Origin of the sequence: Streptomyces acidicola (assembly GCF_009377235.1) — a bacterium.
Classification (GTDB): domain Bacteria; phylum Actinomycetota; class Actinomycetes; order Streptomycetales; family Streptomycetaceae; genus Streptomyces; species Streptomyces acidicola.
On sequence record NZ_VMNX01000002.1, the window covers coordinates 1 to 114,601 of the forward strand.

Sequence of the window (114,601 nt, forward strand, 5' to 3'; positions counted from 1 at the left end):
GGGTAGGGGCTGGCGGGCCCGGGGGACGTCGGCGGGGTGGTCTCGGCCGTACTGCTCGCAGGCGGTGGGGCGAGCGGGACCGACGGCTGTGCGGGCGCCTCGTCTGTCGCAAGGCGCAGTGGCAGTGCGACGAGTGCGGCGACGGCGCACGACACGCAGACTCCGGCCGCGGCGCGGAGCAGCCGACGGCGCGCTGCCGCGCGGCGGATCGCGTGATAGTGGCCGGGGGGCGGGCCGAGGTGGTCGGACGGCGGTCGCAGGATGACCGCGAGGGGGTCGTCGGGCTCGAAGTCCGGGCCCTCGTCAGAGTGTGTGATCAAGGCTTCTCCTCAGGTGGGCACGGAGCAGCTCGCGGGCCGCGTGGAGGTCGGCCTTGATGGTTCCTTCCTTGCGCCCGGTCAGCACGGACACCTCCCGGATCGGCATGTCAGCGTAGTAGTGCAACAGCACCGGGACGCGCAGCCGTTCCGGCAGCGACTGCACGAGCAGGCGGACCGAGGGATCGGCCTGTTCGGTCCCTGGGCGGACGGAGGCTTCCACGGTGACCCGGTGCATGGCTCGGCGCTCGCGCTCGCGCTTGCGCCAGTGGTCCCGGACGAGGTTGGCCGCGGTGACGTAGAGAAACCCTTGAGGCTCCGCGACGGTTGTCCAACGGGCCCAGAGGCGGGTGAACGCCTCCGCGGCGATCTCGTGGGCCGTCTCGTCGTCGTCGACCAGCCGGCGGCACCAGCCGGCGAGGCGCGGGTAGAGGGCGGCGAACAACTCGGACGCTGCCTTCTCGCGGGACCGTTTCAACGCTCTCCATGGTCGTGACGTCGGGGTGGTACTCGTGGGGGGAAGAGCCCGGGCCGGCGGCGTACGTTCCATCGGCCCGGGATGTGGGGTCCGGATCCCGGTCAGGGTCAGGGGTTCGCGGAGTTCAGCGCGGCGAAGACGATCACGTTGTCGCGGTAGCCGTCACCGGTGCGGGGGCCGCCGCAGGTGACGAGCCGCAACTCGGGACGGTCGACGTTCCCGTAGACCGCGTCGACCGGGAACTCGGCCTTGGCGACCGTCTGTACGGAGCTGACGGCGAACACCGCCGCCGTGCCGTTCTCCAGGCGCGCCACGATCCGCTCGCCCCGCCGCAGCCGTGCGAGATGCCGGAACACCCCGTCACCGTACGAGCCGACCGTGGCGTGACCGAGGATCACCGACGGACCGATCTGACCCGGCGTCGGCGAGTGCCGGTACCAGCCCGCCCGGTCGTGCTCGGTGATCGGGGGCACCTGCGCAGTGCCGTCCGAGGCCAGCCCCAGCCGGATGACCGGGGTGTCGACCCCGATGGCCGGGATCTGCAACCGCACCGGGACCGAACGGCCAAGGGCGCGGGCCTCGTTCGCGGAAGACCGCGAGGATCGCGAGCGCCGTGGCGTGCTCTCGGGTTGCGCGGTGGTGCCCTGGCCGTCGCCACGGGGGCCGCCGCAGCTCACGAGCAGCGAAGCCATCGCCGCGGTGGCGAAGGCGCGCCTGGAGAGCGACGTCATGCCTTGGTTGCCTGCCGGCGACGTACGAGAAAGACCGCCGCGCCGCCGGCGGCGAGTACCGCGGCAGCGCTCCCGCCGACCATCAGCCCGGTCTCGTTTCCGGACTCCGCCGATGCCGGCGCCACACCGGTGTCCGGTGCGCCACTGGGCACGACGGAGACCTGGCCCGGCGCCTCGGCCGGCGCCTCGGTCGCTTCGACGGTCGGAACCGGAGTCGGAGCGGTCGTGGCCTCCGGCTTCGAGGGCTCGGCGGTGGCGGCCGGGGCCTGGCCCGGGGCCGTGGTGGCCTCGCGGACCGTGGGAACCGGGGTCGCCTCGTCGGCGAGCGCGGGTACCGCGCCCGCCAGCACAGCGGTGCTCGCGAGTGCCATGGCACTGAGGACACTTCGGCGCATGAATCGCTCTCTTTCGTCGGTCCGCCCGCCCGGTGGCGCGGCGGGTCGCGTTACGGATCGAGCGGAGAGACGAGGCAGCGACGGGGCGGGTTGTAAAGAGAAGGCAAAGTCATCGGGAAGTCGCTGAGCAGTGAGCGGAACGCGCTGAATCCCGGCGCGCAACTGTCCGCACACCGAGCTCGCGGTCCGGAACCTGATCACCGCCACGTGCGTCGTACCAGGCACGTCTTGCTCATGGATGTGGGGCGGATGTGGGGCATGGGTCGAGTCCGGGGTAGATGGGTGGGGCCAGGTGGAGCGGGCAGACGGCGCGGTGGCGTCGGGGGCGAAGGCGGCGGCGCTCCGATGGCGGCTTCGTCATATCGGCTGGCTGTACGGGGGCAGGAGCGTGGGAGCCCGGTCGCCCTGGGCGCGCGGGCGTGTTCTCGCGTCGCTTGCCGTGCTGACCGCCGGCCTGCAGGCGTTCCACTCCGCCGTACCCAACGCCGTGGGCCGTCTCGGCAGCCTGCTGGAGACGTTCCTGCCGTGGCTCGGCCTGGCCGTTCCGTTGCTGCTCGTGGCGGCACTGCTGCGCCGCTCGGCCCTCGCGCTGGTGGCACTGGTGCTGCCCGCAGCCGTCTGGGCGTACCTCTTCGGCGGCCTTCTGCCGGCCGGGGACCGCGGCGCGCACGACATCATGGCGGTTCAGCACAACGTCAGTGACGAGAACGCCGACCCGGCGGGCACCGCGACTGCCCTGATCGAGGCCGCGCCGGACCTCGTGGCTCTGGAAGAGCTGACGTCCTCCGCGTTGCCGGTCTACGAGAAGGCCCTGGCCTCGGACTACCCCTTCCGGGCGGTCGTGGGAACGGTCGGGCTCTGGTCCAAATATCCGCTGTCGGACGTCCGGCCGTTGGACATCAAACCTGAGGGGATCCGGGAGGACTGGAACCGTGGAGTGCGGTCCACGGCGCGTACGCCATGGGGCGATATCGCGGTGTACGTCGCCCACTTGCCCTCGGTCCGCATCCGGGGGAACGGCTTCAGCACGGGGTGGCGGGACGAGAGCGCCGGACTGCTGGGGGACGCCATCGCCGCCGAGAAGCTGGACAGGATGATCCTGTTGGGTGACCTCAACAGCACGGTCGACGATCGGGGACTGGACCCGGTCACCTCGCGGATGGACTCGACGGGGCGGGCCTTCGCCTTCAGCTGGCCCGAGGCCTTCCCCGTATCCCGGATCGACCACATCATGGCCCGCTCGGCCACCGTCACCAGCATCCGGACCTTGCCCGCCACCGGCAGCGACCACCTGCCGATCGCCGCCGGTATCAGACTTGCGCAGGGCCAGCACGGCACGCCGGGTGGCGGGAACGGTGCGTAACAGGGCACGGACGGCGACCCCCGTCGTCACCTGATCCTCGTGCCCGGACCGTGCCGTCTCCGGCAGGTGTTCCGTCGGCACCTCGGCGTGCCGGCTCCTTCGGCCCCGCCGTCGGCCCCCACCGGTCGACTACGCCCCGGGCGCCAGGTGGCCTTCGAGAATGGTCCGGGTGATCGGGGGGCGGTCCCAGAGGGCGAGGAGTTCGTTGGCGAGAGCCACGATCGGGAGGGGGTGCCGAGCACCCTGCACCTCGATGGCGGCGGCCGACAGGCTGCGCGGGACGGCCGCGGCATCGAGGAGGACGCGCCAGTCGTCCGGCCCGAGTTCCAGGAACTCCAGGCCGGTGAGTTTGGCGATCTCCAGGGGGTCGGCGAGCGTACCGGGATAGGCGGTGAGGGTCCGCAGGCGGGGAAGCCCGGTGAGGGGGGCGAGGCTGAGGGGCTCGCTGTCCCACACGCCGATGGACAGGACCTCCAGGCCGGGGTGGGCGGCGGCCTGGACACTGCTCAGGCTTCGGATGTTGACCCTCGCCACTGCCGGTGGGTCGTCCCCGTGAGGGCCGCAATGCCCCGGACCGGGCCCGTTCAGCACGAGGCTGGTGAGGGAGTCGGCGAGGCGGCCGGCACCGATGTTGTCCTCGTGGTTGAGCATGATGATCTGCCCGGTGTGTCCGCGCGGGCCCGGAGTCAGGTCGACGGCGATCCGGTCGCCGCCGCCGTTGTCGCCGAAGGCGATCCAGCCGGGTGAGCCGACCAGCCCCTGAACCGTCGCGTCGGGCCGAGTGACGACCGACTCCAGCGCCGCGAACCGCCACGGACACGGACGGGACGGCGCGTCGGCGATGTACAGGTCGTCCAGGGGGAAGAGCTCGCAGCCGACCGCGGTGAAGACGCGCTCCGCCACCACGTAGTCCTCGCCCCAGTCCTCCCACCGCGCCCGCGTCACCCGGTAGAGCACCTTGAGCTCGTCCGGCAACGCGACGCCGAGGCGCGCTTCCGTGGCGGCGATCTCCGCGTCGGTGGCGCCGATGGCGCCGGGGATCCGCTCACGGAGCGTCCGCTCCAGCAACGCCAGATCCACCGACGGGGCAGGTCCGGCCCCGGGCACCGGATCGGGCAGACGGCGCCAGGGCTCGGGGACGGAGTCCTCGACGAGGATGAGTGAACCCGGATGCGGACCGCCGATGCCGGGCTCCACCGCGGGTCCGTGACCGATCAGATACAGCACCGTCCTCCCGGCCGGCGAGATCTCCGCCGTGAACGAGATGCTGTCGGCGCCGCTCTCCGCGAGCGCGCCCTGCACCCGCTGCACCGCGTCGAACTCGTCCTGCATGTCCTCGACCTGGGCCGCCTGGCCGGGCCGTGGGATCCGCCGCCGCAGAGGCAGGCTCCACCCGTAGTGGCTGATCTGTCCCGCCACGTGGCCGCCCGGGGCGGCAAGGCTCCTCGCGTTGTCGGCGCGCAGGAGCCGCAGGAGCGGCTCCCACGTCGCGAACTCATGGAGCGATGACAACGGTGGCCTCCGGGGCGTTGCGGTGGACGTAGCGAAGCTGATTATCAGGTGTGCGTCCGCACTGCGGCCAACGTAGGAGGCCGGCCCCGATTCTCGGTCCGACGGCCGGCGCACTGGTCGAAACAAGGTGACCCGTCCGTGGGCTCCCAAGGCCGGCGATCAGTCGACGCGGGGCGATTGTCAGTGGGTCCTCCTATGGTTCTGGGCACTGGGACCTGCCGGAAAGGCCGCAGGTCCGCCCTGGGGAGGGGTCTGTCATGTCTGCCGGGACCACGGTGTCGACGACGTATCTGGAGCTGTCGCAGGAAGGGGGCGGCGCGCACAAGTTCTATGAGGTGTGCGTCGACGGTCTGGTGGTGACGGTGCGGTACGGGCGGATCGGCGCCGCCGGGCAGGTGCAGACGACGACGTTTCCCACGGCGGAGAAGGCGCGGGCTGCCGCTGCGAAGAAGGTGGGGGAGAAGGTCCGCAAAGGGTACGCCCCGGCCGTCCCCGGGCAGCGGGCCCCGCGGGCGGTGACCCGGCGTCAGGTCGCGTCGGCCGCGTCCACCGCGCGCGCCGTGGCCCCCGTGCTGTGGCGATTCCGTACGGGCTCGTCGGCGTTCGGCATCCATGTCGACGACGAGCACTGCTGGGTCGGCAACCAGGCAGGCGACGTCTACACCCTGGACCACGACGGTGCCGTCCTCGCCCGCTTCAGCTTGCCGGACGGAGTGAAGTGCCTGGTCGCCGACGACTTCTGGATCTACGCGGGCTGCGACGACGGCAAGGTCTACGACCTGTCCTCGAAGCTGCCGTTCGCGGCGTACGACATCGCCGCGGACGTCGACATCTTCTGGCTGGACATCCACGAGGGCATCCTGAACGTCTCGGACCGCGCCGGCCGGCTCACCGTCATCGACCATGAGGACGAGCACCAGTGGGCCCGCCGCAGCCAGGGCGAGCACGCCTGGATGGTCCGTGCCGACGACTGTGCCGTGTACCACGGCCATCACCGGGGCGTCACCGCCTACGCGCCCGACGGCGGAGGCGAGTTGTGGCACACGGCCACCAAGGGCGGCGTGCTATTCGGCTGGCAGGAGGACGACGCCGTGTACGCGGCGACCGCCCACCGCCTGGTGCAGCGGCTGTCGAAGACGACCGGCAGGGTCGAGGCCACCTACACATGCGACAGTGCGGTGTACTCGTGCGCCACCTCACCCAGCGGGCGGTTCGTGTTCGCCGGCGACGCGGCGTCGTCCGTCTACTGCTTCGACCGCGACGGCACCCGCCTGTGGAAGCTCGGCACGGGCAGCGGCTCGGCACTGTCGATGCAGTACCGCGACGAGCGGCTGTACCTGGTGACCACGGACGGCTCGCTGGTGTGCGTGGACGCCGGCGAGGCGGCCATCTCCGCGGCCCAGCAGGGCACGGTGCCGGTGGCGCGGGACGTCAAACTCGCCGCGGCCCTGCCGACCTACGCCCCGGCCACGGCCCCGGCCGCGATGCCGAGCGTCGACCGGGCTCCCGTCGGGACGGTCGTCGTCGAGTGTGTCCGGGAGGCCGGCCGTCTGCGCGTGCACGTGGTGTCCGAGGGCTACGACCAGTCCTTGAACGTCCAGTTCCCGCGCGCGATACGCGAGCCCGGCGCGCGCTATGTCGTGGACGCCCTGCACACCGCTGCCGGCGGCTTCTACCGGGTCCGCGGCGACATCCGGCGGCTGATGTGATCCGGGTGGGCGAAGCCTGGCCGGCCCGATCAGCATCTCACCCAGCGCCCGCGGTCCCGGCGCCGGCCAGCGCTCGGCGAGCGCCCGCGCGAGCTCGGTCATCGAGCGCGGCTCGCCGTCGGCCATCACCACCCTGCTCCCCGCCGCGAGTTCGTCGAGATCCACCCTGTCGAGCTCGCGCCGGTAGGTCCCGATCACAGTGATCGGGTCCTTCTGGTCGTTCTCGTTTGCCTGGCACGAGAGAACCGTCGCAGGAGTAGCGGTCAGGGTGTGGCCGCTACTCGGGGCAACATGGGCACCATGCCGAAGACATCAGCGCGACTGCTGTCCCTGCTCTCCCTGCTCCAGGCACGCCGGGACTGGCCGGGGGCGCTGCTGGCCGAGCGGTTGGAGGTCAGCCCACGCACCGTGCGCCGCGATGTCGACCGCCTGCGAGAACTCGGCTACCCCATTACGGCCTTCAAGGGACCCGACGGTGGGTACCGGCTCGATCCCGGCGCCGACCTGCCGCCGCTGTTGTTCGACGACGAGCAGGCAGTCGCCCTGGCTGTAGCACTCCGGATCGCCACGACGACCGGTGCCGGCATCGAGGAAGCCGCGGCGCGCGCGTTGACCACCGTTCGGCAGGTCATGCCCGCACGGCTGCGCCGCCGTATCGACACTCTTGAGGTCACCGCCGTAGAGCGGTCCGAGGCCCGGCGCGCACCGCAGGCCGACAGCCGTGTGCTCATGACGCTCAGCGCCGCTGTGCACGCCCGCGAAGTGCTGCGCTTCGACTACGCCCCCGTGTCCCCACCGGGAGTCGACGACGCCCGCGCCGCGACTCTGCCGCGCCGGGTGGAGCCCCACCACCTCATCACCTGGGGCGGGCGCTGGTACCTGGTCGCCTTCGACCTCCTCCGCGAGGACTGGCGCACCTTCCGCGCCGACCGGATCACCCCGCGCACCCCCACTGGACCCCGCTTCACTCCGCGCGAACTGCCGGGAGGCGATGTGGCCGCCTTCGTGGCCGGCCGGTTCCGGGGCTCCGACGCCTTGGGCCACTGGCCCTGCCGTGGCGAGGTGAACCTCGATCTGCCCGCCGCCGAGGTGTCCCGCTACAGCCACGACGCGGTCGTCGAGGAACTCGGCCCGAACCGCTGCAGGCTCGTCCTGGGCTCGTGGTCATGGCCCGGCCTGGCCGCCGCCGTCGGCAGGTTCGACGCCGACATCGAGGTCGTCGGCCCCGCCGAGCTGAAGGACGCCTTCGCGCACCTGGCCCGCCGCTTCGCCAAAGCCGCGACCGACACACCGGCCACGCCGCCCCCGAACGAATGAGCCCGGCGCAGGCCAGCGCCTCAGTGGAACGGACCGTCGTTCGCGAAGGCGTGGGTGGCGAAGCGCTTGCCCATCCGGCGGTATGCGGCGGCGGTGGGGTGAAGGCCGTCGGCCAGGTCGTGCGCCTCGTCCGGGCCGAGCAGCTCGCGTCCGTCGAGATAGTGGAGGTGGGGATCGCGATCCCGCCGGGCGGCCACGATCCGGGCCAGCTCGGCACGGACCACGGCCAGCGACAACGCCCCGCCGGCCACAGCGGCCGGATCGCTCAGAGCTGTGATCTTCCCGTCCGGCCCCACGGCTGTCGGGCCGGGAGTCTCCTCGACCGCCGGACAGCTCACCGGGGACACCAGCAGCAGAGGGGTGTCAGGGTGCCCGTCCCGGATCGTGTCCAGGAATCCGTGCACCGCCGGGCCGAACGTCCGCAGCCGGAAGGCGGCCAGACTTACGATGTTGATGCCCACCTTCAGGCTGATCAGATCTGCGGGCATGTCGCGGATCGTTCGCGCGACATAGGGATCCAGCACCGCATTGCCCGCCTGGCTGAGGTTGATCACCTCCACTCCTCCGAGCATGGCCGCCACCACTGGCCAGGTGCCGGTCGGACCGTCGGCCTCGATGCAGTGGCTGATGGAACTGCCGTGGTGCACCCAGCGGCGCCGCCCGTCCGGCAAGGGCGCCAGCACCTCACCGTCAGCGCGCAGTGCCACCAGTTCCGTCGGGGTCTGCTGCGGCAGCCACAGCTCGACGTTCTTCATGCCGGCCGGCAGCCCGGAGAACCGTACGGTCCCGGGCCCGCCCGGGATGAGTCTCTGCACGGCCCCGAGGGCCGCCATCCTTACCACGTTGCCCACCGGTGCTCGCCGACGCCCGGTCAGGACGCCGTCCACCACCAACTCCAGCATCCCGGTCGGGCGGGGCTCGGGGTCGGAGTCGAGCTGCCCCGTGGTGGTGAGTACCTCCAACTCCAGCGCACATGCATCAGTACGGAACACCAGCCGCACTCCCGAAGGCATCAGGGTCACCCCGTGGACCGACGGATCCTGGTACTGCTCCTTGGTCCACGCGGGCAACCGGCGCGGCATCACCCCTGCCTGCGTGATCTCCAGGTCCAGCGCACCGCGTAACTCCACCGGCCCGTCCATCAGCGGGACCGCCCGCATCGCCACCGTCACCGCTCCCGCCACAGGTCGAACGCCCTCAGGCCCGGACGCGAGTACGTGTACGTGTCCGAGAAGTGCCCCACCGTGGCCCCTCAGGTGCGACGGGCCGCGACGAGGTGGGCGAACACCACCACGTTCTCCTCGTATTCGCGGGTGCTCTTGTTGTAGGCGCCGCCGCAGGTGATCAGGCGAAGCTCCGGCGAGGAGGCGTCGGCGTAGACCCGTTTGTTGGGGAAGTCGGCCTTGCTGAAGGATTTGACCGAGTCGACCTTGAAGCTCGCGACGATGCCGTCCGCGCGGGTGATGCGAACCGTGCTTCCGGACCGGAGTTCCTCAAGCCGAGCGAACACGGCCGGGCCCGTCTTGGTGTCGACGTGGCCCACCACGATCGATGAGCCCCGTTCGCCGGGCGAGGCCCCGTCCCGGAACCACCCGACGAGATTGGTGTCGTCGGCGGGGGGTGGGTTGAGCTGTCCGGATGCGCCGATGGACAGCCCGGTGAACGGCGCGTTCACGCCGATCTGCGGGATCGAGATCCGCTCCGGCACAGAGCGGGGCAGTGCCGGATCAGCGGCAGATGCAGTCGCCCTGGGCGTTGCGGGGGCGACCACCGGAGGCGGAGTCTGAGGCTTGAGATCTGCTCTGCTCTCCATCGAGTTGTGGATGAGCAGAGCACCGAGTCCCGCTGCCACCAAGGGCCACCGCAGAGCGCGGGGGAGGGAGCGGGATACGGGTTTGGTCTGCGGCTGGTTCGTCTGGTTCGTCTGGTTCGGCTGGCGTGGCTGCGGGGCTGCCATGGGGCGTTGCCCTTTCGTGAGGGGGACGGCGGTGAGGCGTGAGGGGACGGGGGTGAGGCGCAGGTGAAACGCCGCGGCCGCGGCCGTCGCCCTCCGAAGGGGACGACGGCCGCGACAGCGCAGCAACTGCGAGGGGAACGGGATCAGGCCGCGGCGTCCGCCGCGTTACGGCGCCGCAGCATGTACGCGCCGGCCCCGAGGCCACCGAGCAGCAGCACGGAACCTGCCGTCATGCTGCCTCCGGACGTGGCCAGGCCGCCGCCACCGGCGTGGATGCCGCCCTTCGGCCTTTCCTTGCCGAAGTGCTCCTTGCCGTGCTCCTCGCGCTCCTTGCCGTGCTCCTCCCGCTCTTCCTTGCCGTGGTCTTCCTTGAATCGCTCGTCCTCGTCGCGGAAGCCGTCCTTCGGGAGGCTCATGGCCAGGCCGCCGCTGCCGGCGTGGATGCCGCCCTTCGGCCTTTCCTTGCCGAAGTGCTCCTTGCCGTGCTCCTCGCGCTCCTTGCCGTGTTCCTCGCGCTCCTTGCCGTGCTCTTCGCGCTCTTCCTTGCCACGCTCCTCGCGCTCTTCCTCGTCGCGGAAGCCGTCCTTCGGGAGGCTCATGGCCAGGCCGCCGCTGCCGGCGTGGATGCCGCCCTTCGGCTTCTCCTTGCCGTGCTCTTCGCGCTCCTTGCCGTGCTCCTCGCGCTCCTTGCCGTGCTCCTCCTTCTCCTCCTCCTTGCCACGCTCCTCCTTGCCGTGGTCTTCGTCCTTGAACTTGTCGTGCTCCTCGTTGCCGTAGGAAGTGTTGCCGACCGACGCCCAGGGCTCGGCTGCCGTCGCGGCACTCGCCGCGGGAGTGCAGATCGCGACAGCCGCAGTTATCGCGGCGGAGACGAACACTGTCCGGGCAATGCGCATGGGAATACCCCTTTCGTCGCGACTGCGCAGCCGACACGGCGCCGGCTCGAACGATTCGCAGTAGCGACGTGATCACCCTCGGTCGCATCACGGCCCCTCGCCACCCGAGAACTCCGCATTCGAGTTACTTCATGGGCTCTTTGAGTGGTTGAGCCCGAAGAATGACCCGGTTGGCGGCACCCGGTTCCGTCACTGGGGCGCCGCGATGAGGTATAGCGCGAAGACCCTCGCTGGCTGCCAAGGCGGCGATCGTGTGCCCACCGGGGTGCGGGCACGCGCGTGCATGAGGCGGCTCTGCACGGTGTCGCTGTCGAGGCCGGCTTCGAAGGCCTCAGCGGTCCAGCCCGCTCTTGCCTTCGCGCGTCGTTCGCGCCGGTGCCGCTGCTCGGCTTCGGCGCGTCTGTTCCCTACAACCGTTCCCTGTAACGTCAGTGACGTCTGACGGTGTGCCACATCGAACTCGTCGCAAGGTGCTTCAACGGCGAACGCACGGCCACCGGGTCCACAGCGACTACGGAGTCCGGTGTGCTCACGAAGGGCCGGAAACCCCGGGCGAACCGGTGCTTGGCAGTGTCGGGTGTGCTCATCGAACTCACCAGCCCATCTCGGTGTAGAGGCGACCGGTGCGGATCCCGTCCAGGGCTGCCCGGGTGTAGGGGACGATCGGCTCCGGCAGATCGTCCTGCGGCCACCACCGCCAGGCGAGGCACTTGTCCGGCTCACGTAAGCTCGGCGCGCCCTTCCAGCGGCGGGCTCGGAACACCATCTGCATTCGCGGCCGTTCACCGGGCGAGTCGACGACGTGCACCGTGTGCACGAGCTCCACGTCGGCGGGGGCGATGACCAGACCGGCCTCCTCGAAGGCCTCCCGCACGAGACACCCGATGGCGCTCTCCTGCTCGCAGTGCCCGGCGAGGAAATGCCAGGAGCCGCCCGCATACGCCGAGTCGGGATGACGCAGTCCGAGCAGGACCCGGCCGTCGTCCTCCAGGTAGAGGTGGACGCCGATGACGTTCAGCACACTGCGACCGGCGGCCGGCGCGCGACTCGCGAGCGCGCCGGGCGGTCCGCCGTTCGTGGACGCCTGCTGTGCCGCGTGCCGCTGCACCAGGTCGCGGGTGGCCAGGCTCAGCCGCAACCGGTGCAACATGGCCGGGGAAAACCACCGCAGCAGCACGCCCTCGGTCAAGGCCAGCCTGTCGGGGTCTCCGTTCCACTGCCCGGCCCAGATCTGGATCGGTGTGCAGAGACCGTCGATGCCGGTGGCCTGCTCCACGACGAACGGCGTCAGGTCCGGCACGTCGAGACCAGGTACCTCCTCGGCGAGCTCGCGGCGGAGCGTGGCTTCGAGCGACGTGTCTCCTGGCTCGCGCCCGCCGCCGAGCAACGCGAAGGCGCCCGGCTCCCAGATCCCCGGGTAGTTGTCGCGCAGGTGCAGCAGGTACCGGCCCGCGCCGTCGTGGATCAGGGCGGAGGCGTTCACCGGTTTCGGCCGACCGTTGAGCGAGGAGTCCAGGAGTTTGGCGCGCAGAGTGGGGGAAACGACCTGGTCGAAGGCGCGCCATTCGGCCCGGACGCCTCCTGCCTCCTGGTCCTGCAAGGCGAGTTCGGGGTGGCCGTGGGCCAGGTAGAAGACGAACCGCAGGTCGTAGTGCTGGTGGGTCGGCTCTCCCGTGGCATGGTCGGCGTCGATGTCGTGGACGTCGATGTCGATCGGAGAGCGGAGGAACTGCGGGGTCAGGCACAGATCGCCGGGCTCGATGCCGGCCTCCTCCGCCACCACGCGCAGTGCCGCGGTGAGCGGGGTGCGGTCACCGGTCTCGACATGGCCGCCGGGGGTGAGGACCAGACCGCCGGCCTTGTGGTGGATGTGCAGCACGCGCCGGTCGCGGTCGATGACGACAGCCGTGGAAGTGATGTGCCAGGGCAGGGCCGACCGGCTCGCGGGGTCCTCGGCGGCATCGAGCGATGCCAACAAGCCCTGTAACAGGCGACGTTCCGCCGGGTGCCGCTCAAGGTAGGTGTGGACGAGGTCACGGATGTCCGTTCGGGCGGGCGGCATTGCGGAGCCTTCCTGAGCGGGGCAGCCGGTGTGTGGGCAGCCGATGTGTGAGCGGACGGAGGCGGCAGGGCTCACTTCCGTACTTTCCCGGCGGCCGGCCGGGGCCGACAGGGCCTAGCCCTCGGCCTACACGGTGAACATGGGCGCGTAGGAGCCGCCCAGGGCCATGAGGTCGTCGTAGGAGCCGGACCCGATGATGCATCGGGCGTCGAACACGCAGATCCGGTCGCAGCCGACGAAAGCGGTCAGCCGGTGGGAGATCAGCACTCCCACCAGATGCGAACGGTCGCGCCGCAGCAACCGCGCCGTCTCAGAGGGCCCTTGAGCGAGGCGGTCACCACGTTCGCGAGCGGAGTGCCGGTCCTCACAACCCGGCCGACGGCAGGGGCTGTTCGGCCCAGATGGTTTTTCCGTGGGCCGTGTAGCGCGTGCCCCAGCGTTGAGCGAGCTGGGCCACGAGGAAGAGCCCTCGGCCGCCTTCGTCGCTGGTGGCGGAGCGGCGCAGGTGGGGGGAGGTGCTGCTGGCGTCGGCGACTTCGCAGATGAGGGTGCGGTCACGTACCAGGCGCAGGTGGATGGGGGCCGTCGCGTACCGGATGGCGTTGGTGATGAGTTCGCTGACGATGAGCTCGGTGGTGAAGGCCGCTTCATCCAGTCCCCATTCGGAGAGCTGAGTGGTGGCTTTGGCGCGGATGTCGGCAACGGCGGCAGGATCGTCGGGTACGTCCCAGACGACGACGGCCGCGGCGTCCAGCGCGCGGGTGCGGGCGACGAGCAGGGCGATGTCGTCGGCGCGGCGGCCGCGGCCAGTGGGCAGGAGGGCGTCGAGTACGGCGTCGCAGGTCTGCTCGGGTGGCCGGCCCGGGTGGGCGAGGGCCTGACGCAGCCGTTCCAGGCCGATGTCGATGTCGTCACGGCGGCTCTCGATGAGGCCGTCGGTGTAGAGGACGATTTCGCTGTTCTCGGAGAGCTGGATGTCAACCGTCTCGAACGGGAAGCCGCCCAGCCCGAGGGGTGGTCCGCCGGGCACCTCGGGGAAGTGCACCGTGCCGTCGGCGTGGACGAGTGCGGGGGCGGGGTGGCCCGCGCGGGCGAGAGCGCAGTGCCGGGAGATGGGGTCGTAGATCGCGTACAGGCACGTGGCGCCGATGATCCCGGTGCCGCCTGTGGCCGCCGCGCCCTTCTCATGGCTGCGGTGGTCCTCGTCCTGACCGAGGCGGATGACGAGCTCGTCGAGGTGGGTGAGGAGTTCGTCGGGAGCCAGGTCGAGGGCGGAGAAGTTGAGGACGGTGGTGCGCAGGAGCCCCATGGTGGCGGCGGCGTGTACGCCGTGGCCGACGACATCGCCGACGACGAGGGCGACACGCGCTCCGGAGAGGGGGATGACGTCGAACCAGTCGCCCCCGACCCCGGACTGCGCCGGAACGTACCGGTAGGCGGCGTCGACCGCGTTCTGCTCCGGCAGGTCGCCGGGGAGCAGGCTGCGCTGCAGGGACGCGGACATGGCGTGCTCGCGGGCGTACCGGCGGGCGTTGTCGACGCAGACCGCGGCACGGCCCACCAGTTCCTCGGCGGTGGACACGTCGTCCTCGTCGAAGGGTGCGAGCTGTCCGTTCCGGTAGAAGCTCGTCACGCCCAGGACCGTGTCCCGGGCACGGAGGGGGACCGTGATCAGCGAACGCATGCCCTGTTCGAGGATCCACCGGGTGTGTGCCGGGTTCCGGGGTTCCCCCTGCTCGGGTGCGCGGACCAGGTCCGTTTCGAGCCTCGGCTTCCCGAGCGCCAGGCTCTGGGCCTGCGGTGCGGAGGGCGAGAAGCTGACGAGCTGCCCCGCCTCGTACAGGGGGCGCTGATCCTGTGCGGAGGCCGAGGCCGTCCGGCGCAGCGCGGTGTTCTCCTGGTTCGGTTCGTCTCCGTGCAGCACCGAGTCGAAGAGGTCGACGGTGACGAAGTCGGCGAACCGGGGAAGGGCCGCCTGGGCGAGCTCCTCGGCGGTCCGGGTCACATCGAGGGTGGTGCCGATGACGACACTGGCGTCGTAGAGCAGTTTGAGGCGTTCGCGGGACTTGGTGGCCTGGCCGGCCAGGGCCCGCAGCTCGGTGGTGTCCCGCAGCGTGGCGACGCTGCCGAGAGTGCGGCCGCGCGAGCGCGTGGGCTGCTGGTTGACGGCCAGGAAGCGGTCCGCCGACTGGTGGACCTCGTCCGCGGCGACGCGCCCTTCGGCGAGCAGCCGGGCGACGGAGGGGTCGAGGCCGAGATCCGCGACATGTCGTTGCTGCGCGTCGGGGGGCAGGTCGAGGAGGCGGCGCGCCTCGTCGTTGGCCAGCAGCAGCGTGCCGTTGTTGTCGACGATGAGGACGCCTTCCCGGACGGCATGCAGAACGGCGTCGTGATGTTCGTACATCCGTGTGATCTCGGTGGGGCCGAGCCCGTGTGTCTGGCGTCGTAGCCGCCGGCTGGCCCCGGCCACGCCCGCCGTCGCGAGAGCGAGCGCGCACGCGGCGGCGCCGAACAGGATCGGCAGCTGGCGGTTGACGGTGCCCGACACGCTCGCGATCGTGACCCCCGAGTTGACGAGGCCCACCACCGTGCCCTTCGTATCCATGACGGGGACCACCGCACGGATCGACGGCGACCGCAGAGTCTGTCCCGGGACACGGTCGGTGAACGCCCGGCCTGCCGTGGCCGGCCAGAGGGGGCCGGTGATGCTCTTGCCGATCTCGGCCGGGTTGGGATGGGTGTAGCGGACTCCTTTTGTATTGGTCACGACGATGTAGTCGACGTGGGTCCGGCGCTGGGTCTCCTGTGCGATCGGCTGCAGTACTGCGCTCGGATCGCGAGACTTCAGCGCGGGGAGCACGCCTGGGGCATGGGCGAAGGTTTCGGCCACCGCCAGGGCGCGCATCCGGGCCAGGTTCTCGCTGTCGTTCCGTGCCAGCGTGACCACCGACGCCACGGCCCCGGCGACGAGCAGCAGCACGATCATCCCGAGCACCGCGAACATCTGCCCCGCTATGGTGCGCGGGACCAGCGCAGAGCGCCGGCCGGCCGGTCTGCCGGTGGATCCGCTCATGCGGTCTTCGTTGGATCCGCTCATGCGGTCCTTGCGCAGGTCATGGTCCCTGCGCAGGGACCATGACCCGATTCGGCGGCACCGGCGGCCGACGCCACGCAGACCCATAAAGACATTATGGGACATTGGTCACATTTCGCGGCAGTGGTGTCGCGTTGCGCCCTCGAAGGGCACCATCCCAGGTCCAGGCCCCGCACACCGGGCACCGCCCACGGTGCCCGGTGCCTGCCGGGAACTACCTGCCGGAAGCGGCCGACTACTGAAACGAAGGTGAGTGACAGCAGATGCCAACAGGGGCCCGTGGGGTCCAGGAGGAGGCGGAGCATCATGAAGTGGTACGAGGACGACTCCCTGTGGTCGGACTTCGCCCCCACGATGTTCTCCCCGGAGCGTGCGGAGTCCGTTGCCGACCTGGTGGCTACGTCACCGCTGCTCGACTTTCCGCCCGGCGCCCGCGTGCTCGACCTGTGCTGCGGTCCCGGTCTGTTCCTGATGCCGCTCGCCGGCCGGGGTTTCGACGTCACGGGCGTCGACCTCAGCGAGCCGATGCTGGACCGGGCGAGGAAGGCGTGCGAGGAAGCCGGAGCCGATGTGCGGCTGGTGCGGGCGGACATGCTCACGTACACGGCCCCCGAGACGTTCGATGCCGTCCTCAACGTGTTCACGTCCTTCGGCTACTTCGACGACCCCGACGACAACCTCCGGGTCCTGCGCAACGCATGGGAGAGCCTCGCCCTCGGCGGACAGCTCCTCGTCGACGTCATGGGCAAGGAAGTCCTGGCCGGCTGGATCGGGCGTCCCCAGGCCGTCGACCTGCCGGATGGTTCCTACGTGGTCCAGCGGGACGTCGTCTTCGACAGCTGGCGCAGGCTGCGGACCGACTGGACGCTGGTGCGGGGTACGTCGGCACGGACGGCGTCCCTGACGTCCTACCTGTACAGCGCAGCCGAACTGCATGACCTGTTCGTGGCCGCCGGCTTCGCGGACGTGGAGTGCTTCGGCGGCTTCGACGGTTCCGCGTACGACAACCACTCGCGACGGTTGATCGTCCGGGGCCGCAAGAAGTGACACGACCTGTGACGTTCCCCCGGAGCGTTCCCCGGCCGGGTGCCGCTCCGCGTGCTCCGCCCCGCCCCGGCACGGACGGCAGCCGTACGCGCACACACGCCTCTGCCGCCCGCTCGTGGCCAACTGCTAGGCACCCCGCAGCCCTGGAGGACCGGTACGACATGTCACCGCACCACCACGAGAACCAAGACCTCACCCGCGACCTCGCAGCAGCAGCCCGCCCGTCGCAACGCGGCCCGCGGAGCCTGCCAGGAGGAGCGCGCACGGCGACCGCCGCTTTACCCCCGCTGTCCTCGGTCATGGGCGCACCGGTCGCATCCGTTCACGAGCACATCACCGATGCCTTGAAGACGCCGGACCTGGTCCGGCTCGGCGGCAACGTCGTGCTCGCCCGCTTCGAGACGATGAAGGTCTACGCGGCGCTCGGCGCTGTCCGCACGCTGCTGCGCAGCGGACGCGTCGTCCCGGGGCAGACGCTCATCGACAGTTCGAGTGGCATCTACGCCCTGGCGCTGGCCATGGCCTGCCACCGCTACGGTCTGCGGTGCCACATCGTGGCGTCCACGACGGTCGACGCGGTCATGCGGGCCCAACTGGAGGTCCTGGGCGCGACGGTCGACCAGATGCCTCCGTCGCAGAACCTCAGGCTCGACCAGGAGCGCCGCGTCCGCCGCGTCCGCGAACTGCTGGCCGACCGCCCCGACTTCCACTGGATGCGGCAATACCACGACTCCGTCCACTACGCCGGCTACCGGGAGTTCGCCGACCTCGTCACCGGGACACTGCCCGACACGCCCCTGACCGTCGTCGGCGCGGTCGGTACGGGGGCGTCCACCGGCGGGTTGGTGCAGGCCCTGCGTGAGACGGGACGCGGGGTGCGTCTGGTGGGGATTCAGCCGTTCGGCAGCGTCACCTTCGGCAGCGAGCACTTCAGCGACCCGGAGGCGATCATCGCGGGAATCGGGAGCTCCATACCCTTCGAGAACGTCCGGCACGAGCTGTACGACACCGTGCACTGGGTGGACTTCCGGCACGCGATGGCCGGCGCGGTCGGCCTCATGCAGGAGCACGCGATCTTCGCGGGGCTGTCAACCGGAGCCGCACATCTGGTCGCCTCCTGGGAGGCCGACCGCGATCCCGAACGTCTCCACCTCGTCCTGGGCGCGGACACCGGCCACCGCTACGCCGAACGGGTCTTCGCCCGGCACACCGAGGCACAGGACATGCGCACCCTCCGGCCCCGGCCCATCCAGGCGCTCGACGACTTGCGTCCGCCCTGGTCGGTGATGGAGTGGGGGCGGCGTCCCGATCCGGCGACCGTACGGCCCGACCGCCGCCCCGACACGGACACTGCAGAACCCGTCTCGTCCGTGGAGGTGACGCCGTGACCATCGCGGCACTGGAATCCCTGTCCTTCGGTCTGGGCCACATGGCCGCGGCGGCCGCGGAAACCGGCCACGAGCTCTGCCTGCTCACCGCGGACCGGTCCGTGTACCGGCACGAACTCGACACCCTGCCGGACCGCGCGCTGACCGTCATCGATGTCGACACCTTCGACGAGTCGGCGACCCGGCGCGCGCTGGCCGCCCTGCCCGACCTGGTCGGCCTGCTCAACATCACCGACACCTGGAGCGTGCCTGCCGCCGACCTCGCGGCCGAGTTCGGGCTCCCCGGCCCGGCCCCGGCCGCCGTACGGCTCCTGCGCGACAAGTACCTGGTGCGCGAGTTCCTGCACCGCCGCGGACTGAGCCGGAGCGCCGCCGTGCGCGTCAAGGCGAGCCCGGACAGCGTCGAAGAGGTGCGCCGTGCCGTCGGCCTGCCTGCGGTGCTGAAGGACTCCTCGGGTACCTCCTCGCGCAACGTGTGGATATCCCACGACGAGGAAGCACTGCGCCGCGCTCTCGACGAAGCCGGCCGCCGACAGTTCATGGGAGACCTGTTCGCCGAGGCGTTCCTGGCCGGGCCGCTCTACAGCGCGGAGACACTCAGCTGGGACGGCGCCACGCGCCTGCTCGGCGTCCTCAGCCGGCAGACATCCCGGCAGCCCGCGGTACGGGAGGAAGCCGCCGCCTTCCCCGTCGCGCTGCCGCAGGCCGAGTTCAGCGACATCGAGCGATGGGTCGGGGAGGTCCTGCACCTGACGGGCCATCACAGCGGCTTCGCCCACGTGGAGTTCATCCTCACCGCCCAAGGCCCGGAGCTGGTCGAGATCAACCGCAGGATCGGTGGAGCCCTGGTGGGGGAGGTCCTGTGCCGCTCGCTGGGCACGAACGTGTACAGCGCCATGATGGAGGAGGCACTGGGCCGCAGACCGCGCCTCATGGACGCACCGCTCGACCGCGACGGCCCCGCGCACGCCTTCGTCCTCGTCTACGCGGACCGTCCGGGTGTCCTCAAGGGCTGGCACGGGCTCGACGAGTTGGCGGCCTTCCCCGGCAACGTGCGCTGGTACCCGACCAGAGCACCGGGAGACGCCATGCCGCAGGTGGGGGACCAGCGCGGTTGCACCGGCATCGTGCTGGCCGAGGCCACCACGGCGGAGCTGGCGCAGCACCGGGCGTGGAGCGCGGCCACCCGCGTGTGCCCCGTCGTCGTCAGTGGCCCGTAAGCCCCTGCCGGGCGGCCGGCGGGTCACGGCTCCGCAGGCGTTCCTGCTGGCTGCCTCGTTCCTGATCACCTTGGGCAGCTTCGCCGTCCTGCCGTACATGTCGGTGCTGCTGCACCAGCGGCTCGGGCTGGGCCTTGGCACGGTCGGCATCGTGCTGGCCGTCGCCTCGCTGGTGCAGTTCTCCGGCGGCGTGTTCGCCGGCGCGCTGGCCGAGCGGATCGGCCTGCGGGCCACCATGCTGACGGCGCTGGCCGTGCGGACGGCGGGGTTCGCGGCGTTCGTGCCGGGCATGGGCAGCCCCGTGCTCGCGGTCGGCGCCCTGTTCCTGGTCTCCTGCGGGGCGGCCCTGTATCTCCCGGCGAACAAGGCGTACTTGGTGGAGGGCGCCGACGACGCCGACCGCCCACGGCTGCTGTCGGCGAGCGGGTCGGCCTTCAACGCGGGCATCGCCCTCGGCCCACCGGCCGCGGCACCCTTCGTCCTGGGCTCGCCCACCGTGCTCTTCTCCTGCGTCACCGTGCTGTTCGCGCTCGTCGGTGTCGGCCACGCACTGCTGCCACCGCCGGCCGCGCACCCGGCGGCCGACGCGGCGCGGGCGGCCACCGGCAACGCCGCCCGGCCCCGGCGTCCTGACGACGGCCCGCCGCCGTTCGCCGTGACCGTGCTGAGCGTGTACGTCTTCATGTTCTTCCAGCACTACCTGGCTCTGTACGCCGTCCCGCGCACCTCGGCGAGCTACTACGGCGCGGTGCTGACGGGCTACGCCTGCCTCCTGGTCATCACGCAGCCGCTGCTGTCACGGTGGATCGCCGCACTCACCTACGCGGACGCCATGAAGGTGGGCTTCGGGAGCATGGCGGCCGGGACCGCGGTGATCGCATACGGCGGGTACGCGGGAATCGGCGCGGGAGCCGCTCTGATGTGCCTGGGCGAGATCGTGCTCTTCCTGAAGAACGACCTGGAGGCCTTGGCCCGATCACGCGCGGCTCCGGCCGCCGTGTTCGGCCGGCAGCGGCTGGCGGCCGGCCTCGGCGCGTTCGGCAGTGGAGCGGTCGGCGGCCAGGTGTACGCGGGGGCGGAAGTCATGGGCTCGGCGAGGGGGTTCTGGCTCGCCGTGTGCCTCCAGGCCCTGGTTCTCCCGGTCCTGCTGACGGCCGCGGTGCGCCGCGGCCGCATCGGCGTCTTCGCCCACAAACCTGGCGCCACACGGGCGCCGAAGGAGCAGAAGCGGCCGTCGAGAGGGTGAGAGACAAGACCACTACAGGTGTGACCCACGCCACAACATGCCGGTGGGAACTTCCGCGTCCCCCTCTCCGACCCATGCAACAGCGCGACTGCGCACACCCGTGCTCGGAAAGCCGGAAAGCCGGAGAGCCGACGCACCCGTTCACCAGCCCAAGCGACTGAAAGGCCGCACGATGACGTCATTACCAGCGCAACCCGCCTCCGAACCGGCCGACGCCCCCGCCGACACCGGTGACCGACAGCAACGGCGCCCCACTCTGCGATCCGACCTGCGCGTCTCCCTACCCGACGGCCTCATCGCGCTGGTCGTGACCGCCGCCGTCTTCGCTCTCCTCTACGCCCGCATCCGCGCCGAGACCTCCTCGACCGTCTCCGTCATGCCGTTCATGGCCGACGAGGGCGAGTTCTGGATGTACTTCCTCAGCCAGGCGTTCGGCTGGTCCGCCCTGCTGTGGGCCTGGATCACCGTCGTCCTCGGACTCCTCCTCTCCGGCTCCCGCCCTTCGTGGTTGCGGCTGCCCGGCCAGCGCCTCGAACGCCTTCACCGCACCACCAGCCTCAACACCATCGCCCTCATCGCCGCGCACGCACTGCTGTTCGCCGGTCAACTGGTGCGCTCCGACACCGCACGCTGGTACTCCGCGATCGGCACGGCCTTCGTGGAGACCTTCGTCCCCGGCGGCTACGACTCGGGCACCGGCCAGCTGGCCATCCCCCTCGGGCAGGCCGCCCTCTATCTGGCCATCCCCCTGGGCCTGCTCTTCTACGTCAGGCACCGCATCGGCCCCAGAACCTGGCGCGTCCTGCACCGCTTCGTCATCGCCGTGTACATCCTGAGCGTCTGGCACACCCTCCTCTACGGCACGAACGTCTGGTACGACGGCTGGTTCCGCACCGCGATCTGGCTGCTCCAACTCCCCATCGCCGCACTCCTCCTACTACGTCTGCTGCAGCCGGCCCGGCGCTCGGAGAAACTGCGCGGCCCTCGCACCCACACCGGCTCGCCGGCGGGGTGGGCCCTGCGCCTGGGGGGCCGCATCGCCGTGGCCGGCACGATCGCCGCCCTGCTCGCTGCGGTCATCAGCGGAAACGACGGCGGCCGCACCATGCCGCCCGAGGACACCTCGTCCAGCCACAACGATCACGGCTGACTCCCCCACGCCCGCGGGGCATGGATCACCTCCCGCACAGTGTCCTCGTCGGCTTGAACCGGCTGTGCGGGCTGCCACGGGGGCGGCCCCCGGGAGAGGCCGGGGGCGCCTCCAAGGAGTAGCGGTCATGCCTGCGCGTACTCCCTGTGAGGTACGCGTACGACCGCTGGCCATACGACGCCCCGGACCCCCTCGTGCGGCCATCCTCGAAGCGGCAACGGAACCCCCTTCCGGCTACTCGGCCGCTATGCGAGGAGAAGAGCGCGATGCAGACCTTGGCGCACTGGGACGGCGGCGGGCCCGGCCCGTGGATCCTGTTCGTTCCCCTCATCCGGGCGGCCGGGTCCGTCCTGGAGGAACCGTTCGGCCGTACGGACAAGGAGGGTGCGCTGTGACCGTCGTGACCACCCCCGGTGGCTCCGCCACCGGTCTGCGCATGGCCGCCCGGGTCGAGCACGCCGTGAAGGTGTACGGCAGCGGCGACACCGAAGTCAGGGCCCTGGACGGGGTGAGCGTCGGCTTCCAGGCCGGCCGCTTCACCGCGATCATGGGGCCATCGGGGTCCGGCAAGTCCACTCTCATGCACTGCGCGGCAGGCCTCGACACGCTCACCTCCGGCTCCGCCCACATCGGCGACTCCGAGCTGAGCGGCCTCGACGACCGCCGCCTCACGCTGCTGCGCCGCGACCGCGTCGGCTTCGTCTTCCAGGCGTTCAACCTGGTCCCGACGCTGACCGTGGCGGAGAACATCACGCTCCCCCTCGACCTGGCGGGCTGTACTGCGGACCGGGAGTGGGTCGACACCCTCATCGAAACCGTCGGTCTGCGGGACCGTCTGCGCCACCGCCCGGCCCAGCTCTCCGGGGGACAGCAGCAACGCGTTGCCGTGGCACGGGCGTTCGCCGGGCGGCCCGATGTCGTCTTCGCGGACGAGCCCACCGGAAACCTCGACTCGCGTTCCGGCGAGGAGGTACTGAACCTCCTCGGTCGGGCGGTGCGCCAGATGGACCGTACGGTCGTCATGGTGACCCACGACCCGGTCGCGGCGGCCCACGCCGACGAGGTCGTCTTCCTCGCCGACGGGCGGCTGGTGGACCGCATGGAGTCCCCGACCGCCGAGGCCGTCCTCGACCGCATGAAGGCCTTCGAGGTGAGGTCGTGAACGCGTCCCTGCGCCTCAGCCTGTCCTCCCTGCGCGCGCACAGGAGGCGCTTCGCCGGCACGTTCATCTCGGTGTTCCTGGGCGTCGCCTTCCTCGCCGGCACCCTTGTCATGGGTGACACGCTGCGCGCGAGTTTCAGCAACCTGTTCGGCGACGCCACCGCCGGCACCGACGCGGTCGTCCGCAGCGCCGACACCATCACCACCCCCGGCGAGAGCCAAGGCGTGAGGCAGCCCGTCGACGTCTCGCTGGTCAAGAGCGTCGAGCGGGTGCCCCAGGTGGCCGCCGCCGAACCCGACATCCAGGGCCGGGGCCAGCTGGTCGGTGCCGACGGCACACCGATCGGCGGCCAGGGCCCGCCCACCACCGCGGGCAACTGGCTCCGGGACACGCGGCTCAACCCCTACCGGCTCGCCGAAGGACGGGCTCCGGCCCGCAGCGGCGAGGTCGTCGTGAACAAGGGCGCCGCCGAGAAGGGCGGCCTGAAGGTCGGTGACACCACGACCCTGCGCACTCCCGACCCCGTCAAGGTCACGATCGTCGGCCTTGCCACCTTCGGCGGCGCGGACGGTATGGGCCAGGCGACCTACACCGGCATGACCCGGGCCGACGCCGAGGAATACCTCACCGCACGGCCCGGCGAGGCGGCGAACATCAAGGTACGTGCCGAGGACGGCGTCAGCCAGCGGCAGCTGGTCGACGCGCTGACACCCGTGCTGCCCAAGGGCATGGAGGCCATCACCGGACAGGAGTCGGCGCAGGAGAACAACGAGACGATCTCCGGCCAGTTCCTCACCCTCTTCACCAACTTCCTGCTGGTCTTCTCCGGCGTCGCGCTCCTCGTCGCGACCTTCTCCATCTACAACACGTTCGCGATCGTCGTCGCCCAACGCACCCGCGAGAACGCCCTGCTGCGGGCCCTGGGCGCCGCGCGCGGCCAGGTCACCGCCGCCACCCTCGTCGAGGCGACCGCCGTCGCCCTCACCGCCTCTGCGCTCGGCCTCGGCGGCGGCATCGGGATCGCGGCCGGGCTGCAGGCGCTCTTCCCGGCCGTCGGATTCCCCTTCCCTGAGGGCGAGTTGGTGGTCAAGGGCACATCGCTGCTGCTTCCACTCGCGGTCGGCGTCGTCGTCTGCCTGGGTTCCGCACTGCTGCCCGCGGCGCGGGCCGGGCGCACCGCGCCGCTGGCCGCGCTGCGTGAGACGGCCGTCGACCAGTCGGGTACGTCCCGGTCACGTGCCGTCGTGGGCGGCGGGCTCGGCGTGCTGGCCGCCGCGAGCACACTGACGGGCGTATGGGTCACCCCGTCCCTGTGGCTCGCCGGTCTCGGTGCGCTGTTCGCCCTCGCCGCCTTCGTCGTGCTCGGCCCGGTGGCCTCACGGGCGGCGGTCCGGGCCCTCGGCGCACCACTCGACCGGCTCCGCGGCATCACCGGCGGCCTCGCCCGCCGCAACGCGCTGCGCAGCCCCCGGCGGACCGCGGCCACCGCGAGCGCACTGATGATCGGGGTCACGGTCGTCTCCCTCTTCACGGTTTTCGCCGCATCGCTGAAGACCACCATGGACCAGACCGTCTCGCGGTCCTTCGCGGGTGACATCGCCGTCAGCGCGCCTTCGTTCGGCGCGGGCGGCAGCGGACTCAGCCCCAAGCTCGCCCCCGCGATCGCCGAGCAGCCCGGGGTGCGCTACGCCGTCGGCCTGGGCAGCGGCGTCGCCGACGTCAACGGCGGAGGACGGGCGCTCACCATCACCGACCCTGCCACCCTCGGCAAGGTCCTCGACCTGGGCCCGGTCGACGGCACGCTCCAGCACCTCGGCACCGACGGCATCGCCGTCAGCCGCAAGGCCGCCGACCAGCAGCACCTCACCGTCGGCTCCACCGCCCGGCTCGCCTTCACCGACGGCACCAAGCCGTCCTTCACCGTCCGCGCGGTCTACGACCAGTCGGAACTCGTGGGCAACTACGTCATCACCCGTTCCGCCTGGGCGCCGCACCGCACCCAGGACTCCGACACCCTCGTCGCCGTCACCTTCGACCCCGGAGTGAGCGCGGCCGAAGGCAAGGCCACGGTGGAGCGGGTCGCCGCCCAGTACGGCAAGCCATCGGTGCAGACCCGCTCCGAGTACGCCGAGTCGTCGGCGAGCGGCATCGACATGATGCTCACCCTCGTCTACGCGCTGCTCGCGCTCGCGGTGTTCATCGCCCTGCTCGGCATCGCCAACACCCTTACGCTCGCCCTGCACGAACGCACCCGTGAACTCGGCCTGTTGCGGGCCGTCGGCCAGACCAGGCCCCAGTTGAGGGCGATGGTCCGCTGGGAGTCGGTCCTGGTCGCCGCCTTCGGCACCGCGGGTGGCCTGCTGCTCGGCGCCTTCCTGGGCTGGGTACTCGTCCGCGCCGCCGGCGGAGCCTCCGACACCGGGTTCACCTTCACGCTTCCCCCCGTCAACCTCGCAGCGGTCGCCCTGGTCGGCCTCGCGGCCGGTGCCCTGGCAGGACTGCGCCCGGCCCGGCGCGCGGCACGCCTGAACGTCCTCCGCGCCATAGCCATGGAGTGACAGCGGGACGCGCTTCCCGCGCGGACGGGCGCGGGGCGGGCGGCTGCCCCGCGCCCGTCCGCGCGGGGCAGGACGACCTGACCTCTGCCGAACCCCTTGAGGAACTGGCGGAACGCGTCGTCCCCCGCCATTGCGTCCCCCCAGTCGATCAGACCCAGGAGGCGCCCCTGGTCGTCCCAGACGTGCTTGGGCATCAAGTCGCCGTGCAGCAGGACTCCTTGATCAACACTGGTCTTCGTGAGGCTTGATGCGCCGCCGGCTGTTCTTCCGGGCAGCCTGCGGGGCAGCGGCCGTGCGGTCAGGTGCGTGCCACGTTGCTGAGCGCCACGCGCAGATCGTCCCCGTCAGGGTGCAGCGAGGGTAGGGGAGTTGCGTTGGCGGGGTTGAGTGCGTCGAAGAGCAGGGCGACGAAGCGGGCGCGCAGGGAGGGCGTGGTGCCGGGAAGCGCGAGGCCCGCTATGGCCATGACGAGGAAGCGCGGAATGTCTTCCGCGGTGAGATCCGGCCGGATCTCGCCCTGTTGCTGAGCGCGCAGAAGCAACGGGTACAACGAGTCGCTGAAGCGCTGCAGGGCGTCCACCGCGACGTCGGCGAAATTGCCGACGAAACTGACCAGCCCCTTCTCCTGAGCGATCAAGTCGAGCAGGTGGGTGGCGATGCTCTGGAGGGACTGGCGGGGATGCGGTGCGTCGGCGGCACCCTCAATGAGGGGAAGCAGGTCGGTTTCGAGGATGTCGTCGAGGACAGCCCGAACGATGGCCTCCCGGTTGGGGAAGTGGCGGTAGAGGGTGGCGATGCCTACGCCGGCCGCGGCAGCGATCTGCTCCAGGGAGGCGTCACCCGTACCGAGGACGGACCGTCCGGCTGCGGTGATGCGCTCCACGCTGGAGCGGGCGTCGACCCGGCGCCGGGGGGCGCGGTCCTTGGCGGTAGCCATCTGTGGCTCCTTCCTGCTCTGCGACGAAGGCTATCCGTCTCCTGGTCCTCACCTTCAAGAGCACCCTATCGGTTTGATAGTACCCTATCGGTTTGATAGTAGTCTCTCGCTTCGTGTTCTCCATGCCCCGCCGGGGCGCTCGGAGACACATCGAGAGGGGAGAGGACCGTGTCTGTTCTGCTGTACCGGCTGGGAAGGTTCGCCTATGGCAAACCCTGGCTCGTCATCGCTGGTTGGCTGGCCGCGATGGCTTGCGTTGTGGGGCTTCTGGCGGCCAGTCCGGTCAAGCTGAGCAATGAGGTGAGGATCGACGGCACTCCGTCCCAGCAGGTCATCGACGATCTGACCGCCTCCCTGCCGGAAGCGTCCGGAGGCCAGGGGATGCTCGTCTTCAAGGCACCCCATGACGCCCGCATCGGCGACACCGAGGTCCAGAGCGCACTGCTGGCCGCCGTGGACGCGGTCTACCGCCACGACCATGTCATCGATCCGCGCAAGGCCCTCGCGGAGGAAGTGGCCAAGGGTGACGGCAGCCCGCTGCTGCGGGCCCAGGTAGCGGTGGCCGGGGCGGCCGGCCGGACCGCCTCCGGGGAAGCGCCCCTCTCGTTGCTGGCGAAGGGTCAGCCGGTGCCCGGGGTCGTCGTGTCCGCCGACGGTTCGGCGGCCCTGATGCAGTTCCAGTTCGAGGAGCAGACCTACGAACTTCCCTCCGGGACCATAGAGAGCACCGTCAAGGCCGCCGAGCGGCAGGCCGCCCGTGGCGGCCTCGAGGTCCTGCCGTCGGCGTCGATGATGGAGATCCCGGACATCGTCGGCGTTGGGGAGATCGTCGGTGTCGTCGTCGCGGCCATCGTCCTGCTGGTCACCCTGGGGTCGGTCGTGGCGGCGGGCCTGCCGCTGGTCATCGCCCTGGTCGGCGTCACGGTGGGCGTGGGCGGCGCCTTCGCGCTCTCCACCGTCTTCGAGATCCATTCCCTGGCTGCGGTCCTGGCCCTGATGCTGGGGCTGGCCGTCGGCATCGACTACGCCCTGTTCATCGTCAACCGGGAACGCAGGCTGATCCTCGAAGACGGCCTCGACGCGCACGAGGCGACCAGCCGTGCCGTGGGCACCGCCGGAACCGCGGTCTTCTTCGCCGGCAGCACCGTCATCATCGCCCTGGCCGGGCTGCTGGTCGTAGGGATCACCCTGCTCAGCACCATGGCCGTCATCGCCGCCGCCACCATCGCGGTCACCGTCCTGCTCGTCCTGACCCTGCTTCCGGCACTGCTCGGACTGGTCAAGGAGGGCATCTGCCCCGACCGCGCCCGGCGCCGGGCACAGCGACAGTCGACCACCGCCGACCGTGTCGGCCCGCGGACGGCCCGCTGGGGAGCGCGGCTGGTCCGCCACAAGTACTCGGCGCTCGCAGCCGCGGTCCTGATCCCCGCGGTCCTCGCGATACCCGCTGCCGATATGCGGATGGGACTGCCCTCCGGCGCCAGCTACAACACCGGAACGATGCAGCGCCAGGGCTACGACCTGGTCAGCGACGCCTTCGGACCTGGCTACAACGGCCCGCTCATGATCGCCGTCAACTCCACCACGAAGGGGCGACCGCTCACCCCCACGTCCCTCGCCGCAGTCGCCTCCGACCTCACGAAGATCAAGGGCGCGACCTCGGTGTCACTGGCCGGCATGAACAGCACCGGCACTACGGCCATCCTCACCCTCGTCCCCGACAGCGGCCCCAACGACGACGCCACCAAGGACCTCGTCACCGCCGTACGGGACACAAGCACACAGATCAGCGAAGGCCGCAGCGCCACCGTCGGCATCACCGGCTTCACCGCCCTCGCCATCGACGTCTCCGACCGGCTCGCCGACGTCCTGCCCCTCTACGTGGCCGTCGTGCTGGGACTCTCCCTGATCGTGCTGCTCCTGGTCTTCCGTTCTGTCATGGTCCCCGTGACGGCGACGGTCGGCTTCGTGCTGACCATCGCCGCGACCTTCGGCCTCACCACAGCCGTCTTCCAATGGGGCTGGCTGCAGGGCCTGATAGGGCTGGATGCCACCGCTCCCGTCGTGAGCCTGCTGCCCATCATCATCACCGGCGTGCTGTACGGGCTCGCCATGGACTACCAGATGTTCCTGGTGACCTCAATGCGCGAAGCACACATCCACGGTGACGCTCCGTCGGTTGCGACTGTCGTCGGCTTCTCGCGTGCAAGTGGCGTTGTCGTGGCGGCGGCCACCATCATGGTTTCCGTCTTCGCCGGGTTCGTCTTCAATGCCCAACCCATGATCAAACAAGCCGGGTTCGCCCTGGCCGCGGGCATCCTCATCGACGCCTTCGTGATCCGCCTGACGCTCGTCCCGGTCACCATGGCACTCGCCCGGGAGAAAGCCTGGTGGCTCCCCGCCTCGCTCGACCGCCTCCTGCCGAACCTGGACGTCGAGGGCGACACACTCGCACAGAGGATTCCGCTCCCTCGACCCGCAGCAGCCGAGTCACGGACCACTGGGCGGAAGACCGGCATCAACGCATGACCCGTAACCCCCAGCCCTGCAACCCGCATCCTTGAGGTGGATCACTGCTCCTCAGCGAGTGAACCCTTGCTGAGGAGCACTCCCGCAGGTCCCGTCAGGGGCGCGGGGCCGGCGCGTGCGCGGTGTCCGTGCCGTGCCGGCGACTTGCTGCACCGGCCGAGGATGTTGGCTACGCGCTCCCGGCGCCGTTCTGTGACGTTCTATGCCGTTCTGCGTCGTTCAGGTCGCATCGCTCGGCAGCGGGGCAGCTGAGCGGACGATGAGAGAGCGCAACTCCTCGACCGCCCGGGCACGGGCGCCGACCAACTCGGGGCTGGTGAGGGTCGCGGCAACGACCGGGACGGGGCGAGGAGTTCGGGCAAACTGCTCACTCACCGCCGCAGCGATACCGGCCCGGCCTCCCCACTCGCCCCCCAGGATGACCATGCGAGGGTCGGCCAGGGCCACCGCGGCCGACAGGACACCGCCGACAGCTCGCGCGAGTACGGCACGCAGCTGCGCTGCCTCGTCATCGTCGGCGGCGAGTCTGGCCGTGAGGGTGGCGGTGTCGATGGCGGTCGAGGCAGGGCGGCGCAGGCCCAGAGCCGCGAAGACGTCGGTGAACATCATGGCCGTTCCGCCCGGGCCCACGGTCCACAGGTGAGCGATCTCGCCCACCAGGCCGTGGTGGCCGCGCCGGACCGTTCCGTCGTTGACGACGGCGCAGCCGAGACCCTCGCCGAGATGGAGATGGACGAAGTCCGCGACTCCGGCCGCGCACCCCTGGTGGTGCTCCGCGCGGGCCGCCCAGTTGACGTCGTTGTCGACGAACACGGCTCCCTGTACATGCGGAGCCAGGACCGTCGGCGGGTCCAAGTCGCCGACCAGGAACGGCGCATCGGGCAGGTGCACGAGCCGGCCGGTGTCGCGGTCCACGGGGTCGGCTGCGCTGACCACGGCGGTGCGGAACGTGACCGGAGACGCGGCGGCGAGTTCGTCGACGGCAGATGCCAGGGCGAGGGCGGCCTGCTGGGGGCCGTCGTTGTGGCCGAGGCCGCTGTGTGACCGGGCCAGGACGGTGCCGTGGGCGTCGACGGCTTCCGCTGTGACTCCGTGGGGGGTGATGCCGGCCACCAGTGCGGCGCCGACGCTCGCTGCGAGTGCGTAGTAGGAGCCCACACGTCCCCGGCCTGTGGTGCGCTCTCCGGTGTCGGCGACCAGGCCGGATGCGCTCAGGCGCAGGACGCTGTCGGAGATGGTGGGCCTGGAGATCCCGGTGCGCGCCGCGATCTCGGCACGGGTGAGCCGGGGATGGTCCATGAGTGTACGCAGCACGTTTTCGTCGGTGAGGGCGCGAAGCATCTCCAGCGACGGTTTCGACGGTGCCATGCCCGCATTCTAGTTAGGAGTGTTGCGCAAAGCCGCGCCGCGCTCTAGCTTCAATCTAGTAAGGAGTCCTAACCAAAGGAGTCAGTGATGACGCGCGCCTCTGAGCCGCACACCACCGCCCTGCCTCACTGGGAAGACCCCCCGTCCGACCTCGCGGCTGCCATCCGAGAGATCAAGCCCGTTCTGCGAGCCCGCATCGAAGCCTCCGGTCGGTCCGCCGAGGAGGTCTTCGCCGCCGTCGAGTGCCGGATCGAGACCCGCATCGCCGAAATCGACGCCGACCGCGCGCGGGGCGAAGAGCTGTGGCCCGTCCTGGACTACGACGCGATCGCCGACGGCACCGTGACGCCGGCCCAGATGGCCAAGCTCAAGAAGCGAGGCTGCCTGGTCGTCCGAGGGCACTTCCCACGCGAGCAGGCACTGGCCTGGGACGCCGGCATCGTCGACTACGTGGAACGCAACGAGTTCTTCGAGAACTACCGCGGCCCCGGTGACGACTTCTTCGGCAGTGTCGGCTCCAAGCCCGAGATCTACCCCGTCTACTGGTCACACGCCCAGATGCAGGCCCGCCAGTCCGACCGCATGGCCACCGTCCAGTCCTTCCTCAACTCCTTCTGGAGGCACACCGGCGACGACGGCACCCAGTGGTTCGACCCCGACCGCGACGCGCTGTATCCCGACCGCATCCGGCGCCGCCCCCCGGGCACCGACTCGGCCGGCCTCGGCACCCACTGCGACCCCGGCACCCTCGACCTGTGGATGACCGAGGAATACCAGAAGGCGTTCCGCCACCTCTTCGGCGGCACCGTGGAGCAGTACGACCCCTGGGACGCAGCCCACCGCACCACCGGCCCGCAGTACCCCGGCTCCACCATGTGCTCCGCGTTCCGCACCTTCCAGGGCTGGACCGCCCTGTCCGACATGGACGCCGACCAGGGCGTCCTGCACACGGTGCCCATCCCCGAGATCATGGCCTACCTCCTGCTGCGCCCCCTCCTGCCGGACGTCCCCGAAGACTCCATGTGCGGCGTGCGCACCCACCAGGTCTTCCCTGTCACCAAGCGCTGGCACCCCACGCTCTACCACGCCCTCACCCCGATCCCCGACGTACGGGCCGGCGACTCGGTCTGGTGGCACTGCGACATGGTCCACAGCGTCGCCCCGGTCGAAAACCAGCAGGGCTGGGGCAACGTCATGTACATCCCCGCCGCCCCCTGGTGCGCCCGCAACGAGCGCTACGCCGCAGAGGTCCGCGAAGCCTTCGTGACCGGCTCCAGCCCCAGCGACTTCCCCGCCGAACACTACGAGCGCACCTGGACCGACCGCTTCACGACCGAGAACCTCAACGAGACCGGCCGCCGCGGCCTGGACCTCGTCTGACGGGACCCGCAGGCCCTGTCCGTTGCTGCCCAAGCCGGGGCCGAAGCAGGCGGAAGACGGGCCACGGGTGCCGGACCTTCCTCTTCCCGTCACCTGCGCGGTCAGCGGTCCCGAGACAGGGCGAGCAGCTCGCCGAACAGGCCATGGGCGCCGACGAGTTCGTCGTACGTGCACTGACAGGCGCGGAGACCTTGAGGAACGGATGGAGCAGCTCGAAGCAGTTCGGGCCGCCAAGAGGGAACTGACCCGCGCCTTGAACCAACCTCATTCCGGGCGGCCATGAAGTGACTTGGCGCTTCGGCTGTCGAGTTGACTGTTGTGGGCGACGAGCGAGCTGATCTCGTCAAGGCTCCGTGTCAGGGCAGGGCGAGGACGCAGAACTCGTGCCCCTCCGGGTCGGCCAGACACGTCCACGGGACGTCGCCCTGGCCGAGGTCGAGGTCGGTGGCGCCGAGGGCTCGCAGCCGGACCACCTCCGCTTCCTTGTCGTCACCGGGGTACGGCAGCAGGTCAAGATGGACGCGGTCCGGCACGGTCTTCACGCCGGGCGTGCGGAGGAACTCGAGATAAGGGCCGACGCCCTTGGCGGAGCGCAACACCGCATGATCGTCGGTCACCTCGTGCAGGGTCCAGTCCATCGCCTCACTCCAGAACCGGGCCACGGCCCGCGGATCCGCGCAGTCGACTACCACCGCGGCGATCGGCCCGGTGCCCCGGTAGATCTCCCGAGGCTCCAGCACGCAGAACTCGTTGCCCTCCGGGTCGGCGAGGACCGTCCACGGCACGTCGCCCTGGCCCACGTGGGCGGGCGTCGCACCGAGAGCCTGAAGGCGCGCGACCAACTCCGCCTGATGGGCCGTCGAGGTGGTGGCGAGATCGAGGTGCACACGGTTCTTTGTCGTGGTCTTGGGTTCCGGGACGGGAACGACGTCGATGCAGACGGCGACCGGGTCCGGCCATACGAGGCCGCCGACGGGTCCGACGTAGGTGGTCACGCCGGGGCTGTAAGCACTCCAGCCGAGCGCCTCCGCCCAGAACCGGCCGACCGCCGAGCTATCAAGAGCCTTTATGTTCACCTGAACAGGTCGCAGCGCCATGCCGGCGATCCTAGGCGCCCGCTCTGCAACGACATCCGCAGATACCGTCGCCAAACAGGGATCAACTCTCTGACCAACGCAATGCTCAGCGCGCCAACCAGAGCGCTCAGCCCCGCCAGGCCCGCAGCCGTCGTCACCACGGCCAGGGCGGGCAGGGCGGTCTGCAGGCGTTCGGGCACGGTGCCGGTGGCGAGGTTGTGTGTCATCGCCTGAGCGGTGAACGCGAGGACGACGGCGGCCGCGAAGCCGGTGAGCAACTGGCAGACGAGGAGCAGCACGACGCCCGGCTTGTCGACGGCCCACGCCATCCGCGCTGTGTGCCCGAGTACGGAGGGAAAGCATCAGTCACAGAACCAGGATCAGTCCTGCACACCGTTACGGCGGCAATACGCGGACGGCGCTCCGCCCGGCCATGGCTTCCGCTTCTTGGGTGTCATGGGCACTGCGGTGGACCACGAGGTTTCCCAGATCGCGGGACAGCTGTGCGACGAGGGCGGTGACGCCATCCTCCCAGTCAGCCGTCGCAGCGGCCGGGGCAACGATGATCAGCTCGAGTACATCCGCAGGATGGGAGGCCGTTCCTTCGATCACCGGGCCGTTCAGCGCGAGGAAGTCCGGTGCTGGGCGGAGGTGGGCTTGCGCCTGTTCGCTGACCGCGTCGACGATGCGGTCGCGCAGATCTGTCAGCTGACGCAGAGCATCCCAGGCGATGTGCCGTACGACGAGACGTACGGCTTCCCCTTTGCCTCTGGGGGCGATGAGGCCGAGTATGCCGAGGCGGAAGAGCGCTGCCTCCAGTTGGGTGGGCGTCACTGCAGCGGCCTTGGACAACTCGTTGAGCGTCAGCGACCTCTCTGGATCGGCGGTGTGGTGATCGACGAGGGCAGTGAGGAGCCGGCCGGACGTACCGGGGAACAGGGCGGACAGAGGGGTCCGGAAGTTCACGGCGCCTCCTGACCGTCGAGAGTTGGCGAATCCCACGGCAACTCGCCGGCGACGGCCGGGTTCAGCGCTGCTCTGGACACGCGAAACGCTCCGCTTCTGTGAAGGGTCAAGGGTGAAGGGTTCGGCCACACGGCAGGAGACAAGGGGGTCTCGCCGGCTTCGCAGGCAGGTGGCATCGACGACGAAGCCGACGAGAGTCTGAGGCGGGATTCTGATCTGTGGACGTTACGGGGCGAGTGGTCGGATGCCGAGAGGTTGATCGTTCACGAGCGCGGTGACGGTCTCGTGGAACGCCCTGAGAACATCGAGGAATCCGTCCCTGCCCCAGAGCGCGAGACCCAGAACGGCGAGGAATACGGCCGTCATGTGTACTGCCCCCGCGAGGTCTCGGCCCGACAACGTGCGCAGGGCCGACTGGTCCCCGCGGGCCCACGCCCGCGCTGCCTCGGCGACGGTGAACTCGTAGTGGGGCGGGGCTGCGGCGGCGACTTCGTCGGCATGCCGAACCAGGTGGTCCAGCTTCCACCGCTCGCCGGTCAACTCCATGATGCTGATGGTGGAGCGCAGCAGACCACTCAGCACGGCATACACCTTGATCCAGTTGCCGGCGTCCAGACCGGCCAGCGCGTCTTGCACCGCGATGGCGTCGTGGTCCGCGTAGCCCCGGACAACGTCCATCGCGCGGTCGCGGGAGGTCTTCTCCGCTTCGTCGCTCATGTGGCTGACAGTAATGACTCGATGAGCGGCGGGAATCGGTCTCTTGGCGCAACGCGCATCGGAAGAAAGCACTAAGACCATGATCACTTCCGTGGACAAGAGCGTTGCCGCAGCTCTCGCTGACGTCGTCGACGGCAGGCCACCAGCAGCGCATCGGAGGTGAGCGAACAGGCGCAGACGGTGCTGCACGCCGGAAGCACTGCTCGGGTGGAGGTCGGAGGCGATGCACGAGTCCTGGCGGCGGAACGCGGCTTCCCTGTCCTGGAGTCGCCGGTCTACGCCGGGGGAGGAGCCGTTGTCCGGCGCGGCACCAGAGTGGGCGAGAGCTTGACCTGTACCGGTGCCTTCTTACGGTCGGCGATCCGCTCAAGGAGAAGGCGTGCTGCGTTCCCGCCGATCTCGTGGCCCGCCTGGTCGACACTCGTGAGGGAAATCGGACCGAAGGAGGCGAAGGTGGTGTTGTCGTAACCGGCTACCGAGATGTCACCGGGAACGGACAGCCCGGCTTCGGTGAACGCCTCCAGCACCCCCATGGCAACGATGTCCGCACCGGCGAAGACAGCCGTGGGACGGCGAGGGCGCGCGAGCAGTTTCTTCGCACCCTCGTACCCGCCCTGCTGGGTGTAGCTGGTGGAGACGATGTCGATCTCCTCGGCGAGGCCGAGGGACCGCATGGCACGTCGATAGCCGTCCGCGCGCTGGGCGTTGGGCATCTCCGCGATGCGCGTCGGGTCCGTCTCGTGGTGCTCGATGTGGGCGATCCGGCGGTGCCCGAGGTCGGCGAGGTGACCGACCATCAAGGACGCGCCTGTCACGTCGTCGTCCGTCACGGTGTCGTACACCGGAGAGTGCCCGTGGCGGCCGACGACCACGGTCGGTACGGCGGAGGCGATGCGCTGGAGATGGGCGCGCGGTGAGATCGGCGCGATCAGGATGATGCCGTCCATCCCGCGGTCGATCATGGCCTCCGTGACGCGCGCCTCCTCCTTCTCCCCGTTGCAACCGGGGCCGAGGAAGACCTGGTAGTCGGTGTCCGTGAGCCGGTCGGTGATCCCGTCGAGGATCTCGGGGAAGAAGGGATTGCGGATGTCGGGCAGCATCACGCCGATGGTGTACGTCTGGCCGCGCAGGCCCCGGGCGGCCGCAAGCGGACGGTAGCCCAGCTCGTCGATCGCCCGGCGCACCTTCGCGCGCATCTCGGGACTGGCTCCGTAGGCGTTGCGCAGCACCTTGGAGACCGCGGTCGTGGACACCTGGGCGTGACGCGCGACGTCGACGATCGTGACGCGGCGAGGCTGTGCTGGCGGCTCCATCGCGGTGTCCTCCGGCGAAGTGGGAAACGTTGCCGCAGAGTGTACGGACGGAGCCGTGGCTCAGTAAGGCCACACCACATCAACCCGGATCAGTCGTTGCTGGCCGGGAGGGCGTCCTCGCCGTAACAGGTACGCAGCGTGCGCGGCATCTTGACGTCATGCAGGACGCTCTCTAGGGTCTGGCAGCACCCTTTGGGAAACGTTACCCACGCACAGAAGCCGGAGCCGCGCACCCGGTACCGGACCAGATCCCGAAGATGTGGAAACCGGCTCGCCGCCCGGCGGTGCGAGCCTTCCGAAGCTCTGACATTGCCATGACCGCGCCACCGCTTGAAACGTTTCAAGGAAGGGGTCCGCCTGTGATCCTCGCCCCGCACGAGCACCTGACGGACCACGACCGAACTCCCGGCACCGCGCCGGTGGCCAAGGCACGCCGCACCCGCAACACCCCGCCCTGGTGGTTCGCGCTGCCCGCACTGCTGCTGTTCGCCTTCGTCGTCCTGGTGCCGAGCGCTCGCGGCGTCTACTACGCCTTCACCGACTGGGACGGCCTCGACCCCCACTTCTCCTTCGTCGGACTGGGCAACTTCGCCGACATGTTCATCGACGCCGACGCCAAGCAGGCCATCTGGCACACCCTGCTCATCGCCGTGTCGATCACGGTCGTACAGAACGCGCTGGGCCTGGCGTTGGCCCTCGGGGTCAACACGGCCATCAAGTCCCGCAATGTCCTCCGGGTGTTCCTGTTCGCCCCCGCCGTGATCACCCCGATCGTGACCGCCTATCTCTGGCGCAACCTGCTCGGCCCGGAGGGCGCCGTCAACAGTCTGCTGGGCGCTGTGGGGCTGGACGACTGGCAGCAGGACTGGCTGGGCAGTCCGAGCCTCGCGCTGTGGGCCGTGGTCGGGGTGATCGTGTGGCAGTTCGCGGGCTACTCCATGGTCATCTTCCTCGCCGGGCTGCAGTCGGTACCGAAGGAGATCCATGAGGCCGCGGCGATGGACGGAGCCGGTCCCGCGCGGCGCTTCTGGTCGGTGACCCGGCCGCTGCTGGCGCCGGCGTTCACCATCAACCTGATGCTGTCGATCATCGGCGGGATAAAACTCTTCGACCAGGTGTACGCGCTGACCGGCGGCGGACCGGGGCACGCGACCGACACCATCTCGACGCTGATCTACAAAGACGCCTTCACGCTGGGCGAGTTCGGCTACAGCATCGCCCTCGCGGTGGTCCTGACGATCATCGTGGCGGTCGCGTCCACCGGGCAGTACCTCGTGCTGGCCCGTAACGAGAGGGCAGCGTCATGAACCGCTACCGCCGACGCACTCTCGCCCTGGAACTGACGATGATCGCCGCCGCCCTGTTCGTGGGCTTCCCGGTGTACGTCCTGGTCAACCTCGCGGTACGGCCGACGTCGGACACCTCCTCGCCCATGGCGCCGACCGCCTCGCCGACCCTGGACAACTTCACACAGGCCTGGCAGCAGGGCGCGCTCGGCGGAGCGCTCGCCAACAGCGTGCTGGTGACGGCCTGCAGCGTCGCCATCGTGCTGGCCGTTTCGTCCCTCGCCGCGTATCCGCTGGCCCGCGTCACGGCACGCTGGTCACGGGGAGCGTATCTGCTGGTCCTCCTCGGCCTCGTGCTGCCCTTCCAACTCGCCTCGCTGCCGCTCTACCAGACCATGCGTGACCTGGGTCTGCTCGGCACCCCATGGGCCCTCGTCCTCTTCTACTCCGGTCTGCAGGTGCCGTTCACCGTCTTCCTCTATACCGGCTTCCTGCGCGCCCTGCCTCGCGATTTCGAGGACGCCGCGATGATCGACGGCTGCACACCTCTGCAGGGTTTCCGGTACGTGGTGCTGCCGATGCTCAAGCCCGTCACCGTGACGGCTCTGGTGCTCAACGCGGTCGCCGTGTGGAACGACTTCTTCACCCCGCTGCTGTACCTCAGCGGCAGCGCCCAGCAGACCATGCCGGTCGCGATCGCGGGCTTCGTCGGTCAGTACGTCACCGACTGGAACCTCATCTTCGCCGCCTTGGTGATCAGCATCCTGCCCGTCCTGATCGTCTACTTCCTGCTGCAGCGCAGCATCATCAACGGCTTCGCGGGAGGGCTGCGGGGATGACACGCGACGCCCACGACTCACGCGGCACCCATGACTCACGCACGACCGCGGCCTCTTCTCCCAGGGAGACATCATGAAGACACGCATACCAACGGTCCTGCTGGCCGCGGTGACAGCAACTGCCCTCCTGACCGCCTGCGGCGGCGGCACCAAGGCGGGCGGCTCCGGCGGTGAATCCACGACGTTGACGCTCGCCTCGATCGACCAGGGCTCCGTCGAAGATGTCGTCAAGGCATTCGAAGAGGCCAACCCGGGCGTCAAGGTCCGCTACACCACCAGCAGCGCCGACCAGTACCAGCAGCAGATCCGGACCCAGCTCTCCTCGGGCACCGCACCCGACGTGATGTCGGTCTGGCCGGGCAACGGCAACCCCGGCGCCGTCCACGTCCTGGCCAAGCCGGGTTACCTGCGTGATCTCTCGGACCAGTCCTGGGCCGCCAAGCTGCCCGACGCGATGAAATCCGTCGCCCGGTACGAGGGGAAGACCTACAACGCGGTCTTCGGGCAGAACGGCATCGGCGCCGTCTACAACCAGCAGGCCATGGAAAAGGCCGGACTCACCCCACCTGACACCTGGACCGGGCTCCTGGAGTTCTGCCGGGCCGCGAAGGCCAAGGGAACCGCGGCCTTCGCGCTGGGCAACCAGGACAACTGGGTGACCCAAATCGTCCTGTACGCGCTGGCCGCCACGACCGTCTACGGCGACGACCGCGACTTCGACAAGAAGATGCAGGCGGGACAGGCCACGTTCGCGGAGTCACCCTGGGCCACGGCCCTGGACAAGTACCTGACGATGGAAAGGACCGGCTGCTTCCAGAAGAACCCCCTCGGCACCAACTACGAAGCCGGCCAGCGACTCGCGGCCACGGGCAAGACACTCGGTATCGTCCAGGGGAACTGGATCATCGCCCTCCTGAAGCAGAAGAACCCCAAGGCCACGTTCACCCTCAAGGCCCTGCCTGCCACCGACGACCCGTCCGGGACCATCATCCCGGCCGCCGCGGGTGCCGGCTACGGGGTCAACGCCAAGGCGAAGAACGAAGAGCTGGCGCTGAAGTTCGTGAACTTCGTGATGTCGCCCAAGGGCATGAACCTGTTCGTCAAGAAGCAGGGCGGTCTTCCCTCGCTCCCTGACACGGGCTATGCGGTCGACCCGGCGCTGAGTGAATTCTCCAGGTTCATCAAGGCGGACCGCACGGTGCCGTTCATGGACCAACTGTGGCCCAACGCCAAGGTCCAGCAGACCATGCTCAGCGGGCTCCAGGAGATCTTCAGCGGCCAGTCCACGCCCGACAAGCTCCTCAAGGAAATGGACGCCGACTACAAGGCCGGAAGCTGACCATCGCGCCGTCGGCCGCCTGTGGTGGCCGACGGCACCCCACGATGCACCAATGAAACGTTCCAGTGACCATGGTCCACCTGGACCGACGCCTGAACGATCGCCGGAATACCGAAAGGAAGACGGTGTGAACCATGAAACCCACAGCGCGGACGGTGCCGACAGCGGAGCCGAGGAGGGAACCCGCCCTCGTACGGACAGTGCGGGAGTCCGTCGTCGAACCGTGCTCGCCGCGACGGTCGGCGCCGTGTCGGTAGGGAGTGCTGCCATGGGAGGCGGCACGAGTGTCGCGGCAGCGTCCCGTCGTGCGGAGGACGGCGCCGTGTCAGGGCTGACCGTCGAACACCGCACTGACCCCCTCGGCGTGGATGCCACGAGACCGCGCTTCGGGTGGCGCATGTCGTCCCCCGCCCGGGGCCGGAGCCAGGGCGCCTATCAGATCCTCGTCGCGAGTTCCCAGGACAAGCTGACCGCTGCCCGCGCCGACGTCTGGAACAGCGGTCGTGTCAGGTCGTCCGACTCGGTGGCCGTCCGCTATGCCGGCAAGCCCCTCCACCCCTCGACCCGTTACCACTGGACCGTCACCGTCTGGGACGCGGATGGCCGTGTGGTGGGTACCGCCCCTGGGGTCTTCTTCGAGACCGGCCTCATGAGCACCGACGGCGTCACCGGCTGGGACGGGGCGCAGTGGATCGGAATGAAGGGAAAGGCACCCAACTCACCCGGCGCACCGATGCTGCGCGCCGAGACCCCCCTGGAAACGAAGGACAAGAGCCGGGCCCGGGTGCGCGAGGCGAGGCTCTACGTCTCCGCCCTCGGGGTCTACGACGCATACGTCAACGGGCACCACGTCACTGTTCCGCAGGACGGCGGCACCACCATCGAACTGCTGCCCCCGGGCTGGACGAACTACGACGTACGCGTCAACTACATGACCTACGACGTCACGGACCTCGTGGCGCGCGAACAGACAGTGACCCTGGCCGCCGTCCTGGGCAACGGCTGGTACAACGGCCGCGTCTCCAACGGCAGCACGTACTACGCGAAGAACGGCAACGCCCTGGCCCTCAAGGCCAGGTTGCTGATCCAGTACACGGACGGCACGTCACAGTCCGTCGTCACGGACCCGGACAACGGCTGGAGGGCCACCGACACGGGCCCCTACCGATCCGACGACATCTACGACGGCCAGACCTTCGACGCCCGCGAGGAACTGCCGGGCTGGACGTCGTCCGGCTTCGACGACACCGCGTGGTCGGACGTGGAGCGGGTCCCCTTCGCCACCAAGTACCCGGACGCACAGCTACTCGCCTATCCTTCCGAGTCGGCACGCCTGATGCCCCGCTGGGACCGCCGGCCACAGTCCATCACCGTCGCCACAGGGGTGACCGGCAAGGGCAGCAGCCCCCATGGCAGGGGCCGCATCGTCGTGGATCCGGCCCGGACAGTGACCGACCCCGCCAGGGCGGCCTCCGCCTCGGTCACGATCCGCACCGGCGACACCGCCATCTTCGACCTCGGCCAGAACATGGTCGGCGTGGCCCACTACGCCCTGCGCGGCCCGGCCGGAACCCAGGTCGAGTTCAGGTTCGGCGAGATACTCAACGACGACAGCGCCGGCGCCGACGGCCCCGAGGGCTCCGTCTACCGTGCCAACCTCCGCAGCGCCAAGGCCACCAGCACGTACCTCCTCAAGGGCGACCGGCATGGCGAGACCCACCAGGACTCCCTGACCTTCTACGGCTTCCGCTATGTGTCCGTCACCGCGACGGACACGGTCACGATCACCGGCCTGACCGGAAAGGTCGCCACGTCCGCGATCCGCGAGACCGGCACCGTCACCACCAACGATCCCGACATCAACCAACTGGCGAGCAACATACGGTGGGGCCAGCGCGGCAACTACCTCTGGGTGCCCACCGACTGCCCGCAACGCGACGAACGCGTCGGCTGGACGGGCGACACCCAGGTCTTCGCCACGACCGGCCTGTACAACGCGGACACGGGTGTCTTCCTCAGCCATTTCCAGGACACGGTCGTCGACTCCCAGACCATCTACGGTGTGGACAAGGCGCAGTTCACCGTGGTCGCCCCGGGCGGACGCTACAACTTCCAGGGCGGAGGCAGCGGTTGGGCGGACTGCGGTGTCATCGTGCCGTGGACCGTGTGGCAGATGACCGGGGACGCAACCATCGTCAGGGACAGCTGGCCGGCGATGGTCCGCTACCTGGACTGGATCCGGCAGCAGACCGGTGACACCTACGCCGGACAGGGATCCCTCACCGGCGACTGGCTGGCGCCGCAGAAGACCAGTGCTCAGCTCATGAGCGACGTCTACTACGGCTACGTCGCGCGGTTGATGGCGCAGATGGCCCTCGCGATCGGCAGGCCGTCGGAAGGCGAAGCGTACAAGGAGCTCTTCGGGCGCATCAGGCAGGCGTTCATCACCAAGTACCTCGGGACCGAGGGCGGTCGGGTCACCGTCAAGTCCAGCCTCGGCGACGCCTCCCCGATCGAACCGGGCGCCGACCCCAACCAGAAGACGGAGGACAACAGTCAGACGGCGCTGCTGTGGGTCCTCAAGCTCGGCTTCTACGAGACGGAGGCGCAGCGCCGCACTGTTGTCGGGCTGCTGGCGGACAACATCGGCAACGACGCGGCCTACAAGGCGGCCCACCCGAACAGCAGCCGGGTCAGGTACGCCGAGAACACGCTGTCCGTCGGCTTCCTCGGCGTCAACGTCCTCGCCCCCGTCCTCAGCGACGAGGGCCGCACCGACCTCGCTTACAAGCTGCTCCACCAGGACGCGCTGCCGTCCTGGCTCTTCTCGGTGAAGAACGGCGCCACCACCGTGTGGGAGCGCTGGAATTCCTACTCCCAGGACGACGGGTTCGGCCCGGTCAGTATGAACTCCTTCAACCACTACGCCTACGGCGCGATCATGGAGTGGATGTACGCGTACATGGCGGGTATCGCCCGAGACCCGAACCACCCCGGATTCAAGCGCTTCCTGCTGCAACCCCACATCGATCCCACGGGCCGGATCACGCATGTGTCGAGCACGTACGAGTCGCCGTACGGCGAGATCCGCAGCGAGTGGACGGTCGACGACGCGAGCAGGACCCTGGCGTACGAAGCAGCCGTGCCCCCGAACAGTGAGGCGACGCTGCACCTTCCGTCCGCCTCGGCCGACTCCGTCCGCGAAGGACGGACGCCGCTGTCCCGCGTGGACGGTGTGCGCTTCCTCGGCCACACGGACGGCGTGTCCTCGTACCGCGTGCCCTCCGGACGGTACCGAATGACCGCCCACCTGCGCTGATCGGTGGGGGCAGAGCGTCTGCGGTGCCACGTGGGTACCGCAGACGCGGGCACCCTGGGCTCGATGACACGAGCCGTCGCAGCGTCGCAGCTGCGCGGTTCGGCCGTGCCCCAGCGGCGTCACCCAGTGGCACACGAAGCCTTCGGAAGTACTAGTTCCATGTGCCGACGCGGACTCGGACCAGGGGCGCATCCCGGCACCGCCCCACGCCGCTAGCCTGGGCCATCGGCCCCACCCCCGTGCTGTCCGGGACGAGCACGGCGGTCCTGCCGTTGCACGACACCTTTCACATGCATCCAGGAGAACGATGCTCGACAGCGGCTACACCCACCTCTGCACGTTCGACGTGTTGGAAGAGAACATTCCCCGGCGCTTCGAGGTGGAGGGCGTCGCCGTCACCCTCGTTCTCACCGAGCAGCAGGTCTTCGCGATCCACGACACGTGCTCGCACAGCGCCGTTTCCCTCTCCGAAGGGGAGGTCGACGACTGCAGCATCGAATGCTGGCTGCACGCCTCCCGGTTCGACCTGCGTACCGGCAAGCCGCTCGATCCCCCGGCGACACGTCCCGTCCCGGTCTATCCGGTTCGGATCGACGACGGAAACGTGTACGTGCGTGTGACCGGAGAAGGCTGATGGGCGCGTCGGACGGCGCCGCCGCGGACGCCGAACGATCCGATGCCGCCCGCAACCGTGCCCGGCTGCTGGAGGCCGCCCGCCACCTGGTCAGTGAGCACGGCGCGGAACACGTGACCATGGAAGCGGTCGCGAAAGAGGCCGGAGTGGGAAAGGGCACCCTCTTCCGCCGGTTCGGCGACCGGGACGGCCTCCTGGTCGCACTCCTCGACGAGGCCGAGGCGGAGTTTGACGAGGCCTACACCTCCGGGCCTCCGCCCCTGGGCCCCGGTGCACCGGCGGCGGACCGGCTGACGGCGTTCGGTTGCGCGCTGATCAGCCGCATCGCGGCCGTCTCGGACCTGGGCGCCTCCTTGGCACGCCAGCTCCGCCTCCGAAACCGCAACGCCTCCGCCACGGGCCGTGCCTTTCACCGCCACGTCTCGACCCTCCTGCGGGAAGCGGGAGTGGACGGCGACCACGACATGCTCGCCCACGCCTTGCTCGCCTTCACGACCATCGAGACGGCGGACTATCTGGGCGGCGAATGCGACATCCCCACCGAGCGCCTCCAGACCACCTGGGCGGACCTGGTACGACTGGTGACTCGACCGGACGGCCTGGACGGCGAGGACCGCGAGGCCGACCCGCTCGGCGTCCAGGGGCTCGGCGAACACGTCGGTGTGGCGCCCGCGATCGCCAACGCGGCCTTCCACACCACCGGTTGACGCATCCGCGAACTGCCCATCACGGCCTAGGCCCTGCTCTGACCCTGGCATCCCGGGCTGCCGGAATTGAATCCCGCAGGCGCCCGCCAACTGCCCGGCAGGACGTCCCCGTCGCGCTGCCGGGCCTTCAGGGTTCCGTACACGGACGAGGTCGTGGCCGACCGGCCCCACGGGCCTGATCCACCGGCGGGGATGCGGTCGCGTTCAGCCGGTGGTGACGCGGGCGTTGACCCGGCGCATCCAGTCCTGGTCGGTGTGCCACATCGGGTGGTGGGGTGCCGCGTTGGAGGTCGGTACGACGCTCTGGAAGCCAGCGGCGAGACAGCGGTCGACGACGAACTCCGCGATGTCCTTGCCGACGGCGTCCTCCTCGAAACGTGTGAGGAGAGGGGTGTACCCCACGACGCCTTCGCCGAGCACGGCAGGCACTCCACGGCGGCGGGCGAAGCCGGCCACAGAGTCGACCCAGAGGGCCAGGGTCTGCCGCATGGCCTCCCGGTGCGACCGGCGGCCCGCGTTCGGGCTGAACTTCGACCCCTCGCACTTCGTGTGGCAGGACCTCGACCCGGTCGGCTTCCTGTGGGACTTCCGCGACCGGATCTACCACGTCGACTGCAAGGAGGCCCGCAAACGGCTCGACGGACGCAACGGCCGCCTCGGCTCCCACCTGCCGTGGGGCGACCCCCGCCGCGGCTGGGACTTCGTCTCCGCCGGCCACGGTGACGTCCCCTGGGAGGACGTCTTCCGGATGCTGCGCTCCATCGACTACCAGGGCCCCGTCTCCGTCGAGTGGGAAGACGCCGGCATGGACCGGCTCCAGGGCGCCCCCGAAGCCCTCACCCGTCTCAAGGCGTTCGACTTCGAACCGCCGACGGCTTCCTTCGGCGCGGCGTTCGGAAACTGACGTCCCTCCTTTCTCCATCCCTCTTTCTCCGAGCCTCCTTCTCCGAGAGTGGGGAAGGCGTTTCCCCGACGCGCCTTCCCCACGCATGCCGCCGGCCCGCTGTTCAGGACGTGTGCGGCCCGATGACGACCGCACCGCCGCAACCGCAACCGCAACCGGGAGCGGAAGCGGAACCAGCGGTCACCGACCTGCACTTACGGCATCCGCGAGCTGACTCGCCCTCCTCGTAGGCGCGTTGCCTGCGGGGCCTGCCCACTTCTCAGCGTTCCGGGGTCAGCGCAGCCGCCGCCGCACCCGAAGCTCCCGCGGCGTCCATAGATCCCTCACGTCGGCCTCGCCTGACCGGCACCCCACCGGAACGCTCCTCGCGCCACCCATGACCGGCGCCCACCGACCCACTCCCGCCGTGAATCAGTCCCTCCGACCGACTCCGACCGCGCCGAGTGGACCCCCACCACACACAACAGTTTCCCGACCCACGAGAGGTACCCCATGAGCCGCACCACACCTCACGACCCCGAACTGGCCCACCGGCTGAGCCGAAGAGGCATGCTCGGCGTGGCCGCGGGCGCCACCGCCGCCGCTCTCCTGGGCACGGCCGCGTCTCCCGCCTCGGCCGCCACTTCTGTCACGGCCGAGGCGGCGGGCCGGGGCCGTCCCGTCCTGCCGCCCGGGCGGCTCGGCATCCAGCTGTACAGCCTGCGCGACAAGGTCTCCACGCTCGGTTTCGCGCCTGTCTTCGCCGAACTGGAGAAGTACGGGTACGACGAGGTCGAGTTCGCCGGCTACACGCAGGGCTCCGCGGGTCCCATCACGCTCGCGCAGCTCAAGCGCCTGGCCCGCAACCACGGCCTGAACCCGATCGGCAGCCACGTCGGCTACTACTCCAGCGACCCGAACGCGTACACGTTCGCGCAGAATCTGAACAAGGTCCTCGACGACGCCCAGGCTCTTGGCCTGAAGCACATCGGCACCGCCGCCGGCCCGTTCCGCTACGGCTCGACCGTCGACGCGTGGAAGCGGGCCGCCGAGGAGTTCAACACCTACGGCGCGGCGGCCAGGGCCCGGGGCATGAAGTTCTACCAGCACAACCACTCCGAAGAGTTCTCCTTCGCCACCGACAACCCCAAGGTCCGCCTCTACGACGTGCTGCTCGCCGAGACCGACCCCGACCTGGTCCACCTGGAGATGGACATCTACTGGGCCTATGTCGCCCAGTTCCGCTTCTCCAAGCGGCCCGACGGCACACCCGCGCCCTTCGAGCCCATCGACTACGTACTCAAGCAGCCGGACCGCTACCCGCTCTTCCACGTCAAGGACGGCGTCCATGACCCGTCGAACCAGTACGGCTACCGCATGGTCGACGTCGGCGACGGCGACATCGACTACCAGCGATTCATCTCGGCGGTCACCCGCCTTCAGGGCGAACGCCCGGCCCACCACTGGCAGGCCGAGTTCGACAACCCCACCGACTCGTTCTCCTTCGCCCGCCGCTCCAGCGCGCACCTGCACTCCCTGCGCGAGAAGCAGTGACCGGCGCACGCGCGTAAGTCAGTGACGTGACGGCTGGCCGGGGCCCGTTCCTCGGGCCCCGGCCAGCCGGTCCGGGGTTCAGTCCTTGGCATCCCCGATCGGCAGCCCGGCAAGAGCCTGTTCGACTGCTGTCAGGACCTCCACAGGTGCTTTGTCCAGCGGTTCGCGGAGTTCGCGTCCGGACTTCCACCGTGTCGTCCGGCGGAAGGTGTCAGCGCGTGTCGCGTCGATGCCGGCTATCGCACCGAGCACCGCCTGGTATGCCTGCTGATCGTCGATGATCGTGGCCAGGCTGCTGCTGAGAGTCAGCCGGCTTCGCGATGGAGCGGGCTTCGGATGGTCTTCGACCCACATGTGGGTACCGCTTCCGACCATGAATCTGTCCCCGGAGGGAAGTTCGACGACGGCACTGGTGTTGGGCGGTACCTGTGCGTGAATGTGCACTTTGGGACCTTCCCGACGCCAGCCCGCGCTTGCGCGTCCATACGGTGTCTCGTGCCACGCCGAAGCGTCGTCCAGGTCGTTGAGCACGGTGGGCGCGATCCGGATCACGCGGTATGCCGGTTCCAGGGGAGAGAGACCGGCGACGTGCGTGTGGAGCCAGTCGGCCACGGCGCCCAGGGCGTAGTGGTTGAACGAGGTCATCTGCCCAGGGTTGATCGATCCGTCTTCGAGCATCGAGTCCCAGCGCTCCCACACGGTGGTGGCACCCATCGTCACCGGGTACAGCCACGACGGGCACTCTGTCTGGGTCAGCAGCCTTGAGGCGGCGTCCGCGTGACCCGTGGAAGAGAGTGCCTCACAGATGATCGGGGTGCCGACGAAGCCGGTGGAGATGCGGTAACCGGCGGCGCGGACGAGGTCACGCAGGCGATCGCCCAGCGCTTGGCGTTGCGCACCGTCCACCAGACCGAAAACGATGGTGAGGGCGTAAGCGGTCGGCGCATCGGACATCATGCGGCCGCGCGGGGTGACGTAGGCGTTGCGGAAGGCCTGCGCGATGCGTTCGGCCAGGTCTGCGTAGCGGCGCGCGTCGGCGTCCCGGCCGAGCAGGGCGGCCGTCTTGGCGGTCAGATCCGCTGACCGGAAGAAGTAGGCCGTGGCCACGATGCCGGCGTCGGCCTTCGCGTCGCCGGGCCTCTCGGGTGGTGCGTCGGGGTCGAGCCAGTCGCCGAACTGCAGCCCCTCCTCCCACAACAGGGTGTCCTTTGTCCCGGACCCCCCTGTCCTGGACTCCACGACATCGACCCACGCAGCCATCCCACGGAAGCACCGCTGAAGGATGTCGCGGTCCGCGAAGCGCTCCCACAGGACGGACGGTACGACCGTGATGGCGTCCCCCCAGGCGGCGACCGGTTGGAAGAGACCGGGCACCTGCGGGATCACGGCCGGCACAACCATGGGCACGACACCGTTCGCCGCCTGCTGCTCGTGCATCACGTCGTCCAGCCAGGACCTCAGGAAGGCGCCGCAGTCGTAGAGGAAGGTGGCAGTCGGGGCGAAGACCTGGAGGTCGCCGGCCCAGCCGAGGCGCTCGTCGCGTTGCGGGCAGTCCGTCGGGACGGAGAGGAAGTTACCGCGCATGCCCCATACGACGTTGTCGTGAAACCGCTGCAGGAGTGCGTGCGAGGTGGTGAAGCCACCGGTTCTCGGCATGTCGGTGTGCACGACGGCGGCCGACACCTGATCCGGCGTGAGTGTGCCGGGCCAGTTGTCGACCTGCACATAGCGGAAGCCGTGGAAGGTCCACCTGGGTTCCCAGGTCTCCTCTCCCTCTCCGCTGAGAACGTAGTGGTCCGTCGCGGCGGCGTTGCGCAGCGGCCGGGTGCCGAGTTCCCCGTGTTCCAGCACCTCCGCGTGGAGCAGGGTGACGACATGTCCTCGCTCCCCACTGACGCGGATGCGGACGCGACCGACGAGGTTCTGCCCGAAGTCGAGGACGGTCTTGCCACTCGGCGTGGTCAGGACCCGTTCGACGGATCGGCGCTCGACGACACGGACCGGCGGCAGGGCGCGAGGGGTGGGAGTGACGTCCGGCACGGCGACCAGGCGCACTGGTGCCCAGGCCGAGTCGTCGAACGACGGACCCGACCACCCCGGCATGCGCAGTCGGGCGTCGTAGTGCTCGCCCTGGTAGAGGCTCGCCGACACGACCGGCCCCGGTGACCAGCGCCACCGCTCGTCCGTGAGGACCGTCTCCGTGGTCCCGTCCTCGTATTCGAGCGTGAGCTGAGCGGCCGCGGCCGGAGCACCTTGGTAGAAGCGGCGCGCGGCGTCCCGGAAGCCGAAACGCTCGGTGTACCAGCCGCCGGTGAGGGCGATACCCAGGGTGTTGCGGCCGGGGCGGATATGAGTGGTGACGTCCGCCGCGTCGAGATGCACACGCCACTGGTAGCTGGTCCAGCCGGGTTTCAGTTCCGCGTCGTCGACCGCGGCTCCGTTGACGTGAATGTCGTAGGCGCCGAACGCGGTGGAGTGCAGCAGAGCTCGACGCACCGCGCCCCGGACGTCGAAGTCGGCTCGCAGGAGGTGGGGTGCCTCGGAACCGGAGCCGATGAAGCGGGCCTGCCAGTGGCCGGGGAGCAGGAAGCCTGCTGTGATCTCCGCGTCCGCGCTCCACGGGGAACTTGATCCGTCGTGTCCGTGGACCCGGACACGCACCCGGACCGTCTCGCGGGGTTCGAGCGGTGGGAAGGGCCAGGGGACATGGACAGCGTCAGGTCCGACGATCCGAACGGTCGTGGTCACGCCCTGGCGTGAGACGGCGACCTCGGCCGCGGCCTGCATCCACGAGGGCAGCGCGGTGGTGGTCTTCCAGGAGAGCGAAGGGCAGGGGACAGGCGTGAAGGTGTCGTCGGTCCAGCCGATGCGGACGGCGTGGACGAGCACCTCGTGTTCCGTCGTCGTCACCGGGCGTCTCCGGCAACAGGGGCACCCAGGGTGCGCGGCGCCGCCAAGGACGCGTCGGCGGCACGGTCGCGGCGGATGATCAGCATGCCGATGAATCCCGAGACGAGCGCGAAGACAGTCAGCAGGTAGTACAGGCCGGACGGGCTCCAGTCGATCAGCGCCGGAGTGACGAGCGCGAACGCCGACGCGACGAAGCGGGCGATGGCCATGGTGGCGCCCTGAACCGTCGCCCGGGCATTGACCGGAAACGACTCCTGAGTCCAGATCTTGTACAGCGCCTCACCGACGAACGGGAAGCCGATGTTGTAGAGGACGAGCGCGGCGATCATCGCGGGCAGGATGACACCACCGGTGATGGCGATCAGCAACTGGCACGAGGCGAACACCACGACGCCCGCAGCGAAGAACCGGCTGCGCCACTTCGTGTCGGCGATACGGGTGAACACGATGGTCCCGGCGAGGCCGACGAGCGTGGTGGCGAAGGACAGCGCGGTGGCGACGGTCTGGGAGGTGCCGCCGACCGTGACGAGGAAGTAGGTCTTGAACGAGCCGAAGGTGTTCGCGACGAGAGTGAAGAACAGGTAGAACAGGGCGGTCAGGAGGATCATGACGCGGAAGGTCCGGTCGCGGAACAGTGCGCGCAGCGGGAGCGCCCGGAGGGGGTCGACCCCGGTGGCGGTGTGCCGGGCGTCGGATTCCGCCTCCAGTTGCCGGAACGGTGTGTAGAAGGTGCGGAACGCGAAGGTCGCGACGGCGAGTGCCGCGAGCGTCGCGAAGATCAACCTGATGCCCAGCGTGCCGAGCGTGGACACGGCGAAACCCAGGGAGGTGGCGAACACCACGCCGGCGGTCCACATCACGTGGGTGAACGCCACGAGCCGGCCCTGAGTGCCGGCCGGGGCCCTCTCGGACAGCACGGCGATCGAGGTCGGCAGGTCCGCTCCGGCCGCCATCCCGATCAGGATGACGCCGACGACGAGAACAGTGGAGTTGGGTGCGAGGGCCACCGCGACGGCAGCCGCGGCGTACAGCAGGATGGTCAGGGAGAAGACCCGTCCGCGGCCGAAGAGATCGGCGACGCGACCTCCGGTCAGGGCGCCGACCGCGATGAACAGCGTCAGGGTCGATCCCAGTACGCCCACGGTCCAGACATCGAGTCCGAAGCTCTCCTTCCACAGAGCCAGCCCGAGACCGACCGAGATGATGGCTCCCGAGTCGAGGAATGAGGCCATGCCGGCCGCCACGGCCAGCATCCAGTGTCTGCGGTCGAGCTGTGGCGAGCCCGCGTTCGTCTCCGCCATGAGGTGCTCCATTCTTCACCGGAGGCCTTCCGCCAACCAGTGGTAATACGTTTCAATGACGTTGCGGGCAATGAGAACGGCGTAGGCGTAGCTCCGTCAAGAGGTCGGCAAGCAAAGTGGTGAAACGATTTACTGAGTCGCATGCGACATCACGCACAGTGACGCAGAGAGGGATCAGACGCCGATGGTGGAGGCCCGCACCACCAGCTCGGGCGTGAACTCGATCTTGGGGGCGACGCGTTCCTCGCCCGCGCGTTCGGAGCCACGCAGCAACGCGATCTCGTCCAACAGCAGGTCCGCCGCGGCTGTCCCCAACTGGGCATGCGGTGTCCGCACCGTACTCAAGGGGACGATGGTGGACTGGGCGAACTCGATGTCGTCGTAGCCCATGACCGCGATGTCCTCCGGTACGCGAACGCTCCGGCCCGCCACGAAGGAGCTGACGATGCCGATGGCCAGCAGGTCGTTGACACAGAAGAGCGCGTCGGGGCGGTCGGCGGGCCTGCGGCGGGCGAGCCGGTCGGCGCAGGCGATGCCGGCCTCCACGGTGCGCTCGGGCACGGAAATGATCTCCAAAGTGGCGTCGGCCACTGTTTCGATCACGGACAGCGCTCCCCGCTGCCGGTCCGCGATCTGTTGCAGGTCCAGCGAGGACGCGACGAACCCGATCTTGCGACGGCCCAGTTCGATGAGGTGCTGGACGGCGAGTCGAGCGCCCGCGACATGGTCCGTCGAAACCGACGCCTGGACGGGGGAAACCGCGCGTCGCGCGCTGAGCACACTCGCGATGCCGCGCCGCCGCAAACGCGCCAGTTCGGCTTCCACGTCACCCACCGGCGAGATGATGACGCCGGCCACGCGCTGCTGCTCGAAGAGTTGTAGATACTCGCGCTCGCGCATGCGGGAGCCGGTGTCGTTGGCCATGAGTAGATACATGTCCTGAGCCGACACGCGCCGCTCGATCGCCGCGGCGATCTCCGGAGTTGTCGCGCTCGCCAACTCGAACGCCACGTACCCGATCACCGGGCTGACACCGGTCCGCAGCGTGCGTGCGGCGTCGTTGGGCACGAAACCCAGCGTTTCCACCGCCTGCCGGATCCGTTCCCGAGTCGCATCCGAAAGCTTGCGGGGTTTGTGGAAGTAGTTCGAGACCGTGGCCTGGGACACCTGGGCGAACTCGGCGACGTCGCGAATCGTGACCTTGTTCAGGAATCCTCCCCAGCCCAGTCCTTGCCCGTGTGGCCTGCCGCGTTTCATCGTAGTCCCGGCGCCGACAGCGACCTGGCCGACCTCGCAGCGGGGTTCCGTGGGACAGGGAAGTTGCCCCTGCCTCCTGTTGCGGCGTCAGGTGATGGCGCGGCTGAGGAAGCCGCGGATCTGCTGGGTGATGGTCTCCAGATGGCTCTCCAGGGCGAAGTGCCCGGATTCGATCAGGTGGATCTCGGCCTTGGGCAGGTCCCGGCGGAAGGCGTGGGCGCCGTCCGGGCCGAAGATCTCGTCGTTCGCGCCCCAGACGGCCAGCAGCGGCACCTGGGAGTCGCGGAAGTACTGGTGCACGTCCGGGTAGAGGTCCACGTTGGTGGGGTAGTCGCGGAAGAGCTTGAGCTGGATCTCGTTGTTGCCCGGGCGGTCGAGCAGCGCCTGGTCGTGGACCCAGTTGTCGGGGCTGACGAGGCTCTGGTCGGCCACGCCGTTCACGTACTGCCAGCGGGTGACCTCGGCGGTCAGCGCGCCGCGCACCGGCCCTTCGGTTTCCGGACCCGGTGCCTTGGCGTAGGCGAACAGACCGTCCCAGAAGGGCTTCACGAAGCCGTCGGTGTAGGCATTACCGCTTTGCGTGATGATCGCGGTGATGCGCTGCGGGTCCTGCAGAGCGAGCTGCCACCCGATGGGTGCGCCGTAGTCCTGAACGTACATGGCGAACCGGTCGACGCCCAGGCGGTCGAGCAGCCCCGAGGTGATCTCCGTGAGGGCTTCAAAGGTGTAGGGGAACTCATCGAGGCTCGGCATCGCCGACTGGCCGAAGCCGATGTGATCGGGTGCGATGAGCCGGTAACGGTCCGAGAGTGCCGGGATCAGATTGCGGAACATGTGCGAGCTCGTCGGGAAGCCGTGCAGCAGGAGCACGACGGGTGCCTGCGAGTTACCGGCCTCCCGGTAGAACACCTCCAGGCCGTCGACGGCCTCGGTACGGTGGTGCACGGCGTATGCCATCGCTCTGGCCCTTTCGTTTCACTGCCCCTGAACTTGGCGGAGAGACGTGGAAGCGGGGCCGCGGCGGTGAGCCGTCCGCGGTGATCGAACTCCGAACGCGGTGGCCGTCCGATGCTTGCTGAAGCCCTTGACTGCCACCAGCCGGCCAGCCGACCGTCTGATCATCAAGCCAACCTCAGCGACCGCCCCGCGGCAAGTCGGGACCAGCAGGTATGAACCGTTACAGCGTCGGAACCAGCCAGTCCCCGGCATGCCCACTCTGACGGGTATCAGCCCGCAACCGTCGCGTCGGCGGGTGATGCCGGGCCCGCCCAGGGCGGTCCGACGACGGTCCGTACGGAGCGGGTGGGTGCGTGCCCCGCACCGTTCCTAAAGACTGAGCGGGAGTGAGTCCTGTTGCCAGGACTCATGCTCAGCCGGACGCCCCGAACGGTGTTGGGCGTCCTGGTTCCCCACTTTCTCTCCGCGTCCGGTGCGCACGGATCGTGTCCGTGGTCCGGGAATGCGGGGGCGGCCCGCGGCCGGAGGCCGCTGATGGGCAGAGCCTCACGCCCCGGGGTGCCCGGTCGGGCCTGGACGGTCCGATGCCCCTGCTCATCACTCCGGTGAGCAGGGGGCGGTGCCGTCCTCCCCCAGTGCCTTAAGGGCCTGGGAGGTACCCCCAGCCGGATCGGGTGTCCCAGGGCGCGCCTTCCGATCGCCACGGCGGCTGCGTCGTGGCGAGTGGTGGTGCGGTTCTTGGTGGTGAGGGGTTTCTGCCAGTGCTGGGCGCCCCAGCGGCTGGTGTAGGCCGGGTCGACGGCGACGACGGGGATGCCGAGTTCGGCCGCCATGGACACGAGCCGGGCCCGCAGCCTGCTGACGGGCATGCCGGAGATGAGGTTGCGGAACCGCTTGCGGCGGCCGTGTTTTTCCCGGGTCTTCTCCGAGCTGAAGTCGAGGTCTTCGACCGCGATCGCGAGGCCATGGCGTTGGGCCCAGTGCAGCAGGCGGATCAGGGCGTGGCGGACCTGGGCGTCGCGGTGGGCGGCGGTGCCGGTGAGGTCGTAGCCGAAGCGGAGGGGCTGGCCGACGGGGTTGCCGTGTGGGTCCAGGCGCCAGGCGGCGAGGTGGTCGGCATTGGTATCGACACCGACCAGGCCGCCCGCGCGGGCTGTGGCCAGGGGCACGGTCTTGACCGGGGGGATCGTCCATGACGCGGTGAGGTACCAGCGCCCGCGCAGCACGTCTTCGTGGACGCGGTAGGCGACGGCCCGGTTCGCGGTGACACGGTCACGCCACTGCTCGCCCCGGTGCGCGAACACCACCTTCGCGGCGAGGACGTACCGGCCGTGCGGCGCGTTAGCCAGATGCGCCAACGGGGCCGGGAGTCTGAGGGAGACCTCGCCGTCGGGGGTGACGCGGATGGTCTCGTTACCGAACCGCTTCCCTGACTCGCCATCGGCCTGAAAGAATCGCCGCCCGGCCTGCCACCGCGTACGCCACTGCTCCTCGGTGAGCCGGGCGGCGTCGAGATGGTGGCGGGTGTTCAGCAGCCGCTTCCCGCCCCGCACCACGTGTACAACTCCGGCCTCACGATCGGCCCGCGCTGCCTGAAGCCGGTCTTCGAGCAGCTGCAGACGGCGGGTCTTGGCGAACCACTCCCGCCGGGTGTGGTAGCCGCCCGGAGCGCTCTTGCCGCCCTTCTCCCCGACTGGCAGGGACAGCCGGTGCGCGATGGTGCGCGCACCCGCTTCCAGGCTCTGGATGTGGGCCAGTTGGCCGCGCCGGGCGAGCGCCCACTGATCGTGAGTGGCCTTCGTGATCGACCCCGCCCACCGCGAAGAAGACTCCTCGGTCAGGGTCCGCTTGCGCTCAGCCCACCGGTCGCTGTCGTGCTCCAGCCCCGCCGTGCACCGCGCATTCAGATCCCGGGAGGCGAGTGCGCCCAGATGGTCACCGACCAGGCGCAGTACCTTCTCGTCCTCGGCGGTCAGGTGCTTGAGCCGGTCGCGGACCGCGACCCCCGAGGGGCCGGGCACCACGAACGACGCCGCCACCTCCCGCAGCCCACCCATCCCCTCACCCCCGCACCGGCAGAAGAACACCTCATCGCACCCAACGAGCACCACCGGCAAAGGTCACCTATTCGACAGAGAAACCTCTGTTCTCATTCTCCGGCCCGCACGTTCCCCAGCCCGGACACTCACTCATGCACACAGCAGTTCGCAACCCCCACCCGCTCAGGACGACCTCCCAGTCCCGAGACCGGAAGCGCGGCATCCGCCCAGAGCGGTGTCGCGCCGGGCGGCCGGTGCCGCTCGGTGGTAGCGCCGGGGTGCCGTGGGGCGAGGTCGTCGCCGTCGGGTACGGGTAAGGGAAGCGGCCGGGTGCGCGCCGGACGGAACGGTGGGAACGAATCCGTCGTGCCGCGGGCGCGCGGCCGGGGCGGTCAGGACGCAGTCGCCCCCGATGCGATGGTCCGGCGGCGGTTCCGGGCGCGCTGGACCAACAGGCCGGTGACGCCGAGCGCGAGCACGAGGTAGAGGACGATCGTGATCGGACTCGACACCAGCACCGACGGGTCGCCTTCGCTGACCGCCATCGCGCGGCGGAACTCGGTCTCGGCGAGCGGGCCGAGGATGACCGCGATGAGGACGGGTGCGACGGGCAGCCCGTAGCGGCGCATGGCGAAGCCGAGCAGGCCAATGGCCAGCACGAGGACGAGGTCGAGGATCTTGCTGCTGGTCGCGTAGACACCCAGCATGGCGAACACGGTGATCCCGCTGTAGAGGTAGTGCCGGGGCACCTTCAGCAGCTTCGCCCACAGCGGCGCGAACGGCAGGTTGAGCACGAGCAGGACGGCCATGGCCACGAAGAAGCTGGCCAGCAGGGCCCACACCAGCTCACTCGCCCGCTCGAAGAGCAGGGGTCCGGGCTGGAGGCCGTACTGGCGGAACGCGGCGAGCATGACAGCGGCCGTCGCCGACGTCGGCAGGCCCAGTGCGAGCAGGGCACCCATCGCGGTGCCCGCGGTGGCGTTGCCCGCCGCCTCAGGACCGGCCACGCCCTGGATGGCGCCCTTGCCGAACATGGAGTCCGCGCGACGCGACCCGAGCCTGCGCTCGGTGCCGTAGGCCAGGAACGTGGGCACCTCGGATCCGCCGACGGGGATGATGCCGAACGGCACGCCGATCGCTGTGCCGCGGAGCCACGCGGGTATCGCCAGCCGGATCTCCCCGCGCGACAGCCACAGCCTGCCGGTGGACGGCATGACGCGCAGGTCCTCCTTGGTCCCGCGCCGTGCGGCGACGGCGATGACCTCGCCGAGGGCGAGCAGGCCCACGGTGATCACCACGATGCTGATGCCGTCGAACAGCTCCGGCATCCCTCCGGTGAAGCGAGCGGTGCCGGACATGCCGTCGACACCCACCAGCGCGATCGCGAGGCCGATCACCAGGGCGGCCAGACCGCGGAGCACCGACTCGCTGACCACGGCCGAGATCGCGACGAACGCGAACACGGAGAGCGCCAGATACTCGGCGGGACCGAAGAGCGTGGCGAGTTCGGCGAGCGAGGGGGCGAAGAACACCACGAGCGCGGAGGACAGGATGCCGCCGATGAACGCGCCGATGGCGGCCGTCGCGAGCGCCTGGGCCGCGCGCCCGGACGTCGCCATCCGGTGGCCCTCGATGGAGCCGGCGATCGCGGTGCTGTTCCCGGGGGTGTTCATCAGGATTCCGGCGGTCGAGTCACCGAACAGTCCGCCGAACAGCACACCGGCGAACATGATGAACGCGCCGACCGGGTCGAGCGAGAAGGTCACGGGCAGCAGCAGCGCCACCGCCATCGCCGAACCGAGACCGGGCAGCACACCGACGGCCGTGCCGAGCAAGGCGCCGACGAGTACCCACAGCATGTTCATGGGCGTCAGGATCGTGAGGAATCCGTCACCGAGGTTGCCTAGTGATGACATCAGAGCACTCCTGCCAGGACACCTGGGGGAAGGTTGAGGCCCAGTCCCGCGGAGAAGGCCAGCTGGACGAGGGACGAGATGGCGATCGACAGGAAAATGTCGAACACCGGGCGTCGGCTGCCGAGCGCCCGGGCGACGCCCCAGAACAGCAGCGCTCCGGACAGCAGCCAGCCGAGCGGGACGAGCAGGACGATGAACGCCACGATCGTGCCGACCAGTCCGGCCACCGCCCGCCGGTTGCTGCGAACCCGCGTCGCACCGGCGTCGGCGGTGTCGCCGGCCGCGGCCTCAGGGGCGTTCGTGGAAGCGCTGGAGGCAGTGACGTCGGTTGCCTCGGTGGTCCGTGCGGCGGTGCCGGTGTCGGTGGCCGGGTCCACGTCCGTCGGGGCGGCGACCTGCTCGGGCTCGGGGCGGCGCAGTATGTCGATGCCCAGGAGGACGGCGAACACGACGCACGCGACGGCGACCATCGTGGGAAACAGCTGCGGTCCGGGCGAGGCGACGTTGTCCGGCACCTCCATGGTGAGCGTTCCGGCACCCAGCACGATGCCGGTGACGAGCAGCAGCAGCGGAACGATCAGGCCGGTGCGGCGGCGCAGATAGGTGGCCGGGCCCGTGTCCGGCGCGGGGTGGGTGGTCACAGCCCCAGCTCCTTGATGATGGCGTTCACCCTCGCCTGGTCCTGGCGGATGAACTCGGCGAACTCGTCACCGGTCAGAAGGCTCTCCACCCACTTGTTGCGGGTGAGGGCGTCCTCCCACTGGGGAGTGCGGGTCGCCTCGGTGACGATGTCGGTCAGTTCCTGTCGCTGCTCGTCGCTGATGCCCGGCGGGGCGACCAGGCCGCGCCAGTTGGGCAGCGACACGTCGACGCCCTGCTCGATGAAGGTCGGGGTGTCGATGCCCGGCACCGGCTCGTCGGCCGAGACCGCCAGGGCGCGCAGGTTGCCTTCCTCGATCTGGTCGCGGAAGTCGTTGTAGCTGCTGACCCCGATCTCGACGGTGTCCGACAGCAGTGCCTTGAGCACATCGCCACCGCCCGCGAAGGAGATGTAGTTGACCTCCTTGGGATCGATACCGGCCTCCTTCGCGGTGAGTCCGGCGAGCAGGTGGTCGGTGCCGCCGAGCCCGCCGCCGCCGACGGCGTGACTGTGCGGGTTCTTCCGCCATGCCGCGATGAAGTCCTGGAGCGTCCGGTACGGGGAGTCGGCGGGGACGATGAAGACCTCGTAGTCCTCGGCGAGCCGGGCGATCGGCGTGGTGTTCTCCAGATCCACGCGCGACTTGTTGACCGTGATGGCGCCTTCCATGACGGTGCCCGTCATCATCATCCGCGTCGGGTCGGCGCCGAGCTCGACGAACTGTCCGAGCCCGATGGTGCCGCCGGCGCCGGGCACGTTGACGACCTGGACGTTGCCGACGATCGAGTCGGCCCGCAGCGCCTGCTGGAGCTCGCGTGACGCGAGGTCCCAGCCACCGCCGGGCGCAGCGGGGGCCGTGATGGTCAGTTTCGACCTCGGCGTGGCGCCCGAGGTGGAGTTGCTGGCGTCCACAGCGGCGGCCCCCGCGAGCACCATGGTGCCCACGGCGCCGAGGACGCCGAGCAAGAAACGTTTCCTCTGCACGATCACTCCCTTGTGATCTCCTACGGAACTGGTCCGGGGGTGGCTGGTCACCCCAGAGTGTCCACCTGATGGATATTCATGACCGCCAGATGGTAAACAGTCCCTCAGGGGAGAGGCAATGGAACCGACACGATCAAGGAGGGAACCGATGTCCCCGACGACCGACGGTGGCGGCGGTATCCGGGCGGTGAGCCGGGCGTGGCAGGTGCTGCGCGCGTTCACCCCGGAGCGCATGTCACTGACGCTGAGCGACCTGGTTCGTGAGACCGGCCTGCCGAGGACCACCGTCCTGCGCCTGGTGGAGACGCTGGCCGGGGAAGGGCTGGTGGAGTCGGGAGCGGACGGACGGGTCCGGGTCGGCACCAGCCTGATCGCCTTCGCCGCCTTCGCCGAGACGGCCTGGACGGTCCCGCCCGCCTCACTGGCACGGATGCGGGCGCTCGCGGCAGAGACGGGCGAGACCGTGAGCCTGTACGTACGGGAGGGCACGCGACGGGTTGTGGTCGGCCAGGCCCCCAGCCCCAACACCCTGCGCCACGTGGTCGAGCCGGGCGACGTCCTGACGATGTCCGCGGGGTCCGCCGCCTATGTGCTGCTCAGCCTCGAACCGCCCGAGGAGCGGGACCGGCTCGTCGAGCGCATCGTCGCGGAGTCAGCGGGCGACGCCGAGGCGATCCGCGCCGGAACGCGGACCGCGGTGGAGCGGGGCTGGTGCGTCACCCACGGCGAGCGCGAACCGGGCAACAGCGGTCTGGCGGTACCCGTCCCGTTTCCCGCCGGCGCCGCACCCGCCCGTCCGCCGGTGCTCGCCGTCGGCGGGCCCACCGTCCGGTTCACCGACGACAAGATCCCCGGCTTCGTGCACGCCGTCCGCCGCTGCGCGGAGGACATCGCCCGGACCGGTCTGCCGCCCGCACTGTACTGACCGACCTATACGGACCGACGTATACGGACCGACCGAAGGAGAAACGTGCACGACTATCCGCCCCCCGGAGCGCTCCCCGTCGCCACCGTGTCCGACGCGATGGACCGGTTCGGCGTCGCCGACGGCATCCGCCCGCTGTGGCCCGGCGCGGTCCTGTCCGGACCCGCGTTCACCGTGTGGACGCGGCCGGGCGACAACAAGGGCCTCCACGCCGCGTTCGAGACGATCCGGCGCGGGGAGGTGCTCGTCGTCAACGGAGGCGGGGACGCGACCCGCGCGCTGATCGGTGAGCTGGTGGCGCAGAAGGCGAAGGCGCTGGAGGTCGGCGGCATCGTCCTCGACGGCGCCGCCCGTGACGTCGTCGAGCTGGCGCAGCTGGGTGTCCCGGTGTTCGCCCGCGCCGTCACTCCAGCGGGACCGTGGAAGACGGGTCCGTACCGCATAGCCGGCCCGATCGCTGTCGGCGGGGTGCCCGTCACCCCCGGGGACTGGGTGATCGGTGACGACGACGGGGTGGCGATCGTCCCGGCGGGGCAGGTCGGCGACGTCGTCGCGGACACGCGCCGGCTCATCGAGGGCGAGGCCGAGCGCCGGGCGGCCAACCAGCGGCTGGTGCCCCGTGACTGAACGCCCGCTCGTCTGGATTCCCCGGCCGGTTCACGAGGACGCCCTGGCCCGCCTGCACCCGCACGCCGACGTGCGCACGGGGTACGGCGCCGAGGGCGTCCCGTTCGACGAGGTCAGCGACCGGGTCACCGCCATCCTGCTGCGTACCGAACGCGTCGACGGCGCCATGATGCGCCGCGCGCCCCACCTGCGCATCGTGGCCCGGCACGGTGTCGGGCTCGACACCGTGGACGTGGACACCGCGCGGGAGCTGGGCATCACCGTCACCACCACCCCGACGGCCAACAGCCGGTCCGTCGCCGAACACGCCGTGGCGCTGCTGCTCGCCGTGCGCCGGGGCATCGGCATCGCGGTCCGGGGCGAGGGAGACACGCGCGCGGCGATCCGCGGCCGGGAACTCTCCGGCACGACACTCGGACTCGTCGGCTTCGGCCGCATCGCCCGCGAGGCCGCCGCGATCGCCGGCCAGGGCTTCGGCATGCGCGTCCTGGCGTACGACCCGATGGTGCCCGCGTCCGTCATGACCGACGCCGGCGCCGAACCCGCGGACCTCCCGACGCTGCTGTCCCGGGCCGAGAACCTCAGCCTGCACGTCCCGCTGGTCGAGGAGACCCGGAACCTCATCGGCCTGCCGGAACTCCTGGCACTGCCCGAGGGCGCGGTGGTGGTCAACACCTCGCGCGGGGGCATCCTCGACGAGTCCGCCCTGCTGGCCGTCGTCCGGCGGGGCCACCTGGCGGGTGCCGGTCTCGACGTCACGGCCGTCGAACCTCTTCCGTCCGACCACCCGTTGCGCGACGAGCCGTCGATCGTCATCACCCCGCACACCGGCGCGCAGACAGCCGAGGCGCTGCGCCGCATGGCGACCGAGGCCGTCGACCACATCATCGCCCACATCACCTGATCCAGCACCGTCCAGCCAGTACCACCAGATGGTTCGCTTGTACCGCTGAATGGTTCCGTGATGTGATGAACCGGCCTACTCACCGGCGAGGGTCCGCCTCGCCGCGTGCCGAGACACGAGGAGACGGCATGCCCGAACCCGACGTCGGCGGCGTCCGCAGTGTGCAGCGCGCGGTGGACCTGCTCGCCCTCTTCGACGCCGAGCACCCCAGCCGGTCCGTGCGTGAACTCGTCGACGCCACCGGACTGCCGAAGACCACCGTGGTGCGACTGGTCCACACCCTGGAGCAGAGCGGTCTGCTGTGGAGCCGGGGCGACGGCCACCTCGTCCCCGGCACCGGCCTCCTGCGCTGGGCGGAACTGGCCGGCCGGACCTGGCGGTTGCCCGAGGAGGCGCTGCGCCGACTGGCCGAGCTGAGCGAGGCGAGCGGGGGCGAGACGGTGTCGGTCTACGTCCGCCAGCAGAGCACCCGCGTCTGCGTCGCCCGCCACGAAGGCACCCGCACGGTGCGCCATGTCGTTCGCATCGGGGCCGAGATGCCGCTGTGGTCGGGGGCCGCGAGCCACGTACTCCTCTCGCGCTCGGACCGTGCCGAGGTCGCCGCGGTGGCGTCCCGCGCACCGGGCGACGAGTGGCAGGAGCGGCTCTGGGAGCACACCCGCAAGGCCGCCGCGGACGGCATCGCCGTCAGCCACGGCGAGCGTGAGCCCGGCGTCTCCGGTGTCGCGGCCCCCGTGTTCGCCGCATCGGGCCGCCTGACCGCGGCGGTCGCGCTGGGCGGCCCGACCACCCGCTTCACTGACGACGCCGTCGCCGCTTTCACCCCCGCCCTGCTCGACACCGCACGAGCCCTCACCACACTCGACTGCATCGGAGGCACCGCCTGATGACGACCCCCCTCCTGGAGGGCGTACGGATCCTCGATCTGACCAACGTCCTCGCCGGCCCCTTCGCCGGCTACCAGCTCGCCCTGCAGGGCGCCGACGTCATCAAGGTCGAGATGCCCGGATCCGGTGACCTCGCACGTCAGTTGGGTGCCGACCGCGCTCTCGGGGAGGAACTGCTGGGCGCCTCCTTCCTGGCCCAGAACGCGGGTAAGCGCTCCCTCACCCTCAACCTGAAGAGTCCCCACGGGCGGGAGGCACTCCTGCGCGCGGTCCGCGAGGCGGACGTGCTGCTGGAGAACTTCCGCCCCGGTGTGATGGACCGGCTCGGCGTCGGCTGGAAGACGCTGCGCGCCGAGAACCCCCGGCTCGTCTACTGCGCGATCTCCGGTTTCGGGCAGACCGGCCCCCTGCGGGACCGCCCGGCGTACGACCAGATCATCCAGGGCCTCAGCGGCATGATGAGCGTCACCGGCACCCCGGAGACGGCACCGCTGCGGGCCGGGTTCCCCGTCGCCGACACGCTCGGCGGCATGGCGGCCGCCTACGCGGTGGCGGCCGCACTTGTGCGCCGCGGACGCACCGGCGAGGGCGCCTTCGTCGACGTCTCCATGCTGGAGTCCGCGCTCACCGCCATGGGCTGGGTCACGTCCAACTACCTGATCAGCGGACGCGTGCCCCACCCCATGGGCAACGAGAACTTCACCGCAGCCCCGTCGGGCACCTTCCGCACCGCCGACGGCCACCTGAACATCGCCGCCAACCGGCAGCAGCAGTTCACGACCCTGTGCCGGCTCATCGGGCGCGAGGACCTGACGACCGACCCGCGCTTCACCCATCCCGCCGACCGCAAGACGCACCGCGACGCCCTCCGCGACGAGGTGGAATCGGGCCTGGCCGCCCGCCCGGCGGCGGAGTGGGAGGAGATCCTGTCCGACGCGGGTGTACCGGCCGCGCGCGTCCTGTCCGTACAGGACGCCCTGGGCCTGGACCACCTGGCCGCGCGCGGCTTCGTCCACGACCTCCCTTTTCCCGACGGACGCGAGCGCCCCCTGCCGGTCCTGGGCAGCCCGGTGCGCGTGGACGGCGAACCGGCCGCGTCCCCCGCTCCGCCTCCGCTGCTGGGGGAACACACCGACGATGTGCTGGCAGAACTCGGTTACGCCGCGGCGGAGATCACCGCGCTGCGCGAAGGCGGTGCGATATGAGCGCGACGGCCGTACCGGCGGCCGGCGGGCCGGAACGGGACACCACGGACGGGAACGAGGCGATGATCGCCGAGCGCACCGTGACCGACTGGTGGTCCACGGCGGTGAGCGAGATCCAGCCCGGCGAGATCCGGCTGCGCGGCTACCCCGTCGAGGAGCTCATCGGCCGGGTCACCTTCGCCGAACAGATCTGGCTCATGCTCCGCGGTGAACTGCCCACGCCCGGTCAGGGCCGCCTTCTGGAGGCCGCGCTGGTCGCCGCCGTCGACCACGGTCCACAGGCCCCGTCGATCGCCGCGGCCCGCATGGCGGCCACCTGCGGTGTGGGACTGAACAGCGCCGTCGCGACCGGCGCGGGCCTGCTGGGCGACGTCCACGGCGGAGCGGGACAGCAGTGCATGGAGGTACTGCAACGGGTGGTCGACGGCGAGGAGGCCCCCGCGATCGTCGCCGAGTACCGCCGGCGCCGCGCCTACATCCCGGGATTCGGCCACCGCTTCCATCCCCGCGACCCCCGGCGGGACCCCCTGCTCGCGCTGGTCCAGGAGGCGGTCCACGCCGGCGAGGTCCCCGGCCGGGCGCTGGAGGCCGGACTCGCGCTGGAGGCCGCGCTCGCCGAGGGCCGGGAGCGTCCGGTACCCATGAACATCGACGGGGCCACCGCGATCATCTACGCGGAACTCGGCTTCCCGTCCGAGCTCGGACGGGGCTTGTTCGTCCTCTCCCGCAGCGTGGGCATCCTCGCCCACGCCTGGGAGGAGACCGAGAACGGGGCACGCATCAAGGGCCCACTGCCCCGGCCACTACTCGCGGGCTACCACGGCGTCCCGAAACGCCACCCGGACCGGATGCCTGACCCACACGTCCCGTTCGAGGACGCGAGCTCGTCGAAGACCTGACCTAGCGGGTGGGCGGTGGGCAGTGGTCGGGGGTCGGCGACCAGGGGTTGGTGATCGATGGTTGCTCCCGGCCGGCCAGGTATGCCGTTACCCGTGGCATCACCGGCGGCGGCCGTTCGGCGTCATCGCGAGAGGGCGATCCCGGAGGCAGCGGGGGAGCGGCGCAGGTGGATGTGGGTGCTTGGCGCAGGGCAGCGCGCGTGTCGGGAAACGTTCCGGGCCAGCGCGAGCAGGTCCGTGACGGTGGTCTCCATGTGGTCCAGCAAGAGCGGCCGGGCGGCTTCCCGATAAGCGGCATACGGCGATCGGCAGGTGAACGACGAATCGGGCGCCGGGGTGGTTGTCCTCGACGTGGACGGTGCCCTGGTGGGCGGCGACGATGTCGTGGACGATGGCCAGACCGAGACCCGAGCCACCCTGGTCCCGGGCCCGGGCGGCGTCGAGCCGGGTGAATCGGCCGAAGACCCTGGTGCGGTCGGCGGCGGGTATGCCGGGTCCGTCGTCGGCGACCACCAGCTCGGCACGACCGCCGTCGGCGCTGAGCCTCACCTCGACGCGGTGGGCCGCGTGCCTTGTGGCGTTGTCCAGCAGATTGCGTACGGCGCGCGAGAGCGCGTGAGCGTCGCCGGTGACCCTGGCCGCGCTCACGGCTGATTCGTCCACCACGATCCGTGGGGTTTCCGGGCGGGCGCGGCTGACCTCGGTGAAGACGACGTCGTCCAGGTCGACGGTGTCCTTGCGGTAGACGGGGCGGGCGTCGAGACGGGCCAGCTGGACGAGGTCGTCGACCAGCCGGGACAGCCGCCCGGTCTCCGCGACCAGTTCGGGGCCGAGGGCCTCCCACTGTGTCTTTCCCGGATTCCGCGACGCCACGTCGAGCTGGGCCCGCAGGCTGGCGATGGGGCTGCGCAGTTCGTGGGCGGCGTCCGCGACGAACTCGCGCTGCCGCCGCCCCGCCGCGTCGAGGCGGCGCAGCAGGTCGTTGAGCGTTTCGGCGAGGCGTCGGAGCTCGTCCCTGGCCGGCGGCACGTCCAGCCGCCGGCCAGGATCGGAGGCGGTGATGCGGGCCGCCTGGGCCCGCAGGTCGTCGACGGGCCGCAGTGCCCGTCCCAGGATGAGCCACCCCACACCCGTGAGCAGGCCGACGACCACCGGCACGCCAAGGGCGAGAGCGGCGGTGAGCTCGGCGAGGCCGTGGTCCACGTCCGTCGTCGGCACGGCCACGTACACGGTGAGATCCCCGTGCCGTGGACCGGCGGGCAGCGCGACGGCACGCCAGGTGTCGGCCTCCTGGAGGGGGAGGCGGTGCACGGTGTGGGCTTTCAGCTGTCCGGACCGGGCGGGAGGGAACGAGAAGAGCCGGCCTTCCCCTTCGAGGTTGCCCGAGGCGGCCCGCACCGCGCCGCCACGGTCGATGACCTGCACCGCCGTGTCACCACCCGCGAAACCGCTCACGGCACGGGCGGGTCTGGCCGGGTCCAGCGCGGCGGCGATCAACTGCGCGCGTTGCGCGGCGGTCTGGTCGAGGCCGCGCAGGAGACTGGCGTGCAGCCAGGCGACCAGCAGTACGGCGGCGCCCGCCAGCCCGGCGGCGATCACCAGCCCCGCAGCCGCGGTCAGTCGCAGCCGCAGTGAATGCCCGGCCCACCAGCGCGCGAGTCGTCCGGCCATCGGCTCAGTCCCCCGTGGCCAGCAGCCGGTAGCCCGCGCCGCGGACGGTCTCGATGGTGTGGCGGCGGAACGGAACGTCGATCTTGCGCCGCAGGTAGCCGATGTAGACCTCGACGATGTTGGTGTCGCCGTCGAAGTTCTCGTCCCAGACATGGGTGAGGATGTCGGTCTTGCTGACCACCTCGTCCTGGCGCCGGAGCAGGAACTCCAGGAGCGTGAACTCCCGAGCGGTCAGGGGGATTTCCGTCTCGGCACGGTGGCACCGGCGCCGCGCCGGGTCCAGCGCGAGATCGCCGGCCGTGAGGACGGCGGGGCGCGCGGGGGCGCCGCGCCGTAGCAGCGCACGCAGACGCGCGACCAGCACGACGTAGGAGAAGGGCTTGCGCAGGTAGTCGTCGGCTCCGAGGTCGAGCGCGTCTGCCTCGTCGTACTCGCCGTCCTTCGCCGTCAGCATCAGGACCGGCGTCCACACCTCGGCCGCCCGGAGGCGTCTGAGCACCTCGTATCCGGACAGCCCGGGAAGCATGATGTCGAGCACGATGGCGTCGTACGGCTCGTTCCAGGCCTTCCACAGGCCGTCGGCACCGTCATGGGTGACATCGACGGCGAAACCCTCCTCGGCGAGCCCGCGTGCGATCGCCGCGGCGAGCCCGCGCTCGTCCTCGATCACCAGCACCCGCATGGCCGCCTCTCCGCCACTCTACGACGTCGACCGTAGGACCGGCCTGCTGAGAGGACGCTGAGGACATCTGCCGCTCTCAGCCTCCTCTCAGCAGGCGGGTCACAGGGTGGGGGGCCGTAGGGGACGTCCTCGGAGATCGCTCCGAACCCCTCCGGCACAAGGAGAAGCACATGATGAACATCCGACGCAGGGTCGCACTGCTGGGCGGCGCGGTGGTACTCACGACCGCCGGGGCCACCGGCGCTGCCATGGCCGCGTCCCACGCCCCGACCCCGTCCACCCCGGCTGCTGCCACTTCTTCGGCGGCCCCTGGAGCGTCCGACCCCACTGATCCGGGCGAGAACACCAGCGGCCCGGACCGGGACAACATTCAGCAGGGCGATCAGAGCGGCCAGGACCAGGGACGGGAAAAGGGCGAGGACCAGGGCAGGGAAAAGGGCGAGGACCAGGGCCAGGCAGAGGAGCAAGGCCAGGGCCGGGAGGAGGGGCAGGACAAGGGCAGGGCTGAGGACCAGGGCGAGGGCAAGGCTGAGGACCAGGACCAGGGCAAGGCTGAGGACCAGGACCAGGGCCAGGACCAGGGCCAGGGCGGTCAGGAGACCGAAGGTCAGGGCGAGGCTCCGGAGAACGGGCCCTCCGACGGCCCCGGCGGGCACGCCGACCCGTCGCAGACAGCCGACCATCAGCACGACGGAGAAGAGTGATCGGCACCACCTGAGCAGGCCGGGCGGCCCGGCGGGCGGCGAAGCCGTCCGTGGGCCCGCCCGGCCACAGGGCCGTCAGGGCGGTGCCTGCGCTGACGCCTGAGCAGATGGACGCACGCGCTCCCAACTCGTCCGACGCACGGGACGGCGTCGGGCGCCCGCGCGCCGCCGACCCTGAAGCGCATGACTAAGGTCGGCACCATGGAGCATCGGGCCGCATCCGTCACCCGACCTCGCCCGCGGCTCACGAGACCGCGGCGGCTCGTCGGCGCCGTCGGCGTGGCAGCGCTGACCGGGTTCGCCCTGCTGTCCGTGGTGGTGGCCGCCCGGGGCGGTGCGCCGCTCTCCGTGGACGAGGTCCTGCTGTCCTGGTCCGTCGAGCACCGCTCGGCCGTGGCGGTCACCGTCGCGCGAGCGGTGACCGCCACGGGGACCGGCGTCATCGTCTACGCGCTGGCGGTGCTCGCCGGAGTGATCGCCGGGCGCGGCGCACGGCAGCGGATCCTCGGCGTGTGCGTGAGCCTGGGCTGCCTGCTGGGCGCCCAGGCGCTGCGGCAAGTGCCGCTGCGGCTCATCGCCCGGACCCGTCCGCCGGTCCGGGACTGGGCGGCCCATGCGTCGGGGTGGGCCTTTCCCTCCGGCCACACGACCGCGGCCTGTGTGACGGCCGGACTGCTGGTCGTCGCGCTGGTTCTTCGCTCGCCTCCCGGTCGCGCGGCCCTCGTCGCCGCGGTCGGGTGCTGGGGTGTGGCGGTCGGCCTGACCCGCGTCTACCTGGGCGTCCACTGGTTCACCGACGTGGCCGGTGGCTGGCTGTTCGGTGTTGCGTGGCTCAGCGCGTGCGCCTGGGTCGCCGTGTGGCGCTTTCCCTCCGTGCTCGCCGGCCCGCAGGGTGAGCCGGGTCCGGCCCGGCGCTCCGACCCGCCCGGCACCGGCGACACGCCCCAGTGACCCCGGCCGAGGTATGCGGCCGGGTCGGCGCCCGAGACACTGCCCCGTATCTGCGGCGCACCCCCGTGCAACTCAAGAAGCTGGAACCGTACGGGGCCTCGCGCGCCAACACCCCCGCACCGACGGAACAACAGCGGCACCACCGATCGTGAGCGGTCCCTCGACGGTGCCGGTCGGGCGCCGGGCGTCGCGGCGAAGGCGAGGAGGGCGACCGGGGCTCGTCACCCCCGCCGGGACAGAACGCTCTTCAAATCTGCGGCCAGTCGGGCTTGTTGGCAAAGGCGTGGCGGAAGTAGTCCACGAGTTTCAGTTCGGACGCCGCGGCTTCGTCGACCACGACCGTGGCGTGCCGGTGCAACTGGAGAGCCGAGGCGGGGCACACCGCGGCGACGGGCCCCTCCACCGTCGCGGCGACCGCGTCCGCCTTGCCCTCACCCGTCGCGAACAGCACCAGGTGCCACGCCTGAAGGATCGTGCCGATGCCCTGGGTGATGACGTGGTGCGGCACCTGGTCGATGTCCCCGTCGAAGAACCGGGCGTTGTCCCACCGGGTCTGCTCGGTCAGCGTCTTGATGCGGGTGCGCGAGGCCAGCGACGAGCAGGGCTCGTTGAATCCGATGTGCCCGTCCGTCCCGATCCCCAGCAGTTGCAGGTCCACCCCGCCGGCCTCGGCCAGCGCCATGTCGTACGCCTCGCACGCCTCCTGCACGTCCTCGGCTGTTCCGTCGGGCCCCATGAACGCGTCCATGCCGATCCCGAGCGGCTCCAGCACCTCGCGCGTGAGAACCGAACGGTACGACTTCGGGTGCTCGGCCGGCAGCCCCACGTACTCGTCGAGCTGCGCGATCCGTGCCCGGGAGACGTCCACGGCGCCGGAGCGCACCTTGGCCGCCAGCGCCTCGGAGACGGGCAGCGGGGTCGAGCCGGTGGCCACGCCGAGCAGAGCGTCGGGCTTGCGCCGTAGGAGCTGTGCCATGGCCTCGGCGATGAGTTCGCCGCCCGACTCGGCGTCCGGAACGATGACAACTTCCATGCTGGGCCTGCCGATCTGGAGATGAGGCAACGAAGTCGGAGGGACCCGTGGCGAGTGAATCCGAAACGATGCCGTCGGACCCGGAGAGCGGCTGGATTCCGGGGCCTTCGCCGTCCGGGGCTGCGGGGCCGGCGTAGTGCACCGTCCGACTCAGGGAACGCCAAAGCCAACAGCCGGCCGAGGCATCGGCAGGTGCCCGACCGGTGCCTCGGCAAGCCCGTTCGGCTAGGACCTGGGGCTGTTGAACACCGCGGCCACTTCCGGGATGCGGTCGATGTAGCCGTCGAGCAGTTTGCGGCCGATGGTGACCGAGTCGACCAGGGGGTGGAGGGAGAAGGCCTTCGCTGCGGCGGCGCGGGAGCCGGTGGTGGCCGCACCGATGGTGAGGCGTTCCACCGCCTTGACCTGTTGCATCAGGCCGGCCTGGTGAAGGTCGGGCTGGGTGATGGTGAGCGGATGGACACCATTGGCGTCGACCGTGACGGGTACCTCGACGACCGCGTCGTGGGGGAGGGCGGAGACGGTGGTTCCGTTGCGCACGTTGAGGATCATCGTCGCGCGCTCGTTGCGGCTGATCGCGGCCATCACCGCCAGGGCGACACCGGCGTAGCCGTGGTGCGCGGGGTCCGGCCGGAAGTCCTCGTCGGCCTCGGCCTCTCCCTGTACGGCGCCCTTGGCCTCGGCCATGTAGTTGGCGCTGCGGTTGGCGACCGCCTCCCGCCACAGCGACACGGCCGAGCCGTCGGCCGCCTCCGTCACCCGCTGGTAGAACTCCCGCTGCTGACGGGCGAGGAACTCGCCGCGGGTCTGCGGGGCGTCGAGGATGGAGCGCACGGCGTCCCGGTTGAAGTAGTAGTAGTAGAGGTACTCGTTGGGGATCACGCCCAGGTCGCGCAGCCACTCGGTGCCGAAGACGACGCCCTCCTCCAGATCGCGGAGGCGTTCGTCGGCGAGCAGGCGGGGCAGGATGTCCTCGCCGTCGTGCAGGACGCGGCGCATCCAGCCGAGGTGATTGAGGCCGACGTAGTCGAACTGGGCCCGGGACGGGTCGAGGCCTAGGGTCGTGGCGATGCGGCGGCCCAGGCCTGACGGCGTGTCGCAGATGCCGAGGACGCGGTCGCCGAGGACGCTCTGCATCGCCTCGGTGATCATGCCGGCCGGGTTGGTGAAGTTGATGACGTAGGCGCGGGGGGCGAGGCGTCGCACCCGGTGCGCGATGTCGAGCATGACGGGTATGGTGCGCAGGCCGTAGGCCAGACCGCCCGGGCCGGTGGTCTCCTGGCCGAGGACGTCCAGGTCGAGGGCGACGCGCTCGTCGCACATCCGCCCGGCCAGTCCGCCCACGCGGATGGCGGCGAACACGAAGTCGCTGCCCTCCAGGGCGTCGTCGAGCGTCGTGGTGACCGTCACCCTGGGCGCGTCGGCGTGGCCGTCCGCGAACTGGGCGAGGGTCGCGGCCATCGCCTTGAGGCGGGCCGGGTCGGTGTCGTACAGCCACACGTCGTCGATACGGGGGGAGCCCTTGTCGCGCAGTAGGGCCTGGTAGACGTACGGCACGCGGAACCCGCCGCCGCCGAGGACGGTCAACTTCATGCGAGTATCACCTTTCCGTCCGCCTCTCGGCAGAGCTGGAGCGTGTTGGGGTCGGCACCGCCGGTGGTGATCAGGACGTCGATGTCGGAGAGCGAGCACACGCGCAGTGATCCGGTGCCGGGGAACTTGGTCTCGTCGGCGACCAGGACGACCTTGCCGGCTGTCTCGATCATGGCCTGTTTCAGGGGTGCCTCGACGGCCATGTTGTCCACCACGTGGCCGCCTGGCCGCACTCCTGTGCAGCTGAGGAACAGCAGGTCGGCGCTGACCTGGCGCAGTGCCTGCTCGGTGAGGGAACCGACCAGGGACTGGTAGTTGCGGCGCAGCACGCCACCGAGCATCACCAGCCGTACGGCGTCGTCGTCGCGGAGTTCGTCGAGCACCGCCAGGCTGCTGGTGATGACCGTCACGGGGCGCCCCCGCAGCCGCCGGGCGATCGCCCGAGGCGTGGTGCCGATGTCCAGGACGATCACGCTGTTGTCCTCGACCAGCTTGACGGCTTCCTCGGCCATCGCGTCCTTCAGCGCCTCGTCACGCGAGGCGACGATGTCGAACGGGATCTCGTCCGCCGCCTCCTCGGCGGCGGGTTCCGCGGACCCACGCAGTGACAGGGCGGCACCACCGTAGGTGCGGACCAGTTCGCCATTGCGGTCGAGGAGCGTCAGGTCCCGGCGGATCGTGGACTCGCTGACCTGAAGGTGCTCAGCGAGTTCGCGTACCGAAGCCACCCCGGTCGACCGGAGCGACTCCACGATCTGCGCATGCCGTTTGCTTGAAGTCACGCAACGAAGATAGCACCGCATGACTGAAGTCAGTCATGCACGCGAGAAACATCGTCGTTACTGACTGACTCTTGTCATTCCGTGCAGGTGGTGCTCATAGTTGGGCACTTGGCTGGTCGCACCGGAGAGAGGCGGTCCCCGTGCTCGATGTGCTCTTCGCAGGCGAGGTCTTCTGTGACCTCGTTTTCGGCGGCATCCCGCACCTGCCCACCCCAGGAACCGAGGTGTACGCCGACCGGTTCGCCGTCTCCGCCGGGGGAACCGCGACCCGCAGCGTCGCCGCCGCCCGACTGGGTCTGCGGACCGGACTGTTCGGAGTGATCGGCACCGACCTCTTCGGCGAGCACCTCGCCGCCCGGCTCGCAGCCGAGGAGAACCTGGATCTGACCTGGCTGCGCCGCGACCCTTCCGTACACACCCCCGTCACGGCCGCGGTGACCCACGGACACGACCGGGCCTTCCTCACCTACGAGGAGGAGGGCGCCCGCCGCCCCGAGGTGTGGGAGGGCGAACTGCCCCCCACACGCTTCCTGCAGCTCGGCATCGGGGGACCGCTGCCCGGCTGGGCGGCCGAACTCCGCGCCCGGGGCACGCGGGTGGTGGGCGGCGTCGGCTGGGACCCCACCGGCCGCTGGCCGCACGACGTCCTCACCCGGCTCGCCGAGATCGACGTGTTCGTCTGCAATGCCGTCGAAGCGACGAGCTACACCCGTACGAGCACGGTCGAGGAAGCCGTGAAGGTCCTGGCCGACCTTGTGCCCGACGTCGTCGTGACCGACGGTGCGAACGGCGCGGTCGCGGTGGACGGCGCCACCGGCGAGCTCGTCCGGGTTCCCGCTCCCCGTGTGCCGGCCGCCGACCCCACCGGCGCCGGTGACGTGTTCACCGCGGCGTTGATCACCGGCCTGGACCACGGCTGGCCCCTGCCCACCCGGCTCCGCTTCGCCGGACTGTGCGCCGCCCTGTCCGTGCAGAGCCTGGGCGGTGCGAGCAGCGCACCACGCTGGGAGGCGGTCAACGCCTTCCTCGAACGCACCTCCGGAATTCCGGACGCGGACCTCGCCCGCATCCGCGCCGCCATGCCCTAGGGGGTGTTTCGAAAGTCCCGCACAGCACCCACGGCGCCCGGCACGCACTCTCGCCGCACCGGCCGAAAGCCCAAGTACGTCCAGTACGAGGGCTTTCGCCCGGCACGCCGAGAGCACGCACCGGACACCGCGGGCACCGCACAGGACTTTCGAAACACCCCCTAGCAGCACACGCCCGGGTCATGCTCCCGCACGCACCGCGCACTCCGACTCCGAAGGACACCGCCCCTCAGTTTCCCGGACGACCGCTCCACCAGCCCCAGGAGGAACCTCCCATGACCGAGAGAACCTCACGCCGTACGCGGCGGCGCGTCATCGCCGCGGCGGCGCTCGCCACCGGTGTCCTCACCGGCATGGCGGCCTGCGCGCCCGGCCAGGGCAGCGGCTCGTCCGCCGACAGCACCAAGAGCGCGGGCCCGGTCTCCACCGATCCGGCCAAGGCGGGCAAGGTCACTCTCACCGCGTGGGACCAGAACACCGACCCGGGCACGAACGCCTCCAGCGAGGCGCTCAACGAGGCGTTCATGAAGAAGTACCCGAACGTCACCATCAAGCGCGTCTCCCGGTCCTTCTCCGACCTCAAGACGACTCTGAAGCTCGCCCTGTCCTCCGCCAACCCGCCCGACGTCGTCCAGGCCAACCAGGGCTACCCCGACATGGGCGCCTTCGTGAAAGCAGGGCTTCTGCAGCCCGTGGACAGGTACGCCAAGGCCTACGGCTGGAACACCTCTTTCCCTTCCCAACTGCTCGACCTCAACCGCTTCACCTCCGACGGCAGGACCTGGAAGACGGGCAACCTGTACGGCGTCTCCCAGACCGGTGAGATCGTCGGCATCTACTACAACAAGGCGAAGCTGAAGGCGCTGGGCCTGGCCGTCCCCACCACCCTCCCCGAGTTCGAGACCGCTCTCGCCAAGGCCAAGTCGTCGGGACTGCAGCCCATCTCCTACGGTGACGCCGACAAGAGCCCCGGCATCCACCTCTTCGGCGTCGTCCAGGCCGCCACCGCCGGCAAGGAGGAGGTCCGGAAACTCGTCTTCAACGAGGGCGACGCCAAATGGACCGATCCGGGGACCCTCAAGGCCGCCACCACCCTGCGCAGTTGGGCCGACAAGGGCTACCTGGGCTCCGGCTTCAACGGCCAGAGCAAGGACCAGGCCGTCGCCGCCTTCGCCGGGGGCAAGTCCCTGTTCCTCGTGGACGGCACCTGGCAGGCCGCCGTCGTCGCCCCGAAGATGAAGACGAACGTCGGCTTCACCGCACTCAGCCCCGCCACCGGACAGCCTCCCCTCACCCAGGGCGGCCAAGGCCTCGCTTGGGCAGTCACCTCCACGTCCAAGCACCCGGACGTGGCCGCCGCGTACATCAACTTCCTCGTCGACAACAACGGTATGAAGGTTTCCGCCGACAACGGCAACCTGCCCGCCCTGCCGCCCGCCGACTACAAGCCGGCCTCCGGCACCGTCGCCGCCGACGTCCTCACCCAGTGGAAGTCCGTGAGCCAGAAGGACGGCCTGCTGCCCTACCTCGACTACACCACCCCCACCTTCTACGACACCCTCACCGCCGCCGTACAGGAACTGACGGCCGGACAGCTCACTCCCAAAGCGTTCACCGACCAACTCCAGTCCGACTACTCCTCGTTCCAGAACAGCAGGTAGGCCGCATCCCATGGCTGTCACCGCACCCCGCCCGACGGCACGCAACCGCCTGGCCGGCGCCCCCACAGGGCGGTCGGCCCGGCGCCGCGGTCGCGTCCAGTGGAAGGGCTACCTGTACGCCCTTCCCGCCCTGACCGTCCTCACGGTCTTCCTGCTGGTCCCGCTCGGCCAGTTGGTCCAGATCTCCCTCTACCACTGGGACGGCGTGTCCGCCTCCACATGGGCCGGGCTCACGAACTACACCGACATCGCCCGCGACCCCCAGCTACGCGCAGGCTTCCTGCACGCCTTCGTCCTGATCCTGTTCTTCTCGGTCATTCCGATCGCGCTGGCCCTGCTGCTCGCCGCCGTCACCACAAGGGCCGGCCGACTCCGGGGCGTCTCGGTCTTCAGAGCGATGATCTTCCTTCCGCAGGTGGTCGCCATGGTCGTCACGGCCACCGCCTGGACGGCGATCTACGCCCCCGACGGCGTGCTGAACGCCGCGCTGCGCACCGTGGGCATGGAGGCGGTCACGCGCCCCTGGCTCGGAGACTTCTCCACCGCGCTGCCCGCCGTCGGACTCATCGGCACCTGGCTGCAGATCGGCCTGTGCCTGGTGCTGTTCATCGCCGGCATCGGGCAGATCCCGACGGAGCTCTACGAGGCCGCCAAGATCGACGGCGCCGGAGCAGTACGGGAGTTCTTCGCCATCACCCTGCCCGGCCTGCGAGGACAGATCGCGGTCGCGCTCACACTCACCGTGATCGCCGCCCTGCGCACCTTCGACCTGGTCTACGTCGCCACTCACGGCGGCCCCGGCAACGCCACCAGCCTGCCCGCCTTCGAGGTCTACAACCGGGCCTTCGGCACCGGCCAGGTCGGCTCGGCCTCTGCCATCGCCGTCGTCCTGACCGCGGTGATCCTGCTCCTCACCTTCCTGATCACCAAGCTGCAGCCCAAGGAGGACGGGACATGATCTCCCGTCGGGAACGCGCGCTCAACTACGCCATCCTGACCGTTTTCGCCGCGCTGGCCCTGGTACCGCTGCTCGGCGTGGTGGCGTCCGCGCTGACCCCCGCCGCGCAGTCGTCGCCCTCCTTCACCTGGCCGGACCGCCTCGACCTCGGCAACTTCGCCACGGCCTGGAAACAGGGCCACTTCGCCACCTACCTGACCTCCAGCCTGCTGGTCGCGGTGTCGGTGGTGGTGCTGACGGCCACCCTGGCGATCCTGGCAGGCTTCTCCTTCGCCCACTTCGACTACCCCGGCCGCTCGCTCCTCTTCTACGTCACCCTGATCGGGCTGATGGTGCCGCCCGAGGCCTTCGTCATCCCGCTGTACTTCAACCTGCGCGACACGGGACTCACCGACTCCTACTGGTCGTTGATCCTGCCGCAGACCGCCCAGTCCCTCGCCTTCAGCGTCTTCTGGATGCGCAACTTCTTCCGCTCGGTACCGGCCGGCATCATCGAGGCGGCACGCCTGGACGGGGCGTCGGACTGGCGGCTGCTGTGGCGGATCCTGGTGCCCACCAGCCGTCCGGCGCTGCTCACGATGGCGATGCTGGTGTTCATGTGGACCTGGAACGAGTTCCTGCTCCCGCTGGTCATGATCACCGACGAGAACAAGCGCACCGCACCCCTGGGCCTGGCCTTCTTCCAGAGCGAACACACCACCCAGTACTCCCTGCTCGCGGCAGCCTCCATCATCGTCGCCCTGCCGGTCGTCGCCCTGTACGTCTTCCTGCAACGCCACTTCATCTCCGGGATGCTCTCCGGAGCGGTGAAGGGCTGAAGTCGCACGGGTGCACAACCAATCGAGTCATCCGTAAGTCGGTTTTGGCATGACACGTCTTCGCATGTCCCTACCTGCCCGGGCCGCACTCGCGTCCTCACTCACCGCCTCCGTACTGCTGACTTTGGGCGCGGCAGGGCCCGCGTCCGCCGACAGCGACCAGCTCTGGACGTACTCCGAGCCGTATGAGTTGGTCCTGCCCGGCGCATACGAGGACGGGTCTGCGCCGGAGCGGACCGTCGCACTCAAGGTCACGCACGACAACGCGGACAACCAGGTCGGCGCCGGACGGATCAGCGTGGACGCGGGGGACCTGGCCGCGTTCGCGAAGGTCACCTGGCCCGCCAACTGCGCGCCCGAGACCGGCGCCACCGCTGTCTGTGACGTACCGGCGCTCACCGGCTCCGAGCCAGTGACCGCCGCCGTGCTCAAGGTCAGCGCGCTGCCGGATGCCCCGGAGGGCACGGAAGGTAATGTGCGCTACACCGCTGTCGCGGGCGACCTGACGTCCCCCCAGGGCGAGACCCGGGTGACCGTCGGCAATGGCCCCGACCTGGCTCTCAGTGAGTCGCCGCGACAGGACGGCGTCACCCCCGGCTCCAGGATCACGGTCCCCGCCACTCTCGGCAACAACGGCAACCGCACCGCGGACGGCGCTCTGCTGCACCTGTTCGCCTCCCGCGGCCTTACCTTTGCCCAGCGGCCCGCGAACTGCGAGTACCGGGACGAGGAAAGGGGAACCGAGGCACTGTGTGTGCTCGACGGGCCGATCGCCCCCGGCCAGTCGTTCGCACTCAGCAGCCCGCTGAAGGTCGGCACTAACGCCCTGTACGAGCGGTACGACTACTCCGTCGAGCCCTACTCCGACGAGGCCCTGGAAGCGGCCCGAGCCGGCAGGACGTACACGCGGGGTACGGGAGCCGAGTTGAAGCCACAGCCCGCACAGGCCCGTCCCACGGTCGCCGCCGGGACCCCCGTCCCCGATCTGGACCCCCAGGACAACAACCGTGCCGTGATCATCCACGCTTCGAACACCGCCGACCTCAAGCTGATCGGCAGCCGGACCGAAGGCGCGGTCGGCGACACCGTACGGGCCGACGTCACGGTCAGGAACCGCGGCCCGGCCTGGATCGCCTCACTCGGCGCGGGCGAGCCCGCGGCCACCGTCGACGTTCGCATCCCCTCGGGTACGACCGTCACCGCCAAACCCGAGGCCTGCTACGCACGGACCAAGAACGGCGAGTGGCTGGAGGAGCAACTCGGCGCACCCCGCTACTACTGCACCACGCCGATCTACCTGAACGAGCGCGCCACCCACGCCTTCTCCTTCGACCTGCGCGTCGACCGTGAAGGCACGTTCCGGTCCAGGGCGGCCATCAACAACGACCAGTACGAGCCGCCCATCCGCTCCTTCGATCCCAACCTGGCCAACAACTCCGCCGCTCTCGTCGTCAAGGGCCTGGCACCGAACGGGTCGCCGTCTTCGTGACGTCCTGAACTGTCACGGCGCGTCGGGCACCGCCTCGATCTCGCCGTGCCTGGCGGCCTCGTATCGGGTCTGGCTCCGGGCATCGTCATCCGCCTGCGGGCCGGACCCGTCACTTTCGTCCAAGCGTCGCCGATCTTTGTCCATGGACGGGTCCGCCGCCAGGGCCGAGGGTGGGGCCATGGGCGAATACAGGGTCGGGGGTGGGCAATCGTGCGCTCGGGGCGACGTCCTGGAGGCCTGCGGCTGCTGAAAGGCCAGGACAGGCACATGGACAGGCACATGAGAGACGGCAACTCTGGACTCGTTGTGCATGGGCGTGCGATCGAACGGCGACGGATGCCGAGTGGGCTTGTCGCGCTGGCACTCGGCGGTTTCGGCATCGGGTTGACCGAGTTTCTGATCGCCGGGCTCCTGCCGCAGGTGGCGTCGAGTTTCGGGGTGTCCGAGGCGGCGGCAGGCCGGCTGATCTCCGGGTACGCGCTGAGTGTCGCGATCGGCGCGCTCGCGCTGACCGCCGCGACGGCGCGGCTGCCCCGCAAGGGGGTCCTGGTCGGCCTGGTGGCGTTGTTCGTCATCGGCAACCTGTTGTCCGCCGTCGCGCCGAGCTATTCCGTGATGCTGCTCGGGCGGATCGTCGCGGCGTTGTGCCACGGCTCGTTCTTCGGTATCGGCTCGCTGGTCGCGCGCAGTCTGGTCGCGCCGGAGAGGAAGTCCCGCGCGGTGGCGGTCATGTTCGCCGGGCTGACGGTTGCCAATGTGCTGGGCGTGCCGTTCGGCGCGCTGGTCGGGGAGCGTTGGGGCTGGAGGGCGGCCTTCTGGGCGGTCACCGCGATCGGCGTACTGGCCCTGGCGGGAATCGTCGCCCTCGTCCCCGGTTGGGCGGGCCAGGTGCGGCCACCGGCAGAGTCGGGCCGCGCAGGTGCGGTACCGCCCAGTGGCTTGCGGGCCCAGTTCCGTGCGTTCCGGTCCTGGCAGGTCTGGCTGACGCTGACGGCCACCGCGCTCGGCTATGGCGGGATGTTCGGTGCGTTCAGCTATATCGCCTACACGTTCACCGAGGTCAGCGGCTTCTCCCCGGCCGACGTCGCCTGGTTGCTGATGGTGTACGGCGTCGGACTGGTCGTCGGGAACCTGATCGGCGGGCGAGCGGCCGATCGTGACCGTGACCGCGCCCTGGTCCTCGCCTTGCTCGGACTCACCATCACCCTGGCCGTGTTCGGTCTGCTGGCCGGTAGCGCCATCGCCTCGGTGATACTGGTGTTTCTGATGGGGGTGACCGGGTTCGCCGGCGTGCCCGGCATGATCACCCGCGTCACGGACTTCGCCCACGGCGCGGCGCTGGCCGCCAGCGCCAATGTGTCCGCGTCCAACATCGGCAACGCCCTCGGCGCCTGGCTCGGGGGCCTGTCCATCACCGCGGGCCTCGGCTACACGGCCCCGCTCCACGTCGGCGCCGGTATCGCCCTTGTCGCCGTCATCGTCATGGCCGTTGCCGCACATCACGCCAGGTCACCCGCGCACCGCACCGACCACAGCATGTGAATCGAGCTGAACCGGACCGTTCGCAACGTGTTCGAGACCCCCGAGGCCGCCCAGTCGGCGGAACGGTCGGCCGCATGCCCGCGTGCCGTCCAGTCGGGCCGGAAATCACCGCATGGCCGAGAATCTTCGCCCCGCGTACCCTTCGCGGGGCGTTCCGTCGGGGCCGATACGCGCCAATACCGTCTGGCCGCACCACGGGACTGTCCAGCAACCCTCAACCCGCTCAACGGCCCGTCACACCCTCACTACCGTGCGTTGATGCGAGCTCCCCGTGCCCCCATATGTTCGACACGTCGTCTTCACGCAACGCGCACTTCCGGCCGACCGGTGTCGAGCGCGTCCCCAGCGGGGAAGACGGTGTGCTCGCCGCATGCCTAGCCTCCCGGGTCATGCGATCACCACTGAAGAGACGTCTCGGCCCCAGCGCCACCCTCGCCCTCGTCCTCGCCGTGTTCGGACTGGCCCCCAGCGCGAGCGCGGCCGACCCGGCGCCGGCCGAGCTGACGTTCGCCACCGACAGCGCCACCACCACGCCGGGCGGCACGGTGAACCTGTCGATGACGATCACCAACAGCAAGACCTATGACGTCTGGTTCGTGTACCAGACCATCGAGCCGACGTGGCTGACCACCCAGCGCCCCGACCTGAAGTACGGCTTCACCGGCTGCAGCCTGGCCACGGCCGCCGGCTCCACCCCCTGTTCCGGGACCGGCCCCGCCGACCTCGGCACCAACTACGGCGCCACCATCCCGCCCGGCCAGAGCCGTACCGTCACGCTGACGCTCCAGATCGCCGCCGACTCCGGCTGCAACGGCAACATCGGCTTCTACTCGTACTTCTACGCCGAGTTCAGCGACAGCACGAACACCAGCGGCGGCCCGGTCTACACCCCCGAGACGCGGGTGCTGTGCGCCTGACGGCCGGCCGGCGGTAAGCGTGGTCGAGGCGGGGGTGACCTGAAAAGGCCCTTGATCGGGGACACGTCCCGGTATGGACCACTGGTGCCAGGGTCGGCGGTGCCCGACCGGCCCGCCGCCGCGCCGCACAGGGCCCGGACCAGCGCACCGGGCCCCTCGTGGCCGGCGCGGGTCACACTCCCCGGCGACGGGGAACAGCCCAATTCGGTTCCGGATCGGCCCTGTTGGACACATGCGCTTTTCCGTCATGTTTCGCAACAGGGCCACGAAAGCTACACACAGGCATCACTATGTGACGCGACGGATGCGTTGACGACCGGCTTCTGAGGGGGCGCCGGCGTCACGCGAGGGGGTGCGTCCGCTCCATGGGAGCCGTGCTCACCCCTGCCCGGGGAGGGGACTTCAACCGCATGAAGCGGACCTTACGCACCACCCTGCTCACGGTGGGCGCGCTCATCGCCGCGCTGGGCCTGCCGGCCGGCGCGGCCCACGCCGACACCACACCCCGCGTCGACCTGCGGGTGCTGGTGGTGAGCGACGGCGGTCCGGCCACCGACGCGATCGCCGCCGAACTGACCGCGGCCGGCACGCCGTACACCGAGATCGACCTCACACGGTCCGGTCGGCCCGTGATCGACGCCGGATTCCTCGCGGACACGGTCGACGGGCGGCCACGTGCCAGGTTCCAGGCCGTCGTGCTGCCCAACGACAACCCGTTCCCGGCAGGTTCCGCCGAGATGGGCGCGCTCGCGGCCTACGAGCAGACGTATGACGTTCCCCAGGTCGACGCCTACACCTACGCGCGTCCGGAGGCCGGTCTGCAGTACCCGACCCAGGGCGGCTACTCCGGGAGCGTCGACGGAGTGCGGGCCGAGGTGACCGCCGCCGGGAAGGCGGGCCCCTTCGGCTACCTCGACGGGGCGGTGCCCTTCGAGGACAACGACCCCGCCGTGGGCGAGAGTTACGCCTACCTGTCCAGGCCCGTGGCGGGCGCCGACTTCACCCCCTACGTCGAGGCGACGATCCCCGGACGGCCGACGAAGGGCACGCTGGTGGGGGAGTTCCGGCACGACGGGCGGCGCGAACTCGTCGTCACGTTCGTGTACAACCAGTACCAGCAGCAGTTCCGGCTGCTCGCCCGCGGCATCGTGGAGTGGATGACCGGCGGAGTGCATCTGGGCGCCTCGCGCAACTACTTCGCCGTGCACGTGGACGACATGCTCGCCGCCGACGACCGTTGGAACACCGAGCTCAACTGCACGCCCGGCGACGTCGACTGCAGGGACCCGGGCGCCACCCCCGACCCGATCCGTATGACGCCCGCCGACGTCGACCACGCCATCGCCTGGCAGAACAGCAAGGACTTCACGCTCGACTTCGCCTACAACGGCGCGGGCAGCGTCGACCACCGCGAGGACAACAACGGCGTCGATCTGCTCGCCGACAAACTCATCGCGGACCGCGACGAGTTCCGCTGGATCAACCACACCTACACACACGCCTTCCTCGGTTGTGTGCAGGACACCACGGTGGTGCCCTGGCGGTGCGCCACCAACGCGGACGGCAGCACCCGGTGGGTGAGCCGGAACGACATCTCCGACGAGATCGCCGACAACCGTGTCTGGGGCGAGACCGCCCGACTCCCGCTGGAGAACGGCGAGCTGGTCACCGGTGAGCACTCCGGCATGAAGGTGCTGCCGCAGCAGACCGAGGACAATCCCAACCTGGCGCCCGCTCTCGACGACAACGACATCACCTGGCTCGCCTCGGACAACTCCCGCGAGTCCGCCCAGCGCCGGATCGGCCCGGCCACGACCGTGCCCCGCTACCCGATGAACATCTTCTACAACGCGGGGCGCGTGGCCGAGCAGGTCGACGAGTACAACTGGATCTACACCAGCCGCGCCCAGGGCGGCAGCGGCATCTGCGAGGACAACCCGGCCACCACCACCTGCCTGCCGGCACCGCTGGACACCGCCACGGGCTACGCCGACGTCATCGTGCCGCTGGAGAAGCGGATCGCCCTTGGGCACGTCCTGGCCAATGACCCGAAGCCGCACTTCATCCATCAGTCGAACCTGGCCGAGGAGCGCATCGCCTACCCGGTGCTGAACGGCGTCCTCGACGGCTACCAGGCGCTGTTCGCCGACAACACCCCCCTGGTCAACCTGCGGATGAAGGACATCGGCGCCGAACTCCAGCGCAGAGCCCTTTGGCAGGCCGCCCTCCAGGACGGCGAGGTCACCGCCTACCGCATCGGCGACACCGTGACCGTCCAGGCGCAGGCCGGGCTGGCCGTCACCGCGACCCTGCCCACCGGGAGCACAGTGGGCGGCGCCGCGTTCGGCGAGGCTTACGCGGGCGCGGTGTCCGGCTGGACCCCGTCCACGGGCGCACCCCTCAGCCTGACCCTGCCGGCCTCCGCCGAGGCACCGGCCGCCGACTCCTCCGAGCGGCCCGCCCCGGCCACCGACCCCGCTCCGGAGGTCCGCGTCCCCGCGGGCGTGACCGAGCGGGTTCCGTACACTCCGGACAACTAGTGCACCGCCCCGAGGACCGGCCCAAGGACCCATCGAAGGGACCGGCCCCGGGGACCGACCGAAGGTCCCGTGCCGCTCACCGGCGGCCGGGACCGGCACGAACCACCCCACACCTCGGCCGTGGAGCACATCGATGCCCGTTCCCCACGTCGCGCGACGCCCCGGCGCGACGCGCGTCACCCTGCTCACCGAAGGCACCTACCCGCACAGTCACGGCGGCGTGAGCGTCTGGTGCGACCAGCTCGTCCAGGGCATGCCCGACCTCGACTTCGACATCATCGCCGTCACCGGCACCGGACGCGAACCCGTCGTATGGGACCTGCCCGCGCACGTCTCGCGTGTGTTGTCCGTGCCGATGTGGGGCGATCCCCCTCAGGGCCGCCCGCCCCGGGGCCGTGCCCGCAACCAACTCACTGCCGCCTACGAGCAGTTCCTGACCGCCCTGCTCGATCCGCACGCCGAGCCAGGCTTCGCCCCCGCCCTGTACGCGATGGCGCGGGCCGCGGCGGACGGGACGCTGAGCGCCTTTCTGCGCTCGGACCGGGCCATCGCCCTCCTGACCGCCGTGTGGAACAGGCCGGGCCTCGCCGTACGCGAGGCACGGCCGACCCTGCACGACGCACTCACCGCGACCGCCCTGCTGGAACACGCCCTGCGCCCATTGGCCGCACCCCGGCCTGAGAACGGGGTCGCGCACGCCGTCAGCGGCGGCGTCGCCGTACTGCCGGGCCTCGCCGCCCTCGAACGGCACGGTGTGCCACTGCTGTTGACCGAGCACGGCGTCTATCTGCGCGAGCGCTACCTCGGTTACCGCACCGCGCCCTACCGCTGGCCCGTGAAGGCCGTCGTCCTCGGGTTCTTCCGGCTGCTGGCGGAGGAGACCTACCGCCGGGCCGCCCTGATCACGCCGGGCAACCGCTACAACCGGCTGTGGGAGGAACAGGGCGGAGCCGATCCGGAGTCGATCCGCACGGTCTACAACGGCGTGGACCCCGCCGCCTTCCCGCCGGCCGGACCCGAACCCGACACGCTCACTCTCAGCTGGGCGGGCCGCGTCGATCCCATCAAGGACCTGGAGACCCTCATACGGGCCTTCGCCCTCGTCAGGGCCCGGCTCCCGGACGTACGGCTGCGGCTGTTCGGCGGGACACCACGGGGCGGGGAGGGCTACCGGGAGCGGTGCGAGGCCCTGGCCGCCGAGCTCGGGCACGCGGACGCCGTGACGTTCGAGGGGCGCGTCGACGACATCAAGGACGCCTACGCGGCCGGCAACGTCGTGATGCTCTCCAGCATCAGCGAAGGCTTCCCCTTCACACTGATCGAGGCCATGTCGTGCGGGCGGGCGACCGTCTCCACCGACGTGGGCGGGGTCCGGGAGGCCGTCGGCGACACGGGACTCGTGGTGCCGCCGCGCGACCCGGAAGCGATGGCCGCGGCCGCGCTGGAGTTGCTGGGCGATTCCGCGCGGCGGCGGTCGATGGGGGAGGCGGCGCGCCTCAGGGTGATCGAACAGTTCACCCTGCGGCAGACCATCGACACCTTCCGGTCGATCTATCAGGAACTGCCCACGCTCGACCGGCGGTCCCGGACGGCACAGGCCCCCGCGCGGACGCTCGCACCGGTGGGCACGGGAACGGGGAGCCTGGCCGGATGAGCGGGCCGATATCACTCGAACCCGGGGGCGCCGAACAGGACACGCTGGCGCTCCGGTTGGCCGGCACCCGCAGGTCGCGCCGCCGCCCCCGCTGGGCGCTCGACGACGACACCACGCTCACCATCCGGCTGCCACGGCACGGCCCGGACGAGGAGGCGGTCAGCCGCCTCGCCGCCGAACTCGCCGACCGCGTCGGTCCGGCCGTCCACCCGTACGAGGTGGCCGCACTGCTGGAGGCGGAGGGCCTGTCCGCCTCCGTGATCAAGGAACGGTACGGGCACCCGAACCTGTTCTCGCTCGCCTCGGCGCTCTACGAGCGGGTGCCGCGAACCTTCCCCGAGCCCGCGCCGGCGGCCGATCCCTGGCGCCCGGACACCGTGCGCTGTCTGCTGCGCGGTGTGCTGTTCGCACTGCCGGGGCTCGCCTACCTGCTGACCGCACCCCTGTGGAACCCCGGCCGGCACGCCCCGGCCCTGATCGTGGCGGGACTCGTCTCCTGGGCCTGGGGGCAGGCGCTGGGTCATCGCGCGCACCTGCGGCTGGCGACGGGGCGGCGGGAGGCGGCCCGGACGCTCCTGACCGGCGCGCCCCTGGGGGCGACGGTGGCCACGGCGGCCGCCGTGCTGCCCGCGGGCGGCGGCCCGGTGACCCTGGTGGCCGCCGCGCAGTCGGCGTACCTGGCGGCGGCTGGTGTGCTGCTGGTGCTGGGCAGGGAGCGGCTGCTGCTGGCCGCGCTCAGTCCGCTGGCCGCCGGCAGTGCCGTCCTGCCGTGGTGGGAGCCGGGCCCGTGGTTGCGGGCCGGGCTGCCGTTGCTGGCCCTGCTCGCCACGCTCGCCGTCACCGGCCGGGTCCTGCGGGCCGCCCTCGCCGTCCCGGCCGTGCCCGGCGCCGCCCGGCCGCGTGTGCTGTGGTCCCTGCCGTACGGGCTGTTCGGGCTGGCCGCGGGAGTGCTGGTGTTGTGGGAGGGGCAGCGGGAGCCGTACGCGGTGATCGTACTGACCGTCAGCATGGGGCCGGCGGAGTGGCTGCTGTACCGCTATCGCGGGCTGTCGGTCGCCGCGTTGCGCGCCACCGCCACACCGGCCGGGTTCCTGCTGCGCTCGGCCGGCATCCTCGCCCTCTGCCTGCTCGCCTATCTCCTGCCGCTGTTGCCCGCGGCCCTGCTCACCGGCGCCGAGCCGACCACTGTGCTGCCGCTCGCGGCCGCCCTGTGGACCGCGCTGCTGCTCCAGGCGTTCGGAGCGGCCTGGCCGTCGGCCGCGATCTCCCTCGTGGCCGCGGGCGGCGCCGCGACGGTCGCAGTGCTGCGCCTCCCACCGGGCCCCGTGGCGCTGCCACTGGCCTGCGGTGCGGCGGCGCTGTGCCTGTCAGCGTGCGCGCTGTGGCTCCTCGGACGACCCGCCCCGCACGCCTGAGCACCGTGACCACCCCACGGACACTGATCAACCCCCACGACCGACTGACCAGAAAGGAAGACGAGTTGACCGCCGCACCGCTCGCCGCCGTCACCGGAGCCGAGGGTTTCATCGGCTCCCACCTCACCGAGGCGCTGGTCGCCTCCGGACACCGGGTCAGAGCCATGGCCCAGTACAACTCCTTCTCCTCCTACGGCTGGCTGGAGACCCTGCACCCGGACGTCCTCGACCACGTGGACATCGTCCTCGGCGACGTCCGCGACCCCGGCTCGGTCCGTGGCCTGCTCGAAGGCGCCGACACCGCCTACCACCTGGCCGCCCTGATCGCGATCCCGTACTCCTACCGGGCGCCCCACAGCTACGTGGACACCAACGTCACCGGCACGCTCAACGTGCTCGAAGCAGTACGCGCCCTCGGCACGCCCCGGCTGGTGCACACCTCCACCAGCGAGACGTACGGCACCGCGCAGACCGTCCCGATCAGCGAGGACCACCCGATCAACACCCAGTCGCCGTACGCCGCTTCGAAGGCGGGCGGGGACCGACTGGCCGACAGCTACCACGCCAGTTTCGACACCCCGGTGGTGACCCTGCGGCCGTTCAACACCTACGGGCCACGCCAGTCGATGCGCGCGGTGATCCCCACCGTCATCGGCCAGGTGGCGGCGGGGGAGCGCACCATCACCCTCGGCGACCTGCGCCCCACACGGGACTTCACCTTCGTCAAGGACACCGCGCAGGCGTTCCTCGCGGTGGGCACCGCGCCCGCCGAGCGGGTCGTCGGCCGCACCTTCAACGCCGGTACCGGCGGGGAGATCTCGGTCGGCGACCTGGTCGCCCTGATCGGCAAGGTGATGGACGCCGCGCTCGACGTACGCGAGGACACCGCGCGCATCCGGCCCGCGAACTCCGAGGTGATGCGGCTGGTCGCGGATGCGAGCCGGCTCGCCGCGGCCACCGGCTGGCAGCCCGCCCACACCCTGGAGGAGGGCCTCGCACACACTGTGGAGTTCTTCCGCGACCCGGCGAACCTGGCCCGCTACAAGACCGGCATCTACAACATCTGACCCCGCCCGGCTCGACCCGCAGTCCTCGAAGGAGGAGCTCCATGCACGCAGTGATCCTGGCGGGAGGCAAGGGCGTTCGCCTGCGGCCCTACACCACCGCACTGCCCAAGCCGCTCGTGCCCATCGGCGACCAGCACGCCATCCTGGAGATCGTGCTGCGCCAGCTCTCCACGGCCGGCTTCACCCACTGCACCATTGCCATCGGCCACCTGGGCGAGATCATCCGCGCCTACGTCGGCGACGGCTCCCAGTGGGGCATGACCGTCGACTACGCCACCGAGGAGAGCCCCCTGGGCACCATGGGCCCGCTGCTCAACCTGCGCGACAGCCTGCCCGAGACGTTCCTGGTGATGAACGGCGACGTCCTCACCGACCTCGACTACGCCGACGTCCTGCACCGGCACAGAGCCTCGGGCGCGCCGCTGACCATCGCGACGTACGCCCGCAAGGTGCACATCGACTTCGGTGTACTGACCACCGCCGCGAGCAAGGTCGTCGCGTTCACCGAGAAACCGAGCATGGACTACCGCGTCTCCATGGGCGTCTACGGTCTGTCCCGCTCGACGCTGGAGGGCTACACACCCGGACTGCCCCTCGGCTTCGACGAGCTGGTCCTGGACCTGCTGGCCGCTCAGAACCAGCCGCACGCCTACGAGTTCGACGGCTACTGGCTGGACATCGGCCGACCCGACGACTACGACCGGGCCAACGCCGAGTTCACCACCCGCAAGTCGCTTCTGCTCAAGGGAGCCTGAGCACCACATGCGCATTCTCGTCCTGGGCTTCACCGGCTACCTCGGCACCCACGTCGTCGAGCGGCTGCGTGCCCTGCCGGGCGCGCTGGTCCTTGGCGGCGGCCGCTCGCCCGCCGCCGAGTACGGCATCGACCTCGCGTCCGCCCGGCCGGAGCAGCTCGCGAAGACCCTCGCGTCGGCCGCGCCCGACACCGTGATCAACTGTGCGGGCGCGACCGGCGGCGACGCCGTCACCCTCGCCGAGGTCAACGCCCGTGGCCCCGCGGTCCTGTGCGCCGCACTGCGCGAGGCGGCCCCCGCCGCACGCCTGGTGCACCTGGGCTCGGCCGCCGAGTACGGCCCCGGCACCCCGGACACCCGGGTGCCGGAGTCGGCGGCCACCCGCCCGGCCGCCCCGTACGGTGCGACCAAGCTCGCGGGCACGGTCACGGTGACCGCCTCCGGCCTGGACGCCGTGGTCCTGCGGGTGGGCAACCCGGTGGGGCCGGGGGCACCGCCGGGCGGGCTGCCCGGCCGGATCGCCGGACTGCTGCGCGCGGCCGGCCCGGATCCTGGCGCGGTGCTGCGGCTCGGCGACCTGTCCGCGTACCGGGACTTCGTCGACGTACGCGACGTGGCACGGGCGGTGGCCTGCGCCGTCACGGCACCCGGTCCACTGCCACCTGTCCTCAACATCAGCGGCGGCCTGGCCGTCCCCGTGCGCGATCTGGTGCGGGGCCTGGTCGGCAAGGCGGGCTTCCGGGGGAGGATCGAGGAGAACGCCGCCGGCGCCATCGGCTCGGCCCGCTCGGCGGAGGTGTCGTGGCAGTGTTCCGACATCACCGCCGCCGAGGAGGCCCTGGGCTGGCGACCGGTACACACCCTCGACGACGCGCTGTCCGCGCTGTGGGAAGGCGGCCGCGTGCCGTGAGTCTGCTGATTCCGCTGTACGTCCACCCGGCCGAGGATCCGGGTGCCTGGCACCGCCTGATCACGGCCGCGACCCGCACCTACGGGGTCGTCCTCAACCCCGCCAACGGACCGGGCGACGGCCCCGACCCCGCGTTCACCGCGGCGGCCGGTGCCCTGCGCGCGGCCGGGGCACGACTCCTCGGCTACGTCGACACCGACTACGGCGTGCGCGACAGGACCGAGATCGCCGACGACGTACGCCGGCACCAGGACTGGTACGCGGCCGACGGCTGCTTCCTGGACCGCGTGACCGCGACTGAGGAGGGCCTGCCCGCCTGCCGCCGGCTGGTGCGGACCGTACGCCGGCTGGGTGCCCGGACCGTCGTGCTCAACCCCGGAGTCCATCCGGCGCCCGGATACGCTCGCCTCGCCGACCTGACCGTCACGTTCGAGGGGCACTGGTCGACCTACGTGTCGACGTTCAGCCGACCCGCCTGGACCGCGCGGCATCCGCCCGCGAAACTGTGCCACCTCGTCTACGGCGTGCCCGAGGCGCTCGTACCGCTCGCCGTGCGCACGGCACACGAACGCGGTGCGGCGGTCTGCGGTCCGGTGACCGGAGAACCGCCCAACCCCTGGGCGCGGTTGACGCCCGCACTGACCGGGACGGAGCGATGAGAAACACGGCACTGGTACACGCGGCCCTGCTGGGCGCCCTGGCGGCCTCAGCACTGACAGGCTGTTCCGCTGACCCGGAGCGACCCGCCGAGGCGCATGCCACGGCGTCCGGCACCACGCGCACTCCCACCTCGGCAAGCCCCGCCGAGGTCCGCTGGAAACCACGGCCGGGCCTTGCCTGGCAGTGGCAACTGGGCGGAAGGGTCGACCCCTCGACCGATGTACCCGTCTACGACATCGACGGCTTCGAGAACTCCGCCGCCGACGTGGCCCGACTGCACCGGGACGGCCGCAAGGTCATCTGCTACGTCAACGTCGGTGCCTGGGAGGACTTCCGGCCCGACAAGGACGCCTTCCCCCGCTCGGTCCTCGGGAAGCCCAACGGCTGGGCGGGCGAACGATGGCTGGACATCCGGCAGCTCACGGTCCTGCGCCCCCTCATGGAGCGGCGCTTCGACATGTGCCGCGACAAGGGCTTCGACGCGGTGGAGCCCGATCTGGTGGAGGGCTACGGCAACGACACCGGCTTCCCGCTCACCGCGCGGGACCAGCTCAGGTACAACCGCATGATCGCGGACATCGCCCACGAGCGCGGACTGTCGGTGGGACTGAAGAACGACCTCCCCCAGATCCCCCAGCTCCTGGCCGACTTCGACTTCGCGGTCAACGAGGAGTGCGCACAGTACGACGAGTGCGACCGGCTCGCTCCGTTCATCGACGCCGGCAAGGCGGTGTTCCACGTCGAGTACACCGAGCCCAGGAGCAGCTTCTGCCCCGCCTCCCGACGTCTGGGACTGTCGTCCATGGTGAAACAACCGGAACTCGGGGTGTGGCGTAAGCCCTGCTGACGCCCGCACACGCCCCATGACCGGGTGCGCCCCGGTGGCCTGCCGGACACTTCCTCCGACAGGCCCTCGGGGCGCTTCGCGGATCAGGTCAGGCGCAGGTGCCCGTGGGGCGGGTTCGGATCACCACGTTGCTGATGCCCGTCGTTCCGTCGAGCCAGAGCACCTGGGTGCCCGCCGCCGCGGCCGCCGAGAGCTGCTCACCCCGGTTGCAGGAGACGCGGCTTCGGACCATGTCGTCGCCACCGCCCCGAGGCGCGAACTGCCGGAGTTTGGCCGGCGACTCGTTACGGAGCTCGGCGGACGGCGTGCGGGCGACCACCGTCACCGCCTCCTCGGAGACCGTCAGAGCGGCGACGTTCAGTGCGCCCGGACCGGTCTCCGGGCTGAGGTCCGTGACGCCCGAGCCGTCGAGCCCGGCCCGGCGCAGGGCCGTCGTGCCGTTCTGGCCGATCTCGTCGAGCAGCCAGTAGACGTGCGAGCCGGTGACGGCCGTCGGGCCCAGGGCGGTCCCCGGGGCGGCCGTCTGGATCACGCTCTCCTCACCGGTCGCCACGTCGATCACCCGGGTGGTGGACTCGTACTCCAGGATGTCCGCGCCGTGTGCCTGCCACACCACCGTCCTGCCGTCGGTGGCCGGATTCACGTGGTAGCGGCCGTCGTTGGGGCTCATGAGCTTCAACCCGCCGTGCCGTCCGTGCGTCCGGCCCACACGGAGTACGCCTCGGAGCCGTCCTCGGTGGACGTGGATGGCTTCCAGCCCTCACGGCGGGACACCGAGAGGGCATGCGGGCGATGGGTGAACCTCGGTGTCCGGGGACAGACGTGTGCCGGGTACTGTCGCCAGGCACCAGAGCGAGAGGTCGTCCCACCTGTGAATCCGGGCATTGTCGGGCAGGCGATAGGCCTGTTCGCCGTCACCAACATCGACGACATCCTGATCCTGTCCTTGTTCTTCGCCCAAGGTGCAGGACACCGCGGCTCGGCTCGCCGGGTCGTGCTCGGCCAGTACCTCGGTTTCGCCGCCATCCTCGCCGTCGCCGTGGCCGCCGCGTTCGGCGCGACCTTCCTGCCCGAGGCCGCCATCCCCTATCTCGGCCTGCTGCCACTTGCCCTGGGTCTCAGGGCGGCCTGGCAGGCGTGGCAGCGGCAGGGCGAGGACGACGATGAGCAGGCGGTGACCGAGACCGGCCCGAGAGTACTGGAGGTCGCCGCGGTGACCTTCGCCAACGGCGGCGACAACATCGGCGTCTACGTTCCCGTGTTCGCGACCGCCGGGGTCGGCGGGATGAGCGTGTACGCCGTGGTCTTCCTGATCCTGGTGGCCGTGTGGTGCTTCGCGGGCAGGTTCTTCGCCACCCGCCCGGTCGTCGCCAAGGCACTCAGCCGGTGGGGCCACATCCTGCTCCCGCTCGTGCTGATCGCCATCGGCCTGCTCATCCTCGTCGAGGGCGGGGCCTTCGGCCTGTAGCGACGGTGGTTGGGCCACCGGGCCGCTTTCAGACAGGCCCTCGTCCGTCCGGATCTCACGCATCGAGCACGATGCGCGGCCCGCAGGACCGGGACACGCACGGATACAGCACGTCACGGCGGTCGCGCTCGTACGGTTGCAGTACGTCGTCCCGGTGGTCGGGGGTGCCTTCCAGGACCCGGGTGACGCAGCTGCCACAGACGCCGTCCGTGCACGAGGCGGGGAGGGACGGGTCGACCTCGTGCATGGCGGCGAGGAGGCTTCGGCCGGCGGGTACGTGCACCGTCCGGCCGCTGCGGCGCAGTTCGGCGTCGAAGGGCGCGTCGGCCGTGGTGTCCGCCCGGTCGCGTGGGCTGAAGCGCTCGATGTGCAGGGTGCCGTGCGGGCAGGCGACGGGCATCGCCGCCTCCACGGCGTTGATCAGCTCGTCCGGTCCGCAGCAGTAGACGGCAGTGCCCGGCCTCCCCTGTCGCAGGAGACCGGAGAGGTCGGGGCGGGCGTGCGTGTCCGAAGGCAGCAGCGTCACACGGTCCGGGTGCCGGGCGGCGAGTTGGTCCGCGAAGGCCATCCGGCTCAGGGACCTGCCGCGATACACCAGCCGCCATTCCGCGCTCCCGGTGCCGGCGATCTTGTCGATCATCGGCAGGAAAGGAGTGATCCCGATGCCGCCCGCGATGAAGAGATGGGCGGGAGCGTCCGCCAGCGGGAAGTGGTTGCGGGGAGGGCGGACCGCGAGCGGAGTGCCGGGGCGCAGCCCGTGCGCCTCGACGGAGCCGCCACGGCCCCCGGGCTCGCGCAGCACCGCGATGCGGTGGACGGCACGCTCCGCCGGGTCCCCGTACAGCGAGTACTGGCGCACCAGACCGGAGGGCAGGACCACGTCGATGTGCGCGCCGGGCTCCCACGCGGGCAGTGGACCGCCGCCGGTGGGCCGCAGGGTCAGCGCCACCGTGTCGTCGGCCACGTGAAAGGCCTCGCCGACCACGGCCGGGATGTCGGGCACGGCCGTGCGCGCGGGGTCCGGCGGCGCGGCCCTGCGGGCCGCCAGGTCCTTGCGCCCCCACCTCGTCCGGCCGCCCGGTTTGACGACCGACAGGAGTGTCGCGGTCCACAGCAGCACCACGAAGAGGGCGTTGGAGGCGAGCAGGGCGACGCCGAGGTCGCCCGGCTGCCCGGCGGGGTCCTCGGTCCGCTCGGCGAGTTCGGCGACCCAGGGACTCTGCATGACGCCCGCCATCACCGGGATGGCCAGCGAGATCACGAACTTGGCCAGCACCCACCGGTGTTTGATGAGCCCCCAGGGCGTGCCCAGGGCGATGGCGACGCCGGTGACGATCGACAGCGCCATGCTCGGGATGACGATCGTGAGGTCGAAGATGTGGAAGATCTCGTACGCCCCGTGCCGTGCGGCGTGCGAGCCGGAGTAGAGGCCCACCGCCGAGAGCGTGGTCATCGCCAGGGACAGGCCGAGCCATCCGACGCTGAGGCCGACGTGCAGCGTGAGCCACACCTTCCGGGCGCGCGGTGCGAGCCGTGGGAAGCGGGGCCTGAGCGCGATCACCGTCAGGACCGACAGCAGCATGCCGAGCAGTGGCAGCTCGGACGCCCAGCAGAGCGGGAACTGCATTGGTATGTAGGCCAGTTGGAAGCCGATCACGAGTCGCCGGACACCCGGCCGCGACGGTGCGAGGGCGCCGGCGGACGAGACGACCAACGCCAGGCCGTAGGCGATCACGGCGAGTGTCTGGATGAGAGGGAAGTCCGGGTCCTCGTCGGAGAGGATCAGGACGGCCGTGGCTGCGGCGAAGGCCGCGTAGCCGGTGTGCCACCACCGTGGGGAGATCCGCGCTCCAGTGGTGGGCCTTGTCGTAGGAGTGGTCATGGCGCCAGCCTGGGCGGCGCCGGGGGTCCGGGACGTCGGCCAAGTCGCGAGAACCGGCGGCCGAAGGACGGATGTTCCGGGCCCGGCGTCTACAACTTTCCACTGATGCCCGGGTGCTCCTTCGCGGGTTAGTTTGCTCGGCATGAGCCTGTTCGGCCGGTACGTCCCGGCGTTCGCCGCGCACCGCGCCCGGATCGCCGACGCGGTCCTGGCAGCCGGCTGCGCGGCGGCGACGGTCACCCCGGCGACGCAGTCCCCCGTGTTCCACTACGTCGACTGGCGCCCGCCCCTGTGGTTCTCCGTAGCCCTCGCCCTACTGGTCTGCGCCTCCCTGTGGCGGCGTCGGCGCCGACCGGCACAGGCAGTCCTCGTGGCCCTGGCAGGCTGGGTGGCGGTGGCCGGGATCGCCGCGGTGGTGCTCGCCCAGTACACCCTGGCGGAACGCAGCCGGTCCTGGCGCGTCACCGCGGCGGCGACGCTGCCGACCGTCGTCGTGGTGGGCATCCCGTTCTGGCGGGTCGGCGGGGCCGATGCCGCCACGCCGTTGAGCGCTGCCATCTGCGTGGCCCCGGCGCTGCTCGGACTGTACGTCGGCACCCGGCGCGAACTGGTCGGTAGGATGCGTGAGCGGGTCGAACGGGCCGAGCGGGAGCGGGATCTGCGGGTCATGCAGGCGCGCAGTGAGGAGCGCACCCAGATCGCCAGGGACATGCACGACGTGGTCACCCACCGGGTATCGCTGATGGTGCTCCACGCCACCGCGCTCGAGGCGGCCGAGGGGCGCGACGCCACCACGTTCGCCCGGCAGATCGGCGCGATCGGACGGGAGGCCCTCGACGAACTGCGCTCCCTCGTGGGCCTGCTGCGCAACGACGGCGACGTGCCGCTGGCCCCGCAGCCGGGCCTGGGCGACATCGACGACCTGGTCACCCGGTTCCGTGGCCTCGGCCTGCCGGTCACCCTGGACATGACCAACGACACCGGGGAGCGGCCGCCCCTGCTGGCCGAACACGCGATGTACCGGGTCGCCGCAGAGGCGCTGACCAACGTCCGTAAACACGCGGGCGATGCCGCGACCCACGTCGAGGTCCGCCAGGAACCCGACCGCCTTCGCCTCTCCGTCGTCAACCACCCCGGCCGGAACCCCGGCGGGCCTCAACTGCCCAGCGGCGGGCACGGTCTGCTGGGCATCGCCGAGCGGGTCCGGCTCGTCGGGGGCGAACTGACCGCACGGCCCACAGTGGGCGGCGGATTCGACGTCACTGCCGTGGTGCCACTCGCCGTGGAGCACGACGAGCAGAGGGCGCCCTCGGAGCCCTTGGAGCAGCGTGAGCACAGGGAGGACGGCCGGTGATCCGCGTCCTCATCGTCGACGACGAATGGATGGTGCGGTCCATGCTGCGCACGATCATGGAGTCCGCCGACGACATCACCGTCATCGGTGAGGCGGCCGACGGCGCGGAAGCGGTGAGCCTGGCGCGATCGGAACGTCCGGACGTGGTCCTGATGGACATCCGGATGCCACGCGCGGACGGCCTCACGGCCACCCAGCGGCTCCGGACGCTGGCCACGCCGCCGAAGGTCGTCGTACTCACCACGTTCGATCTCGACGAGTACGTGCACACCGCCCTGCGTTCCGGAGCCGTCGGATTCCTGCTCAAGGACGCCACCGCGGCGGACATGCTCGCCGCGGTCCGCAGCGCGGCGAGCGGGGACGCGATGCTGTCGCCCAGAATCACGCGCCGCCTGCTCGACCGGTTCGCCGACGCCGACCCCGGCTCCGGACGCACCGCGCAGGCCCGCCGCCGACTGGAGGTCCTGACGGACAAGGAACGCGAGGTCCTTGTCGCCCTCGCCCGCGGCAGGTCCAACACCGACATCGCCACCCATCTGTACGTGAGCGAAGCCACCGTGAAGACCCATGTCAGCCGCATCCTCAGCAAGCTGGACCTCACCAACCGCGTTCAGGCGGCCATCCTCGCCCACCGCGCGGGCCTGCTCGACTGAGGCGGACGGCACGGCCGTTGTCCCGTGACACACGGGCGCCCCTCGGTACGAGGCTGCGGACCGAGGGGCGCCCGTGGTGTCGCCCGGTGTCAGCGGAAGCTGAGCCCGGTGGCGGTGGCGACGTTCCGCAGGTCCACGTACTTGTAGTTGGTGCCCTCGCGGGGTTCACCGTCGTCGCCGGTCACCGTGGGGGTGTCCGTCTCGTCCTGGATCACGGCGAGCCCTTGCGGGTACGCCGACCCGAACGACTGGTTGACGATCTCCAGACTGTCGGTGCCCTCGACGCCGTCGATCGCGCCCTCGCCCTGGCCCGCGACGACCCGGAAGCTCTTCACATACGCGTTGCCCCTGGCCGGATCGCGGTCGTACATCGCGAAGGTGCTGTCGCCCTGGCTGGAGACGACGACATAGCCACCGCCGCCCGGCCGGTCGAGCAACGTGATTCCCTCGACGTCCGCGGTGAGGTGGTCCCCGCCGAAGCCGGGGTCCTCGCCCGGGACACACTCTTCGGCCTCGGGATCCCAGGTGGAGGGGACACCGTAGTCCCTGACCTTGTCGATCAAGGTGGGCTCGCCGGTGAGATCGGCGCGCAGTCGCCACACACCCACGTCCTCCTGGCCCGCGTAGAGCATGCCGTTCGCGGGGTCGACGCGCATGCCCTCGAGGTAGGGCTGCTCGCCCGGCTCCTCGCAGGGGGTCCAGGTCTTGCCGTTCGGCAGGGTGAAGGTGGTGGGGAAGCCGATGGTGCGGATCTTGCGGTAGCCGTAGGTGCCGCCCGCTTCCTTCGTCAGCTCCAGCAGGGCGACCTGGTTGGTCAGCTCCTGACTGACGACGGCGTAGATGCGGCCGGTCTTCCGGTCCTTCCAGGAGGCCAGTCCGTAGGCGGTGGCCTGCTCGTTCACCTCGTCCTGATCGGCCGAGAAGATGTACGGGGCGGCCTTCTGGGCAGTGACGTCCTTGACGGGGCCCTCCGCGCGGTCGCCGTCGATGCTGTAGATGACCAGCTTGTCGCGGCCGCGGTCGGTCGCGATGGCAAGGTTGGCGCCGTCGATGACGTCCACGTTGTTGATGCGGCCAGGCTCGTCCCCGGCGCCGGGCGCCTGCGGAGCGGGGAGCGACTGGACCTCGCGTGCCGCGAGGTCGTACACCCGCAGGCCGCCGACCTTCGCGGTGCCGAGCACCAGGCTCTTGGCCGGGTCGTCGGAGTCGCGCCAGATCGCCGGGTCGTCCGCGGTGGCCTCGCCGCCTGCCGCGTCATCGAACAGGGTGGGCGTTTCGGCCTTGGCGGTGACCTCGGCGACCGAGGGGTCCGCCTGAGCGGGCGCGGCCACGACGGCGGTCACGAGCGCGGCTGCCGCGATCGTCAGGGAGCGCTTGCGGAATGCCTTGCGTGCGTGAGACATGGATGCCTTTCCGGGGGATGGCTATCGAGCATGCTGTAGTCGGCAAATGACAAGTACATGCAGACAGATGGCCACACCGTGGGGACATCGTGAACGCCGGGACGGAATGCTCGGGAGGTCGCCCCTTTTCCAGGCAGCCGACATGCCGCTCGTGCTTGAGTTGGACGGCGAAGGCGTGGGCATACGGCGCGCTTTCCGTTGTCTCACCAGCAAAAGGTTCTCGTTTGCGGGAGCGAGCCCCTGTGCCCCCGCCAGTCAATCGGCTCTCCTACACTGCCCTGGTCCTCAATTGATCGGAGCACGACATGAAACGCCTCCTTCTCGTTGCAGTTGCCGCCCTGGCACTCGCCGGCTGCGCGCAGAACTTCGACCAGGGCCCTGAAGGGCGAGTTACCGACAAGGTCAAGAGCGGGAAGAAGTTCTACCTGGTTGTCGAACCGGCCAAGGGAGGCGAGGAGAAGAAGTTCCGGGTCAGCAAGTACGACTACCACGACTGCAATCGGGGGTCGAAGTACCCCAAGTGCGTCGACGATTAAGAGGCGAATCCTGACCCGGTGCGGCGCATGGCGCGTGGAGTTGGATTGCGCCGGAGGGCTTGGTACTCCCATTGCAGTTCGCTGTTGCCACTGGTGTGTCCGGTGGGCCGTAGAAGACTCACCAGACACACACCTGTGACCCCATCGGGTGTCGCTGGCAGCCGTACTGCCAACTACGCCGGCCTCACGGCGCTGTGGACGGGCTCCTCCCCAACGGCCGAGATCGGCTCCTCGCGGACGACGCGTCCAGGGGCTGGCGCGTGGATCACCGTCCCGTCACCGGTGAACAGGCCCACGTGGTGGGCGTCGGCGTGGAAGAAGACCAGGTCGCCCGGCAGGAGGCTGGTGAGTGACACCGGTCTCCCGGCAAATGCCTGGTCCTGGGCGGCGCGCGGGAGATCGACGCCGACGGTTCTCCACGCCGCCTGGGTAAGGCTGGAGCAGTCGTACGAGTCGGGGCCGGTCGCACCCCAGACGCAGGGCTTGCCGGTCTGGGCGCGGGCGAAGGCGACCGTCGCCAGGCCTCTGCCACCGGCGGCAGGGACAGGTTCCGGGAGTGGGCTCTCGGCCGGCGCCCCTTCACTGATGGGTGCGTTGACGGTCGGCAGTGTGGCCGGCGGTGCTGCCGGAAGTGTTGCCCCGCCGACGCCCTGCTGCGACAGCGACTCACTCGCCGGGAGAGGGAGGAACTGCGGCTGCTCAGGCGGCGCCGCCACCGCCGCTGTCAACATCGCTGGTGCTGTTGCGGCCGGTGGGGCATCGAGGGCGAGAGCTGGTCCCGCTGTGGTCCCTGCCGGGGCGAGGGGCGACTGAGGTGCGAGTGAGGGTGCGGGTGCAGCCGGCAACTCCGGTATGGAGCGGGAGGATTCCAACTGCCTGGGCGGAACCGCGGGACCGGCCGGCCGACCCTCCGTCAGTTGCGTGGAAGGGGCCATGGGCGGCGGCGGTGGCATCCGGTCGGGCGGCAGGACGGCTCGAACGGTCGGACCCAGTAACGTGCGGCCGGCGTCGAACCACTGCTGGGTGATGGCGTCGACGCCGGCGTCGGAATCCCGGCGCGTCCCCCTGCCGGCCGGCGCGATGCGGTCGAATGACCTTGCGGTCCTGGCGCGGGTCGCGTTGAAGGTCTCGGTGGCGGACTCGGCGTGGTCGTAGAGGCTGTTGACCCGCTGCCTGACCTCGTCACGGCTGGGTTCGCTACCCGCCAGCCCCATGTTTCGCTCCGGCGCCATCGAAACGTTCTCCTCCGCACTCCGCTGTCGGTGCTGTCACCGCTGTTACTGCACCATTGCGGTTGAACAGGCGTATGCCAACCCAACCGAAATTGTGTTTGGACTGTAAAAGTTTAATGGAGTCGTAGCCGCAGTCGCGTTGGCTGCCTCAGCATGGGGCCAGCCGGAGCTCCCGGCCCTGCCAGCGTTTCCTCAGCCACCGGTCGTGACTGGCCACGACGATCGTGCCGGGGCCGGTCCCGAGGGCCTCCTCCAACTCGTCGCACAGCCTGGGCGAGAGATGGTTGGTGGGCTCGTCGAGCAGCAGGAGCGCGGGCGGGTGCGCGACCAGCAGCGCCAGGGCGAGGCGGCGCCGCTGACCGACGGACAGGTGACCGACCGCCTTGTCCAGGTCCGCCTCGTGCATCAGGCCCAGCGAGTCCAACGGGACGGCCTCCGCCCGTTCGGCGCCGAGCGAGAGTTCGTAGGTGTCCCGGACCGTTCGCTCCGGCCGGTCGAACACGCTGTCCTGGGCCAGCAGCCCCACCGTCAGCCCGCGTCGCCGCCGTACTTCGCCCTGTGCGGCGATCCGCCCGGCGAGCACGGTCAGCAGCGTTGATTTTCCTGCCCCGTTGCCCCCTGTGACGAGCAGCCGTTCCGTCGCCGACACGTCGAGATGCCCGACGGCCAGGCGGCCCGGGACCCGGGCGTCGCGCAGGGCCACCAGGGTGCCGTCCGCCGACTCCTTCGCGAGCGCGGCGTGTTGGAAGCGCAGCGGCGCCGGCGGGGCACCGGCCTGTGTGCGCCCCAGTTCCTCCAGCCTGCGGGTGGCGTTGCGCACCCGGCGTGAGATCTGGTTCTGCACCCGGCCGCCGCGGTGGCCGTACCCCATCTTCTCGTTGTCCCTCCGCTCACGGTTCGGGGCGACGACATGGGCGGTGACGGCGGCCGAGTACCGCAGCGCCGCGAGCTCCTGCTGCTCCTCGGCGTACCGCCGCTCCCAGCGTTCCCGTTCGGCGTTCTTCTCCGACAGGTAGGCGCTGTAGTTGCCGCCGTAGCGGACCGGGCCGTCCACGGCCGGGTCGAGGTCGATCAGGTCGGTGCAGACGGCGTCGAGAAAGGCCCGGTCATGGCTGGCCAGCACCACGACGCCGGGCAGGCCGCGCACCTGCTCCTCCAGGAAGGCGGCGGCATCGTCGTCGAGGTGGTTGGTCGGCTCGTCCAGCAGCAGCGCCGAGGGCCGCCGGACCAGCAGGGCGGCCAGCGCGAGCCGGCCGCGCTGGCCGCCGGAGAGCGACCCGAGGGTGCGGTCGTTCGCAAGAGTGCCGAGACCGAGCCCGTCGAGGACGAGCGCGGCCCGCCGGTCGGCGTCCCACGCTTCGCGCTCCTCGGCCCGCTCCAGCCGCCCGCCGTACGCCTCCAGCAACGCGGCGTAGGCGGGGGAGTCCTGCGGGGTACGGGCGAGTTCCTCGGAGAGTCGTTCCAGCTCGACGAGGTCCTCGCGTGCCTCGCGCAGGGCGTCGTCCAGGACGTCGGCGATGGCGGCCTCGGCGTCGAACGGCATCTCCTGGTGGAGGAAGCCCAGGTCGGCCGGGCGCTCGACCCGCCCGGCATCGGGTTCGTCCACCCCGGAGAGCAGACGCAGCAGAGTCGACTTGCCGACGCCGTTCTCCCCGATCAGCCCGATGCGGTGCCCGGGGGAGGCGACGAGGGAGACACCGTCGAGCACCCGCCTGCTGCCGAGGGTGCGGACGAGGTCATGGGCGAGCAGGGGTGGTTGCGGCATGGTGATGCGTCCCATGTGATCGGTGCTCGGCCCGCCGGTGACACACCTCGGCGCGGGCCCGGTCGAAACGTGCCGGCCCTTCACCGCTGAGGTGCCCCCGTCTCGGTGAGCTCGCCGTCGGCCAGCCGCAGCCACCGGCCGACACCGATCTCCGTCAGGAACCGCTCGTCATGGCTCACCACCACGAAAGCCCCCCGGTAGGAGCCCAGCGCACTCTCCAACTGCCCCGCGCTCACCAGGTCCAGGTTGTTCGTCGGCTCGTCAAGGAGCAGCAACTGGGGGGCCGGTTCGGCACACAGGACACAGGCCAGGGACGCCCGGAGCCGCTCGCCGCCGGAGAGGACCCCGACCGGCAGATGCGCCCGCGCACCTCGGAAGAGGAAGCGGGCGAGCAGGTTCATCCGCTCGGCCTCCGGCCGCCTGGGGGCGAACGCGGCGAAGTTCTCCGCGACCGTACGGTTCAGGTCCAGCACGTCCAGCCGCTGCGAGAGGTAGGCGATCCGTCCGTCGGCGCGCTTGATCTCGCCGCTGTCCATCGTCAGGTCACCGTTGATCAGCCGCAGCAGCGTGCTCTTGCCCGCTCCGTTGGCCCCGGTGAGCGCGATGCGTTCCGGCCCCCGGATCGTCAGGTCGACACCCTGACCGGCGAACACGGCCCGCCCGCCGTGCCGGACCTGCATGGCCTCGCCGAGGAAGAGGGTGCGCCCCGCGGGCACGTCGGTGTCCGGAAGGTCCAGCGTGATGCGCTGTTCGTCGCGCAGCGCACGCGCCGCCTCGTCCAGCCGGGCCTTGGCCTCGCCGACCCGAGAGGCGTGCATCTGCCCCGCCCGCCCTGCGGACTCCTGGGCTCCGCGCTTCATGTTGCCGGCGAAGATGCGCGGCAGACCGGCGCTCTTGAGATTGCGGGCGGCGTTCCCTGCCCGGCGCTCGGCGCGTTCACGGGCCTGCTGCATCTCCCGCTTCTCCCGCTTCAGCTCCTGCTCGGCATTGCGGACGTTCTTCTCGGCAACGTCCTGCTCGGCCCGCACCGCATCCTCGTACTCGGTGAAGTTGCCGCCGTAGAAACGCGTTTCATCGCTGCCGAGTTCGGCGATGCGCTCCATACGGTCGAGCAGGGCCCGGTCATGGCTGACGAGCAGCAGGCAGCCGTTGAAGTCCTCCAGCACGTCATAGAGCTTGTGGCGCGCGTCGAGATCGAGGTTGTTGGTGGGCTCGTCGAGCAGCAGCACGTCGGGCCGCTTCAGCAGTTGGGCCGCGAGTCCGAGGGAGACGACCTGACCGCCGCTGAGCGTGCTCAGACTGCGGTCCAGGGTGAGGTCGGTCAGGCCGAGGCGGTCGAGCTGGGCGCGGGTGCGTTCCTCGATGTCCCAGTCGTCGCCGATGGTCGTGAAGTGTTTCTCGTCGACGTCGCCGGACTCCACGGCGTCGATGGCCCGGATCACGGCGGCGACGCCCAGTACCTCGGCCACCGTGAGTTCGCCGGTGAGGGGGAGGCTCTGGGGGAGATGGCCGAGGGTGCCGACCACCGAGACGGACCCGGCGCCGGGCCGGAGCTCGCCGGCGATCAGCTTGAGCAGGGTGCTCTTGCCGGAGCCGTTCGGAGCCACCAGTCCCGTACGACCGGTGCTCACGGTCAGCGACAGGTCCTGGAAGACGGGTGTGTCGTCGGGCCAGGTGAAGGAGACGTTCGAGCAGACGATGGCAGCATCGGACATGGGGTGACCTCGTGTGATGGAAGGGGGCAGGAAGAGACGTCTGCCCCGGGCAGAGTGGGAGAGGGAACGACGGCGAGGCCACTTCGGCAGTGCTCTTCTGCACCTGCCGGTGGCCGCTCACATCCGGGTATCACCCGCAGATGTCGTCGTCACCCACCATGTCTGCCGCTCCTCGGTACACGATTACGTCCGCCGTAGCCTAGCAGCAGCTTCGCGGGCGGGGCCTGCCGCCCGCGAGGGCTGTTGAGGCCGGCCGGCAGTCCGCGGGCGGCGGGACCGTGTGACTGCTCAGCTCGGGCTGTGGTCGCCGTACGCGGTGACGGACAGGAAGCGGATCGGGAGTTCCACCAGTTCCTGGGGGCCGTGGGTGCCCTCGCCGTCGAGCTGGAGGGCGTCGCCGGGGCGCATGGTGTAGCCGGCCTCGCCGTGTCCGTACACCATCTCGCCCTCCAGCATGTAGATCAGCTCGGTGCCGGGGTGCTGGAAGAGGGGGAAGACCTCACTGGATTCGGTAAGAGTCACCAGGACGGCTTCCATGCGCTTGTGCGGTCCGCGCAGGGCGCCGAGGAGCTCGTAGACGTGCCCCACGCGGCTGCCGCGACGCGCGATACGCGCACCCTGTCCGGCCTGGACGTATACCGCTTCACGTTCGGTGTCGACGCCGCGGAACAGTGCCGAGACCGGGATGCCGAGCCCGGTCGCGAGGCGTCCGAGCGTGGTGAGGCTGCACGACGTCTGAGCGTTCTCGATCTTGGAGAGCATGGCTTTGGAAATGCCGACGCGCGTGGCCATTTCCGCCACCGACAGGCCCGCCGCGGTGCGGTACTCGCGCACCTGCCGGGCGATGACGGATTCGAGTTCCAGCTTGCGGGCCGCCTCACCGGGGTCCACCTCGCGGTCCGGCAAGGCGGCGGCACGGGCATGCAGTTCCGGATCCATGGCCATGACAGCCATTCTGCCCCACTGGACGTCGTCTCCTGCCAGGAGACGACCCGAGCCGGGCGGGGCCCCTCATGCGGGGCGGGTCCGCCCGAGCACTCAGGCCCAGCCCACGACCTCGCCGACCGGCAGGCGGGGCAGGCGCGGCCGGTACGCCTCCGCCCCCGGGTAGCCCAGATTCACCAGGAGCAGCGCGCTGACGTGGTCCGTGTGGTCCGTGACGAGGAACTCCCGGGTGACGGCTGCGGAGTCGAAGCCGGCCATCGGACCCGCCGACAGGCCGACGGCCCGGGCGGCCAGCAGAAAGTACCCGATCTGCAGGGCGGTATTGAAACGGGCGTGATCGTCACGGTGCGGGCGTCCGCGGGCCTCGAAGACCTCGCGCAGGCCCTCGTGCACGGGGAACAGCTCCGGAAGACGGTCGTGGAAACGCAGATCGGCGGCCAGGACGGACGTCACCGGTGCTTGGCGCGTCTTCTCCCGATTCCCCTCGTCGACCAGGGGAAGCAGCCGTTGTTTCCCTCCCGGGGAGCGCACGTGCACGATGCGCAGCGGCTGGCTGTTCAGGGCCGTCGGCGGCCATTGGGCCAGGTTCCACAGGTCGACGAGCAGCTCGTCGGGCACTGGCCGCCCGGAGAAGGTGCGGACGGTCCGTGCGTCCTGGAAGAGCAGCCGGCGCCCTGCGGCGTCCAGGCCGTCGTGGTCTTGGAGGCCTTCGAGCGGAACCGGGGAGGGCGGGCCGCTGCCGGGTGAGGAGAGGTGCGTGGTCATGGGTTCTCCGGCGAGAGGTTCGGCTTGCGGTGTCTGACGGGGTTGTGGAGCGGAGCGAGCCCTGTGATCTCGACCCGTACCTCGTCGCCCGCCGTCAGCTGCTCGCCACGGGACTGCCCCACGCCGGCCGGGGTGCCCGTGGCGATCACATCTCCGGGTTCCAGGGTCCAGCCGGAGCTCGCCGCCGCGACGAGCCCGGCGACGCCCGTGATGAGGTTCCCGGTGCTCGCCTCCTGCTTCAGCACGCCGTTGACCAGGCACCTGATGGTGAGGTCGCCGGGGTCCGGCACCTGCCAGGCCGGGGTGACCGCGCCGAGTGGGCAGAAGGTGTCGAGCCCCTTGGAGCCCAGCCAGTCCCAGGTGAACGGGGCCGCGAGGGCAACCTCGCGGCGGAGCAGGCCGCGCGCGGTGATGTCGTTGAAGCAGGCGTAGCCGGCCACGTGGCCCAGCGCCTCGTGCGCGGGTATGTCACGGCCGCCGCGGCCGATCACCACTGCCAGTTCGGCCTCCCAGTCGACGCGCAGAGCGGGATCCTCGGGGATGAGGACCGGCTCGCCGTCGCCGACCATGGTCGTGGTCGGCGGGACGGTGAAGAAGTACGGCCGCGTACCTTCCGGAATCTCCCGCACGCCCATCTCCGCCACGTGGTCGCGGTAGTTCGCGCCGACACACAGCAGTTTGCGCGGATGGCACACCGAGAGGGTCTCCGCCACGTCCGCCGGTTCGAGCTCGTCCGGCTCCAGGTCGTGCAGTACCGGGGCCACGGTGTCCCAGTCGTCCAGCACCTCCAGGAGCCCGGGGTACTTCCGCAGGACGTCCGGGATGACGTACCGGCCGTCCGGGCGGCGGATCGCCGCCACCCGGGAGCCGCGCACGGCCCCCCGGGTCTCGCAGGTCGTGAGGCTCCAACTCCCCATGTTCTTCAGTCCGTTCTGTGAGGTCGTGGGAACCCGACCGGATGACGGCCGGGTTCCGGGGATGCCGGTGTCGGTCCTCAGCGCTTGATCATGCCGGGCGGGATCGGGCCCCACATGTTCATGGCGGCGATGTCCGCCTCCCAGGTGGTGGGGCACATGGGGAAGTGCTCGTGCCACGGCCGGGGCTCGTAGTAGCCCTTCTCCTCGTCGAGCATCACGTCCAGTTGCGTGAACAGCTCGATGTGGTTGCCGTCGGGGTCCTCGTGGTACGTGAAGATGTTGTGGCCCACGGCATGCCGCCCCGGTCCCCAGTACAACCGGTAGTCGTGCCTGGCCAGGTTGTCGATCATCGTCTGGAGATGCGTGAGGTCCCTTGCCTCGTAGGCGATGTGGTGCATGCCGGACATCGTGTCGCTCTGCATGAAGTTCGCCGCGTGGTGGTCGGCGTTGCAGCGCAGGAAGACGAAGAAGTCGCCGATCGAGTCGGACCAGCGGAACCCCATCGCGTCCTCGTAGAACGAGCGCATGTTGCCCGTCGAGGTGGTGTACGCGGCGACGTGTCCGAGTTTGCTGGGACGGTGGTCGAAGGTGGGTTCCACCCCGCTCGGCTGCTGGTCCTCGTACAGGTGCAGGGTGGCGCCCGTCTCGGGCTCCGTCAGCACCAGTACGTCGGGTGTGCCCGGACCCGTGTCGGTGCGCCGCTCGCCGTGGATCCCGGCATCCTTGAGCCGGCGCTGGGCGTCGTCGAGGTTCTCCCGGATCTCGTAGCCGACGATGGACCGACCTCGGGCGACCTCGGCCTTGTCGATGATCACGCAGTGGTGATCGGCGCCGGTGGTGAGGAAGGCCTGCTGGGGCGAGTCGTCGACCAGGGCGAAGCCCAGCACCTTCGTGTAGTACTCCATCAGCCGGGCCACGTCCGGCGTCTCGAAGGAGACATAGCCGAGGCGCGAGACCCGGACGGGGGAGTCGTGCGGCTTCGGCGGGGACGCCGTCGCCGTGTCCTCGGTGTGCTCCGTGCTGCTGCTCATGAGTCCACTCCTGATTGCTGTGCGTACGGGCGGTGCGTGGGGTTCGTCAGGCGGCGCTGTCGGCTCCGCCGTAGCGGCGGTGGAGGTCGGCCCATCTCCGGCCGGCCTCGCGGCCGCCCTCCAGGTGGGACTCCGGGCAGCTGGTGTACGGCGGTCGCACCGGGCCGGGCGTGAAGTAGCCGGACGCCTCGAACTCCGCCCGGTCGATCTGGATGTTGTACTTGGAGAACTCCTCGAAGCTCCCGTCCGGGAACAGGGGCCCCAGGGCGTGGGCGATGTCGGCCTGGATGCGCGTGGCCTCGTCCCAGTCCCGGGTCAGGACGGCGTCGCGCAGCCGCAGCACCGGAGCCGGACCGCAGGCGACGTCGCCGCTCCAGCAGGCCACGATCTCGTCGGGGAAGCGATGTGCCGTCGTGGCCCAGTCCTCGGCGATGGGGAGGAGCCGTATCCGCCCCTCGACCGCTTCCAGATCGGTGACGAACCGTTCTCCCATGAGGCCGAGGCCCATGTGCTTGGCCGCCACGATCTGCGGGATCCGGGCCAGTTGGGTGTACACCCCGGGGGAGATCTTCCCCTTGAACGCGCTCGGATTGTCGTAGGCGACCTGGGAGAGGCCGGGGAGCGCCTCGGCGACCGCGCGGTGGTACTCCACGATCTGGGTGTCGTCCAGGGCGACCCACATGGGTCTGCCGAGGAAGAGACCGTCGGCGCCGAGTCCGGCGAGCCTGCGCGCGCGACCGATGGTGTCACGGGTGTTGAGGGTCGTCGCGCCGGCGAAGACGGGCACCCGGCCACGGACGGTGCGGACGACGGTGTCGTTGAACGCCAGTACCTCGTCGAGCGTCAGAGAGGCGCCCTCGCCGAACGTGCCGTTGGTCAGGATGACGTCGACGCCGGCCTCGACCAGGGCGTTCGTCAGCCGTTCCGTCTCCGCGAGATCGACGGTGTCCGCCGCGTCCCAGCGGTCGGACCCGGGCAGCGCCGGAGTGGGCAGGATCGCGACGACACCGCGGATGTCGTCCACCGAGTACCTGGTCATCGGACTTCCTCGGGTTCGAGCATCGCGTCGGTGCGGTGGACGGGGTGGTGTGGCAGCCCCGGGACGGGCGGCGCCGGGTGGGCGCCGACGGTGGGCACGGGCTCCTCGTAGAACAGCCCCATCGCGGTGATCGCCGGGATGTCGTGCACGGAGAAGACGCGGAGCACGTCGTCGGAGTCGTTGATCAGGCGGTGCCAGGCGTAGTTGGGGATGGCGAAGGTGTCACCGGGGGTGATCTCCAGCACCTCGTCGCCGACCTCGACCCGGCCGCGGCCGGAGATCACGAAGCCGACGCTGCTGGAGGTGCGGCGGTGGCGCAGGCCCTCGAATCCGGGGACGAACTGCTGGACCCAGCAGTCCATCGTGGTCATGGTCGGTCCCCCGGTGACGGGATTGGCGTAGCGCAGCGCGAGGCCGTCGTACGGGTTGCCGGCCGTGTCGCCGTAGGAGTCGAGGATCCCGGTCACGTCCGCCCACGCGTAGCGGATGGGGAGGCGGCCGAGGCGGGGACGTTCCCAGGCCGGGCGCAGGGCCTTGGCGCGCAGCCCCTGGGATTCCGCCGCGCAGGGGCGCTGGGGCTGGCTCGCCTCGCCGAACGGCTCGTAGAACGCCTGGTTGAGACTGAGCGTCAGACCGAGGTCCAGCACGTCCAGCCACACGACCTCCTCGTCGGTCGGGTTGTGGTGGTCGTGCCAGGAGAACCGCGGGGTGATGAGAAGGTCGAACCGGTCCATGGTGAGGGGCTCGCCGTCCACCACCGTGAAGGCCTCCGGATTGCCCTCGATGACGAACCGCAGCGCGGACATGGTGTGCCGGTGCGACCAGCAGACCTCGCGTGCACGCATGATCTGGATGCCCGCGGCCAGGGTGTGCGTCGAGCCGGGGGGACCCTGGGTGATGCCGGGGTTGAGGAAGGTGAGGTTGCAGCGTCCGACACCGGCCGGGCCGAGGACGTCGGAGGCCTCGGCGAGACGCGCGCGAGTCGTCTTCCACGGCCACACATGGGCGTCACCACGTGGCGTGGGGCCGCCGACCGCCGCGTCCAGCAGCGGCTCGAACGACCACTGGCCGATCAGGTTGTCCTGGCGGATGGAGTCGTCGTACTTCTTCAGAGCCTCGTCGCCCCGCTGGGTGCCGGTCATGCCTGCTGCTCCCCGAAGTTGATGTGGACGTTCTTGATCTGCGTGTAGGAGAGGAGCTCGTCCAGCTCCTCCTCCCGGCCCAGGCCGCTGTCCTTGACGCCGCCGTAGGGCGCGCCGGGGATGTGCCGGGACACCTCGTTGATCCACACGTAGCCCGCGTCGACGGCCTCGGCGAAGCGGTGGGCGGTGGCGAGGTCGGAGGTGAAGACACTCGCGGTCAGACCGAAGCGGGTGCCGTTCGCCATGGAGACCGCCTCCTCCTCGTCCCGGAACCGCAGGGCGGCCAGGACGGGGCCGAAGATCTCCTCCTGGGCGAGGCGCGAGCCGGGGTCCACGTCGGCGAAGAGTGTGGGCCGTACGAACAGGCCCGCGGCGAGTGCATTGTCGGTGACACGTTCACCACCGACGCACAGCCGGGCGCCCTCGTCGCGGCCGATCTGCACGTACCGCAGCACCTTCCGCAACTGCTGGGTGTTGACGATGGCTCCCGTGTCGGCCGTGGGGTCCTCGGGCAGGCCGGGACGGAGGGCGGAGATCCGCTCGGCCAGGCGTTCCACGAAGGCGTCGTACACGTCCGTATGGATCAGGACGCGCGACAGGGAGCCGCAGGACTGTCCCTGCCAGGTGAAGTTCATGCCCCGCACGGCCGCGTCCACGACGACGTCCAGGTCGGCGTCCGGGAACACGACGAGGGGGTTCTTGCCGCCGAGTTCGAGCGTCACGGTCTTCACCGCCGCCTCGGCGGCGCGGCGTTGGATGGCCAGACCGGTGGCGACCGAACCGGTGAAGGCCAGCCGCCGCACGCCGGGGTGGGCGACCAGGGCGTCTCCGGCGTCGGAGCCCCAGCCCGTCACCACGTTGAGGACACCCGGGGGAAGGATCTCGGCCGCGAGTTCGGCCAGGCGCAGTGTGGACAGGCTGGTGTGCTCGCTCGGTTTGAGCACGACGGTGTTGCCCGCTATGAGGGGCGCCGCGATCTTGCCTGCGGCGAACATGAAGGGGTGGTTGAAGGGGACGATGCGCCCGACAACCCCGTAGGGGGAGCGTGTGGTGTAGGTGAGGGTTCCGGGGGAGCCGGGGAGCGTGGTTCCTCGCGCTTGGAGGGCCAGGCCCGCGAAGTAGCGGAGCCAGGACACCGTGGCCCCCACGTCGCGCCGCATCTCACGCAGGAGGCTGCCGTTGTCCGCGGTGTCCAGACGGGCGAATTCCTCGGCGTGTTCGGTGATCGCCGAGGCCAACTGCCCGACGAGGACGGCGCGTTGTGTGGCTTCAGCGCGGCGCCAGCCCGGCGCGGCGCGTTGTGCGGCCGTGACCGCGAGGTCGACGTCCGTGCGGGTGCCCGCCGGGAACGAGCCGATGATCTGTCCCGTGGCGGGGTTCGTGGCTTCGATCACCGCGCGGTCGGAGGCCGGTCGGAGTTCGCCGCCGATGAGCATGGCGTAGTCGGTTCGGGTGGAGAGGGTCGTCATCGCCGTCCCCTGGTGATGGTCGGAGTTCTGGGTGTGTGTGCGTTGTCGGGCCGTGAGCCCGCGTGGGCCGTCCTATGGGGTGAGGGCCTGGTCGTGAGCGTGAGACCGGGACGGCGCGGTACCTGCCGCCTCGGTGGACCCACCGCCCGCCACGAACGCGACGGCCGCGCGAGTGGCCGTCGGCTCGAACGTCGGCACGGTGTCGTTGAGCAACCGGACAGCGGCCCAGGCGAGATGGCGTGCGGTGCGTGCGATGGCCGCCTCGTGGTCCCGGGCGGCCACCAGTTCGTGGATGCGCCGATGGTCCTGCCCGATACGGGCCTGTGCCGGAACACCGTTCTGTGCCAGTCGGCGCACATGGCGCTCACCGTGCTCGGCGCCCGCGACGAGCCGGGCCTGAAGGAGGGCGGGGGCGTTGCTGGTGAAGGATCGGTGGAAGCGGTGGTGCGCACGGTGCCATCGCGCACTGACACCCGGTTCAGGGTCGGCTTCCATGTCCAGCAGCGCGTGGTACGCGCTCTCCAGATCGGCCCTGCCGAGCAGCGGAAGGGACAGCCGCATGGCCAGCGCTTCCAGAAGAACACGTGAGCCACAGGCCGCGTCCACGTCCCACGGGTCGAACTGCGCGATCCTGTACCGACGATGCGGCTGGGCCTCGATCAGCCCTTCTTCCCGGAGCAGCCGGATGGCCCCGCGCAGCGGACCACGGCTCACCCCCGTGAACCCTGCCAGCTCGGCCCGGGAGAAGTCCCGGTCCGTGGGCAGGGCGCCGGAGTCGATGAGCGCGCGAAGCCGCAGGTGTGCGTCTTCCATGGCCCGACGGGGATCGTGCCGTTCGAACTGCTCCACGGCATCGGACCCGGCGGTCATCCCGGCCGCACCCTGCCAGTCGATCACCAGGTTCAGCCAGCTGTAGTCCAGCACCTAGATCGCCCCGGCTTCGCGGAGTTCGTCGATCGTGCCCTCGTCGTAGCCGAGCAGGTCGCGGTAGACCTCGGTGGTGTGCTCGCCCACGGCCGGCCCGGCGTGGTCGATGCTCGCCGGGGTCTGGCTGAACCTGATCCACGGCGCCAGCAGCTGGAGCTTGCCGGCCTCGTCGTGTTCGACGTCGACGAAGGCCTGACGGGCGACGATGTGCTCGTCCTCCAGCACCTGGCCGATCGACAGAACCGGCCCGGCAGGCACCTTCTGGGCGCGGAGGATGTCGAAGAGCTCACGGGCCGTGAACTGCTTCATCCACTCGCCGACCGTGCGCTGGAGCAGCTTCAGGTTCTCCCGGCGCTTCGCGGCCGTGGCGAACCTCGGATCGTCGATCGCCTCGGGATGCCCGAGCGCGGAGGAGTACCTCTTGAACAGGTCGTCCGTCAGGTCGGGCAGATGGGTGGCCACATGGCCGTCCTTCGCCTCCATGTACGCTCCGGCGGGCCCCATGCCCTCGAAGTGCTCGTGGAAGGCGCTGACCATGAAGCCCATGAGGGCCTCCTGCATCGACACCTCGATCTTCTGCCCCTGCCCGGTCTGCGCCCGGTGGTAGAGGGCGGCGCAGATCCCCAGGGCCATGGAGACGCCGGCGGCCTCGTCGCCCGGCCCGAACACCTGCGTGCCCGGCGCGCCGGAGAGCCGCCACGACGAATCCGCCCAGCCGCTCACGGCCATGGCGATCGTCGCGAAGGACCGCAGATCGGCGTACGGGCCACTCTCGCCGTAGCCCTTCGACGACGCGTAGATGATCCCGGGATTGTGTTCCTTGAGGGCCTCGTAGCCGAAGCCGAGGCGGTCCATGACGCCCGTGGAGAAGTTCTCCACGACGACGTCGGAGCGGCGCACGAGGTCCAGGAAGACCTCACGGCCGCGCTCGTTCTTGAGGTTCAGCGTGACGCATTTCTTGTTGGCGTTCACGACCAGGAACTCGTATCCGTCGTGGTCGGCGTCCACCGGCATCCAGGCGTGCCGGAAACGGTCGGGGCTCTCCCGCTGTTCGACCTTGATGACCTCGGCACCCATGTGGGCGAGGAGCATCGTCGCGAAGGGGCCGTTCAGGACGTGGGAGAGGTCGAGTACGCGGACTCCGTTCAGGGGTCCGGGGGTGTCAGTCGAGGACACGGTGCGCCTCCTGCGGCTCGTCTCGGATGGTGAAGGTGGGGAGTGTCAGTCCGTCGCGTACGCGGGTGAAGCGGACGGAGACGGGAGTGCCGACCGCCGCCGTACGCCACTCGCCCGGCTGGAGCTGGGAGGTGAGGACCATCTCCCCGTCGGTGCCGTCGAGTTCGACATGGACGATGGCGAGGGGTGTCTCGTCGGCGAACGCGGGGTCCAGGACCCGGTGGACGACGACGAAGCCGACGATCCGGCCCGTACCGCCGAGCCGTTCCCAGACGGGGTCCATGGCATGGCAGTGCGGGCAGTGGTCTCGCGGGGGCCAGCGCCAGGCGGAGCACGTGCCGCACCGCTGACCGACCAGTTCCTCACGAGCGCAGGCCTCCCAGAAGCCGGCGCTGTCGGTGTCCACGGCCGGGGCCGGCCGTGCCGGGGCGGTCACGCGGCCCGTCCCAGGATCAGGGCGCTGTCGCCGGACTCACTGGCCACGAGGGCGAGTTGGGGATCACGGACCTGTCGGCAGCGCCGACGGTCGTAGTCGTGCGCCCCGGTGCAGTGGTCGTCGGCGACGCCGTCCTCCCGGAGCTGCTGGACCGCCTCGACGACATGGCCGAGGCCCGCCAGGTTTCCCTCGGACAGATGCCCTCCGTGGGTGTTGACCGGGATACGCCCGTCCAGGGACAGCTCACCGGCCCGGATCCGGTCCGCGGACTCTCCGGCCGGCGTCAGCCCGAACTGCTCGATGTGCAGCAAGGCCATGCCGGTGAACGGGTCGTAGAGCTGGGCGACGTCGATGTCGTCGGCTGTCACCCCGGCCTTCGCGTACAGGGTGCGCGCGGCGATCCGGGCGTTGAGCTCCCAGTGGTTCCGGCCAGTCCTGGCCTTCACCGGGGCCGCGAGCGTGCCGCCCTCCATCGCGCGGATGGTGAGCGGGGACTGACGCAGCCGCCGGGCGTCCTCGGCGGAGGAGACGACCACCGCCATGGCGCCGTCGTTCCAGATGCTGCAGTCCAGGCGCCGGAACGGATGGATGATCCACGGCGACTCCTGGTGGTCCCGCACCGAGATGGGCTCGGTCATCAGAGCCTTGCGGTTGAGCCCCGCGTTCGTCCGCTGCTGCACGGCCAGCGGCGCGAAGTCCGCGTTGTCGACGCCGTAGTGCCGCATGTACGCCGTCACGTGCGGCCCGTACAGGGTCGCCGCGTGCGTGGCGCCGAACGGCTCGCTCCACTGCCGCTGTCCCGACGGCCAGGCATCCAGGCCCTCGAACGGGAAGGGCTCCGAGCGCGAGTTGGAGGCGCGGTAGACCAGCACGTGGCGGCACATCCCCGAGTACACCGCCATGGCAGCGGCGGCGATCGCCGAGCATGCCCAGGCACCGCCCCCGCTGTCGCAGTACGACATGTGACATGACGTCAGACCCAGGCTGTTGGCCACTTCGTACGGTGCCGGGGTGTCCCGTCGGCCCCAGTAGAAGGTGACCAGGCCGTCGATGTCCGTGGGGTCGAGGCCCGCGTCCGCGATGGCCTTGAGGCCCGCTTCGGTGGCGAGCGACAGCACGGTGCGGCCGCTGCGCTTCGTGATGTCCGTGCAGCCTGTGCCCGTGATGGCGGTGCGATCCCTGATCGCGTGGTCGCCCATGTCCGAAACCTCCTTGTTTCTCGGGCGGCTGGGGAGATACGCGGGCTCAGCTCGCGAGGTTGTTGGCGATCCACTGGGGGAACGCGGCGATCACCTCGGGGGGCGGCGGGACCTTGGAGGCGGCCAGATGGGCCATGCGATCCTGGATCTCGCGTGAGGAGTCGTCGAGCCGCCGCAGGAGACGGTCCAGGTCGACGCCGACGAGCCGGCCGTCCCGCTTCACGGCCCGGCCCGCGACCAGCACGGTGTCGATGAGCCCAGGACTGACGTGGAACACGAGCTGGGCCACCGGGTCGTTCACGGGGCGGATGCCGAGGTGGTGTCCGCCGACCACGATGAGGTCGGCCTGCTTGCCCGGGGTGAGGCTGCCGACGTGGTCGCCGAGGCCGAGGGCGTCGGCACCGTTGACCGTCGCCCATTCGAGTGCGTCGGCCGTCGTCGGCGACACCTGGTACACGTCGGCGCCCTCGCGGTTTAGAGGCTCCGCCTCGACCCAGCGCGTGTACGCCAGCGCCTGCCGTGTCGGCGTGAGGACGTCACCGCTGTTGAGCGAGACGATGTCCGCACCGATCGTGGGCTTGAGGCCGTGCCGGAGCACGTCGTTGACCGCCAACTTGCCTGCGCCCATGTTCAGTTCGCTCTCGGGCGTCGTCGACACCTTCACCCCGGCCTCGGCCGCGAGCTTCCAGTCCGCCTCGCGCAGGGTGTTGGCGTGCACGAGGACCAACCGGGGGTCGAGCACTCCGGCCGCGTGCAGTTCCGCGAGCCCTGAAGGGTTGGACCAGAGCGCGCCGATGTGCGCGGTGGAGATCGCCCCGTGCTCGTCGGCGAGCCGCTTCTGCGTCCTGTTCAGCGAGATCGGCGCCATCCCGATCTCCGACAGCGCGGCGCCCAGCGTCACCAGGCCGTCCGAGGAGGAGAAGCGCTCGGCGGCGATGCGGGCGAAGTCGGCCTGCCGGTCGTGGTCGGGCGGGCCGAAGACGTTGGCCTGTCCCAGGCCGTACGCGAACACCGCCCGGATCCCGGCCTCGTGCAGCGCGTCGACCGCGGCGTCGGCGTGCTCCGGGGTGTTGGTGATGTGCGCGTAGTCGAGGAGGGTCGTCACTCCGCCATTCAGAGCCTCCAGAGCTCCCACGAGTGTGCCCAGCCGTGCGTCCTGGGCGGAGTAGGAGGGCGTGGCATCCGCCCAGAAGCCCTGGATGTACTGCTGCAGCGACATGTCGCCGCAGCAGCCGCGCATCTGGGTCTGCCAGGTGTGGCGATGGGTGTCCACGGTTCCGGGGGCGACGATTCCGCCCTCGGAGTCGATGACCTCGGCGTCGCCGACGCCCAGATCCTGGCCGACGGCGGCGATGACGCCGTCCTCGATCAGCACCTCGCCGTCGCGGATGACCCCGAGGCCGGGATCGGCGGTGACGACATGGCCCCGGACGAGGATGCGGTGTGCGGTCATGAGCTTCATCTCCTTTGTGCGCTGAGGGGGTTCGTAGAAAAGTGCGGTGCTGGTGCGGACTGGTCGGGGCCTGCTTCAGTGCCCTCGGTCGGTCCAGTCCTGAAGGCCGGGGGGCCGGTCGGCGTGTCAGACCGCTGTGTGGACACGGACCGGCAGGGACGCCCAGGAACGCAGCGTGTTGTTGAGGTGCCGGCGGGGGCGGCCGATGAGCTCGATCCGTTCGACGCGGCGGGCCAGCGCGCTGAGCAGGACCTCGGCCTCCAGGCGCGCGACGTGCTGACCGACGCACTGGTGGAGGCCCATGCCGAAGCCGACATGGCCGGACGGATCGCGGCCGAGGTCGAAACGGTCGGGGTCGTGCCAGCGGGCCGGGTCCCGGTTGGCGGCACCCAGGAACATCAGGATCTTCGAGCCTTCCGGGACGAGGACACCGGCGATGCGTACATCGGTCGTCGCC

Annotated in this window: 96 protein-coding genes and 5 pseudogenes (1 of these 101 cut by a window edge); 48 read left to right on the forward strand and 53 right to left on the reverse strand. The window is 70.3% G+C overall.

Annotated elements, in window-relative coordinates:
• The 4 genes from FPZ41_RS01520 to FPZ41_RS01535 form a co-directional block, all read right to left on the reverse strand.
• Positions 1 to 320 (reverse strand): hypothetical protein (locus FPZ41_RS01520; RefSeq protein ID WP_152858125.1); only part of this gene is annotated, 320 nt, incomplete at its 3' end.
• Complete coding sequence (locus tag FPZ41_RS01525) at positions 304 to 795, reverse strand: RNA polymerase sigma factor (protein ID WP_152858127.1); 492 nt, start codon at positions 793 to 795, stop codon at positions 304 to 306. The genes FPZ41_RS01520 and FPZ41_RS01525, both read right to left, overlap by 17 nt.
• Positions 796 to 902: 107 nt before the next feature.
• Positions 903 to 1,526: a class F sortase gene (locus FPZ41_RS01530; protein WP_152858129.1), complete on the reverse strand. Its 624-nt coding sequence runs from the start codon at positions 1,524 to 1,526 to the stop codon at positions 903 to 905.
• Complete coding sequence (locus tag FPZ41_RS01535) at positions 1,523 to 1,921, reverse strand: Tat pathway signal sequence domain protein (protein ID WP_152858131.1); 399 nt, start codon at positions 1,919 to 1,921, stop codon at positions 1,523 to 1,525. Before FPZ41_RS01535 ends, FPZ41_RS01530 begins: the two co-directional genes overlap by 4 nt.
• Positions 1,922 to 2,291: 370 nt before the next feature.
• Between FPZ41_RS01535 and FPZ41_RS01540 the strand changes: the two genes are divergently transcribed.
• Positions 2,292 to 3,284: an endonuclease/exonuclease/phosphatase family protein gene (locus tag FPZ41_RS01540; RefSeq protein ID WP_228022358.1), complete on the forward strand. Its 993-nt coding sequence runs from the start codon at positions 2,292 to 2,294 to the stop codon at positions 3,282 to 3,284.
• A 129-nt stretch (positions 3,285 to 3,413) separates the two neighbouring features.
• On the opposite strand, the gene FPZ41_RS01545 is transcribed toward FPZ41_RS01540, so the two are convergent.
• Positions 3,414 to 4,796, reverse strand: a complete 1,383-nt coding sequence (locus FPZ41_RS01545; protein WP_152858135.1) for an SMI1/KNR4 family protein — start codon at positions 4,794 to 4,796, stop codon at positions 3,414 to 3,416.
• 257 nt (positions 4,797 to 5,053) lie between these two features.
• Between FPZ41_RS01545 and FPZ41_RS01550 the strand changes: the two genes are divergently transcribed.
• Positions 5,054 to 6,505, forward strand: coding sequence for a WGR domain-containing protein (locus FPZ41_RS01550; RefSeq protein ID WP_152858137.1), 1,452 nt, complete (start codon positions 5,054 to 5,056; stop codon positions 6,503 to 6,505).
• A 27-nt stretch (positions 6,506 to 6,532) separates the two neighbouring features.
• Here the strand turns inward: FPZ41_RS01550 and FPZ41_RS47785 are convergent.
• Positions 6,533 to 6,703, reverse strand: a pseudogene (locus tag FPZ41_RS47785) (winged helix DNA-binding domain-containing protein); the annotation flags it as partial.
• Positions 6,704 to 6,805: 102 nt separating this feature from the next.
• Between FPZ41_RS47785 and FPZ41_RS01560 the strand changes: the two are divergent.
• The gene (locus FPZ41_RS01560) at positions 6,806 to 7,822 is read left to right on the forward strand and encodes a helix-turn-helix transcriptional regulator (RefSeq protein ID WP_152858139.1); all 1,017 of its coding nucleotides are present in this window, start codon (positions 6,806 to 6,808) and stop codon (positions 7,820 to 7,822) included.
• Positions 7,823 to 7,842: 20 nt separating this feature from the next.
• Here the strand turns inward: FPZ41_RS01560 and FPZ41_RS01565 are convergent, their stop codons facing one another.
• The 6 genes from FPZ41_RS01565 to FPZ41_RS01585 all read right to left on the reverse strand — a co-directional run bounded on the left by FPZ41_RS01565 (position 7,843) and on the right by FPZ41_RS01585 (position 15,810).
• A complete protein-coding gene (locus FPZ41_RS01565) occupies positions 7,843 to 8,982 on the reverse strand; it encodes a GDSL-type esterase/lipase family protein (protein WP_152858334.1) in 1,140 nt (379 codons plus the stop codon).
• Between the two features lie 92 nt (positions 8,983 to 9,074).
• Complete coding sequence (locus FPZ41_RS01570) at positions 9,075 to 9,779, reverse strand: class F sortase (RefSeq protein WP_152858141.1); 705 nt, start codon at positions 9,777 to 9,779, stop codon at positions 9,075 to 9,077.
• Between the two features lie 143 nt (positions 9,780 to 9,922).
• Positions 9,923 to 10,675, reverse strand: a complete 753-nt coding sequence (locus FPZ41_RS01575; protein ID WP_152858143.1) for a hypothetical protein — start codon at positions 10,673 to 10,675, stop codon at positions 9,923 to 9,925.
• A 592-nt stretch (positions 10,676 to 11,267) separates the two neighbouring features.
• Complete coding sequence (locus tag FPZ41_RS01580) at positions 11,268 to 12,737, reverse strand: NUDIX domain-containing protein (RefSeq protein WP_152858145.1); 1,470 nt, start codon at positions 12,735 to 12,737, stop codon at positions 11,268 to 11,270.
• A 126-nt stretch (positions 12,738 to 12,863) separates the two neighbouring features.
• Positions 12,864 to 13,010, reverse strand: coding sequence for a hypothetical protein (locus FPZ41_RS46825; RefSeq protein WP_194235944.1), 147 nt, complete (start codon positions 13,008 to 13,010; stop codon positions 12,864 to 12,866).
• A 91-nt stretch (positions 13,011 to 13,101) separates the two neighbouring features.
• Positions 13,102 to 15,810 carry a SpoIIE family protein phosphatase/ATP-binding protein gene (locus tag FPZ41_RS01585; RefSeq protein ID WP_152858147.1) on the reverse strand — a complete coding sequence of 903 codons (2,709 nt, stop codon included), beginning with the start codon at positions 15,808 to 15,810 and terminating at the stop codon, positions 13,102 to 13,104.
• 327 nt (positions 15,811 to 16,137) lie between these two features.
• Between FPZ41_RS01585 and FPZ41_RS01590 the strand changes: the two genes are divergently transcribed.
• The 8 genes and pseudogenes from FPZ41_RS01590 (at position 16,138) to FPZ41_RS01620 (ending at position 25,602) form a co-directional block, all read left to right on the forward strand.
• Complete coding sequence (locus tag FPZ41_RS01590) at positions 16,138 to 16,878, forward strand: class I SAM-dependent methyltransferase (protein WP_152858149.1); 741 nt, start codon at positions 16,138 to 16,140, stop codon at positions 16,876 to 16,878.
• Positions 16,879 to 17,177: 299 nt separating this feature from the next.
• Complete coding sequence (locus FPZ41_RS01595; RefSeq protein WP_152858151.1) at positions 17,178 to 18,266, forward strand: pyridoxal-phosphate dependent enzyme; 1,089 nt, start codon at positions 17,178 to 17,180, stop codon at positions 18,264 to 18,266.
• The gene (locus tag FPZ41_RS01600) at positions 18,263 to 19,486 is read left to right on the forward strand and encodes an ATP-grasp domain-containing protein (protein WP_322619703.1); all 1,224 of its coding nucleotides are present in this window, start codon (positions 18,263 to 18,265) and stop codon (positions 19,484 to 19,486) included. Before FPZ41_RS01595 ends, FPZ41_RS01600 begins: the two co-directional genes overlap by 4 nt.
• A complete protein-coding gene (locus tag FPZ41_RS01605; RefSeq protein WP_322619704.1) occupies positions 19,476 to 20,732 on the forward strand; it encodes an MFS transporter in 1,257 nt (418 codons plus the stop codon). The genes FPZ41_RS01600 and FPZ41_RS01605 overlap by 11 nt, the downstream gene beginning before the upstream one ends.
• Before the next feature lie 172 nt (positions 20,733 to 20,904).
• Positions 20,905 to 21,882: a ferric reductase-like transmembrane domain-containing protein gene (locus FPZ41_RS01610; protein WP_152858153.1), complete on the forward strand. Its 978-nt coding sequence runs from the start codon at positions 20,905 to 20,907 to the stop codon at positions 21,880 to 21,882.
• Between the two features lie 266 nt (positions 21,883 to 22,148).
• Positions 22,149 to 22,223 (forward strand): annotated as a pseudogene (locus FPZ41_RS47790) (SHOCT domain-containing protein); the annotation flags it as partial.
• A gap of 95 nt (positions 22,224 to 22,318) precedes the next feature.
• On the forward strand, positions 22,319 to 23,044 hold the full coding sequence (locus FPZ41_RS01615) for an ABC transporter ATP-binding protein (protein ID WP_152858342.1): 726 nt from the start codon (positions 22,319 to 22,321) through the stop codon (positions 23,042 to 23,044).
• Positions 23,041 to 25,602 (forward strand): ABC transporter permease, encoded by a 2,562-nt coding sequence (locus FPZ41_RS01620; protein ID WP_322619705.1) that lies wholly within the window; start codon positions 23,041 to 23,043, stop codon positions 25,600 to 25,602. Before FPZ41_RS01615 ends, FPZ41_RS01620 begins: the two co-directional genes overlap by 4 nt.
• A 131-nt stretch (positions 25,603 to 25,733) precedes the next feature.
• On the opposite strand, the pseudogene FPZ41_RS50125 reads toward FPZ41_RS01620, so the two are convergent.
• Positions 25,734 to 25,904, reverse strand: a pseudogene (locus tag FPZ41_RS50125) (phosphotransferase); the annotation flags it as partial.
• On the reverse strand, positions 25,901 to 26,539 hold the full coding sequence (locus FPZ41_RS01630; RefSeq protein ID WP_152858155.1) for a TetR/AcrR family transcriptional regulator: 639 nt from the start codon (positions 26,537 to 26,539) through the stop codon (positions 25,901 to 25,903). The pseudogene FPZ41_RS50125 and the gene FPZ41_RS01630, both read right to left, overlap by 4 nt.
• Positions 26,540 to 26,707: 168 nt before the next feature.
• Here FPZ41_RS01630 and FPZ41_RS01635 point away from each other — a divergent pair, with 168 nt between their 5' ends.
• Positions 26,708 to 29,068 (forward strand): MMPL family transporter, encoded by a 2,361-nt coding sequence (locus tag FPZ41_RS01635; protein ID WP_322619706.1) that lies wholly within the window; start codon positions 26,708 to 26,710, stop codon positions 29,066 to 29,068.
• A 219-nt stretch (positions 29,069 to 29,287) separates the two neighbouring features.
• Here FPZ41_RS01635 and FPZ41_RS01640 read toward each other — a convergent pair whose 3' ends face one another.
• Positions 29,288 to 30,436, reverse strand: coding sequence for an ROK family transcriptional regulator (locus tag FPZ41_RS01640; protein WP_152858157.1), 1,149 nt, complete (start codon positions 30,434 to 30,436; stop codon positions 29,288 to 29,290).
• An 87-nt stretch (positions 30,437 to 30,523) separates the two neighbouring features.
• On the opposite strand from FPZ41_RS01640, the gene FPZ41_RS01645 reads away from it, so the two are divergent.
• Positions 30,524 to 31,816 (forward strand): DUF1479 domain-containing protein, encoded by a 1,293-nt coding sequence (locus FPZ41_RS01645; RefSeq protein ID WP_152858159.1) that lies wholly within the window; start codon positions 30,524 to 30,526, stop codon positions 31,814 to 31,816.
• A 356-nt stretch (positions 31,817 to 32,172) separates the two neighbouring features.
• Here FPZ41_RS01645 and FPZ41_RS01650 read toward each other — a convergent pair whose 3' ends face one another.
• From FPZ41_RS01650 to FPZ41_RS01670, 5 genes are all read right to left on the reverse strand, one after another.
• The gene (locus FPZ41_RS01650) at positions 32,173 to 32,913 is read right to left on the reverse strand and encodes a VOC family protein (protein WP_152858161.1); all 741 of its coding nucleotides are present in this window, start codon (positions 32,911 to 32,913) and stop codon (positions 32,173 to 32,175) included.
• On the reverse strand, positions 32,889 to 33,221 hold the full coding sequence (locus tag FPZ41_RS01655; protein WP_152858163.1) for a hypothetical protein: 333 nt from the start codon (positions 33,219 to 33,221) through the stop codon (positions 32,889 to 32,891). Before FPZ41_RS01655 ends, FPZ41_RS01650 begins: the two co-directional genes overlap by 25 nt.
• A 67-nt stretch (positions 33,222 to 33,288) precedes the next feature.
• Entirely contained in the window at positions 33,289 to 33,858 is a 570-nt protein-coding gene (locus FPZ41_RS01660) for a hypothetical protein (RefSeq protein ID WP_322619707.1), read from the reverse strand.
• 225 nt (positions 33,859 to 34,083) lie between these two features.
• Positions 34,084 to 34,575, reverse strand: a complete 492-nt coding sequence (locus tag FPZ41_RS01665) for a hypothetical protein (RefSeq protein WP_152858165.1) — start codon at positions 34,573 to 34,575, stop codon at positions 34,084 to 34,086.
• A gap of 275 nt (positions 34,576 to 34,850) precedes the next feature.
• The gene (locus FPZ41_RS01670) at positions 34,851 to 35,888 is read right to left on the reverse strand and encodes a LacI family DNA-binding transcriptional regulator (RefSeq protein ID WP_152858168.1); all 1,038 of its coding nucleotides are present in this window, start codon (positions 35,886 to 35,888) and stop codon (positions 34,851 to 34,853) included.
• A gap of 359 nt (positions 35,889 to 36,247) precedes the next feature.
• Between FPZ41_RS01670 and FPZ41_RS01675 the strand changes: the two genes are divergently transcribed.
• From FPZ41_RS01675 to FPZ41_RS01700, 6 genes are all read left to right on the forward strand, one after another.
• Positions 36,248 to 37,195: a carbohydrate ABC transporter permease gene (locus FPZ41_RS01675; RefSeq protein WP_322619708.1), complete on the forward strand. Its 948-nt coding sequence runs from the start codon at positions 36,248 to 36,250 to the stop codon at positions 37,193 to 37,195.
• Positions 37,192 to 38,013 (forward strand): carbohydrate ABC transporter permease, encoded by an 822-nt coding sequence (locus FPZ41_RS01680; RefSeq protein ID WP_152858172.1) that lies wholly within the window; start codon positions 37,192 to 37,194, stop codon positions 38,011 to 38,013. The genes FPZ41_RS01675 and FPZ41_RS01680 overlap by 4 nt, the downstream gene beginning before the upstream one ends.
• Before the next feature lie 73 nt (positions 38,014 to 38,086).
• Positions 38,087 to 39,352 carry an ABC transporter substrate-binding protein gene (locus tag FPZ41_RS01685; RefSeq protein WP_152858174.1) on the forward strand — a complete coding sequence of 422 codons (1,266 nt, stop codon included), beginning with the start codon at positions 38,087 to 38,089 and terminating at the stop codon, positions 39,350 to 39,352.
• A gap of 127 nt (positions 39,353 to 39,479) precedes the next feature.
• Complete coding sequence (locus tag FPZ41_RS01690) at positions 39,480 to 42,671, forward strand: alpha-L-rhamnosidase (protein ID WP_407698740.1); 3,192 nt, start codon at positions 39,480 to 39,482, stop codon at positions 42,669 to 42,671.
• A 307-nt stretch (positions 42,672 to 42,978) separates the two neighbouring features.
• Entirely contained in the window at positions 42,979 to 43,305 is a 327-nt protein-coding gene (locus tag FPZ41_RS01695) for a non-heme iron oxygenase ferredoxin subunit (RefSeq protein WP_152858176.1), read from the forward strand.
• A complete protein-coding gene (locus tag FPZ41_RS01700) occupies positions 43,305 to 44,012 on the forward strand; it encodes a TetR/AcrR family transcriptional regulator (protein ID WP_152858179.1) in 708 nt (235 codons plus the stop codon). The genes FPZ41_RS01695 and FPZ41_RS01700 overlap by 1 nt, the downstream gene beginning before the upstream one ends.
• A gap of 204 nt (positions 44,013 to 44,216) precedes the next feature.
• On the opposite strand, the gene FPZ41_RS01705 is transcribed toward FPZ41_RS01700, so the two are convergent.
• Positions 44,217 to 44,501, reverse strand: a complete 285-nt coding sequence (locus FPZ41_RS01705; protein WP_228022352.1) for a cellulase-like family protein — start codon at positions 44,499 to 44,501, stop codon at positions 44,217 to 44,219.
• A 10-nt stretch (positions 44,502 to 44,511) separates the two neighbouring features.
• Between FPZ41_RS01705 and FPZ41_RS01710 the strand changes: the two are divergent.
• Together FPZ41_RS01710 and FPZ41_RS01715 are read left to right on the forward strand one after the other, a co-directional pair.
• Positions 44,512 to 44,916 (forward strand): annotated as a pseudogene (locus FPZ41_RS01710) (sugar phosphate isomerase/epimerase family protein); the annotation flags it as partial.
• A 492-nt stretch (positions 44,917 to 45,408) separates the two neighbouring features.
• A complete protein-coding gene (locus FPZ41_RS01715) occupies positions 45,409 to 46,449 on the forward strand; it encodes a sugar phosphate isomerase/epimerase family protein (RefSeq protein ID WP_152858181.1) in 1,041 nt (346 codons plus the stop codon).
• A gap of 78 nt (positions 46,450 to 46,527) precedes the next feature.
• On the opposite strand, the gene FPZ41_RS01720 is transcribed toward FPZ41_RS01715, so the two are convergent.
• The 8 genes and pseudogenes from FPZ41_RS01720 to FPZ41_RS01755 all read right to left on the reverse strand — a co-directional run bounded on the left by FPZ41_RS01720 (position 46,528) and on the right by FPZ41_RS01755 (position 58,453).
• Positions 46,528 to 49,359: a family 78 glycoside hydrolase catalytic domain gene (locus FPZ41_RS01720; protein WP_322619709.1), complete on the reverse strand. Its 2,832-nt coding sequence runs from the start codon at positions 49,357 to 49,359 to the stop codon at positions 46,528 to 46,530.
• Positions 49,356 to 50,660 carry an MFS transporter gene (locus FPZ41_RS01725; protein ID WP_152858183.1) on the reverse strand — a complete coding sequence of 435 codons (1,305 nt, stop codon included), beginning with the start codon at positions 50,658 to 50,660 and terminating at the stop codon, positions 49,356 to 49,358. The genes FPZ41_RS01720 and FPZ41_RS01725 overlap by 4 nt, the downstream gene beginning before the upstream one ends.
• A 174-nt stretch (positions 50,661 to 50,834) precedes the next feature.
• Positions 50,835 to 51,917, reverse strand: a complete 1,083-nt coding sequence (locus FPZ41_RS01730) for a LacI family DNA-binding transcriptional regulator (RefSeq protein WP_152858185.1) — start codon at positions 51,915 to 51,917, stop codon at positions 50,835 to 50,837.
• 87 nt (positions 51,918 to 52,004) lie between these two features.
• On the reverse strand, positions 52,005 to 52,874 hold the full coding sequence (locus FPZ41_RS01735) for an alpha/beta fold hydrolase (RefSeq protein ID WP_152858187.1): 870 nt from the start codon (positions 52,872 to 52,874) through the stop codon (positions 52,005 to 52,007).
• A 369-nt stretch (positions 52,875 to 53,243) separates the two neighbouring features.
• A pseudogene (locus FPZ41_RS01740) lies at positions 53,244 to 54,931 on the reverse strand (IS200/IS605 family accessory protein TnpB-related protein).
• A gap of 374 nt (positions 54,932 to 55,305) precedes the next feature.
• Positions 55,306 to 56,829, reverse strand: coding sequence for a tripartite tricarboxylate transporter permease (locus FPZ41_RS01745; RefSeq protein ID WP_152858189.1), 1,524 nt, complete (start codon positions 56,827 to 56,829; stop codon positions 55,306 to 55,308).
• On the reverse strand, positions 56,829 to 57,470 hold the full coding sequence (locus FPZ41_RS01750) for a tripartite tricarboxylate transporter TctB family protein (RefSeq protein WP_322619710.1): 642 nt from the start codon (positions 57,468 to 57,470) through the stop codon (positions 56,829 to 56,831). The genes FPZ41_RS01745 and FPZ41_RS01750 overlap by 1 nt, the downstream gene beginning before the upstream one ends.
• Positions 57,467 to 58,453 carry a Bug family tripartite tricarboxylate transporter substrate binding protein gene (locus tag FPZ41_RS01755; RefSeq protein WP_181587410.1) on the reverse strand — a complete coding sequence of 329 codons (987 nt, stop codon included), beginning with the start codon at positions 58,451 to 58,453 and terminating at the stop codon, positions 57,467 to 57,469. Before FPZ41_RS01755 ends, FPZ41_RS01750 begins: the two co-directional genes overlap by 4 nt.
• Before the next feature lie 148 nt (positions 58,454 to 58,601).
• Here FPZ41_RS01755 and FPZ41_RS01760 point away from each other — a divergent pair, with 148 nt between their 5' ends.
• The 6 genes from FPZ41_RS01760 (at position 58,602) to FPZ41_RS01785 (ending at position 63,900) form a co-directional block, all read left to right on the forward strand.
• A complete protein-coding gene (locus FPZ41_RS01760) occupies positions 58,602 to 59,378 on the forward strand; it encodes an IclR family transcriptional regulator (protein ID WP_152858192.1) in 777 nt (258 codons plus the stop codon).
• Between the two features lie 45 nt (positions 59,379 to 59,423).
• A complete protein-coding gene (locus FPZ41_RS01765) occupies positions 59,424 to 60,005 on the forward strand; it encodes an RraA family protein (RefSeq protein ID WP_322619711.1) in 582 nt (193 codons plus the stop codon).
• On the forward strand, positions 59,998 to 60,909 hold the full coding sequence (locus FPZ41_RS01770; protein ID WP_322619712.1) for an NAD(P)-dependent oxidoreductase: 912 nt from the start codon (positions 59,998 to 60,000) through the stop codon (positions 60,907 to 60,909). The genes FPZ41_RS01765 and FPZ41_RS01770 overlap by 8 nt, the downstream gene beginning before the upstream one ends.
• A gap of 128 nt (positions 60,910 to 61,037) precedes the next feature.
• Entirely contained in the window at positions 61,038 to 61,796 is a 759-nt protein-coding gene (locus FPZ41_RS01775; RefSeq protein ID WP_152858194.1) for an IclR family transcriptional regulator, read from the forward strand.
• On the forward strand, positions 61,796 to 63,001 hold the full coding sequence (locus FPZ41_RS01780; protein ID WP_152858196.1) for a CaiB/BaiF CoA transferase family protein: 1,206 nt from the start codon (positions 61,796 to 61,798) through the stop codon (positions 62,999 to 63,001). The genes FPZ41_RS01775 and FPZ41_RS01780 overlap by 1 nt, the downstream gene beginning before the upstream one ends.
• Positions 62,998 to 63,900 carry a citryl-CoA lyase gene (locus FPZ41_RS01785; RefSeq protein WP_228022353.1) on the forward strand — a complete coding sequence of 301 codons (903 nt, stop codon included), beginning with the start codon at positions 62,998 to 63,000 and terminating at the stop codon, positions 63,898 to 63,900. Before FPZ41_RS01780 ends, FPZ41_RS01785 begins: the two co-directional genes overlap by 4 nt.
• A 99-nt stretch (positions 63,901 to 63,999) precedes the next feature.
• Here FPZ41_RS01785 and FPZ41_RS01790 read toward each other — a convergent pair whose 3' ends face one another.
• Together FPZ41_RS01790 and FPZ41_RS01795 are read right to left on the reverse strand one after the other, a co-directional pair.
• The gene (locus tag FPZ41_RS01790; protein ID WP_194235946.1) at positions 64,000 to 65,571 is read right to left on the reverse strand and encodes a sensor histidine kinase; all 1,572 of its coding nucleotides are present in this window, start codon (positions 65,569 to 65,571) and stop codon (positions 64,000 to 64,002) included.
• 4 nt (positions 65,572 to 65,575) lie between these two features.
• The gene (locus tag FPZ41_RS01795) at positions 65,576 to 66,253 is read right to left on the reverse strand and encodes a response regulator transcription factor (protein WP_152858198.1); all 678 of its coding nucleotides are present in this window, start codon (positions 66,251 to 66,253) and stop codon (positions 65,576 to 65,578) included.
• 170 nt (positions 66,254 to 66,423) lie between these two features.
• Between FPZ41_RS01795 and FPZ41_RS46830 the strand changes: the two genes are divergently transcribed.
• Complete coding sequence (locus FPZ41_RS46830; RefSeq protein WP_194235947.1) at positions 66,424 to 66,957, forward strand: hypothetical protein; 534 nt, start codon at positions 66,424 to 66,426, stop codon at positions 66,955 to 66,957.
• Between the two features lie 183 nt (positions 66,958 to 67,140).
• Positions 67,141 to 67,908: a phosphatase PAP2 family protein gene (locus tag FPZ41_RS01805; RefSeq protein WP_228022354.1), complete on the forward strand. Its 768-nt coding sequence runs from the start codon at positions 67,141 to 67,143 to the stop codon at positions 67,906 to 67,908.
• A 247-nt stretch (positions 67,909 to 68,155) separates the two neighbouring features.
• Here the strand turns inward: FPZ41_RS01805 and nagB are convergent, their stop codons facing one another.
• The 3 genes from nagB to FPZ41_RS01820 all read right to left on the reverse strand — a co-directional run bounded on the left by nagB (position 68,156) and on the right by FPZ41_RS01820 (position 71,316).
• A complete protein-coding gene (nagB, locus tag FPZ41_RS01810; RefSeq protein WP_152858200.1) occupies positions 68,156 to 68,941 on the reverse strand; it encodes a glucosamine-6-phosphate deaminase in 786 nt (261 codons plus the stop codon).
• Positions 68,942 to 69,166: 225 nt separating this feature from the next.
• Entirely contained in the window at positions 69,167 to 70,534 is a 1,368-nt protein-coding gene (locus tag FPZ41_RS01815; RefSeq protein ID WP_152858202.1) for a 6-phospho-beta-glucosidase, read from the reverse strand.
• Positions 70,531 to 71,316 carry a DeoR/GlpR family DNA-binding transcription regulator gene (locus FPZ41_RS01820; protein WP_322619713.1) on the reverse strand — a complete coding sequence of 262 codons (786 nt, stop codon included), beginning with the start codon at positions 71,314 to 71,316 and terminating at the stop codon, positions 70,531 to 70,533. The genes FPZ41_RS01815 and FPZ41_RS01820 overlap by 4 nt, the downstream gene beginning before the upstream one ends.
• A gap of 140 nt (positions 71,317 to 71,456) precedes the next feature.
• Here FPZ41_RS01820 and FPZ41_RS01825 point away from each other — a divergent pair, with 140 nt between their 5' ends.
• The 15 genes from FPZ41_RS01825 to FPZ41_RS01900 all read left to right on the forward strand — a co-directional run bounded on the left by FPZ41_RS01825 (position 71,457) and on the right by FPZ41_RS01900 (position 89,637).
• Positions 71,457 to 72,404, forward strand: a complete 948-nt coding sequence (locus tag FPZ41_RS01825) for a carbohydrate kinase family protein (protein WP_194235948.1) — start codon at positions 71,457 to 71,459, stop codon at positions 72,402 to 72,404.
• Positions 72,405 to 72,679: 275 nt separating this feature from the next.
• Positions 72,680 to 74,065 (forward strand): extracellular solute-binding protein, encoded by a 1,386-nt coding sequence (locus FPZ41_RS01835; RefSeq protein ID WP_152858208.1) that lies wholly within the window; start codon positions 72,680 to 72,682, stop codon positions 74,063 to 74,065.
• A gap of 10 nt (positions 74,066 to 74,075) precedes the next feature.
• Positions 74,076 to 75,023, forward strand: coding sequence for a carbohydrate ABC transporter permease (locus FPZ41_RS01840; protein WP_152858210.1), 948 nt, complete (start codon positions 74,076 to 74,078; stop codon positions 75,021 to 75,023).
• Positions 75,020 to 75,841 carry a carbohydrate ABC transporter permease gene (locus FPZ41_RS01845; protein WP_152858212.1) on the forward strand — a complete coding sequence of 274 codons (822 nt, stop codon included), beginning with the start codon at positions 75,020 to 75,022 and terminating at the stop codon, positions 75,839 to 75,841. Before FPZ41_RS01840 ends, FPZ41_RS01845 begins: the two co-directional genes overlap by 4 nt.
• A 64-nt stretch (positions 75,842 to 75,905) precedes the next feature.
• Positions 75,906 to 77,330, forward strand: a complete 1,425-nt coding sequence (locus FPZ41_RS01850) for a COG1361 family protein (RefSeq protein ID WP_228022355.1) — start codon at positions 75,906 to 75,908, stop codon at positions 77,328 to 77,330.
• A 336-nt stretch (positions 77,331 to 77,666) separates the two neighbouring features.
• Positions 77,667 to 78,872, forward strand: coding sequence for an MFS transporter (locus FPZ41_RS01855; protein WP_152858214.1), 1,206 nt, complete (start codon positions 77,667 to 77,669; stop codon positions 78,870 to 78,872).
• A gap of 389 nt (positions 78,873 to 79,261) precedes the next feature.
• The gene (locus FPZ41_RS01860) at positions 79,262 to 79,789 is read left to right on the forward strand and encodes a COG1361 family protein (RefSeq protein ID WP_152858216.1); all 528 of its coding nucleotides are present in this window, start codon (positions 79,262 to 79,264) and stop codon (positions 79,787 to 79,789) included.
• Between the two features lie 410 nt (positions 79,790 to 80,199).
• Complete coding sequence (locus FPZ41_RS01865; RefSeq protein ID WP_152858218.1) at positions 80,200 to 82,329, forward strand: hypothetical protein; 2,130 nt, start codon at positions 80,200 to 80,202, stop codon at positions 82,327 to 82,329.
• 133 nt (positions 82,330 to 82,462) lie between these two features.
• On the forward strand, positions 82,463 to 83,983 hold the full coding sequence (gene pelF, locus FPZ41_RS01870; protein ID WP_152858220.1) for a GT4 family glycosyltransferase PelF: 1,521 nt from the start codon (positions 82,463 to 82,465) through the stop codon (positions 83,981 to 83,983).
• Entirely contained in the window at positions 83,980 to 85,398 is a 1,419-nt protein-coding gene (locus FPZ41_RS01875) for a hypothetical protein (protein ID WP_152858221.1), read from the forward strand. Before pelF ends, FPZ41_RS01875 begins: the two co-directional genes overlap by 4 nt.
• Before the next feature lie 65 nt (positions 85,399 to 85,463).
• The gene (locus FPZ41_RS01880) at positions 85,464 to 86,465 is read left to right on the forward strand and encodes a GDP-mannose 4,6-dehydratase (protein WP_152858224.1); all 1,002 of its coding nucleotides are present in this window, start codon (positions 85,464 to 85,466) and stop codon (positions 86,463 to 86,465) included.
• Between the two features lie 41 nt (positions 86,466 to 86,506).
• Complete coding sequence (locus tag FPZ41_RS01885) at positions 86,507 to 87,220, forward strand: nucleotidyltransferase family protein (RefSeq protein ID WP_152858226.1); 714 nt, start codon at positions 86,507 to 86,509, stop codon at positions 87,218 to 87,220.
• 7 nt (positions 87,221 to 87,227) lie between these two features.
• Positions 87,228 to 88,130 (forward strand): NAD-dependent epimerase/dehydratase family protein, encoded by a 903-nt coding sequence (locus tag FPZ41_RS01890; protein ID WP_152858228.1) that lies wholly within the window; start codon positions 87,228 to 87,230, stop codon positions 88,128 to 88,130.
• Entirely contained in the window at positions 88,127 to 88,789 is a 663-nt protein-coding gene (locus FPZ41_RS01895) for a spherulation-specific family 4 protein (RefSeq protein ID WP_322619714.1), read from the forward strand. Before FPZ41_RS01890 ends, FPZ41_RS01895 begins: the two co-directional genes overlap by 4 nt.
• The gene (locus FPZ41_RS01900; protein WP_152858230.1) at positions 88,786 to 89,637 is read left to right on the forward strand and encodes an endo alpha-1,4 polygalactosaminidase; all 852 of its coding nucleotides are present in this window, start codon (positions 88,786 to 88,788) and stop codon (positions 89,635 to 89,637) included. The genes FPZ41_RS01895 and FPZ41_RS01900 overlap by 4 nt, the downstream gene beginning before the upstream one ends.
• A gap of 88 nt (positions 89,638 to 89,725) precedes the next feature.
• Here FPZ41_RS01900 and FPZ41_RS01905 read toward each other — a convergent pair whose 3' ends face one another.
• A complete protein-coding gene (locus FPZ41_RS01905; protein WP_194235949.1) occupies positions 89,726 to 90,307 on the reverse strand; it encodes a hypothetical protein in 582 nt (193 codons plus the stop codon).
• Between the two features lie 201 nt (positions 90,308 to 90,508).
• On the opposite strand from FPZ41_RS01905, the gene FPZ41_RS01910 reads away from it, so the two are divergent.
• Positions 90,509 to 91,105, forward strand: coding sequence for a cadmium resistance transporter (locus tag FPZ41_RS01910; protein WP_322619715.1), 597 nt, complete (start codon positions 90,509 to 90,511; stop codon positions 91,103 to 91,105).
• Between the two features lie 55 nt (positions 91,106 to 91,160).
• Here the strand turns inward: FPZ41_RS01910 and FPZ41_RS01915 are convergent, their stop codons facing one another.
• Entirely contained in the window at positions 91,161 to 92,987 is a 1,827-nt protein-coding gene (locus FPZ41_RS01915) for a PDR/VanB family oxidoreductase (RefSeq protein WP_152858232.1), read from the reverse strand.
• A 142-nt stretch (positions 92,988 to 93,129) separates the two neighbouring features.
• On the opposite strand from FPZ41_RS01915, the gene FPZ41_RS01920 reads away from it, so the two are divergent.
• Complete coding sequence (locus FPZ41_RS01920) at positions 93,130 to 94,341, forward strand: sensor histidine kinase (protein ID WP_152858234.1); 1,212 nt, start codon at positions 93,130 to 93,132, stop codon at positions 94,339 to 94,341.
• The gene (locus FPZ41_RS01925) at positions 94,338 to 94,994 is read left to right on the forward strand and encodes a response regulator transcription factor (protein WP_322619716.1); all 657 of its coding nucleotides are present in this window, start codon (positions 94,338 to 94,340) and stop codon (positions 94,992 to 94,994) included. The genes FPZ41_RS01920 and FPZ41_RS01925 overlap by 4 nt, the downstream gene beginning before the upstream one ends.
• 89 nt (positions 94,995 to 95,083) lie before the next feature.
• Here FPZ41_RS01925 and FPZ41_RS01930 read toward each other — a convergent pair whose 3' ends face one another.
• Entirely contained in the window at positions 95,084 to 96,397 is a 1,314-nt protein-coding gene (locus FPZ41_RS01930) for a phytase (protein WP_152858236.1), read from the reverse strand.
• Positions 96,398 to 96,702: 305 nt separating this feature from the next.
• On the opposite strand from FPZ41_RS01930, the gene FPZ41_RS01935 reads away from it, so the two are divergent.
• Positions 96,703 to 96,933 (forward strand): lipoprotein, encoded by a 231-nt coding sequence (locus tag FPZ41_RS01935; protein WP_131560083.1) that lies wholly within the window; start codon positions 96,703 to 96,705, stop codon positions 96,931 to 96,933.
• Positions 96,934 to 97,106: 173 nt separating this feature from the next.
• Here FPZ41_RS01935 and FPZ41_RS01940 read toward each other — a convergent pair whose 3' ends face one another.
• The 16 genes from FPZ41_RS01940 to FPZ41_RS02015 form a co-directional block, all read right to left on the reverse strand.
• Positions 97,107 to 98,165 carry a C40 family peptidase gene (locus tag FPZ41_RS01940; RefSeq protein ID WP_194235950.1) on the reverse strand — a complete coding sequence of 353 codons (1,059 nt, stop codon included), beginning with the start codon at positions 98,163 to 98,165 and terminating at the stop codon, positions 97,107 to 97,109.
• 148 nt (positions 98,166 to 98,313) lie between these two features.
• On the reverse strand, positions 98,314 to 99,930 hold the full coding sequence (locus FPZ41_RS01945; RefSeq protein WP_152858385.1) for an ABC-F family ATP-binding cassette domain-containing protein: 1,617 nt from the start codon (positions 99,928 to 99,930) through the stop codon (positions 98,314 to 98,316).
• A gap of 80 nt (positions 99,931 to 100,010) precedes the next feature.
• On the reverse strand, positions 100,011 to 101,645 hold the full coding sequence (locus FPZ41_RS01950) for an ABC-F family ATP-binding cassette domain-containing protein (protein ID WP_152858238.1): 1,635 nt from the start codon (positions 101,643 to 101,645) through the stop codon (positions 100,011 to 100,013).
• Between the two features lie 288 nt (positions 101,646 to 101,933).
• Positions 101,934 to 102,590: a helix-turn-helix domain-containing protein gene (locus FPZ41_RS01955; RefSeq protein ID WP_228022356.1), complete on the reverse strand. Its 657-nt coding sequence runs from the start codon at positions 102,588 to 102,590 to the stop codon at positions 101,934 to 101,936.
• 93 nt (positions 102,591 to 102,683) lie between these two features.
• Entirely contained in the window at positions 102,684 to 103,355 is a 672-nt protein-coding gene (locus FPZ41_RS01960; protein WP_152858244.1) for a malonic semialdehyde reductase, read from the reverse strand.
• Positions 103,352 to 104,272 (reverse strand): fumarylacetoacetate hydrolase family protein, encoded by a 921-nt coding sequence (locus tag FPZ41_RS01965; RefSeq protein WP_152858247.1) that lies wholly within the window; start codon positions 104,270 to 104,272, stop codon positions 103,352 to 103,354. Before FPZ41_RS01965 ends, FPZ41_RS01960 begins: the two co-directional genes overlap by 4 nt.
• 77 nt (positions 104,273 to 104,349) lie before the next feature.
• On the reverse strand, positions 104,350 to 105,303 hold the full coding sequence (locus tag FPZ41_RS01970) for a VOC family protein (RefSeq protein ID WP_152858250.1): 954 nt from the start codon (positions 105,301 to 105,303) through the stop codon (positions 104,350 to 104,352).
• Between the two features lie 46 nt (positions 105,304 to 105,349).
• Positions 105,350 to 106,342 (reverse strand): dihydrodipicolinate synthase family protein, encoded by a 993-nt coding sequence (locus tag FPZ41_RS01975; protein ID WP_152858253.1) that lies wholly within the window; start codon positions 106,340 to 106,342, stop codon positions 105,350 to 105,352.
• Positions 106,339 to 107,484: a cupin domain-containing protein gene (locus FPZ41_RS01980; protein ID WP_152858256.1), complete on the reverse strand. Its 1,146-nt coding sequence runs from the start codon at positions 107,482 to 107,484 to the stop codon at positions 106,339 to 106,341. Before FPZ41_RS01980 ends, FPZ41_RS01975 begins: the two co-directional genes overlap by 4 nt.
• The gene (locus FPZ41_RS01985) at positions 107,481 to 108,953 is read right to left on the reverse strand and encodes an aldehyde dehydrogenase family protein (RefSeq protein ID WP_152858258.1); all 1,473 of its coding nucleotides are present in this window, start codon (positions 108,951 to 108,953) and stop codon (positions 107,481 to 107,483) included. The genes FPZ41_RS01980 and FPZ41_RS01985 overlap by 4 nt, the downstream gene beginning before the upstream one ends.
• 72 nt (positions 108,954 to 109,025) lie before the next feature.
• Positions 109,026 to 109,877, reverse strand: coding sequence for a GntR family transcriptional regulator (locus FPZ41_RS01990; protein ID WP_152858261.1), 852 nt, complete (start codon positions 109,875 to 109,877; stop codon positions 109,026 to 109,028).
• The gene (locus FPZ41_RS01995; RefSeq protein ID WP_152858264.1) at positions 109,878 to 111,056 is read right to left on the reverse strand and encodes a CaiB/BaiF CoA transferase family protein; all 1,179 of its coding nucleotides are present in this window, start codon (positions 111,054 to 111,056) and stop codon (positions 109,878 to 109,880) included. It lies immediately after the preceding gene.
• Positions 111,043 to 111,492 (reverse strand): Zn-ribbon domain-containing OB-fold protein, encoded by a 450-nt coding sequence (locus FPZ41_RS02000; protein WP_152858267.1) that lies wholly within the window; start codon positions 111,490 to 111,492, stop codon positions 111,043 to 111,045. The genes FPZ41_RS01995 and FPZ41_RS02000 overlap by 14 nt, the downstream gene beginning before the upstream one ends.
• Positions 111,489 to 112,691 carry a thiolase family protein gene (locus tag FPZ41_RS02005; RefSeq protein ID WP_152858269.1) on the reverse strand — a complete coding sequence of 401 codons (1,203 nt, stop codon included), beginning with the start codon at positions 112,689 to 112,691 and terminating at the stop codon, positions 111,489 to 111,491. The genes FPZ41_RS02000 and FPZ41_RS02005 overlap by 4 nt, the downstream gene beginning before the upstream one ends.
• Before the next feature lie 46 nt (positions 112,692 to 112,737).
• The gene (locus tag FPZ41_RS02010; protein ID WP_194235951.1) at positions 112,738 to 114,144 is read right to left on the reverse strand and encodes an amidohydrolase family protein; all 1,407 of its coding nucleotides are present in this window, start codon (positions 114,142 to 114,144) and stop codon (positions 112,738 to 112,740) included.
• A gap of 126 nt (positions 114,145 to 114,270) precedes the next feature.
• Positions 114,271 to 114,601, reverse strand: the 3' portion of a protein-coding gene (locus tag FPZ41_RS02015; RefSeq protein WP_152858275.1) for a cytochrome P450. 884 nt of this gene lie beyond the right edge of the window; 331 of the gene's 1,215 nt are visible here — the last part of the coding sequence; the start codon falls outside the window, past its right edge — the gene reads right to left on this strand; it ends in the stop codon at positions 114,271 to 114,273.

Excerpts from the sequence above, each read along its gene's own strand:
- FPZ41_RS01890 (WP_152858228.1), top strand. The coding sequence starts at position 87,228 with ATGCGCATTCTCGTCCTGGGCTTCACCGGCTACCTCGGCACCCACGTC.
- FPZ41_RS01905 (WP_194235949.1), bottom strand. The coding sequence starts at position 90,307 with ATGAGCCCCAACGACGGCCGCTACCACGTGAATCCGGCCACCGACGGC.
- FPZ41_RS01715 (WP_152858181.1), top strand. The coding sequence starts at position 45,409 with ATGAGCCGCACCACACCTCACGACCCCGAACTGGCCCACCGGCTGAGC.
- FPZ41_RS01960 (WP_152858244.1), bottom strand. The coding sequence starts at position 103,355 with ATGACCACGCACCTCTCCTCACCCGGCAGCGGCCCGCCCTCCCCGGTT.
- FPZ41_RS01530 (WP_152858129.1), bottom strand. The coding sequence starts at position 1,526 with ATGACGTCGCTCTCCAGGCGCGCCTTCGCCACCGCGGCGATGGCTTCG.
- FPZ41_RS01760 (WP_152858192.1), top strand. The coding sequence starts at position 58,602 with ATGTCCCCGACGACCGACGGTGGCGGCGGTATCCGGGCGGTGAGCCGG.
- FPZ41_RS01695 (WP_152858176.1), top strand. The coding sequence starts at position 42,979 with ATGCTCGACAGCGGCTACACCCACCTCTGCACGTTCGACGTGTTGGAA.
- FPZ41_RS01705 (WP_228022352.1), bottom strand. The coding sequence starts at position 44,501 with ATGCGGCAGACCCTGGCCCTCTGGGTCGACTCTGTGGCCGGCTTCGCC.
- FPZ41_RS01795 (WP_152858198.1), bottom strand. The coding sequence starts at position 66,253 with ATGCGGGTGCTGGTGATCGAGGACGAGCGCGGGCTCGCCGCGGCGATC.
- FPZ41_RS01640 (WP_152858157.1), bottom strand. The coding sequence starts at position 30,436 with ATGGCACCGTCGAAACCGTCGCTGGAGATGCTTCGCGCCCTCACCGAC.
- FPZ41_RS01955 (WP_228022356.1), bottom strand. The coding sequence starts at position 102,590 with ATGGCCATGGATCCGGAACTGCATGCCCGTGCCGCCGCCTTGCCGGAC.
- FPZ41_RS01835 (WP_152858208.1), top strand. The coding sequence starts at position 72,680 with ATGACCGAGAGAACCTCACGCCGTACGCGGCGGCGCGTCATCGCCGCG.
- FPZ41_RS01985 (WP_152858258.1), bottom strand. The coding sequence starts at position 108,953 with ATGACGACCCTCTCCACCCGAACCGACTACGCCATGCTCATCGGCGGC.
- FPZ41_RS01930 (WP_152858236.1), bottom strand. The coding sequence starts at position 96,397 with ATGTCTCACGCACGCAAGGCATTCCGCAAGCGCTCCCTGACGATCGCG.
- FPZ41_RS01700 (WP_152858179.1), top strand. The coding sequence starts at position 43,305 with ATGGGCGCGTCGGACGGCGCCGCCGCGGACGCCGAACGATCCGATGCC.
- FPZ41_RS01950 (WP_152858238.1), bottom strand. The coding sequence starts at position 101,645 with ATGTCCGATGCTGCCATCGTCTGCTCGAACGTCTCCTTCACCTGGCCC.
- FPZ41_RS01805 (WP_228022354.1), top strand. The coding sequence starts at position 67,141 with ATGACTAAGGTCGGCACCATGGAGCATCGGGCCGCATCCGTCACCCGA.
- FPZ41_RS01860 (WP_152858216.1), top strand. The coding sequence starts at position 79,262 with ATGCGATCACCACTGAAGAGACGTCTCGGCCCCAGCGCCACCCTCGCC.
- FPZ41_RS01840 (WP_152858210.1), top strand. The coding sequence starts at position 74,076 with ATGGCTGTCACCGCACCCCGCCCGACGGCACGCAACCGCCTGGCCGGC.
- FPZ41_RS01550 (WP_152858137.1), top strand. The coding sequence starts at position 5,054 with ATGTCTGCCGGGACCACGGTGTCGACGACGTATCTGGAGCTGTCGCAG.
- FPZ41_RS01975 (WP_152858253.1), bottom strand. The coding sequence starts at position 106,342 with ATGACCAGGTACTCGGTGGACGACATCCGCGGTGTCGTCGCGATCCTG.
- FPZ41_RS01965 (WP_152858247.1), bottom strand. The coding sequence starts at position 104,272 with ATGGGGAGTTGGAGCCTCACGACCTGCGAGACCCGGGGGGCCGTGCGC.
- FPZ41_RS01935 (WP_131560083.1), top strand. The coding sequence starts at position 96,703 with ATGAAACGCCTCCTTCTCGTTGCAGTTGCCGCCCTGGCACTCGCCGGC.
- FPZ41_RS01945 (WP_152858385.1), bottom strand. The coding sequence starts at position 99,930 with ATGCCGCAACCACCCCTGCTCGCCCATGACCTCGTCCGCACCCTCGGC.
- FPZ41_RS01865 (WP_152858218.1), top strand. The coding sequence starts at position 80,200 with ATGAAGCGGACCTTACGCACCACCCTGCTCACGGTGGGCGCGCTCATC.
- pelF (WP_152858220.1), top strand. The coding sequence starts at position 82,463 with ATGCCCGTTCCCCACGTCGCGCGACGCCCCGGCGCGACGCGCGTCACC.
- FPZ41_RS01580 (WP_152858145.1), bottom strand. The coding sequence starts at position 12,737 with ATGCCGCCCGCCCGAACGGACATCCGTGACCTCGTCCACACCTACCTT.
- FPZ41_RS01785 (WP_228022353.1), top strand. The coding sequence starts at position 62,998 with ATGAGCGCGACGGCCGTACCGGCGGCCGGCGGGCCGGAACGGGACACC.
- FPZ41_RS01850 (WP_228022355.1), top strand. The coding sequence starts at position 75,906 with ATGTCCCTACCTGCCCGGGCCGCACTCGCGTCCTCACTCACCGCCTCC.
- FPZ41_RS01560 (WP_152858139.1), top strand. The coding sequence starts at position 6,806 with ATGCCGAAGACATCAGCGCGACTGCTGTCCCTGCTCTCCCTGCTCCAG.
- FPZ41_RS01725 (WP_152858183.1), bottom strand. The coding sequence starts at position 50,660 with ATGGCGGAGACGAACGCGGGCTCGCCACAGCTCGACCGCAGACACTGG.
- FPZ41_RS01855 (WP_152858214.1), top strand. The coding sequence starts at position 77,667 with ATGCCGAGTGGGCTTGTCGCGCTGGCACTCGGCGGTTTCGGCATCGGG.
- FPZ41_RS01900 (WP_152858230.1), top strand. The coding sequence starts at position 88,786 with ATGAGAAACACGGCACTGGTACACGCGGCCCTGCTGGGCGCCCTGGCG.
- FPZ41_RS01845 (WP_152858212.1), top strand. The coding sequence starts at position 75,020 with ATGATCTCCCGTCGGGAACGCGCGCTCAACTACGCCATCCTGACCGTT.
- FPZ41_RS01745 (WP_152858189.1), bottom strand. The coding sequence starts at position 56,829 with ATGTCATCACTAGGCAACCTCGGTGACGGATTCCTCACGATCCTGACG.
- FPZ41_RS01980 (WP_152858256.1), bottom strand. The coding sequence starts at position 107,484 with ATGACCGGCACCCAGCGGGGCGACGAGGCTCTGAAGAAGTACGACGAC.
- FPZ41_RS01790 (WP_194235946.1), bottom strand. The coding sequence starts at position 65,571 with ATGGCCGGACGACTCGCGCGCTGGTGGGCCGGGCATTCACTGCGGCTG.
- FPZ41_RS01595 (WP_152858151.1), top strand. The coding sequence starts at position 17,178 with ATGGGCGCACCGGTCGCATCCGTTCACGAGCACATCACCGATGCCTTG.
- FPZ41_RS01730 (WP_152858185.1), bottom strand. The coding sequence starts at position 51,917 with ATGAAACGCGGCAGGCCACACGGGCAAGGACTGGGCTGGGGAGGATTC.
- FPZ41_RS01565 (WP_152858334.1), bottom strand. The coding sequence starts at position 8,982 with ATGCGGGCGGTCCCGCTGATGGACGGGCCGGTGGAGTTACGCGGTGCG.
- FPZ41_RS01920 (WP_152858234.1), top strand. The coding sequence starts at position 93,130 with ATGAGCCTGTTCGGCCGGTACGTCCCGGCGTTCGCCGCGCACCGCGCC.
- FPZ41_RS01780 (WP_152858196.1), top strand. The coding sequence starts at position 61,796 with ATGACGACCCCCCTCCTGGAGGGCGTACGGATCCTCGATCTGACCAAC.
- FPZ41_RS01940 (WP_194235950.1), bottom strand. The coding sequence starts at position 98,165 with ATGGCGCCGGAGCGAAACATGGGGCTGGCGGGTAGCGAACCCAGCCGT.
- FPZ41_RS01915 (WP_152858232.1), bottom strand. The coding sequence starts at position 92,987 with ATGACCACTCCTACGACAAGGCCCACCACTGGAGCGCGGATCTCCCCA.
- FPZ41_RS01575 (WP_152858143.1), bottom strand. The coding sequence starts at position 10,675 with ATGCGCATTGCCCGGACAGTGTTCGTCTCCGCCGCGATAACTGCGGCT.
- FPZ41_RS01775 (WP_152858194.1), top strand. The coding sequence starts at position 61,038 with ATGCCCGAACCCGACGTCGGCGGCGTCCGCAGTGTGCAGCGCGCGGTG.
- FPZ41_RS01610 (WP_152858153.1), top strand. The coding sequence starts at position 20,905 with ATGACGTCATTACCAGCGCAACCCGCCTCCGAACCGGCCGACGCCCCC.
- FPZ41_RS01570 (WP_152858141.1), bottom strand. The coding sequence starts at position 9,779 with ATGGCAGCCCCGCAGCCACGCCAGCCGAACCAGACGAACCAGACGAAC.
- FPZ41_RS01875 (WP_152858221.1), top strand. The coding sequence starts at position 83,980 with ATGAGCGGGCCGATATCACTCGAACCCGGGGGCGCCGAACAGGACACG.
- FPZ41_RS01585 (WP_152858147.1), bottom strand. The coding sequence starts at position 15,810 with ATGAGCGGATCCACCGGCAGACCGGCCGGCCGGCGCTCTGCGCTGGTC.
- FPZ41_RS01590 (WP_152858149.1), top strand. The coding sequence starts at position 16,138 with ATGAAGTGGTACGAGGACGACTCCCTGTGGTCGGACTTCGCCCCCACG.
- FPZ41_RS01685 (WP_152858174.1), top strand. The coding sequence starts at position 38,087 with ATGAAGACACGCATACCAACGGTCCTGCTGGCCGCGGTGACAGCAACT.
- FPZ41_RS46830 (WP_194235947.1), top strand. The coding sequence starts at position 66,424 with ATGATGAACATCCGACGCAGGGTCGCACTGCTGGGCGGCGCGGTGGTA.
- FPZ41_RS01815 (WP_152858202.1), bottom strand. The coding sequence starts at position 70,534 with ATGAAGTTGACCGTCCTCGGCGGCGGCGGGTTCCGCGTGCCGTACGTC.
- FPZ41_RS01665 (WP_152858165.1), bottom strand. The coding sequence starts at position 34,575 with ATGAGCGACGAAGCGGAGAAGACCTCCCGCGACCGCGCGATGGACGTT.
- FPZ41_RS01885 (WP_152858226.1), top strand. The coding sequence starts at position 86,507 with ATGCACGCAGTGATCCTGGCGGGAGGCAAGGGCGTTCGCCTGCGGCCC.
- FPZ41_RS01655 (WP_152858163.1), bottom strand. The coding sequence starts at position 33,221 with ATGGCGTGGGCCGTCGACAAGCCGGGCGTCGTGCTGCTCCTCGTCTGC.
- FPZ41_RS01615 (WP_152858342.1), top strand. The coding sequence starts at position 22,319 with ATGGCCGCCCGGGTCGAGCACGCCGTGAAGGTGTACGGCAGCGGCGAC.
- FPZ41_RS01970 (WP_152858250.1), bottom strand. The coding sequence starts at position 105,303 with ATGAGCAGCAGCACGGAGCACACCGAGGACACGGCGACGGCGTCCCCG.
- FPZ41_RS01670 (WP_152858168.1), bottom strand. The coding sequence starts at position 35,888 with ATGGAGCCGCCAGCACAGCCTCGCCGCGTCACGATCGTCGACGTCGCG.
- FPZ41_RS01650 (WP_152858161.1), bottom strand. The coding sequence starts at position 32,913 with ATGGCGCTGCGACCTGTTCAGGTGAACATAAAGGCTCTTGATAGCTCG.
- FPZ41_RS01535 (WP_152858131.1), bottom strand. The coding sequence starts at position 1,921 with ATGCGCCGAAGTGTCCTCAGTGCCATGGCACTCGCGAGCACCGCTGTG.
- FPZ41_RS02010 (WP_194235951.1), bottom strand. The coding sequence starts at position 114,144 with ATGACCGCACACCGCATCCTCGTCCGGGGCCATGTCGTCACCGCCGAT.
- FPZ41_RS02005 (WP_152858269.1), bottom strand. The coding sequence starts at position 112,691 with ATGGGCGACCACGCGATCAGGGATCGCACCGCCATCACGGGCACAGGC.
- FPZ41_RS01630 (WP_152858155.1), bottom strand. The coding sequence starts at position 26,539 with ATGGCTACCGCCAAGGACCGCGCCCCCCGGCGCCGGGTCGACGCCCGC.
- nagB (WP_152858200.1), bottom strand. The coding sequence starts at position 68,941 with ATGGAAGTTGTCATCGTTCCGGACGCCGAGTCGGGCGGCGAACTCATC.
- FPZ41_RS01680 (WP_152858172.1), top strand. The coding sequence starts at position 37,192 with ATGAACCGCTACCGCCGACGCACTCTCGCCCTGGAACTGACGATGATC.
- FPZ41_RS01735 (WP_152858187.1), bottom strand. The coding sequence starts at position 52,874 with ATGGCATACGCCGTGCACCACCGTACCGAGGCCGTCGACGGCCTGGAG.
- FPZ41_RS01645 (WP_152858159.1), top strand. The coding sequence starts at position 30,524 with ATGACGCGCGCCTCTGAGCCGCACACCACCGCCCTGCCTCACTGGGAA.